Genomic DNA, 115,343 nt, shown 5'->3' on the forward strand with positions numbered 1-115,343 from the left:
CCGTGCGGAGGGGATCGCCAATGAGCGGATAGCCGAGGCGTTGGCGATCGCTTCAAAAGTCGTCGCGACGACGGGCACAGTCGCGGAGCTCTGCTGGTCGGACGATCCTGGGTACGTTTCCGGATATGTCGCGTCATCAGCGCTCGGGTATGTGCGCATCCCGCACTTGAAGGAATGGGGCAGTCCACTGGGCGGACGGGTGTTTTTCGTGCGCGGAGTAGACGTGCTGGACTATGAAAAAGCGTTGCAGACGCCGGTGCTGATCGATGCGATCCAGAGCCCGGCGCTAGTGAGAGGAGAGTAAAACATGTCAGACGAGTATCAAGCATTGGCTGAGAAAAGCAAGTCCTATCTGTGGAACTCGTTCACACAGATGCAAGGCTATCACGAGGACCAACCGATCATCATCGAGTCTGGGGAAGGCGTGAAGCTGCGCGATGTGACCGGGCGGGAGTTTTACGACGGTGTGTCGTCGATCTGGCTAAACGTCCACGGGCACAACGTGCCTGAACTGAACCAAGCGATCACCGAGCAACTGGGGAAGATCGCGCACTCGACGATTCTGGGCATGGCAAACGTCCCCGCGATTGAGTTGGCGGAGCAGATTGCCCGGCTGACTCCAGATGGGCTGCAAAAAGTGTTCTACTCCGACTCGGGGGCGACATCGGTCGAGATCGCGATCAAGATGGCGTTCCAATATTGGCAGCACCGTGGCAAGCCAGAAAAGCAATCGTTCGTCACGATGAACAATGCCTACCACGGAGACACGATCGGCGCGGTATCGGTCGGGGCGATCGATCTGTACCACAAGGCATACTCGAAATTGCTGTTCCAGTCGTATCGCGTGGAATATCCGTATTGCTACCGTTGCCCGGTCGGTCAGGAGCTGTCATCCTGCGCCTTCGCCTGCTTGCAACAAGTGGAACATTTATTAGAAGAAAAGGGTTCTGAAATCGCCGGATTCCTGATCGAACCGATCGTCCAAGGGGCGTCGGGAATCATCACGATGCCCGCAGGATTCCTCGCCAGATTGCGCGAGTTGTGTACGAAGCACGACGTGTTGATGATCTGCGACGAGGTCGCGACAGGGTTTGGACGGACGGGCAAGATGTTCGCTTGTGAGTATGACGGGGTCACGCCAGACATCATGTGCATGGGCAAGGGCTTGACTGGCGGCTATCTGCCGGTGGCGGCGACCGTGACGACCGATGAGGTGTATGACGCATTTTTGGGTACATATGAGAGCAAAAAGACGTTTTTCCACGGCCATTCCTTTGCCGGGAACCAATTGGGTTGTGCGGTGGCTTTGGAGAACTTGAAATTGTTCGCCGAGCGCGATCTGGTGAACGAGGTGGCGAGAAAGTCTGCTTACCTCGCAGAGCGCCTGCAGCAGTTTCAAGAGTTGGCGCATGTCGGGGACATCCGGCAGCGCGGGTTCATGATCGGGATCGAACTGGTTCGGGACAAGTCGACGAAGGAAGAGTATGAATGGCAGGAGAAAATCGGCCTGATCGTCTCCCGCCGCGCCTGTGAGCTAGGGATGATCATCCGACCGCTAGGCAACGTCGTGGTGTTCATGCCGCCGCTGTCCTCGACGGAGGGAGAGTTGGATGCAATGATCGACATCCTGTACCAAGCGGTGGCGGACATCACGGAACGTGGCGTGCAAGTCAGATCGGAGACGTTGCCCTATGGACTTTAAGTCCGAGCTGGACGCCATCCGCGACGCTGGATTGTACCGCCGCTTGCGACGGATGGAGAGCGCGTCCTCGCGGGTTGTGGTGGTGGAGGGGCGCGAGATGTTGATGTGTGCGTCGAACAACTACCTTGGGCTCGCGGATGAGCCGCTTTTGCAAGAGACGGCGATCGAAGCGATCCGGCAGTTCGGCACGGGGTCGGGTGGATCGAGGTTGACGACAGGGAACACGGCGTTGCATGAGCATCTGGAGCGGGAGTTGGCGGAGTTCAAAGGGACGGAGGCGGCGTTGCTGTTCAACACGGGGTACATGGCGAACCTCGCGGCGCTGACCACGCTGGTCGGTTCTGGAGACTTGATTCTCAGCGACAGCCTCAACCACGCTTCGCTGATCGACGGAGCCAGACTCTCGCGCGCTGACGTGCAAATCTACGAGCACTGCAACCTCACAGATTTGGAAAAAAAGCTCGCAGTCGCGCGCGGTCTGAAAACCTCTGAGTCTGCTGAGTCTGCTGAGTCTGCTGAATGCATCAGCGACTCTCGCATTCGATCTCGCAAGGGCGGCCTGTACGACCGTATCTTGATCGTCACGGATGGCGTCTTCTCAATGGATGGAGACATCGCCCCACTGCCGGGAATCTGCGATCTGGCAGAGCGCTACGGGGCTGACGTGATGGTGGATGATGCTCACGCCACCGGGGTGCTAGGCAGCAAAGGGGCTGGTACAGCCGACCACTTCAACTGCCAAACCCGAGTTGCTGTGCAGATGGGCACGCTGTCCAAAGCACTGGGTGCCGAGGGTGGGTACATCGCGGGCAGCCGCGACATGGTCGAGTATCTGATCAACCGCGCCCGCCCGTTCATCTACTCCACCGCCATGAGCCCTGCAGGAATCGGTGCCGTATTGGCCGCCCTCCAGATTGTCAAAAACGAGCCTGTGCGCCGTTCGCACTTGCTCGTGCGCGCCAAACGCTTGCGCCACCAGTTGCTCGCGGCCGACTTCGAGGTGCTCCCAAGCGACACCCCGATCCTTGGCATCGTGCTTGGTGAGGCTGATCATGCGGTCCAGTTCGCTCGTGAGTTGGAAGCGGTAGGGGTGTTCGCCCCGGCCATCCGTCCACCGACCGTGCCAGCAGGCACATCCCGAATTCGCCTCACTCTGACTGCGTCGCATACAGACGCCGACATGGACTCCATCGTGAAAGCCTTCCAACAGGCCCGAACCAACCTAGCAGAAGGAGGCGCATAACAACATGTCGCTTTTCATTACAGCCACCGACACGGGCGTTGGCAAAACTCTCGTCTCCGGCGGCATCACTTACGCCCTGCGCGAGCGCGGTCTTGACGTCGGATGCTGGAAGCCGCTGCAATCGGGCGAACTCGCACACGACCCAGCGGGCGACGCGATGCGGTTAAAAAACCTCGCCGATCTCCCCGACACTGCGGAGCAGATCTGCGGCTGGTCATTCGCCGAACCGCTCGCCCCCCGACTCGCCGCCGAGCGTGCGGGAGTCGCTCTCCACCGCCGCGACCTGCTCGCCAAGTATGAGGAGGTCCGGCAGTTGCACGACTACCTGTTGATCGAGGGCGCTGGAGGACTCGCAGTGCCGTTCACAGCAGACACCCGCGTCGTGGATCTCGCCCGCGATCTGGGCCATCCCTTGCTGCTGATCGCCCGCGCCGGGCTTGGTACGGTCAATCACACGGTGCTCACCGTCAACTACGCCGAGCAAAATGGACTGAACGTTCGCGGCGTGATCCTCAGTGGCGGGGGGAGACCTGATGCCGAGATCAGCGAACCTTTCAATGCAGCGTACATCGAAGAATACACCGGAGTTCCGGTGCTCGGCCACGTTCCGTGGCTTGGTTCCGACCCCACGCTTGAACAGATTCGCGAAACTGTCGAACACACGGTCGACATCGATCGAATCGCCCGCTACCTATTCGGCGGCGACTAACCTACGCGTTCTACCATTTTCCTATATAAATTCAATTCGTATCTCGAGGAGGAGTATCACCCAATGACGACGACCACCAAGCTCAACTACCGCGAACTCGCGGAACAAGTCCTGCAAGGCCACGCACTGACCAAGGAGGAAGCACTCGCCCTGCTGGAAGCACCGGATGAAGATCTGCTCGACATCCTGCACTCGGCCTACGCGATCCGCAAGCACTACTACGGAAACAAAGTCAAACTCAACATGATCATCAACGCCAAGTCCGGCCTCTGCCCGGAAGACTGCGGCTACTGCTCGCAATCGATCGTCGCGGACACCCCGGTGGAAAAATACGCGATGCTCAACAAGGAATCGATCCTCGCGGGTGCCCAAGAAGCAATCGCTCGCAAAGCGGGCACCTACTGCATCGTCGCATCCGGTCGCCGTCCGTCTGACAAAGAACTCGACGGTGTGATCGACGCGATCAAGGAAATCCGCGAGACCACCTCCCTGAAAATCTGCGCATGCCTCGGCTTCCTCAGCGAAACGCATGCCAGCAAACTGTCCGAAGCAGGTGTGAACCGCTACAACCACAACCTGAACACCTCCAAGGAAAACTACGACAACATCTGCTCCACCCATACCTACGATGACCGCGTGGACACCGTGACCAAAGTCAAAGAATCCGGCATGTCGCCGTGCTCTGGCGTGATCATGGGCCTCGGCGAATCGCCCGAAGAGTTGGTCAACGTGGCCTTCTCGATCAAGTCGCTCGACGTCGACTCGATCCCGGTCAATTTCTTGAACTCGATCGATGGCACACCGCTGGAGACCTACAAAAACCTCAACCCGCGCCAATGCCTGAAAGCGGTCGCGATGTTCCGCTTCGTCAACCCGACCAAGGAGATCCGTCTCTCCGGCGGTCGCGAAATCAACCTGCGCTCGCTACAAGCGATGGGTCTGTACGCGGCGAACTCGATTTTTGTCGGGGACTACCTGACCACCCAAGGCCAAGAACCGACCTCCGACTGGGGCATGATTCAAGACCTCGGTTTCGAAATTGAGGAGTGCGCACTCTAAAAGTTAGAGAAAGTTCACTTGCATCTCCTGACCATTTGGTCTAGTCTTAATGTGTACCATATCACCTGAGGAAGAAAGGAGAGTGCACAATGGCAGCTGTGAAAACCGTTTTAGGGCTGGTACCTAACCTGATGTTCTCGACACGTATCGCGGAGTTGGCGAGCACGATGGGTGGACTTGTGACTCTAGTATCGTCGAATGAGGAAGTCGTGGAGAAGTTGGACATTCATCCGTCTTTGGTTATTCTCGATCTGACAGCGGTGCAACCCGGTTGGCAGGAGATGGTTGCTAAGGCGAAGGAAGCAGGCGTCCCTGTGCTCGCTTACGGACCTCACGTTGATGTGGAGGCCCATGAGGCAGCACAAGCGGCAGGCTGTGACGAAGTTGTCGCGAACTCGAAGTTCAAGATCGATCTTCCGAACCTTCTGAAAAAATACCTCGCGTAACGTGCGAGCGGATAGCCTGTAAAAGCCCGACCCCTTCGCGTGAAGGGAGTCGGGCTTTTTTGTGTGCGTGAGTCTTAGTGGTGCTTGGACGGGTGACAGACTTCGGTGCAGATCAACTCGGACTCGCCGTTGTTGACCATTCGCGCTTGCACGCCAGACGGTACGTAGACGATCGAACCGCTTGCGACATCGATCACTTCTTCTGTGCCATTGTTGAGGTAGAATTGACCTGAGCCAGAGAGACAGACGTACACTTGATCGCCAGGGCGGGTGCCTTGGTAGTTCATCGTTTGTCCAGGACGAAAATAATACGTGTTGGTCGTCAGGTCGGCACCGGTGAAGTTGTTGACTTTGCCGACTTGGCTTTCATCAAAAGCGGGATTTTGAAAAACGGTTTCCGCACGGTTCATCAGATGGAGCCTCCTTCCCAAACTTCCTGCGCGGATAGTTTGTGCAGGGCTGGTGGATTTTAACCGAACAGAGAGAAAGCAGGCGATTCCATGCCAGACGGACTTGGCTACATCCCAGACAGCTTGGCACCGGGGTTGAAGGTGCTTTTTATCGGATACAATCCCTCGCTACGATCAGGCGAGGTCGGGCATAATTATGCAGGGAAAAACAATCGCTTCTGGAAGCTGTTGCACGAATCCGGCTTGACGGTGCGCCGCATGCATCCGACAGAGGATCGGGACCTGCTCCACGTCGGATATGGTTTCACGAACATCGTGTCCCGACCGACACGGCGCGCGGACGAGATCACGAAGGACGAGTATGCACAGGGTCGGCTACGGTTGCAGGCGTTGTTGCGGGAGCACCGCCCGCAGGTCGCGTGCTTCGTCGGCAAGGGTGTCTATGAACAGTACGCCCAAGTCAAAAACATTCGATGGGGGGCACAACCGCACCCGACGATCGAGGGCGTGATCGATTTCGTCGCCCCCTCGTCCAGCGGGTTGGTCAGGATGCCCTATCCCGCGATCTTGCAGATTTACCACGACCTATGGACAGTCGTCGACAAGTAGGAAATCCGTTATACTTGCTCTAAAGAGATACCCAAAAGGAGATGACCCCTGTGGTTCTGCTCACCACGTGCCCCGTCAGCGACCGTCACGTCGCCACGATCCGCGAGATCGCACCAGCTCTGGACATCCGCGTCTTCAAAAGCATCGACGATGCAAAACAAGACCTAGCGGACGCCCAGATCATGATCACATATGGAGAAGACCTCACCCCCGAGCTCGTCGCCGCCTGCCCGAACTTGAAATGGATTCAAGTGATCAGCGCCGGACTCGAACTGATGCCGTTCCCGGCGCTTGACGCCCGCGACATCCTCGTCACAAACGCTCGGGGCATCCACAAAGTCCCGATGGCCGAGTACACGATCGGGCTGATCCTGATGTTCTCGCGCCGATTTGTGGAACTCTATCGCAATCAGCAAAAACGTCTCTGGGATCGCACGATCCGCATCGACGAACTGTCCGGCCAGACGCTTGGCATCATCGGCGCAGGTGCAATCGGTTCCGAGATCGCCAAGCGGGCACAGGCGTTTGGCATGCACACGCTCGGCGTGGCAGCGACCCAGCGTGAAGTCGCAGGCATCGATGAGATGTTCGACAGCTCCGGCCTCGATCATGTGTTGCAACGCAGCGACTACATCGTGGTTATCGTCCCGCTGACCGACCAGACGCGCGGCCTGATCGGTGCGCGGGAAATCGGGCTGATGAAGGAATCTGCCGTGTTGATCAACATCGCCCGCGGGTTGGTGGTCGACGAGCACGCGCTGTTGACCGCCCTCCAAGCGCAGAAAATTCGCGGCGCGGGCCTCGACGTTTTTGTCGAAGAGCCGTTGCCGGAGGATCATCCGTTCTGGAGCTTGGAAAATGTCGTCCTGACCCCGCATCTGTCCAGCCGTTCTCCGAAATATATGGAGCGTGCCCAAGAGATCTTCCGCCACAACCTGCGCGTCTACACCAGCGGGGTTGGGGAGATGATCAACGTGATCGACACGAAAAAAGGCTACTAAGACCGTACCAGCAGGCATTGAAGGAGTGATTTTGTGCAATTCACAGGTTTTGAACCGCAAGATTTTGACGTGTTCACGATTGATGGACTTCAACCGCGCATGGATGCGTTGATCGCCAATCTGCGCGTAAAATTGACGCAACTAGGCGTCGACTGCACCCCGCTGCTCAGCGAGTTGACGGGCGAGGAGATGTTCGCGCACGTCGCCAAGCATGCCCGCCGCAAAACCAACCCGCCGCACGATTCCTGGGTGGCGTGGAGCAAGAACAAAAAAGGGTACAAGATGTACCCGCACTTCCAGATCGGGGCTTGGAATACCCACGCGTTTATCCAATTCGGGATCATCTACGAATCTCCGATGAAGGGCGTGTTCGCCGAGCAGATGCTCGTCCACCTCGACGAGATCAAACAGACACTGCCATCCCATTATCTCTGGTACCCGGACCACATGAATCCACAAGGGATGGTCATGTCCGAGATGGAACAGGCCGACTACGACCGCATCGCACACCGCCTCGCCAATCAGAAAAACGGCGAAGTGATGATCGGGACGACCATCCCGCGCGACGAGGCGATCCAGCTGTCTCCAGAGGCGTTTCTGGCCCGTGCCACCGAGGTTTTTCAGACGTTGGCACCGCTGTACCAACTCGCATTTTCCACCGTTTCCGTCTAAGCCAAAGACACCGTCCACGCTTGTGGGGCGGTGTCTTTTTTGTCGAAACAGATGTCGAATGTAAGGGGTTGATGAGAACCTTCGTCGTATTTGTTAATAGTTACCTTTTTGCTCTTGAAGTTCTAGTGAAGGCATCCTATAGTAATAGACACGAACCACTTTGAGAGCAGAGGAGGAGGGAACACAGTGGAGTCTACCGTACAGATCCGGACGATCGAAGAATTGCACCAAGAACTGCACAGGCTAGAGCTATTGGTGGAGAGCGACCCGGATGTAGCCCTTCAATCGATCGGTGAAGGTATCGCCGATTGGGAGATGCTGGTGCGGAAAACTTTTGACTTCCCTCTGGCATTGCGAATTGGTGAACTGTTGGAGAAGGCGAAACACTTCTGGCTTGCCCTGAACTGGTACCAATGGGCGGTGGAAGCCGATGATGCCAGTCCTGATCTGACCACGATCTCGCGTGTGATGCGTTCCAAAGGCCGAATCTACATACGTCTAGGCATGCACCAGGATGCACTGCGAGTCCTGCAACGGGTCGAAGAACTAGGAGTTCCGGATACAGCGGACTCGATGGATCTCCCGACACTTTGGCAAAACCTCTCGATGGTGCACTCGACCTTGGGTCAATTCGATGAATCGATTCAGTACGCAGAACGCGCTCTGCACCGATTTCAGGAGAAGGGGGACACGCATCGCGTGTGTATCCTCGAATTCATGATCGGTAGCGATCTCAAGTCGTTGAAGCGGTTCGAAGACTCCTGCGAATACCTCACGAGGTCACGCAAGGGCATGGAGCAACACAAGGATTACTTTCACTTGGCCCGGTCTTGGCATAACTATGCTGAGCTGATGAGGGATTGGGGACGGATGGAAGAGGCCGTAGCCGCTTGGCGGATGTCGCTGGAAATGAAAAAGCGCACCAAAGACCATGCCGGACAGGTCAACACCTTGCTCTCGATCACCAAATACTTTATCAGCCGGCAGGAGTGGCACAGTGCTCTGCGCTATGTGACTCAGGCGTTCCCACTCTGTCACCCATACAGACTTCACGACCAGGAAGTCAAGTCGTTGGACTGTTGGGCCACGATTCTTTACGAGCTCGGGAGATATTCCGAACTCGAAGTTGTGGCAACTCGTGCAACCTATTTGCTAGAGCGAGTGGCAGTCAAGCATCATGTGATCATGCTGTTACACAAAGTAACCGAGTACTTTCGGCAGATCGGCCGCAACGACTTGGCCGGAGAGTATGGCAGCAAAGCAGTCCAAAACCAAAGTTGAGGGAGGAATTTCCGATGAAACTGAAAGTTTGGATGGGGATCGCCTTGGTATGTAGTCTGTTGGTGGCTGGTAGCAGTTCCATTTTCGTGGCAGAAATGGACCCCCCGCTACCGTTTTCGCAAGCAAATCAGGTAGCAATCAATGATCAGCCAGATCCGTTTACGATCACTGTAGGCTGAATTTACGATACCAAGCAGAAGGTCGAGGCCTTCTGCTTTTTTACTGCCCTTAGAGCCGTATCGGTTCGCTGGAGAGGAGGAGTTGATCTACCGTATGTTCGCGCAGCTTTTGTTGCAAACCGGAGGAGAGGAGAATCGACAGGACGAGCGCATTTTCCTGAGCGTCTCTGTTGACGGCGCTATGCACGACTTCACGGCTGATGTTCAGCCACTGACCAGAGGAGAGCGCCTGTCGCTCCGCCCCCACAGTCACTTCGAGTTGCCCTTGCAAGAGCAGCGAAAACTCGTCACCACTGTGGGTGTGCGCCGGAACTTCCGAGCCGGGCTCCACCTCTAAGAGCATCACTTCCGCGTGGTTGCGTTCACCGAGGAAACTCAGGTACAGACCGTGTTGCTTCATTAATTCGACAACATCTGACGTTTGTTTCTCGTGCTTGACGTCGCGTTGGAGCAGGAGCATGAAGCGGTAGAGGGCATAGAAGATCAGCCAGTCGCAGAGATAGGAACACCACAAATTCCACCAACTTTTGTGTGCCATCCAACCTTGGATGCAAAAGGTTTTTTCCAATAGAATCACCCCGCTGGTCCACGCCAAAAAATACAGAAATCTGCTTGCAGGTCGGTGGCGTGGTACATACTGGACAAATAGATAGGCGGTGACAGGGTAGACACCGATGTCATCCATGAAACGAACAACCGTGGCGGGGAGCATCCCATAGGTGTCTTGGTAGGTCCAGAGGGGAATACTTTGGACGAACTGGTCGCTGAGCAAGCTCATCACCATCGCCAGCAAGCTGACTGGCGCGTACATCCTCCACTTTTTCCAATCGGCAAAAAGCAAGAAGGCCAGCCACGAGATGAGAAACAAGAGCAGAAACGGCATCGATCGCACCCCCTTTCCTTGCTAGCTTTGCCCGTTTTGAGAGAGGATATTGCATCTGTTTACAGAGATACTAAAAGCAGAGGAGGTGTGTGCAAATGTCAGAACAAACTCCCCAGCCACAGCCATCGGTTGCTCCCGGTTTGGAAGATGATGAACTGCATCGCGAGGCGACCGATTCGGAAAAAGCAGCGGGTGACACGACGAAGGTGACCACGATGTCAGTCGATGAAAATGACAATGGATCACAAGAATCGCCGAACTCTTGACCGCGCGGGATGCGCGGCTTTTTTTGTTATGTTAGAATAGAAAAACCAAACCTATCTGAAATTTATCCGGGGAGTGGGGAAGCAATGAAGATCCACTTTTTCCATACAAACGATGTACATAGTCACTTCGAAGAGTATTTGCAGTCGGCGACACAGTTGCGCCGCCATCGTGACGAGGTGACGCAACGTGGAGAGACGGTGTTTACGTTCGATATCGGCGACCATGCCGATCGCAAGCGGATGGAGACGGAGGGCACGCTCGGGCGGGCCAATGCGGCGTTGCTGCGCACGGTCGGGTATGACGCGTGGGTGTTCGGCAACAACGAAGGGTTGATTCTACCCAAGTCTTCGTGGGCAGACTTGGTTCGCGAGTCGGCAACGCCGGTGTTGACGTCGAATCTGTTCGATGACGAGTCGCGCGAGGGCTATCCCTTTTTTGAACCTTATCTGATCTTGGAACGCGGCGGACTGCGTGTCGGCGTGTTCGGGGTCACTGTGGCGTTTTCTGATTTTTACAACATCCACGGTGTGTTCTCAGAGCACCCGCGTGACACGTTCCACCGCCTGTTGCCAGAGATTCAGGCGCAGGGCGTCGATCTCGTCGTGCTCCTCTCGCATTTGGGGTTGCACGCGGACCGTCAGATCGCACAGGAGATCGAGGGCATCGATTTGATCCTCGGCGGGCATACGCACCAAGTCACGCCGGAGCCAGAGTTGGTCGGGCAGACATGGATCTGCCAAGCGGGCTGTTATGGCGGTTTTTACGGACATGTCGAGCTGGAGTGGGATGTGGCGGAACAGCGCGTGCGCGGTGTGTCAGGCGGCGCGATCCCACGCGATCCGTCCGTTGTGCCAGATGCGGATCTGGAGTCGCTGTTGGCACACTGGCAGGAGCTCGCAGCCGAGGAATTGAGCGCGGTGATCGTCGAGCTGCCCGATGAACTGGGGCATCACTTGATCGGCAATTCGGCGCTGGGGCATCTGTTGGCAGACGGCATGCGCCGCCTGACCGGGGCGGACATCGCGATGATCAATGGCGGGATGTTCAACCACGGGTTGATCGCAGGGCCGTGTACGCGACAGGACTTGCTGACCTGTTTCCCATCACCAAGCTTGAGTTGCGTCGTGGAACTCAGCGGTGCTCAGATTCGCGACGTGTTGCAGAAGTCGTTGTTGCCCGGCTACTACGAGCGGGTCGGCAAGGGCTATGGCTTCCGTGGGCACTATCTAGGCGGACTGCAAGTCTCCGGTTTGCGAATCCGCGTGGTCGAGCTCGGGGAATTCCTGTACGACTTGCAGATCGAGCATGCAGGTGAACCGCTCGATCTCGCGGGCGTGTATCGTGTGGCAGCGCCTGACTACTTGTACTTCTCCGCGGTATATGAGGAGTTCAAGGAAGGTCGCTCCGTCAGCTTCCACATGCCGTTCCTGCGCGAGTTGTTGGGGCAGGAGTTGCAAGGGGCAGTGGCGGCCGATGTGGCGGAACCACGCTGGATTTTTGAAGAGGTTGCGTCATGACGGATGTGAAAAAACGCCCGCCTCTGCCGCGCGTGCCGACGACGAAGATCCTCGATGCGCTCTACGAATGCTACCCGGATGCGCATTGTGAATTGAACTTTCGCAATCCGTTCGAACTGTTGATCGCGACGATTCTCTCCGCCCAAGCGACCGACAAAAAAGTCAACCAGATCGCCGGCCCGCTGTTCGACAAATACCCAGGGCCTGCCGAATTGGGCAGCTTGAGCCACGATCAATTGGAGCAAGAGATCAAAGAGATCGGCCTGTACAAAAACAAAGCCAAAAACATCTTGGAAACCTGCCGCCTGCTGTTGACTCGCCATGAGGGCCGCGTGCCGAGCACGATGGAGGACTTGGTGGAACTGCCTGGCGTCGGGCGCAAGACGGCCAACGTCGTGCTCTCCAACGCATTTGGCGTTCCGGCGATGGCGGTTGACACGCATGTGTTGCGCGTGAGCAACCGCATCGGTCTCGCCGTCGGCGACGACCCGGTGGTGGTCGAACAACAATTGACAAAGCGAATCCCGAAGCGGCAGTGGACGGATGCGCATCATTGGTTGATCTGGCATGGTCGCCGGGTCTGTGACGCTCGCAAACCGAAGTGTGAGCAGTGTACACTGACGCCGTATTGTAGACATTATAAAGGGCGCGGGGGCACGAGAAAAAAGACCAGCGTCGAATAGACGTGGTCTTTTTTCGTATACATAGTCGTGTGGGGTTGTCTGTGCCACGGTTACTTTTTCTTGACCGGCACTTCGCCGTTCTGTACCGCGTACAGGTTCTCGTCCTCGTCCATCTCGATGCGGATCGGTACTCCGCAATACATGCATCCGTCCTCCATGCCCATCACTTTCGTCATCCGGTGACAATTCGGACATTCGAGCGTCGGAATCTTCATAGACATCGCACCGACGCGGAAGTAGATGAACACGCTGACCATGATCAGGATCGTCCCGATGACCAGCGCGAAGGGCAAGATCGCGGCGGAAAAAACGCCTAAATACATGATCAAAAAGGCGAGAAAGATAAGAGCGAGCGCTGTGGTTCGCAGCCGGTTCAGTCTCATCTTGAACCATCCTTTCTATTCGCACGATTCTCTACAACATGCTACCTGATTCTCAGGAGATTGTCCAATCAGGGCGAGCTGCAAAGGAGGCGTTTGCTATCGTGTCCCGGTTCCGACGCATGGTGGGGCAAAATCCGTGGCGGACGGCATTTTGGGCGTTGGCAGGCTTGGTGCTGGTGGCGGTGTTGCTTGTCGGGGGACTTTGGTTCTCCGTGACGAGCCCCACCGCCCATCCAGCGGCTCCCTCCGCCCCATCGGATGCTGATCGTGGCATCCCGATCGAAGCGACGATCCCGTTGCAATCGATCAATCAATTTGTCGACCGTCAGTTGCACGACAAAGAAACGCCGTTGCAGGCGGTGGAGCTGTCCTTTGAGCAAAAGTTGTTGCGAGTCGATTCGCAGTTGATGTTTTTCGGCCGCGCGATGGACATGCGCATCTGGATGCGCCCCGAATTGCAAGCCAACGGCGACGTGCGCTTGGTGGCGGAAGAGTCCAAGATCGGCAACTGGTCGATCCCGCTCAAGACGCTCTTCGGCGTGCTGGAAGGCCTGCCGTGGCCGAGTTGGGTCCACATCCAACCGGAGCAGCACCTGCTGGACGTCAAATTGTCGGAGAAGGACAACAGCGGTGGCGCTCGGTATCGCGTGAGCAGCATCGATGCACAGAAGGCTTTGATTCAACTGCAGATCTTGCTCGAACAGTAATGCGAACAAATGTTCTTGTACTATGCGAACGTATGTGCTATTCTTGGGATACCGAAACACACATCCCAACGCACGACTACCAGACGTCATGTCAGTCACCAGGGGATCGGTGGCATCGGCATGGCGTCTTTTTTTGATTCATTTTTATGTGGGAATATTTCAAAGTTTGTGAATTCTGTTTTGCATCGAAGGAGGACTACTACCTTGATAGTACGACCACGCGTAGTACTCGACCCTGGTCACGGTGGCTGGGAGAGCGGGTGTATCGTCGGAGCCTTCGCGGAGAAGGATGTGAACCTCGCTGTCTGCCTGCAGGTACGAGAACTGTTGGAGTCAGAGGGTGTGCGCGTCTTGATGACTCGCGAGGACGACCGAATTTTATCAGCAGGGCGTCGGGTTGAATTTGCCAACGCCCAGCATGCAGATCTGTTCGTATCTTGGCATTGTGATCACCTGCCTGACACAGAGGTGCGCGGGCTTTCGCTCTGGGTGGACAGCCGTCGGTCTGACCTGTGGCAGATGATGATGTTCGAACAGCTCGGCGAACGGATCAGTCAAGTCACCCATCAACCCTTTCTGGGCGTGTTCCAGATCCGGGATCGCATCTTACAGGCGGTCGATGCACCGTCGATTTTAATCAAGGGCGGATTCCTCAGTCATCCAGAGGAACTCTCGTCTGCTGTCACACCCCAATTTCAAAAGTTGCAGGCACAGGGCGCCGCTGAAGGCATCTTGGGAATCCTGAACGACGTACAAAATCGCTAATTACGTGGACATCACTGTCCCTGAATGGAATACGTACATGCATGGTAAGAGTAGGACCCTTTTTAGTCACTAGATGAATGGAGGAATTCAGTATGGCAATGTTGGTGTTAGACCCTGGGCACGGTGGGCGTGATCCCGGTGCAGTTGGGAACAAACTGCAGGAGAAGGACGTCAATCTGCGCGTCTGTTTGTTGTTGCGTGACGCGTTAGTGCGTTCAGGCGTTCGTGTGTTGATGACGCGTGAGACGGATACGATGCGGGTGCCGGATGTGGCGGTGGGTGTGGATCTGAAGGCGCGGGCGATGCTTGCGAACACGTATGCGGCAGACTTGTTCGTCTCGTGGCATTACGACGCGGCCACCGACCTAGCAGTCAATGGGGTGGCGGTGTGGATTCACCCGTCGCAGCGGGAACAGCCCTGCTATCACAAGGCGGAACTGCTTGCACAATCCATCGCGACAAACGCCTGTCAGAAAAACCGTGGCGTCTATTTCGGGGACTTCCAAGTGCTGCGTGACACGATGATGGATGCGGTGTTGGTCGAGGGTGGATTTATCACGTCGCCGGAAGAGGCTACTAGGCTGTCGAACGCCGACTTTTTGCGTCATCAAGCGGAGGGTGCGGCCAAGGCGTTGTGCCAAATCCTTGATGTGCCATACATCCCAGCGGTCGAGACGGATGTGGCGATGGTACCTGTGGAATCGGAGGAAGTTGTGCAGGTGACATTCAACGGGCAAGCGTTGCCGCAGCGGGGTCTCTTGATCGATGGCAAAACATACGTACCCGTGCGCGAGTTGGCAGAGGTGCTGGGGTGTGCGGTTCAGTGGGACGGCTCCACACAAACGGTCGAACTAACAAAGGTGGGGTGAGCGGGATGGGGGAGATGACGATCCAAAGTTTGGTGAACAGCGCGTTGTTACTTCTGTTGCAGATTGCGGTGGTGTCGGGTTTGATCCTGCTCAAGCGCTGGAAACTGCAGATGGAAGCGTATTACGCGAAGCAGACCACGGTGCAGCAACGCGAGTTGCTCGCCTTGGTCGGCAACGAAGCGTTCCACTATGCGGAGCAAGTTTTTGCCCAGCACGATGGCCCTGCCAAGCTCAATGAGGCTGTCAAGTACGTGCTCGACCGTGCAACCTCTCATCGTCTGCAGGTCACCTATCCAGAGGTGCGGGCAGTGATTGAGAAGGCGTGGGCAGAATTTGAAATACAAAAATCACAAAAGCAAGCAGCCTAAAAGGACGGCCCTACTGAGGGCCGTCCTTTTTATATACAAATTATGAGGGAGAGTGTATGACTGCGAGTGCGGCTACGGCTGCATCTGCGGACTGGTGTTGCCGCCAAATGTGCTCTGGATGAACTGGCTGAACTCTTGCAGATGCGGGGTCATGTTGCCGCCGCGCGCGATGTAGTGTTTGTAGCCGCTAAGTTTTTGGACCTGATCGACGTTGGCGGTGATGTAGACTTGCTGGACACCCTTCACGTTGGCCCGGACGATGTCGGTGATTTTCTGCTTCGTCGCATCGTCGATGTTGCCGCTGATCGTGCTGTACGGACCTTCATGCGTATGCGCGGGTTCTAGCCCTTCGGCTTGCATCTGTTGCACGCTCATCCCCGTCGCCGTGTTCGGGCTCTGCGGTGTGCCCCACGGCATGTCGTTCCAGTTGTCACCGGATTGCATCGCCATGTCGGGCGTGTGCTCTTTGCCCACATTGACCACACCCACATAGGCATTGCCGTCGTGTACGAGAACGGTCGCATTGCGCAGTCCGGCTGTTGCATTCAACTTGTGGTCGAGATCTTGGCGTGCGAGCACGCCCGCACTTTCCCGGTTGATTTTCGGCCCGTTGGAAGCACCAGGTGTGTCGAGGCTGTTGATGCGCGCATTGTTTTTGGCGTTGTTTTGCCCACAACCGACCCATGTCACGGCCATCGTCACCGCGAGCAAGGCGGTTCCCAACTTACGTATGAGAGCCATCTCGAGATCCCTCCCTTAAAAGTTAGTGTGTTGTCACACCTGCCAGTTTGACAATCGCAGCACAGATGCGATCGATGCCTTTTTCAACATTCACGTACTCGGTGGTCAACGAGATCCGCACATACCCTTCACCGGTCTCACCAAAGGCCGTTCCGGGCGCGACCACAACGCTGTAATCGTCCAGTAGCAGGTTGGCAAAATCCATCGAGGTTGAGCCCTTTGGAACGGGGACCCAGAGGTAGACCGTCGCCTCTGGTTTGTGTACATCCCAGCCGATCTCTTGAAACTTTTTGACTGCGTAGTCGCGGCGACGTTGGTACTCCGCTCGTTGTTGATCGAGAAAGTCGGTGTGCGTCACATGCTCCAACGCCTCCACACCTGCAAATTGAATCGGAGCAAAGATTCCCGAGTTGATATGCGACTGCACCACGAGCAGGGAGTTGATCACTTCTTCATTGCCCACCGCAGCTCCTAGACGCCAGCCCGCCATGTTAAAAGACTTGGAAAATGTAAAAAATTCCACCCCTGCTGCTTTCCCGCCTTCGAACTCCAACAAGCTTTTCGGTTTGTTGCCATCGAAGTAGGTTTCGGCATAGGCATGGTCATAACAGAGCAGGATCTCGTTGTCGGTGCAGAACTGGATCGCCTTTTTCATATACGCGGGCGGTGCCAGCACGCCGGTCGGGTTGTTCGGGTAGTTGAGGAACAGGATCTTGGCGCGTTTGCGCTGCTCTGCGGTCAGCGCGTCGAGGTCTGGCAGGTAGCCGTTTTGCTTGGTCAACGGCATCCGCAGGATATCACCTCCGGCAAAAAACACACCGTCGTTGTAAGCTGGGAAGCTTGGATCAGGCACGAGGCCGATATCCCCCCGCTGCAGATAGGCCAGCGAGATGTGGAACAGACCTTCCTTGGAACCGAGCAAAGCCAGCACTTCGGTCTCCGGGTTCACGTCAACACCGAAGCGTTCCTTGTAGTACTTGGCGATGTGCTGGCGGAGAAAAAGCGAGCCACGGAAGGCTGGGTAGTGATGGTTTTCCGGGTCGGCCGCCGTTTCTTGCAAGCGCTTGACGATCGAATCAGGTGTCGGATGGTCTGGGTCTGCTTTTCCGAAATCCACGATGTCGGTGCGACCCATCTCGCGGTACTTGTAGACTTTTTCATCGAGAATTGAAAACACATAAGGGGCAAGCCCCGCTAGTTTCTCTGATTTTATCAGCCTTCTCACCCCGTTTCGCAGAAGTTGATGCGCACGCGCTTAGTGTGTCCGAAAATCTCTTGTGTAACAGAGGGAGCTGTGATATCCTTTCCTTAGATAATTAGAAAATTGTCTAAATCTCGAAGGGTGGGGTATGAATGAACCAACCTTACATACAGGTCGAGCACGTCAGCAAGCGTTTTGGCGCTCAACAAGTGCTCGATGACATGAACTTTACGGTTCGCCGAGGCGAGATCGTCGGATTGTTAGGGCCGAACGGATCGGGCAAGACGACGATGATCCGCCTGCTCAACGGCGTGATCCTGCCAGATCGCGGGACGATCCGCGTCGGAACGCACAACCCAGCACTTGATGGCGATCCGATCCGCCGCCAGAGCGGCATCTTGACCGAAGGGGCCGGACTGTACCATGAATTGAGCGGGCTGGAGAATCTGAAGTTCTTCGCCAAACTCCACGGTGTGCAGGACAAACAGCGACTGCTCGACTTGCTGGAGCAGTTCGATCTAACTGCGCACATGCACAAACTGGTCGGCACCTACTCCACGGGGATGAAAAAGCGCCTCGGCCTCGCCAAAGCGCTGATCCATCGCCCGGAACTGTTGTTCCTCGATGAGCCGACCAACGGGCTCGATCCAGAAGGCATCCAATTGGTCATGAAGTACATCCGTGACTTGAATCGTGCAGAGGGTACGACCATCCTGCTCTGCTCACATGTCCTGCATACGATCGAAGAGGTTTGCCACGCGTACATCTTTATGGAAAACGGACGCGTGCTGGAGCAAGGAACCAACCGAGAGATCGAGGACAAGTATGTGACAGAGACGATCCTGCGCGTCGAGACGGGCTTGGTTCCAACCGGCGAGATGTTCGCCGGAGTGCCGGTGCAGCGAGTGGGATCGCAGAGCTTGCAATTTACGCTTCCGAACAAGGCGGCGATCACGCCGTTGTTGCAAGCGATTCTGCGCGAATCGTGGGTACACGAAGCGGTGATCACCAACCGTGACTTGGAAGCCCTGTATTTCAAAGTGAGGAGGGAGTCTCATGAATAAGACCGCAATCTGGGCGATTGCCTGCAAAGACATTCGCTCGATGACATCGAATAAACAGATCTGGGTTTCGATGATCATCCTGCCGTTGTTATTCGGACTGCTATTCCCCGCCGGAGCGGTGCTGTTCGGTAAAAACATCGACCTCTCGTCACCCAAAAGCACCAAGTTGCTCAACTCGTTCACGTCCAATATGCCCGAACAGTTACAAGCCATGATGAGTATGAACCCACCGCTGACCGCCAATGAGCAACTGATTTACTTTTTCCTGAACTATACGTGCCCGTCGCTGTTCCTGTTGATTCCGTTGATCACCACGACGATGATCGCGGCAAACTCGATGGTCGGGGAGAAGGAACGGCGCACGATGGAGAGTTTGTTGTTTGCACCGATTTCCGTGATCGATCTGTTCCTCGGGAAAGTGCTGTCCGCACTGGTTCCGGCGCTGGCGATCTCGTTTGGGACCTTTCTCGGATTTACGGTCTTGATGGATGGTTTGACGTACAACATCTTTCATGAGCTGATCTTCCCCAATGCCAATTGGTTGATCCTGATGTTCTGGGTGATTCCGACGCTGACGTTATGTGTGATCCTCTTCAACGTCTTGATCTCCGCACGGGTGAAAACCTTCCAAGCGGCACAGAATCTCTCCGGTGTGATCGTGCTCCCGATCGTCGCCTTGATGGTGAGCAACTCCACAGGGTTGCTGCTCTTCGGGCCGATTCCATTGCTTGTGCTCGGCGCGGTGTTGCTCGTGATCGGGCTGTTGTTCCTGACGCGGATTGCCAAGTGGAACCAGCGACATGTGTTGTTTGAGAAGCAAATTCATTAGTAGAAAAAGCACCCAAACCGCGTCCGGTTTGGGTGCTTTTTTGTTACAATGAAGGGGACGAACAGTACAGAGACGGAGGAACAACATGAGCGAGATGCGGGAAGTGACCATCTATACGGACGGAGCCTGCTCCGGCAATCCAGGTCCAGGTGGATGGGGTGCGGTGTTGATGTTTGGGGAACATTTGAAGGAACTGTCGGGTGGGGAGAAGCTCACGACGAACAACCAGATGGAGTTGCTAGGTGTGATCGAGGCCTTGAAAGTCTTGAAGTATCCGTGCAAAGTCAATGTGTACAGCGACAGTGCGTATGTGATCAACTGTTTCAAGAGCAGATGGTATGTGAACTGGGAGAAGAACGGATGGGTAAACTCCAAAAAAGAGCCCGTTTCCAATCAAGAATTGTGGATGGAATTGCTGAAGTTGTACCGCTTCCACAACGTCACATGGAACAAAGTCAAAGGGCATAGTGGTGACAAGTGGAACGAGCGCTGTGATGAACTTGCACGCGCTGCAGTGCCACGGTAAGATGGGAGGAGAGTTTGTGGATGGCGGGGTATGAAATCGACAATGCAACGATCAGACAGCTGGCAGAGGAGTTGGGGATCGACGGGATCGGGGTGACGACGGCAGAGCCGTTTGCCGAGTTGGAGGAACAGCTCACCAACTACCGTGATCTCGGCCATGAATCAGGCTTTGAGCATCCGGTGATTCAGGAGCGCATCGACCCGCGCCAGACGTGGCCCAACGCCCAATCGATCATCGCCATCGCGATGGGGTACCGCACGGAGCAGTATGTCGGAGCCAAAAAGCCCGCAGGATTGCGCGGGCAGATGTCGGTGTATGCATGGGGGATGGATTACCATCAGGTGTTGAAGCAGAAGCTGGACCAACTGGGGAAACGTCTACAAGAGCTGCTCGGGCGACCGATTGAGATCTACAACACAGTCGATACCGGCCCGCTCGTCGATCGTGCTGTGGCCCAGCGCTGTGGAATCGGATGGTTGGGGAAGAACTGCTCGATCATCACCGATACGCACGGGTCGTGGGTTTTTCTCGGGCAACTGGTCACCGACATCTCGATTGAGCCAAACGTCCCGTCTCCACCGCCACAATGCGGCGATTGCCCGGACTTATGCTTGAAGGCCTGCCCGACCAAGGCATTGGTGAACCCGTTCATGACCGATTCCAGCAAGTGTTTGTCCTACATCACGCAGATGAAGGGCTTCGTCCCAGAGCAGTACCGCGCCAAGTTGGGACGCCGACTCTGGGGGTGTGACACCTGCCAAGTCGTCTGCCCGAAGAACAAGGACGTGGCATTTGGGACCGCGATCGAGTTTGATCCAGAACCGGAATATGCGTTCCCGGACTTGATGCGGTTGCTCGACCTCTCCAACAAGCAGTTCCGCCGCGAGTACGGCACATCGGCTGCCGCGTGGCGCGGGGTGAAAGTCATGCAGCGCAATGCGATCATCGCGCTGGGCAACATGCGCGAGACACAAGCGATTGCGCGCCTGTTGGAACTTCTCAGCCAGGACGAACGCCCGGAGATTCGCGGCACCATCGCGTGGGCGCTGAAAAAAATCGATCCTGACGCGACCCGAGAGGCAGTCGCGCATGCCTATGAAGTAGAGGAACACGCAGAGGCTAAACAAGAAATGGCTTGGGCGATCGAAGACCCAGCCTAAGCTACTCGACAAAGAGGCCGACAGTTCTGCACATGCGGACGTTGGCGGGGGAGGATGTCTGTTCGATGAAAGTAATCAGTGCTTGTCTCGTTGGCTGTCATTGCCGCTATGACGGTGGAAGCAAAACGTTCGATCCGTTTGTGAAAATGGTCGAGGACGGCGAGGCCGTTTTTGTCTGTCCTGAGCAGTTGGGAGGATTGGCGACCCCTAGACCTCCAGCACAGATCGTCGGCGGTACGGGCGAGGATGTCCTCGATGGCAACGCGAAAGTGGTGACCGACGCCGGAGTCGATGTGACTGCGGAGTTCGTACGTGGTGCACAGGATACCCTGCGCATGGCACAATTGGTCGGCGCCAAGGAAGCGATCCTCAAGGAACGCAGCCCATCCTGTGGCTCGTCTGCGATTTATGACGGCACGTTCACCAAGGGCAAACGACCCGGTCACGGAGTCGCCGCCGCCTTGCTCGAACGACATGGGATCAAGGTCTATTCCGAAGAAACCTATCCGAACAAATAAATACGGTCAGCTCGTCACCGCCGCATGCGATCGACTTGCTGACCGAATTTTTTTAAAAACGCTTGTCGCTTCGTCTCCTCCGCTTCCGCCAGCTCGTAATACCCCATGTGATGTGGGTCATGTCCGACCTCGTAATGTTGGTAGGAGATGCGCCAGAAGCGGTGTGGAAACACCAACAATCCGTACAGCAACACATACTCTGCTACGGTCAACAACCGCACGGCGTTGTAGTTGACCAAGGCATGCCGCAAGACATCCTCCTCCCAGTCCGCCCGCTGCAAGGCTCGGCGCACCAGATGCGCGAGATCGAGCGTGCGCGGACCGTAGGTGCAGAAGTCGAGGTCGATCAGGCAGACTTGCCCGATCGTGGTGTACACCATGTTGTACGGGGTCAGGTCGAGATGGCACAGCGGCGGATCGTCCTCTTCGTAGAGCAGATGTGCGCGCACATTCGGCCGCTTCATGACGGTTAGCGCTTGGTCGGCTTGCGCGATATACGCATCAACCAGACGCAGGAACTTCTTGTCGACCTCGTCAGGTCGACTTTTTGCTTTGGCGCGTTTTTTCCACATGTTGAATTCGTCCCGCCGATCTTGAAAGCGGTCGACGAGGTCGAAGATCATCGCTGGACGGTAGCCTTTGGGTTCATACCCGCGTGAGGCTTCGTGGAAGTCGGCCAACGTCCGCGCTGTCAGCGCCAACTGTGGCATCGAGCGGAAGTCGACTTCCTGTCCGCGCACCCATTGCGTGGCATAGTACGTTTCCCCGCCGACTTGCACGTAAGGCAATCCGTCTGTGGAGAGGACGAACGGTGCGTAGCGAGTGAACTTGCGGCTCTCCAGATAGAGAAACGATTCGTGCAGGAACTGGACTTGCTTCGGGCTGAGTTCGGTTTTTTTCAACGCGATCAGACCCTTGCTGGTGCGCAGGCGCAGGACAGGGCCGAACGGTTCGACTTTGGTGGCGGTGATCCCGTAAGCCTTGAGCGAGGCCGGGGAGAACCCGTGACGGCGAATCATCGAATGGACCGTGCTCAGCGAATCATCGTGGTCGGGACTGCCGAGGTCGCTTTTGCTTTGTGCGAGTGGTGCGAGGTTGCCGTGTCTGGGTTTGAGGTTGGACGTTTGGGTGGATCGTGAAGGCTTGGAGTTGGGGCGGGATCGCTGGTGTGTTGTCGGGTGGGAGGAGGTGCGGGAGCGGGTTCTTTTTTTCTTTTTGCTCTCCTTGGGCGTTGGCTTGGCCGGAACGCCGTCGGAGGTAGACCAGGACCACCAGGAGGGGGGCTGACGCTTCTTGGGTGTGGAGGAAGCGTCAGCCTCATCCTTTTTTCCGTCGTCCTTCTTCTTGGACGAGGAGGAGGATTTTTTGCCTTCTTTCATCCACTTGGGGGGCTTGGTCAATTCTTCCCACAAGTTTTTGAAGATATCGCTGCTCTTCTTGTTGTCAGCCAAAGGAGATCACCTCCACTGCCAGCATATGCGCGTGGGACTCCCTCTGACAGAGGCGTTTACTTCAGGTTTTCCGGTTTCGATGTGGGCGTTGTTGTTTTTGACGAACGGGATGCCACCGACCCTATGTAAATGAAAAGGAGCAAGGCTCCGTCGCGAGGACGGAGCCTTGCTCCTTTTTAGTATACCAAATAGTTCTATTACGCGAGAGACTTCCAAACTTCGAGTTTGGTGCGGATGCGGCGGATGACTTCATCGGTGAAGTCGGACGTCGAGGTCGAACCCCCGAGGTCGGCGGTGCGCACTCCGTCTACGATCGCTTCGAGGGTCGATTCGTAGATGGCACGAGCGGCGGTGTCTGCTTCTTTGTTGCCAAAGAAGGTCAGCATCGAAGCGGCTGCGAGGATCATCGCCATCGGGTTTGCGACGTTTTTGCCGAACAGACCCGGTGCGGTGCCGTGCGGAGCTTCCGCCATGACGGTCGTGACTTTTTCATTGTCGTCGAACGCCAGCAGGATCGACTCTGCACCTGCGATCGAGCCGTACATTTGCAGGACGAGGTCGGACAGGCAGTCGCCGTCGCGGTTGAGCGCCGGGATGACCAGCGGTTCGCCGGTGGTGTTCATCAGCAGTGCATAGGTCGCGTCGATCAGTTGCGGATCGTATTTCACGCCCGGATACGCCTTGGCCGCTTGGTCCATCTCTTCCTTCAACATGCCTTCGTACACCGGGGAGACGGTGAATTTCGGGCCGCCAAATACTTTTGCGTTCATTTTGCGCGCTTGTTGGAAGGCGTACTCCGCAACACCACGGCAGACTTTGCGGGAGATCTTCTCTGTGCGGTAGGCGATTTCGTTCACGCCTTCGCCTTCGCGCCATTCCTTCGCGCCGTATGCATCGTCAACGGCCATCCGGATGACGGAGATCGGTGCGTTGATGCCAGCAACCGGGTTGATGCCCGGGATGCGGCGGCCGGTGCGGACGATGACAGTGCCGTCGATGCCCTTGCGCAGGATCGCGTTCGGGGAGCCGACGTCGCCTGAGACTTCCGGCGTGATCGTCGCCGCTTTGTAGCCGAAGCCGTGTTCACGCATCGCAGCAGCCGCGTCGTGGACAACTTGGTTGTTGGTCGCACGACGGTTTTCGAGCGACAGGTCGAAGCGTTTGAATTCAATTTCCAGACCAATCAGGTCTGCATCGAGAACGCGCAGACCTTCTTCGAGCAGTTCTTGACCAGTTTGGTCGCCTTCCATGACAACGATCGTTTTCTTTTCCATAAGGTCACCTCATCTAGTAATCAAAAAGAAGTATCAAAAAAGACAGTAGGTAGCAAAAAAAGACAAAAGAGAAGGGGAGAGCTAGTGCCCCCCCTTAGTGTTTGCAACTCTGGGTCAAACCATTAGATCGCTTGTTTTTTGGTGTAATTCAGGAGACCGCCTGCGAGGATGATGTCGATTTGACGGCCCGTCAGGTCGTGGGTCACGGTGAAGGTGGTGCCTTTGGTGACGTTTTTCACGGTGATCTCGTTGCCTGCTTGGATTTGTTCGGTCAGGTTGTCGACTGCGATCTCATCGCCTTGTGCAACCGTATCGTAATCTGCTTCGTTCACGAAGGTGAGCGGGAGCAGACCGAAGTTGATCAGGTTGGCACGGTGGATACGAGCGTAGGACTTCACGATGACAGCCTTCACGCCGAGGTACATCGGAGCGAGCGCTGCATGTTCACGGGAGGAACCTTGGCCGTAGTTGTGGCCACCGACGATCACGGACTTGCCCATTTCTTTCGCGCGAGCCGGGAATTGCGGGTCAACGCGCACGTATACGTGTTCGGAGATTGCCGGGATGTTGGAACGCAGCGGCAGAACTTTTGCACCCGCCGGCATGATGTGGTCGGTGGTGATGTTGTCGCCGACTTTCAAGGATACCGGAGCGGTGAGCGAGTCAGCCAGGTCGGTGTTGACCGGCAACGGCTTGATGTTCGGGCCGCGCAGGACTTCAACGTCAGCCGGGGTCGCGGACGGAGCGAGCACAAGGCGGTCGTCGACCAGGAATTTCTCCGGCATTTCGATGACCGGGAAGTCGCCGAGTTCGTTCGGGTCTGCGATGTAACCGAGAACAGCAGCTGCTGCACAGGTTTCGACGGAAGCGAGGTAGACGCTTGCGTCAGCGGTGCCGGAACGTCCTTCGAAGTTACGGTTGAAGGAACGGACGGAGACAGCGCCGGAGGACGGTGCTTGACCCATGCCGATGCACGGACCACAAGCGGACTCGAGGAGGCGTGCGCCTGCCGAGAGGATGTCAGCGAGTGCGCCGTTGCGAGCGATCATCTCGAAGACTTGCTTGGAACCCGGGGAGACGACGAGGGACACGTTCGGATGGACGGTTTTGCCCTTGAGGACGGATGCCAGACGCATCAGGTCGGTGTAGGAAGAGTTGGTGCAAGAACCAACTGCAACTTGTTGAACCGGGATGCGCTTGCTAGCCAGTTCCTTGACAGCGATGACGTTGTCCGGGGAGTGCGGTTGTGCGATGTTCGGCTCGAGGGTGTCGAGGTCGATGATCAGCTCTTCATCGTAGGTAGCATCTGCATCAGCTGCGAGCGGAGCGTATACTTCACCGCGACCTTGCAACTCAAGGTAGACGCGGGTGTTTTCGTCAGACGGGAAGATCGAGGTGGTTGCGCCGAGTTCTGCGCCCATGTTGGTGATGGTTGCGCGTTCCGGAACGGACAGCGATGCAACGCCAACGCCCGTGTACTCGATCACACGGCCTACGCCGCCTTTGACGGTCAGGTGACGCAGAACTTCGAGGATGATGTCCTTCGCAGCGGTCCACGGCTTGAGCGAACCTTTGAGCTCAACTTTTACAACTTTCGGCATGTTCAGGTAGAACGCGCCGCCAGCCATTGCAACTGCGATGTCCAGACCGCCTGCGCCCATCGCCATCGAGCCCATGCCGCCCGCAGTCGGGGTGTGGGAGTCGGAACCGAGCAGGGTTTTGCCCGGTACTGCGAAACGCTCGAGGTGAACTTGGTGACAGATCCCGTTACCCGGGCGGGAGAAGTGGATGCCGTGTTTCGAAGCAACAGTTTGCAGGAAACGGTGGTCGTCCGCGTTCTCAAAACCGGATTGCAGGGTGTTGTGGTCGACGTAGGAAACGGAAAGTTCCGTTTTAACTTGCGGTACACCCATCGCTTCGAACTGCAGGTACGCCATCGTACCGGTCGCGTCTTGGGTAAGAGTTTGGTCGATGCGGATTGCGATCTCTTTGCCGGCTACCATCTCACCGGAAACGAGGTGAGCTTCAATGATTTTCTGAACAATATTCTTAGCCATCAGAAAAACCTCCCATGATTCCATATTATCAATCTCTGCAATCTAGCGTCCCCAAAAGAACAGTAGATTAACAGGGAAAACAAACGACGATCAGTGCGCTAACATCTTGGTCATGTTGTCAGCCGAGCGTTTGACCGCTTCGGCATGGTGTTGCAACAACTCAGGCGAGAAGCGATCGACAGGGCCGGAAACGGAGAGTGCAGCGAGGATCTCCCCTTGGCGGGAAAAAATCGGGGCCGCCACCGCAGCTGCACCCGGTTCGCGCTCCTCGATGGAGACCGCATAGCCGTGGTCGCGCGTGCTGGTAAGGCTTTGCAAAAATTCCTCGCGGTTGACGTCTGCCGGGCAGCAGTCCTGTAACACTTGTTCCCACGGTTCCTGATCGAACGCCAGCAAGACTTTGCCAGAAGCACCGACGTGCAGCGGCAGCCGGCTGCCGATGTTGGCAACCCGGCGCACCGGTTGGTTGCTCTCGACCGCTTGGATGCGGATGCGTTCCGCTCCTGAGCGGACATACAGCGAGATCGTCTCGCCGAGCTGATCGCGCAGGCGCGTCATCTCCGGCAGTACGATCGAGGAGAGGGCGTCCGACTGGTAGACGTTGCTGACCAGTTCGAGGATGCTCCAACCCAGTCGGTACTTTTCTGTCGAGTAGTGGCGACGGATAAAACCTTTGCTTTCGAGAGAGGCCAACAAACGGTGCACAGTGCTCTTGTGTAAATTCAGACGCTTCGAAATGTCGGAGAGCCCGAGTTCACTGTCTGTGCCAGAAAAACACAGCAGGATGTCAAGCGCACGCTCGACAGCACGTACCGTGCCTTTTTCCTGTTCCGCCATGTACGTCATCTCCCTCCAGCGTTGTTCCGCGTGGTGAAACCCTGTTTCATAATATAGTATACCATGCCCCTCTATGACGTGAAAGTCTTTTTGTCAAAAATCATTCATATATCTACCTGAACCAGCGAGGAGGGGGCAAGTCCCATGGATAAAAGGCAATGGTTGAAGACGGTGGAGGCGTTTTTCCGGGAGAAAAACCGCGCCTGGCTGTCGGGCGAAGCGGAGTCGATGCTGCATGATCTGGCCGGGACGCCAGCAGATTGTCATTCCTGGCAGGAGGTGCGCGCGATGCGCGATGCAAGGCTGCATCGCGGGGATATCCGCTATCGCAAGACGAAGACATCCTTGCAGATCCACGCTGCGAACTGGCTGCCGGATCGGGAACTGGCGGTGGTGGAGGCCACCGAGCACGTCCGTTTCTATTATGAACAAGGAACGGGACTTCAACACGAGGAGCGGTCGATCCGCCACCGCTTGACCTTGCAACCCGTGAACGGCGAGTGGCGCGTGTTGCAAGACGATACGTTGCGGGAGAACGGTGACGCAACCTTTCGACCGGATGGGGAAGCAGAAGCGGTCACGGCGCTGGCGGCCGTGGACGTTTTTGACGGAGCACCGCATGTGGAGACGCGGGATGCCCGAGGGCGCTATGACCGGGTGCGCGCCTACAAGTACGCTGAATTGTGGTGGAACGGGTACAACCCGGTCTTCCAACAGATGAAGGGCAACGATTGTACGAACTATGTGTCCCAAGTGCTCTATGCGGGCGGGATGCCGCTCGTGCGCGGTGGGTCGCGGTCGAGCGGGTGGTGGTACGACATCGGAGGCAAACACAATTGGAGTTATTCGTGGGCGGTTGCCCACTCGTTGCGGCTCGCGTTGACGCGCGTCCTGCATGCACAGGAAGTCAGCGACCCTCGTCAGCTCAAAATTGGCGATGTGATCTGTTATGACTGGGATGGCGATGGGCGCTGGCAGCACAACACGGTGGTGGTTGATTTCGACGGGGGCGGGCAACCGCTGGTCAATGCGCACACGGTGAACAGCCATCGACGCTTTTGGACCTACCGGGACAGCTATGCGTGGACACCCAAGACCAAGTACTCTTTTTTCCACATCCCTGACCAGTTTTAGACGGGAATCGGCAGGAAATACAGAAATGTGTGTCGAATGTAAGTTTTGGCATTCTTTATTCGTAACTCACTCGGTTTTCAGAACAAGCAGAGGGGAGGGGCCTGTCGTGTTCGCCAAGCGATTCAGGTATGGATTCGTCGGTTTTTCAGTCGGTATACTGATGGAGATTGTCGACAATTTCTTGCTTCATGATGAGAGGCTCACGGCGTTCAACGTTACGCAGATGATTTTGTACGGCATTTTAGGTGCGGCATTTGGTTTGCTGTTGAACCGCTCGCGTGAGAACAATCTGCGGATGCTGCGCTCGTACCATACGTCGCTGGATGCATTGGCGAACGCGGTCGCTGCGAAGGATGATGAGACGAACGGCCACTGCAAGCGGGTCGTGCAATACTCGATTCTGATCGGACGCGAAATGGGCCTCGAGAAACGCTTGATGCAGCAGCTCGAATGGGGAGCCCTGCTGCATGACATCGGCAAGATCGCTGTCCCGGATGCGATCTTGAAAAAACCAGGCGCCCTCACCGATGAGGAATGGATGATCATGCGGGAACATCCGCAGATGGGCTGGTTGATGGTCAAGGACATCGATTTCCTCAAGGAAGGCACCGATGTCGTGTTGCACCACCACGAACGCTGGGATGGGCGGGGGTATCCACACCAACTCAGCGGTGAGCAGATTCCGTTGCTCGCCCGCATCTTTGCGGTCGCGGATACGTTTGACGCGATCACGTCCGATCGACCGTATCGCAAGGCGCAGTCGATCGAGCACGCCCGTGAGGAGATCGCCCGGCATGTCGAGGCGCAGTTCTGCAGCGGGTGTGTGCAAGCCTTCTTGAACATCGAGATTGCCAAGCTGGTTCGTGTTCAGGAAGAGGCGAAAATTCTCGATTACGAGTCCCTACAATTGCAGAAACTCAAACACATTTCCTAGCCAAAATGAGTAGGATGCAGTTTTTGAAATATTCGAGGAACAGCCTGTCTAGTTGCGGCGGGCTGTTCCTTTTTGTATGCTAGGTACTTAGACATTACTTTTTTCAATAAAATATTGGGCTTGTGTTGATGAAGGAGGACGCATCATATGCACATCGTTTTGGTTGAACCGGAGATTCCGGCTAACACGGGCAATATCTCGCGGACCTGTTCCTGCACGGGGCTTTCCTTGCATCTGGTGCGTCCGTTGGGCTTCTCCGTCGATGATAAACAATTGAAGCGCGCAGGATTGGATTACTGGCATCTCTTGGATTTGCATTATCATGACAGCTTCGACGAGCTGCGGGCGAAGTACCCGAACGGCCGTTTTTTCTATGCCTCGACCAAGGCTGAAAAATCCTACACGGACTTTACATACGGCCCGGATGACTTTTTTGTGTTCGGCAAAGAAACCAAAGGTTTGCCCGAAGAATTGGTGCTGAGCAACCTCGAAACCGCGATTCGCGTTCCGATTTTTGCGGATGCTCGTTCGCTCAATCTCTCGAACGCGGTGGCCATCGTGGTCTATGAAGCACTGCGCCAACAAGGGTTCCCGAACTTGGTCTAAACTCCGTCAATAATAAAACAAGCGCTCATATGCTTCGTTATGTGTTAGTATTAAGTGAAAAGAGGCGAAACCTATGCATCAGGTCAAAACTTTACTGTTCGACCTCGACGGCACGTTGTTGCCGATGGATAACGATCATTTTACCCGTGGGTACTTCAAGCGATTGGTACCTCGGATGGCTCACTTGTTACCACCGGAAACGTTTTTGTCACAATTGCTGAAATCGACAGACATGATGGTGCGCAACAACGACCCTGAATTGACGAACGAGCAAGTCTTCAAAAACGACTTTCTGCCTGCAGTCAACGGTCGTGAGGAGGACTTCTGGCCGTCGATTGAAGCGTTTTATGCAGGAGAATTTGGAGAATTGATCGAGCTCTCACAACCGACATCGCTCGCCCGTGAGATCTGCGAAGCGGCTCTCCACAAAGGCTACCAGCTCGTATTGGCCACCAACCCGCTGTTCCCGCGCGCGGCGACTGAGCATCGCATGCGTTGGGCAGGGGTAGAGCACATCCCATTTGCATTTGTTACCACTTATGAAAATAGTCATTTCTGCAAGCCGAATCCGAATTATTATCAAGAGATGGTACAGAAACTGGGCGTGGCTCCCGAATCCTGTATGATGATCGGCAACGATGCGTTCGAAGATCTGATCGCTGGGACGCTCGGCATGCAGACCTATCTCGTGACAGACTGTCTCAAAACGGGCGAGAATGACTTGCCATTTACTCATAAAGGAACGCTGGCTGACCTATTGAACTTCGTTCGTAACGAATTACCTCACATCGAGTCGTAAAAAGTTCGGTCTATAGCTATCTTTTCGGGTATACAATGTATTAAGTGAGTTAATAATGATCGGGTAAAGGGTACTCTTACATTAACTGATTACTGGAAACGATAATGATTTTTGATCTACATCGAGAGGAGAGATTGTGATGCCAGCAACTCTTGGACAAAAGATAAAAGAACTACGCATCCAAAAAGGCTTAACCCAAAGCGACCTCGGCGCGGGCATGGTAACCCCGTCGATGATCTCGCAGATCGAAGCAGACAAAGCAAACCCGTCCCACAAACTCCTACAGGCGATCGCAGAGAAATTGGAGACGCCGATTGAATACTTCCTGACCGATATGCAGATGCAAATCGAACAGATCGCTACTTATAAAGTGGCGCGGTCGATGATGGAGGCCGGCGAGTTTGAGCGGGCGGTGCCGATCCTAGCCGGATTGATGGAGGATTCCGTTCCGCAATTGCACTCGGCTGAAATTCAATTCGACCTCGCGGAATGTCTGCTCGAACAGGGCAAACTCGACGATGCATTGGATGGATTCGACAAAGTCCTGTCCTCGGCGACCACGCGCAAGGACTTGTACATGCAGAGCCTTGCACTCAAGCAACTCGGCTATGTCGAAGAAAAGCGTCACAACTATCCGCTGGCGATCTACCACTGGCAGAAAGCGCTCGACTTGATCGCCAAAGTAGACGATCACGACCCGTTCCTCGCCGCTGAAATTCTCCGCCAATTGGGTAAAGTCTACGGCTACCTCGGGGAGAAAAACGACGCGCTCACGTCGTATGAACGCGCGCACAAGTACATCGAACCGACCGCTTCCTTCCAAAAAATCGCCGACCTCTACCGCCGTCTGGGCGAAACGTTCCGTGAACAAGGTGAGTTCGACCGGGCCAGCGAGTACGCGCAACACTCGATCTCGCTCTACCGCGGTCTGAAAAACATCAAACTCGCGATCGAAGTCAAGGAAAACTTTGGGATCACCAAGGGCGAGGACGGCAATGCCGAAGAAGCGCTGCAGACGCTGGCGTCCTGTCTGTCCGAGTACCAAGAGTACGGCTACATCGAAAAAGTCGCGCATACGCACGGCGAGATGGCGCGCATCCACCTCGCGAACAAGGACTACGAGCAAGCGTCGGCACATTGCGATGAGGCGTTGAAACTGCTGGCCGAAGATTCCTTGGAACGCGGCTTTGTCTACCGCACCTACTCCACGATCCGCAAGGAGCAAAAGAAATTCAGCGAAGCGGTTGATTTCATGGAGCAGTCGGTAAAAGTCTTCGAGATCGCCGACCTCCCGCGCGAAATTGCCAAGTCCTACAGCATGCTCGGTGACATCTACAAGGAGCAAGGGGACTTGCAAAAAGCGATCCACTCCTTGGAACAAATGAAGCGTGCGATGGAAAGCAACCTCAAGGAACGCGGCATCGTCCTGTAACGTTGGTTGAAAAAAGAGCCCCGCATGCGAGGGCTCTTTTTGTGTGAAAATAAGGTGTTGACAGTGTATCTATGCGGCGGTAGAATTGCTAAAGCAGGTTTTGTACTAAGCGGTCAGTTTACAAATAAGTTATAGATCAGGGAGGGGAACTCCTGTGGCAACGGTACAATTTGAAAACGTAGGGTTGCGAGACAAGCACAAGCAGCTCTACCAAGACCTATCCTTCACGTTGGAGGGGGGCATGATGGGCGCTGTGTACGGTCCATCGCGAACAGGGAAGTCATCGTTGCTGTTGCTTGCATCCGGACACTTGCAACCGGAACGCGGTGTGGTGCGTGTCGACGGGAAGCAGGCGACCAAAAAGCAGGCGGGGCTTGGTCCGATCCATGATCTCACCCCGATGTTCAACACCCTGACAGTCGAGGAATCTCTGGTGTTCCAAGGGCGGCTGTACGGCGTGCGCAACGCCAAAGCACGCGCCAAGGAACTGCTGCAGCAATACGATCTGCTCCATGTCTGCAAATCGAGGATCAAGGACGTTGGGCACATCGAGCAATTTCGCGTCGGCTTGGCTTCGGCGTTGGTCCATCGTCCGTCGCTCGTGTTGATTGACGAGCCAGAGCGCGGGTTGACCAACCACGAGTGGGAGTTGGCGCATCGGGACTTGCGAGCGCTCGCTGATGAAGGGCATGTTGTTTTCTTGACGACCGTGCTGGCCCAAGTGGCCGATTGCTGTGAACTGATCGTGAGTTTACCGGATGGAGAGGTGACGACGCGATGAATACATTTTGGATTTTCCGCACAGAGTTGCGACGGTTGTTGCGTTCGCGGCTCGGGATCGCAGCGATGGTCGTCGGCATCCTCATCCCGTTGCTGTATAGCGGGCTGTACCTGCGCGCATTTTGGGACCCTTATAGCCAGATGGAAGACTATCCGGTCGCGCTGGTCAACCTCGACCAAGGTGGGGACAAGGACGGCAAGCATGTGGATTATGGCAAGGAACTGGTCGATCAACTGGTCAAGGATCACAAAGTCGGTTGGCAGGTCGTCAGTGAGGAGCAGGCGAACGCCGTGTTGGAATCTGGCGAGGGCTTCTATCTAAAAGTCACGATCCCGCCGACGTTCACAGCGGATGCGCTCTCTGTGACGGGCGACAACCCGAAGCGAGCGGAAGTGCAGTTCACGCAGAACGAAGGCAAGAACTACATCGCCTCCACGATCACCAAGCGCTTGGAATCCTCCCTGCGCGAGGAAGTCGGCAACAAGTTCTCCAAGGAATACTTCAGTGGGATTTTTGACGTGATCGGCGACGCGGGCAACGGTCTGTCCCAAGCGGCAGAGGGTGCGAACAAGTTGGCCGACGGCGCCACCGAGGTGCATGATGGAACTGTGAAGGCGGCGGACGCTTCGCATCAATTGGCGGACGGCTCTGCCAAAGTTGCAGACGGCACGCAACAGCTCACAGCAAAACTTCAGGAAGCAAATGGCGGTGCGGTGAAGCTCAAGGACGGGGCCACCACGATCCAAACCAAACTGGGTGAGGTGGTAGGCGGTACCAGCCAAGTGGCGGCGAACTTAACCAAAACCACCGACGGTGTCAACCAATTGCACGACAAGTTGGCCACCTCCGTTGGGAAAACCGGTGAGTTGCAAAGCGGTCTCACCAAGTTGCAAAGTGGTCTGACACAGGCGCAAGGCGTGTTGGGGCAATTCGATGCCAAGGGTCAACCGATTCCTGCGGGCACGAACGATCCCGCCAAGATGCCGGTAGCGGACATGCTGGCGGTGCTGGCTCAAAAGTACAACATGGCCAGCGACCCGCTCTACGCGGGGATTCTCCAAAAAGTCGGCGGTGTCAGCTCCAACCTCGGTGTCGTCTCCTCCAACATAGGGTCGGCCGCGACACAAGTCGGCGGCAGCAAGCAAGGTCTGACGGACGCAGTCGGTGCGCTTCAACAGATCGGCAGCGGTCAGAAACAACTGATCGAGGGCTTGAACAAGCTCACCGACGGTTCCAAGCAACTGCAAGCAGGAGCAGGCAACCTCTCACAGGGATTGGGTGACCTCCAGTCCGGCACGGCGAAACTTGCCGACGCATCAGGCCAACTCCACTCCGGTGCGCAACAAGTTGCCAACGGCAACCGCGACCTCGCAGCTGGGGAAGCCAAACTTGCCGATGGTTCCAAGCAAGTGGCGGACGGCAACGCTGAACTGGCGGGCAAACTGACCGATGCCACGAAGGATAGCACGGTCAAGAATTCCGATCTGAAGGCGGACATCATGTCCGATCCGGTACACGTCAATTCGGCACCGATTCACCCGGTCGCCACGTATGGAATGGGCTTCGCGTCCTACTTCATCCCGCTGTCGCTCTGGGTCGGTGCGGTCGTGCTCTATTTCATCCTCTCGATGCGCGAATACCGCTGGCTGCTCGCACCGGTGCCTTCGACGGCGATCGTGCTCGGCAAGTTCTTCACGTTGGGCGTGGTCGGGATCATCTCTGCGATCGTCTCCGGGATGGTGCTGACCTATGGCCTCGGCTTGACGGTGCTGCATCCGGTGCAGTTCTACCTGATCATGTTCCTGCTCTCCTGGGTCTCGATTGCGATCATCGGGTTCATGATCGCGCGCTTCGGCTCCGGCGCTGGTCGTTTCCTCGCGATCTTGATCCTCATCCTGCAACTGACCTCCAGCGCAGGGACGTTCCCGATCGAGATGGTGCCAGGGTTCTTCCAAGCCATTCATCCGTACTTGCCGATGTCCTACGGCATCGAAGGTCTGCGGGCGATCATCTCGACTGGCGATCAGTCCTTGATCTACAAGGACATGTTGATTCTCGGCAGCATCCTCGTCTCCGTGCTCGTTCTGCACATCCTCACGACGCGCCGCACCTTGCGCGTAGGCGATCTGCACGAGAAGGACGTACTGCAAGGCTGATGCAGCGATCAAAAAAAAAGTCTCTGTCACCCGAAGGTGGCAGAGACTTTTTTATTTCAAGAGACCGGAGAGCGCAATCTGTTTGAGATCGGAGAACAGCTTGTCCTCGTCATAATCGCCTTTGCCGAGCAGGATGTGCAGGGCTGCGATCGCCGCCATGCCAAACAAGGCCGAGCCAGCATTTTCCGCGCTCACATCGTGGAAGACACCCGCATCCTTGCCTTCTTGGACGACTTTTTCAATGAGGGCCATATAGGAACGTATCATTTTACGAAACTCCAGTTGTCGGTCTTCCGCCCCCCACGATTCTCTGAGCAGGATCACACAGAAATCACGGTATTGGCCGAAGAAACTGATCTGTTCGCGCAGGATCAACTCGATCTTTTCACGCGGCGTCAAGTCTTCAGTCAGTTTCGACTCCACACCTTCACGCAGCATCTCTACGCCTTCTTCTACCAAGAACAGGAACAGTTCTTCCTTGCTTTTGAAGTGGTAGTAGATCGTGCCCTTGGCGACGTTCGCACGAGCAGCGATGTCATCCATCGTCGCTTTGTCGAAGCCCTTCTCAGAGAACACATCGATGGCTGCTTGGAAGATCAAGTTCGTTTTGCTTTTGCGCAAGAACATCACCTTCATCATCTTATTAGTTGGTCATAATATAGAGTCATAGTAGCACAAAAAGAGCTTGTTTTCAAATTCTCTCCATGCAACACAGGGCGTGCTGGTGCATATCTATAAATTACAAACAGGACAATATTCACGGTTGTTCGACAGTTCTAGAAGTTTCAGAATTTTAAATCAATAATTTCTCCCAAGGTCTAGGGCAAGCCACTGTCCGAATAAGATGAAGAAAACTCAGGCACCCGGCGTCAGGCTTGGGCACGGGCCCGAACGAAAAAGGGGGATGAAAACACATGGATTTCCTGAACCGCTTAAGCGCCTACCGGGCTCAAGAGGAAAAACTTCGGTGGGACGGAACCTTCCTTGAATATCTCGAGATCGTTCGCAAAAACCCCAAGATCGCTCAGACGGCGCACTCCCGCATCTACGATATGATCGCATCTGCTGGAATCAAGACAAGCGAATCCGGGCGCAAAGAGTATCTGTTTTTCAGCGAGGAACTGTATGGCTTAAATGACTCCATCGAACGATTGGTTGAAGAGTACTTCCACTCGGCGGCGCGCCGCTTGGATGTCCGCAAGCGGATCTTGCTCCTGATGGGGCCGGTGTCCGGCGGGAAATCGACCCTCGTGACGATGTTGAAAAAAGGTCTCGAACGCCACTCTCGCACCGATGATGGAGCCTTGTTTGCCATCAAAGGCTGCCCGATGCACGAAGACCCGCTGCACCTGATCCCGGAGGAGTTGCGCGCAGACTTCGAAAAGGAAATTGGGGTGCGGATTGAAGGGAATCTCTGTCCGCACTGCCGGATGCGCCTCGTACACGAGTGGGGAAATCAGATTGAGAATGCGTCTGTTGAGCGCATCCTGCTCTCCGAAGATGAGCGTGTCGGCATCGGGACCTTCTCGCCGTCCGACCCGAAATCACAAGACATCGCCGACCTCACCGGGTCGATCGATTTCTCGACGATTGCTGAGTTCGGCTCCGAGTCTGACCCGCGCGCCTACCGCTTCGACGGAGAATTGAATAAAGCCAACCGTGGCCTGATGGAGTTCCAGGAGATGTTGAAGTGCGACGAGAAATTCCTCTGGCACTTGCTCTCGCTGACCCAAGAGGGCAACTTCAAGGCCGGTCGTTTCGCGCTGATCTCAGCAGACGAGATGATCGTCGCCCACACCAACGAAACGGAGTACAAATCGTTCATCGCCAACAAGAAGAACGAGGCGCTCCAATCGCGGATGATCGTCATGCCGATCCCGTACAACTTGAAAGTCTCCGAAGAAGTGAAGATCTACGAGAAACTCGTCAAGCAGTCCGATATGCGCCACGTGCACCTCGCACCCCATGCGCTCAAGACCGCTTCGTTTTTCTCGATCCTCACCCGTCTGAAGGAGTCCAAGAAAAACGGTGTCGACCTGTTGAAAAAACTCAAGCTCTACGATGGGGCAACGGTCGAAGGCTTCAAGGACAAAGACATTCAGGAACTGCGCAACGATGCGCCGGATGAAGGGATGTTTGGCGTCGACCCGCGCTATGTCATCAACCGCATCTCCTCTGCGTTGATCCGCCGGGACACCAATTGCATCAACGCGCTCGACGTCCTGCGCGCGATCAAGGAAGGTCTCGACCAGCACGCCTCGATCACCAAGGAAGACAAGGAACGCCTGATGAACTTCGTCGGCCTCGCCCGCAAAGAGTATGACGAAGAGGCGAAAAAGGAAGTGCAAAAAGCGTTCGTGTACTCCTACGAGGAGTCGGCGAGAACGCTGCTGGAAAACTACCTCGACAATGTCGAGTCGTATTGCAACTGGCAAAAACTGAAAGATCCGATCACCGGCGAAGAGGTCGATCCGGACGAAAAGTTGATGCGCTCGATCGAGGAGCAGATCGGCATCTCGGAGAATGCGAAAAAAGCGTTCCGCGAAGAGATCCTGATCCGCATCTCCACCTACTCGCGCAAAGGCCGGAAGTTCGAGTACAACTCTCACGAACGCCTGCGGGAAGCGATTGAGAAAAAGTTGTTCGCCGATCTCAAGGACGTGGTGAAGATCACGACCTCGACCAAGACGCCGGACGCTCTGCAACTGCGCAAAATCAACGAAGTCACCTCACGCCTGATCGACGAACACGGCTACTGCCCGGTCTGCGCCAATGAATTGCTCCGTTACACCGGCAGTCTCTTGAACCGTTAATAGCAGCAACAAGAGGGACAGGGGCGGAAGACCTGTCCCTTTTTTCCCAAGCAGAAAGGAGGAGCCCAGATGATCCATCGACCGTCTTTTATCCTCTCGCGCGAAGATTGGTCGCTGCACCGCAAGGGGGAGCAAGACCAACAGCGCCACCAAGAGAAGGTGCGGGAAGCGATCAAAAAGAACTTGGCCGATCTGGTCACGGAAGAGAGCCTGATCATGCACGACGGGCGGCAGATCGTCAAGGTGCCGATCCGTTCGCTCGATGAGTTCCGATTCCGCTACAACTACAACAAAGGCCAGCATGGTGGCCAAGGTGACGGCGAATCGAAAGTGGGCGACGTGCTCGGCAAAGACCCGTCCGCCAAAGGCCAACAAGCTCCGGGCAAGGGCGAAGGCGCGGGGGAGCAGCCCGGCGTCGACTACTACGAGGCGGAAGTCAGCCTCCAAGAGATCGAGAGCTTGCTGTTTGCCGACTTGGAATTGCCGAATCTGGAACGCAAGGAACAAGACGAGATTACGACCACCGACGTGCGCTTCAACGACATTCGCAAAAAAGGGCTCGCCGGCAACATCGACAAAAAGCGCACGCTGATCGAAGCGATCCGCCGCAACTCGCTGGCGGGCAAACCGGGCTTGCACAACATCTCCAACGATGATCTGCGCTACAAGACATGGGAGGAGATCCAGACGCCGCACTCCCAAGCGGTCGTGCTGGCGATGATGGACACCTCCGGTTCGATGGGGCAGTTTGAGAAGTACATCGCGCGGAGTTTCTTTTTCTGGATGACGAGGTTCTTGCGCACGAAGTATGAGCACGTCGACATCCAGTACATCGCCCACCATACGGAGGCGAAAGTGGTGACGGAGCACGAGTTTTTCACCAAGGGGGAGAGCGGGGGCACGATCTGCTCCAGCGCGTACAACTTGGCGCTCGATCTGGTCAACAAAAAGTACCACCCGGATCGGTACAACATCTACCCGTTCCACTTCTCTGACGGTGACAACTTGACCAGCGACAATGAGAAGTGCATCAAGCTGATCAAGCAGTTGATGGAGGTCTCGAACATTTTTGGCTACGGCGAAGTGAATCAGTACAACCGGTCGAGCTCCTTGATGAACGCGTTCAAGAACATTCAAGAGGAGAAGTTCAAACACGCGATCATTCGGGAAAAAGGCGAGGTCTACAAAGCCCTCTGCCACTTTTTCACCGCGAAAGATTCCATCCGGGCCTCCTAGAGGCCCTTCCTTGTTCGAGAGGAGGTTGTTCGCATGACCAATGAGGAGATGCAACAGTTGGAGGCGGCGATCGAGGAGATCACGATCATCGCGCGCGACTTTGGACTCGATTTCTACGACATGCGCTATGAGGTCTGCCCGAGCGAGATCATCTACACGTTCGGGGCGTATGGGATGCCGACACGTTTTTCACATTGGAGTTTTGGCAAGGCATTTCACAGGATGAAGATGCAGTACGACTTCGGACTCTCGAAGATCTATGAGTTGGTCATCAACTCAGACCCCTGCTATGCGTTTTTGCTCGACGGAAACTCCCTGCTGCAGAACAAGTTGATCGTGGCGCACGTGCTCGGGCACTGCGACTTTTTCAAGCACAACAACAGCTTTGCCAACACCTCGCGTTACATGGTGGACTCGATGGCTGCGTCGGCTGACCGGATGCGCCAGTACGAGCAGGATCATGGGAAGTTGGCGGTCGAGGAGTTTATCGATTCGGTGCTCGCCCTGCAGGAGCACATCGACCCGACCTACGTTGGCCGCAAGAAGCACGCCCGCCGCTACGACTCATCGGACGAAGCGAAGCAGCGTGTTGATCCTTACGAAGATGTGTTTCAATGGACGGAGCCGAAAAAAGCGGAGGAGCCCAAACCCGCCCCCCGCTTCCCAGCACAACCGGAGAAGGACTTGTTGTTGTTCATCATGCAGCACGCCAAAGGCTTGCAGGAGTGGCAGCGCGACATCCTGACGATTATGCGCGAGGAGATGCTGTACTTCTGGCCGCAGATCGAGACCAAGATCATGAACGAGGGGTGGGCGACCTACTGGCACTTGCGGATCATGCGGGAATTGGATCTCGATGAGGGCGAGACGATCGAGTTTGCGCGGATGAACGCCGGGGTCATCATGCCGTCCAAGACATCGCTGAACCCGTATCACGTCGGGTTGAAGATCTGGGAGGACATCGAGAAACGCTGGGGTCGGGAACGGATGTGGGAGATTCGCGAGTACGACAACGACTCTTCGTTCCTGCGCAACTACTTGACCCAGGAACTGGTCGACGAGATGGATCTCTATCTCTACGGCAAGCAGGGCGATGAGTGGAAAGTTGCGGAGAAGGACTGGGAGAAAGTCCGGGATTCGCTCTGTGCGGCCAAAGTGAACGGCGGGTTCCCGGTGCTGCTGGTCCATGACGGTGACTACCTGAAAAACGGCGAGCTCTACATCAAGCACGCCTATGACGGAACCGAACTCGACGTCAAATATCTGGAGAAAACCATCCCCCATGTCTACAACCTCTGGGGCCGGACAACGCATCTGGAGACGGTGTTGGATAACCGAGCGGTCGTGTTTACATTTGACGGGAAGAAAAGCCATCGCCGCTTTTTGTGAGAAAAACACCCCGAGTGCGGGGTGTTTTTTTGTTTCCGGCTTCCCTTTTTGATCAGCGAACTCTGACTTCCTTATCATGTTACCCCGCATGAGAGTTCGGTACTAGCGACAATTCCCATTTTCCGTTAAGATGTGCTAGAAGGTTTTTACGAGAGTTGAGAGGAGAATCTCGGTGGTACCTTTTGCCTGTCTCTATGTTGAAAAGGGAGAGCCCTACCACGCCGGGTCGTGTCTGCTCCTCGATACGGAGGAAACGGTCATCGGCCGCACGTCGCAACAGGCGGTGCCGGAGGTCGCGTTTCTCAACGCGTTCGTCTCGCGTCGACACCTGCTGATTCGCAACGTAGAGGGAAAAGCGGTGCTCTACGATCTCGGGAGCAAGCACGGCACACACATCGGCGGCACTCCATTGGAACCGCATACCCCATATGAGTTGCAGGACTCCGACGTCATCCGGCTGGCCGGTGGCATGGTGTCGTTGCGCTTTTCGTATCAAGTGACGGAGATGACGCTGGAATTGGACATTCATAGCCTCCAGACGGTCAATCTAGGGGACTTGCGCATCGACCGGGAAAAGCGCGTCGCCTACGTCGAGGGTGACGTCATCACGATGTCAGACAAGGAATGGCGACTGTTCCTGATGCTCTACGACCAAGCCGGAACGCTGGTCACGTTCGAAGCGGTCAAGCGCGCCGTCTGGTCAGAGCGTTCGACCGCTGATGACGGCCTGCCCGATGTAGGCAACGATGAACTGAGTTCGCTCGTCTACCGCATCCGCAAGAAACTGCACGAGAGCCGCTATACGATCCAAACTGTGCGCGGAACTGGGTTCGTTTTTGAACCAAGGGAATAGGGCACGAGCCATTCAAGCCTGCACGCAAAAAAGGAGCCGATTTGAACTGGCTCCTTTTTCGTATGCTTATCGTTTTACGCAACGGTATACCGTCGACGGGGAGTTGACGCCCTTCAAGGTGATCGTGTGTTGCTCCGGCGTATACCCGTTGGCGAACATCACATCGCGAGCGGCCGCGTCTTGGCAGATCGCATCGGAGATCCAGACTTCACCGGCGCGCGCTTGGCCTTGCACGCGAGCGGCGAGGTTGACCGTCTGACCGAAGAAATCGATCGTCTCGTTGGCTTTGACGGCGAGCGCCGGGCCTGTATGCAACCCAATTTTCACCTCGAGGGTCGCATCAAGGTCGAGGCTGTCGTTCAAGTTCTTCATCTCGCGCACCATCTCCAGCGCTGCGGTCAAACCGTCAGCCGGCGTGGAGAAGGACGCCATGATCGCATCGCCCATCGTTTTCACCGTCGCCCCCGAATGTTGTGACACGACATCGGTGAGCAGGCGGAAATGGTCTTGGACGAGGCGATAGGCTTCCACATCGCCCGTTTTTTCATAGAGCGCTGTCGAGCCCTTGAGATCGGTGAACAGCACGGTCAAGTTGCTGAGTTTGAGATTCATCCCGTTCGGCAAATTCTCGACGAGGAAGGTTTCGCGGAACTTCTGGTTGTTCAGGAGCATTTTGCCCGAGAGGAACGGCAGGGCTGTCATCTGCTCCTTTTCGTCGGATGCATGACAGTCCATCTCCAGATGGTTGGTGTACATCAAGGTACAAGCGATCTGGTTCGAGTCGCGGTTGTGCAGGAGGATCTCGACCGGGCCGGCCGCAAGTTCGATCAGTTCTGGGAGTAGGCCATTGGCGGTCAATTCCACTTCGATCGTCTGCGGGCGCTCCTGCTGTTCGTCGGTAAATTGGATATGGCACATCGAATGCTTGTCGAGGCTGGCGATGCGATACAACTCACCGGGGGCACCGTTCAGATGGGTGGCGGCGGTGCGATGCGGTGGTACGACCGTGAAGCTTTTAAACGCCTTGCCTTGGATGTAGTCCATCATGTATTGAGGACGGATGAAGTTCTGCGAGAAAAAGTAGCGCAGATAGCTGTTATGGTCGGCGAAGGGATCGATCTGCAAGTCCTGAACCGCTGGGTGCAGATTAAACGAAACTTCCACATAGTTGTCAAGTTCTGTCTCCACATCTACATCACAGAGCGTACAGCGGAACGTGTCACCCATCGCGATCTGGTTCAGCGAGTTATAGGTATGCTCGACACAACTGCACATCGGACAGATCAGGTTCCAGTCCAATTCGAACAGTCCGACCTTCGTCCCGTAGATGAAGAGATTGAGGACGCGAGCAGGGTCTAGCTCATGTGTCGCGGCGAATCGCAACGGATTGATTCGGAACAGGTCCCAACTGTCCAGTCCTTCCAAGATCTCCCCAAATCGGTACAACAGTTCCTCGTCTTGCAGTTCAAATTGTGTGCGGATCTCTTCGATTTTGCTCCAAAGTATCGTCATGGTAGCCTTCATCTCGGTTGTCCAACTCCCTCTCCCCATTTGTAACTCCGATCATACCTTGTTTTTTAGTTCGTTTCCACATTCAAGTCCTTACGATCGGCGTGATTTTTCATTCTTTTGTTCTACACATCATGAATGAATTGTAACATATGAAACTAAAAAAGGGAGAAGCGGACAAAGACCGATACCTACCGTTTGTTGCATGAACACGGCAGTCATGAGGCAATCTTGCGAGAGGTCTACCAAGTCGCATTTAGTTTAAAACCTCATACAATTTGTTTTTTAGTATTACTTCACAGTTTATAGTTACTATTAGTGTATTTAATAATATTCTTGACAGCCTCGATGGCCTAATTGTATGATTTGGGAGGAATACCTGTGAAATCGTTTGCATCTCATGATTTTAGAGAGAAATAGTTTGACAGTAGAGAGGGGACATGTGAGAGATGAAGGACTGGAAGAAAATCACCACAGCAGGCCTTGCAACCATGATGGCAGTAACGATGGTGGGCTGCTCGAGCACCAAGGAATCGGACAAAAGCACGACCGACACCGCTACCAAGGAAAAGGTAAAACTCGTCTTCGCACGCGGCAAGGACTCCACTGGCGCTTCGACCAAACTGGTTGACGCGTTCAAAAAGTCGCATCCGGACATCGATGTTGAACTGCGTGAGATGCCGTCCGATAGTAACCAATCGCATGACCAATACGTAACGATGTTCTCGGCAAAGTCTGCTGAAATCGACGTGTTCGACCTCGACGTCATCTGGCCGGCAGAATTCGCGCAAGCAGGCTACCTGCTTCCGCTCGACCGTTTCATCCAACAAGACAGCATCAAAACCGATGATTACATCAAAGGCGCGTACACCGCTGGTAGCTTCAACGGCCAACAATGGACGATGCCGAAATTTATCGATACAGGTCTGCTGTTCTACCGCACCGACCTCGTGAAGGAAGTTCCGAAGACTTGGGATGACCTGATCAAAGTTGCCAAGGCTACCAAAGGCCAAGGCGGCACCCAGTTCGGCTACCTGATGCAAGCGAAGCAATACGAAGGCATCGTCTGTAACTTCGTTGAGTTCGCAGCATCCTACGGCGGCAAAATCGTCGATGACAAAGGCCAAGTTGTCATCAACAACCCGGGCACGATCAAGGGCCTGAGCAAGATGATCGAAGTGGCGAAGTCCGACTTCGTTCCGAGCAACATCACCACCTTCACCGAGCAAGAATCGCACACCGCGTTCCTCGAAGGCCAAGCTCCGATGATCCGCAACTGGCCGTACCAGTACGCGATGGCACAAGATCCGAAGCAATCGAAGATCGTCGACAAGATCGGCGTCGCTCCGCTTCCGGCAGGCGATGCAGGCTCCGCGGCAACGCTGGGCGGCTGGTTGGCAGGCATCAACAAGAACTCCAAGCATCCGAAGGAAGCTTGGGAATTCCTGAAGTTCATGACTGGCAAGGAAGGGCAAAAAATCACCGCGATCGACGGCGGTTCCGCTCCGACCTACCTGCCGGAATACGATGATGCAGACGTCCAAAAAGCGTCCCCGCTGTTTGCGAACAAGGACTTTGTCAACGGGATCTCCAAAGCGGTTCCGCGCCCGACCTCGCCGCAATACTCCAAGATCTCTGAAGTCATCCAAATCGAAGTTTCCAAGGCGATCGCAGGTCAAGAGACTGCTGAACAAGCCGTTCAAGCGATGGAAACCAAGATGAAAGAGATCGTAAAATAGGCAATTGAATACCCTATAACACCTTGGAATGCTCCTCTGCCCGTCGGAGGGGCATTCATGGTATGCGGAAGTGGTGAGAACACATGGCAAAAAAACGCCTGTCTGAGAAACAGGCCGGGTATCTGATGGTGTTCCCTGCGCTGCTGATCATCCTCGTGATTGCGATCTGGCCGGTCGTCCGTTCGTTCTGGATCTCGCTCTACGACGTGCGGTTGAACGATCCGACCAAGTCGCAAATCCACAGCAGCTATGGGATCGACCTGGAGCGCTACGCCAACGGCTTCCCGCTCTTGAAGTCGAACATCACCAAGGAAAGCCAGGAAGTAGAACCGCCGGTCGCCAAGACGTTGGATGCAGTGATGCAGTCGATTCAATCGGCCGACCAAGAACTTCGTCAAGACCAGAAGTTTGCAGATCAGTACAAGCAAGTAGACGATCTCCTGTTTGACTACAAACCTGTCCCAGAGGACCTCAAGTTTTTCGATGCGGACAAGCAAAAAGCAGAGAAACTCAAGCAAACCTTGCAAGATGCGGACAAGCAATTGCTCGATCTCGCCAATAACAAGCAACTCAAACACCCGGACGACGTGCTCGGCGTCGTGCGCGGGATGGAAGGCTCGATCATCGAGCCGAACTTTGTCGGATTGGCGTACTACAAGCAATTCCTCAGCGACTCGCGGATGTGGTCCTCGCTTGGCAACACCGCGCTGTTCACCGTCGTGTCTGTCGTGTTCGAATTGGTGCTCGGTCTCTGGATTGCCGTGCTGATCAACAAGCAGTTCGTCGGACGCGGGTTGGTGCGGGCAGCGGTGCTGATCCCGTGGGCGATCCCGACGGTCATCTCGGCCTTGATGTGGAAATTCATGTACGACGGGCAGAATGGCATCTTGTCCCATCTGATGTGGCAAGTCGGTCTGATCTCCGACCCCGCAGTTCTGCTCACCACCAAGGCGGGCGCGATGTTCTCCACCATTTTTGCCGATGTCTGGAAAACCACGCCGTTCATGGCGTTGCTGCTGTTTGCAGGTCTTCAAACCGTTCCGGAGTCGCTGTATGAGGCGGCCGAGGTGGACGGGGCGACGAAAGCTCAGCAATTCTGGCGCATCACATTGCCGATGCTCAAATCCTCGATTATGGTCGCGCTCTTGTTCCGTACACTCGACGCGTTCCGCGTGTTCGACCTGATCTACGTGCTGACTGGCGGGGGTCCGGCGAACTCGACGGAAACGATTTCGATCTACGCGTACAAGACGATGTTCGCACAGATGGAATTCGGCGCGGGTTCTGCGCTGTCTGTCCTCGTCTTCCTCTGCGTCGCGCTGATCTCGATGGGCTACATCAAAATCCTCGGCGCCGACTTGCTCGGCGACAACAGCGGGAAGTAAGGGGGAAGGACGATGCAGAAAAAAGCAGGGCCGTTGTTCTATGTGTTCCTGATCGGTTTCTTATTTGTAGTCATGTTCCCGTTCCTCTGGCAATTGCTGGCGTCGCTCAAGCCGCCGGGCGAGTTGTTCGGGGCGAACGCCTTCAACATCTTCATCCAGAGTCCGACTGCGGACAACTACAACCGCGTCTTCACCCAGCGTCCGTTTGGCACCTACTTGTGGAATTCCTTCGCAGTGGCATCGCTGACTACGCTGTACGCACTCATCATCTCTGTGTTCGCGGGCTATGCGATCGCGTGGCTGAACTTCCGAGGCAAGACGATCATCCTCGGGGTCGTGCTCGCCGTCTCGATGTTCCCACAGATCGCGACGATCTCACCGATCTTCCTGTTCTTGCAGTCGGTAGGGCTGACGAACTCTTGGTTGGGTCTGATCATTCCGTATACCACGTTTGCACTGCCGTTGGCGATCTGGAACTTGACGATCTTCTTCCGCAAGTTACCGCTCGATCTCGCCGAAGCAGCCAAAATGGACGGGGCTTCGATCATGCAGACCATGTTCAAGGTCTTCCTGCCGCTGGCACTGCCAGGGGTGTTCACCACAGCGATTCTCGTGTTCATCGCCGCGTGGAACGAGTTCCTGTTCGCGCTGACGATCAACACGCAGGAATCGATGAAGACCGTACCGGTCGGCATCGCGATGTTCCAAGGCCAGTACACACTGCCTTGGGGTGAAATCTCCGCTGCGTCGATCGTGGTCACCGTACCGCTCGTGATCATGGTCTTGATCTTCCAACGCCGCATCGTTTCCGGTTTGACCTCCGGTGCGGTCAAGGAATAGCCTCGCATGTGGCAAAAGAGTCTCCGTTGCGCCTCGGCGCTCGGAGGCTTTTTTTTGTGTAACGATGTGTAAATTTGCCGACTACATAGTAAAATGAGAATAAGAACTATTTATGCGGAAGTGAGGGACAAGACATGTCACTGCGATTGCACCGCACGCAGGAGAAAAAAGGCCGTGCGCTCGCCGTGCTGCTGCACGGCCTCGGCGCACCGGAGACATGGGCGGAATGGGAGCCCTTGTTGGCGCAAGATCCGCAGTTGGCGGATGTGGACGTGGCGCTGGCACGCTATGATACGGCACACCTCGTCAACGGCTTGTTCGGCGGGATCACCGGGGTCTTGAAACTGTTCAAGCGGGAAGTGACGCTCAGCCGGGAACAAGTGACGGACATCGCCACACTGGCACTGGAACTCAAGCGCGAACTGGACTCGCGCGAGTACCGCCACTATGACAAGATCGTGTTGATCGGGCACAGCATGGGTGGTCTGGTCGGCATCCACTACCTGTTGCAAGAGATCGAGAACAACGTCCCGCTGCGGGTCGGCGGCTACATCTCGCTCGCCACGCCGTTCAACGGGGCGGCGCTGGCGCAGTACAACAAACTGTTGGAGTGGGTGAACCACAACGTTCAGATTCAAGAATTGCGCCCGAACCACAAGTTTCTGGACGACACGATCCGGCTGTGGATGAAGCATCACGCCGTACCTGTGATGAACAGCGTGCAGTTCCGCTTCTGCTACGGGCAGACGGACGAGATCGTCGAGGCGACCAGTGCGATCCCGCATGTGGTGGCATCGCGATGGACGGGGAGCACACCGCTGCCAGGCGATCACGGCGGAATCCTCAGTGTGGCGGACGGACAGCAGAGTTTGGCGTACATCCAAGTGCGCGACCACATCCTCGACGTGGTCGACCTGCTCTCGCCCGCGACGGCACACAGAACAGACACCACGACGCCTACGAACGTCGTGTCTTTCCAAGACCGCACCAACGTCCGCGCAAACCCCTAGTCGTCCCACCGTCAGCCCGCGACACCGGGGCGGTGGGACAGAGGCAGGTGTCGGGCACAACGGCTGTTGCGAGCGGGACCTACGGATTTTTGGAGGAATACGCGGAGCATATGCGACGCTTTTTCATCGGGCAGGCGCATGTGGGGGTACGAGATGACTTGCAACGTTCGATGGATGAAGTGGCACGCCGGATCGTGGAGATGGGCGAGGAGCGGTTTGCGGAGTACTTGCAGCTGTACCGCTACTTGACGGGTGATGTGCAAGTTTCGTCGCCGCAGTTGGGGGTGCGGGACTTGTGGAAGTGGTTGTCGCTGATCCATCTGCTCGAACCGGAGTGGCAATTTACCGAGTCGGAGTACTCCAACCTCGAACTGCAAAGCGAGTTCATCCACTTGCTGTACTCGTTGCGGCAAGACCCGATGCGCGACCTCGTGTTCGATTTCGCGGAACGGATGGCAAAGGGGCACCATCGGCCGGTGTTTAAAACGCACGGCTTCCCGCGCCGGCTCGTGCTGGGCAACACCTATCGAGAGGATGTGCGCGAGGATGACGACGAGAATTTGTGCGAGCATTGCCGTCCGGCCCAACAGGCTCCGCTGTTTCACCAGATCATCCCCGATATCGGACACACCGACAGCCGGGGGATCTTGCAAGGGGTTGATCCGAACCGGGTTGGCGAGGTGCGGATCACCTGTCACGACTGCTTGCATGACGTGCGGACGTTGCCCGATCTCGACGCGATCTTGAAACGACTAGGAGAGGTGATCTAGATGGTGGACAGGCTGTGTGCGTTTCTGGAACAACAACCGGAGTTGGTGCCGCTGTCCGACCTCCGCTTGCGACATCTACAGGCGGTCTATGCGTCTCGACAACATCTGTTCGCCGTCGCCGGGTACGCGGGCGAGGTCGAACTGCTGCAGAATTGGAACCGTGCAGCCCATCAACTCGCGTTCAAAGTGCAGCGCAACATGCCGCTGGAACTCGATGCCCTGCGCTGGGACATGTACCTGCTCTTGTTCGTCGATGCGGACGAAGTGTCGGCCGAGGTGCAAAAGCAGATCGAGAACAATCGCTTTTACTTCCGCAAGATCGTGCTGACCCGCGCCGACTTGGCGGAGGAGCTGTTGCGCGACCGCTTGCCGCTGTGGTTTGGCGATCAGCAAGCAGGGGCGCGTCCGACGGCGGTGTGGTTTGAGGAAGCGCAATTTCTGCGGAAGTTGGAAGAATCGGTGGAGGAGGACGCGGCCAGGCAGTTGGGCGCGGACTTTTTTGCCAACGGGGTACAGGATGCGGACGAGCTGCTCCAGTTGTTGGGCGAAGCGGTGACGACGGGAGGGGAGACGGATGCGGCTACAGGCGATTGAGGTGGTGGCGTTTCGCGGGTTCGGGGAGCCGTTTCGCTTCGAATTTGACGATGCGGATGTGCTGGTGTTGTACGGACCGAATGGGCATGGCAAGACCTCGTTTTTCGATGCGATTGAATGGGGGCTGACCGGGCGGTTGTTTCGCTATGAGGAAGAGGCGACGGCGGAGCGCAAGCAGTACCGCTATGTCGGGAACCAGTTTCATCGGCAGACACAACCGCGCGTGCGCCTCGAATTTCGCATGGAGGATGGACGTGAAGTCGTCCTCACTCGAACCAACACCGCCAAAGCCTCCGATGTGACAGATGCGGAGAAATGCGTTTTGCAACTTACCGTTTCTGGCGTTGACTACGAGGGGCATGAGGCCCAAGCGATGCTCCACGGGTTGCTCGTCCACGCAGACTGGCAAGCCACGATGCCGGACGTCGGCAAGGGGCTTTTTCTCACCCATCTGTTGAGCCAGGAGCGGATGAGTCGCTTCCTGCGCGGGATGAAGGAGAGCGAGCGCTACGAGAGCGTGTCGCTGATGTTCGGCACGGAGCACTTCAACCGCTACAGTCAGGTGTTTCAGGAAGCCAAGAAAACATTGAGACGCCGCTTGGACGAGGTGGAGCAGGAGCGCAAGACCTTGCGTTCGCAGCAAGACGTGCTCAACCAGCAACTCGCTGACCTCGCCCCACAAGTGCAGAGCATCCTGCCAGACCAGAGCCAACTGCTGGTCGCCGGAGAACTTCCCCTGCAACAGGTCCGCTCCGACTTCCAAATTCTCCAGTGCGAACGCGACGAGCTCCAACACACCCAGCACAGGCTGACGCGGGCGCGGCACTTTTTGAACGAATGGCAAGAGCACCAGCCGGCTTACGAGACCAACCTGCAACGGCTGCAGCGTTTCACCAGCATGGAGACGCTCGACGACCGCGTGCGCAAACTCTCTTGGTTGCAACTCTGGGTGGACGAGTATGAGAAAAACGTCCGCCGCCACGGCGAGCTGACGGAATTGCACGCCACACGGGAGCCGGAGCTGAACGCGCTGCATGTGCGCAAACAGGATGCTGAGGGGATCGTGAACTGGATTCGGCATACCGGGCCGAGCAAGCAAGAATCACAGGAGGACTGGTTGCAACGCCTCAAAACGGTCGTCAAGGACGGGACGGTGACCGTGCTCGATCTGAAAAGTCGCCTCTACGATCTGATCGACGCGCTGACCCGAACGATGCAAGGGGCTAAACTGACCGAATTGCTGATCGAGAAGCGACAAGCGACTCAGCAGGCGCAGGAGAGCTATTACGAGCTCCTGACCAGCCTGACGAACTTTGCGCAGGAGCACAGGGAGGTTACCGACTGCCCCGCCTGTGGCACCACCGGGATCACGACCGACCATCTCCTGCGCCATGTGCAGGCGCAAAAACAGCAGATCACCCCGGAAGTCCTGCGGGACCAAGAACGTCTGGCGCAGGTGCAAGGCGAGTGGGAGGCGGCACAGCGGGATCTGACCGCTTGTTACGAGGGGTTGTACCTCGATGCGGTCAAGGTCTGGAAGGACAAGGAACGTCACCTGCACGAAGCGATCAGCGGCCTCAAGCAAACGCTCCAGCAAGAACGCGCCGAACTGGCTGACATCGAAAAGTCGCTGCACGACTACCAAACCCGTGCGCAATCGGTCGGGTTGCAAGCCACCGGTTCACAACTGCGTGCGGAACTCGCACAACTCGCCCGCCAGACACAGCAGGAGTGGGACGAACTCGCGGCAGGCGAAGCGACGGCATGGCGGGAAAGCTTCGAAACCTGCAAGCGCACCGTCCAGCGTGCCAAGGAAGTCCGGCTTGCCCTGCACGAAAGTCTGCAAGCCTTGTCCCTGCAAGCCAAAGACCTCGCAGATGCGGCAACCCTGCTCCACACAGCGGAACAGGAACATCGCGCGCGCGAGTCGGAACTCAGCACCCGCGAGTCGCAGTTGCAGCGCCTCTTGCAACTGCTCGAAGGCGCGTCGGTGGTCAGTCGCTACCAGACTCTCCAGCAACAGGCTGTTGCTGGGGCCGCCGAACTGACCCAGCTCGACCAACGCGCCACAGAACTCACGGAACGGATCGAACTGCTCACCACCGTTCGCAAAAAAATCCCCGAAGCGGTCGCCAAGCTGAACAGCGAAGTCATGGACGACCTGTTCGAGACGATGCGCTCGATCTTCGTGAAGATCAACTCCCACCCACGCTTCCGCCAACTCGCCTACGACACGACGAAAAAGCGGGACATCAACCACCTGTTCCTCACCGTACTCGCGGGACTTGAGGGCGAGGAACAAGTCGAGGCGAACCCGTCCTACATCTTCAGCGCCGCACAGATCAATGCCGTCGCGCTGTCGTTTTTCCTCGCGATGGCCCTCCGGCAACAATGGTCGCCGCTGCAGGTGATCGCGCTCGACGATCCGGTACAGAGCATGGACGACCTCAACGTGATGGCGCTGATCGACCTGATGCGCACGCTGCTGCTCGACCAGCAGGGCGGGCGGCGGCAGTTCATCATCTCAACACACGACTCGACGTTCTACGAATTGATGCTGAAAAAATTCCGCTTCTTCCGCGTCGGGGTCATCGAATACGAAGGCTACTCCGAAAAAGGCCCGCTCACCTACCGCGACATCCGCGAGCCGCTGACGTCCGACATCGACCTGAGCACCGTCGAGTGGAAGGAGCGCGCCTGAGCAAAAGACACATCACCGCAGACGGGATGTGTCTTTTTTCCGTGGACAACATTTTTTTCTCTCTAATTCGACGCATTTGTACATTTTTGGCAGGAGTTATGGGAAAAAATATTATATACTAATGAGGTGTGTGTATCGGTACTCGTGATAACAGGCTGATGGGAGTGCTTCCAGATTATGCGTGAGAGTAAGCAGCCGTTTGTGATGGTCTTATTTGGAGCCACAGGGGACCTTGCGAAACGCAAGTTGTTCCCGGCGTTGTACGCGTTGTACCGCGATGGGCTGGTACATGAACATTTCGCCATCGTGGGCGTTGGTCGTTCGGAAATGGGACAGGCCGAGTTTCGCAAGATGGTGCAGGATTCGATCGCCAAGCATAGCCGTTTGTCCATTGCGGAGGGACAGGCATGGGAAAACTTCATCGGACGCGTCGATTATGTCGCGCTCGATGTCAACAACTCCGAAACGTATGCCTTGCTGCGCCAGATGGTCGAAGCGCGGGAAAAAACGATGGACGACACGTCCAATCGTCTCTTCTACCTGTCGCTCGCCCCGGAGTTGTTTGGCACGGTGGCCACCAACCTGCGACTGGGTGGCTTGACCCAAAACCAAGGCTGGAAGCGTCTGATCATCGAGAAGCCGTTTGGCAAAGACCTCGAATCGGCGCGCGCGCTCAACGAAGTGATCTCGCAATCCTTCCGCGAGGAAGAGGTCTATCGCATCGACCACTACCTTGGCAAAGAGATGGTGCAGAACATCGAGATGTTGCGCTTCACGAACATGCTGTTCGAACCGGTCTGGAACAATCGGTACATCGACAACGTGCAGATCACCGCCAGCGAAACGCTCGGCGTCGAAGATCGCGCCTCGTACTACGAACATTCCGGAGCCCTGCGCGACATGGTGCAAAACCACATGCTGCAGATGCTGATGATGGTCTGCATGGAACCGCCGAGCAAGTTCGAGACGGAGGCGATCCGCGACGAGAAGGTCAAAGTCCTGCGCTCCCTGCGGCGGTACGCGGAGGATGAGATCTCGCAATACGTCGTGCGCGGTCAATACACGACTGGCGAGATGAAGGGCCAGCAGGTGCTCGGCTATCGCGACGAGGCCAATGTAGCCCCCGATTCGGACACGGAGACATTTGTCGCGGCGAAGCTCTATGTGAACAACTTCCGCTGGTCGGGCGTGCCGTTTTTCATCCGCACCGGCAAGCGCATGCCCAAGAAAGCGACGGAGATCGTCGTCCAGTTCAAGGAAGTCCCATTGCTGAACAACTTCACGCACGCCGGAGCTGTCGGACCGAACCTGCTGGTGATTCGCATTCACCCGATGGAAGGCATGACGCTCTACCTGAACGCCAAAAAACCAGGCACCGACGACAAAGTCGTGCCGATCGCGATGGATTTCTGCAACAACTGCGACATCGAAGGCGGTTCACCAGAAGCCTATGAACGCCTGATTCACGACGCGGTACACGGGGATTCCACGTTCTTCACCCGCTGGGACGAAGTGTCGCTGGCGTGGAAGTTCGTCGACCCGATTCGCCGCGCGTGGGACAAAGGCCTCGTGCCGTTGCATGACTACCAAGCCGGAACGTGGGGACCGAAAGCGGTCAACTTCCTGCTGTCAGAGGATGACGTCAACTGGTGGTATGTCCGCGACAACGAGGCGTTCACGCTGCCTGCCCAGATGCAGGACGGCGTGTTTTCGAGGAGGTAGGAACCCCGTATGATGAACTACAAAGTGTACGACGTCTCCATGCCGATCTTCAACGGCATGCCCGTCTACAAGGACAAGCCCACCAAGCAACCGAACATCTCGATCGTGCAGGATTTTGACACGGCGACCGCCCGTGAGTCCCGACTGGACATGGACGTTCACTGCGGCACGCACGTTGATTCGCCGCTACATATGGTGCCGGAGGGCGGCACGATGGAGACGGTCGCTTTTGAAAAAATGGTCGGCCCGTGCCGGGTGCTCGACCTCACGCACGTCGAAGGCGGCATCACCCGCGAACACCTCGAAGCCCAGACGGTGGAGGCTGATGACTTCCTGATCCTCAAGACCCAGAATTCCTATGAGGATGCCTTCAACCTCGAATTCAACTACCTCTCCGTCGACGGCGCAAACTACTGTGTGGAAAAGGGCATCCGCGGTGTCGGCATCGACGCGCTCGGCATCGAGCGCAGCCAACCCGGTCACCCGACGCACAAGACCTTGTTCGCAGCAGACATCGTGATCATGGAAGGCCTGCGCCTCTCCGACGTCCCGGCAGGTCCATACTTCCTGTGTGGCGCTCCGATCAAATTGCTGGAGACGGAAGCGGCTCCGGCGCGTGTGTACTTGCTCGCGTTTACTGACTAAATAGAGGAGTGACCAGAACATGAAGCTCGGACTGATCGGTCTCGGCAAAATGGGCTATAACCTCGCCCAGAATTTGCTCGACCACAACCACAGTGTTGTCGGCTATGACGTCAATGCACAAGCAGCCAAAGACCTGCAAGGCTACAACCCCAACGCGATCCCGGCGGAAACGATCGAAGACCTCGTGAAGCAGCTCGACACCCCGCGTGTCGTGTGGGTGATGGTTCCGCACGGGATCGTCGATAACGTGCTCGACACGCTCTCCCCGTTGCTCTCCGAAGGGGATATCGTCATCGAGGGCGGCAATTCGCACTACAAAGAATCGGTCGCACGCGGTGAACGCATGGGCCAGAACCGCGTGTACTACTATGATGTTGGAACATCCGGCGGCACCGAGGGCGCTCGTCACGGTGCATGCTTCATGATCGGTGGCAACAAGGAAGTCTTCGCCACCATCGAGCCGATCTTCCAAGACCTCTCTGTGGAAAAAGGCTACCTCTACGCGGGCGAAGTTGGCGCAGGCCATTTCTTGAAGATGGTACACAACGGCATCGAGTATGGGATGATGCAAGCGATCGCCGAGGGCTTTGAAGTGTTGGACAAGTCGCCATTTGACTACAACTACGAGGAAGTGGCTCGCGTCTGGGCGAACGGCTCTGTCATCCGTGGTTGGCTGATGGACCTGACCGAGCGCGCCTTCTCAAAGGACGCGAAACTCGAAGGCATCCGTGGCGTCATGCAGTCGTCCGGCGAAGGCAAGTGGACGGTCGAGACCGCCCTGGAACTCCAAGCGAGTGCCCCGGTGATCGCGATGTCGCTGTTCATGCGCTACCGGTCGCTGGAGGAAGACACCTTCCACGGCAAAGTCGTCGCCGCTCTGCGCAATGAGTTTGGCGGACACGCTGTTGTGAAGAAATAAACGCTGCTGGCGAAAAAAGAACCGTTCCCGCGTGGGACGGTTCTTTTTTTGTCGATAAAAATGAGAGTTCGGCGCAAGCGGTTGTTCATATCCTTAGCTATACAGAGTTTGGAGAGGTGTGAGCAGATTGCAACCGAAAGTCGCGTATTTCTCAGCAGAGTTTGGTTTGGACGAGTCGCTTCCGATCTATTCCGGGGGCTTAGGCATCCTCGCGGGTGACCATGTGAAGGCGGCGAATGACTTGGGATTGCCGCTGGTCGGGGTCGGCGTGCTCTACCGCCGTGGGTATTTCCAACAGCGCATCCACGGCGATGGCAGCCAAGAAGCGCTCTACCCGCAGATCGACCCGGCGCAACTTCCTGTGCAGGCCGTGGTGGACGGAACTGGTCAGCCGCTGTACGTGGCAGTTCCTTTTGGCAACCGCATCGTCAACTTGCGCGTCTGGCAAGCGAACGCAGGCCGTGTTCCGATCTACCTGATGGACGCGGACAATGACCGCAACACCGACCACGACCGCCGCTTGACCGACCGTCTGTACGGCGGTGACCAAGAGACGCGGATCGCGCATGAGATCATCCTCGGGATCGGCGGTGTGCGCGTGTTGCGGGCGATCGGGTTCGAGCCGGATGTGTGGCATATGAACGAAGGGCATGTGGCGTTCCTCGCTCTGGAGCGCATCCGCGAGTATTCTGCACAAGGAGTTGCGTTTGAGACAGCGTTGGAAGCGGTGAAGGCGAGCACGGTGTTCACCACGCATACGCCAGTTCCCGCCGGGCATGACCAGTTTTCATTTGAACTGATGGATCGCTACTTGGGCGATTATTTCTGGCAACTGGGTGCCGATCGAGACAAGATCCTCGGCCTCGGTCGCTACAACGACAAATTCAACATGACCCGTCTCGCCGTGCAGACCTCCGCCAAAGTCAACGGTGTCTCCAAATTGCATGCCGCAGTGACGAAGGAGCTGTTCCACAAGTGGAGCCCCGACATCCCGACACAGGATGTCCCGGTCGACGCGGTCACCAACGGTGTACATACCGCGACATGGCTGAGTCCGGAACTGCGCGAACTCTACAACCAACACCTCGTCTACAACTGGGAGCGCCATGTCGCGGACCCGCTGACGTGGGTGAAACTGGAGGGCATCCCCGACGAGCAGATCTGGGAAGCGCATCAAGCCGCCAAGCAGCGCATGACCGACCGACTCTCCCTGCCGAATCTGCAAGCGGTGCTGACCATCGGGTTCGCACGGCGGTTTGCAACCTACAAGCGGGCCTATCTGCTGTTCCAAGACCTCGACCGTCTGGAGCGCATCGTCAACCATCCAGATCACCCGGTCGCGTTCGTTTTTGCAGGCAAGGCGCACCCGGCCGACCATCCAGGGCAAGAATTGATCCGGCGCATCGCCGAAGTGTCACAGATGGAAGCGTTCAAAGGGCGCGTGTTGCTCGTCGAAAACTACGACATGAACATCGGGCGGCACTTGGTGCAAGGTGTGGACGTCTGGCTGAACACCCCGGTCAAGCCGATGGAAGCCAGCGGCACATCTGGGATCAAAGCGGCGCTCAACGGGGTGCCGAATTGCTCCGTGCTCGATGGGTGGTGGGACGAAGGGTACAACGGCGAGAACGGCTGGGCGATCGAAGGCAAGACAGCGGGCGGACGCGGGTATCAGGATTGGATCGATGGCGAGACGTTGTATCGGTTGCTGGAAACGGAGATCGCGCCGCTGTACTACCGCCGCGGCGAGGGGCAAGTCCCGCACGAGTGGGTCACGATGATGAAAAACTCGATCCGCACGATCACGCCGGAGTTCAGCACCGCGCGGATGGTCAGCGACTACTGGAACAAAGCCTATGTGCCCGTGGCGAAGCGTGGGGCGCGGTTCACCGCCAACCACCTGCAAGTCGCCCAGCGGGTCGGCGCGTATAAGCAGTTCGTTCGCAACGCGTGGGATCGCGTGTACATCCAAGACATCCACCTGCTGCCACACGCAGAGGGAACGCTGGTGCAAGCGAGGGTGCGGCTCGGGAAGATCTGGCATGCCGATGTGCGCGTGGAAGGCGTCGGGTCTGATGGGCAGGGCGGGATCTGGAAGCAAGAACTGCGCCCGGTGACCGAGTATACCAAGGGCGAGTATCTCTATGAAGGCGTGTACGGCAACCGGATCGAAGTCTGGCGTCAGAACAACGCCAATGTGCGCGTCGTGCCCGTTTCACCGGACTTTTGCAACGACTACGAGCTGGAGCTGACGTGCTGGGGGACGCATTGGCGGTAGCATCGAGGGAAAAAGTGACGAGTCGCTTGCGACTTCGTCACTTTTTTTCATGTCGAACGAGAGAAAGTTTCTGCTCGATTCGCAACGATTCGACATGGGTTTTGGATGGATTTGGGAACGGGTTGTGGATGAGAGCGAATTCACGTGTCGAAACGTGGTTGTTGGGGGCGCATGGCGTGTTTTTTGTCACAAAGGAATCTCGGGCAGATTCACGAACTCTAGCCATATCAAGCAATGCACACGTTACTCACGCTGGAGGAGACCATGAACGTGAACTCAGAACACACGATGTGGATGGAGATTGTACAACGACTCGAAGCGGGTGCGATGCAGTCCGAAGTCGCTCGGGCTTACGGCATGTCCCGCGGGAAGTTCAGATATCGGTTGGCACGATTCTTAGAAGCATCTGGCATCGAACTCGTCGTCGCGAACACGACGCAGGATGCAACAAGCGCTGCACGGGCTGAACTCGCCCTTGCGATGTCAGAAGTCGCGGCGACGGTGGAGGGCGCAAACACGACCACCATCGCCCCAACAGCATCCGACAAGCCGGAACCATCGCCTGCAAAGTCCCTCTCCCAACGGAACCTCGACATTCCGTTGGTCGATCTCAGCTTGCGCGATGCTTCGCTCGTGGAGGAGAGCTGGAACCGTGCGCACGGGCTGAACCGACTGGTCGCGATGGTCAAGGAGCCGCGCACCCTGTTCACGTATTGGGAGATCAACGAGTCTCGCAAGCACTTGATCCAAGCACACTTTCGCGCCGACTGGAGCCAGCTTCCGTTCTGCCTCGTCGTGCATGATATCACCGACCTGCACTTCAACGGCACCAACGCGCACAACACGATCCGCATCGAGGTCAACCCGCGTGCGGAGAGCTGGTACATCCACGGGGTGACACCGGGCCGGCGGTATCAGATCGACTTTTGCACCCAGACGATCGCCGGTCAATTGTTCACGATCCTGCGCTCGAACATCGTGGAGACCCCGCCGCTCCCGCCCGCTCACCATCAGGAGCCGCTGTTGAAATTCGGTACGATCCACCAAGAGACGCCAGAATACCTGCGTGCCAAGGACGCCCAGCTTGCCCCGGCCTCCTTGCAAGCAGAACCGTGGCATGACCAGTTCACGGGCTACAACCTCGCGGAAGGCAAGACCTCCGGGGAAGGAGATCAGAACTAATGGTAAAAGGCTACCTCGCCCTCGTCCTGCACGCCCACCTGCCCTATGTTCGCCACCCGGAAAGCGAGGCGTATCTGGAGGAGCGTTGGCTGTTTGAAGGAATCACGGAAACCTACATCCCGCTCCTGCAAGTCTACCAAGGACTGCTGGCCGACGGCGTCGAGTTCCGCGTCACGATGTCGATCACGCCGACGCTGCTGTCGATGTTGACCGACCCGCTTTTGCAAAAACGCTACCTCAAGCACCTCTCGAAGCTGATCGAACTCGCGGAAAAGGAAGTCCTGCGCACCGAGAAGGAAGCTCCGCAGTTCAACGGTCTCGCTTTTAAATACTTGAACCGCTTCACCTCCCTGCGCGAGTTCTACTTGCGTTACGATGGCAACCTGATCACCGCCTTTCGCGAGCTGCAAGACCTTGGGAAACTGGAGATTATCACGTCGGCGGCGACCCATGCGTTTTTGCCAAACGTGTTGACGGAGGAAGCCATTCGCGCCCAACTGCAAACCGCCGTCGATCTGCACACCGAACACTTTGGCCGGGCACCGCAAGGAATCTGGTTGCCGGAGTGCGGCTTCGCGCCGGAGTTGGATCGATTGTTGAAGGCGTGTGGCCTGCGCTATTTCTTCACCGATGCACATGGCGTGACGACCGCCGACCCGACTCCGGTGTTCGGCACGTATTCTCCCGTGCTGACCCCGCATGGTGTGGCGGCGTTCCCGCGCGATGTGGAGTCTTCGAAACAAGTGTGGAGTTCGCAGGAAGGCTACCCTGGGGACTTCGATTACCGCGAGTATTACCGCGATATCGGGCACGACCTGCCGTATGAGGACATCAAAGACTACATCCACGAGGACGGCATCCGTCTGAACACCGGGATCAAGTACTTCCGCATCACCGGCTCCGATCAGAAGCAACCCTACAACCCGCAATGGGCACGGGAAAAAGCGACCCAACACGCGGGCAACTTCCTGTTCAACCGCGAAAAGCAAGTGGAGCATTACGCGCACCACATGGGTCGGCGTCCGCTGATCGTTGCGCCGTATGACGCGGAACTGTACGGACACTGGTGGTACGAAGGCCCGATGTGGCTGGACCTGCTCTTGCGCAAGATGCACGCCGACCAGACCACCGTCAAAGCGATCACACCGTCCGAATACCTCGGCCTCTACCCAGACTTCCAAGTCTGCCGCTTGCCGATGTCTTCGTGGGGGAGGGGTGGCTATGCGGATGTCTGGTTGCGCGGCGAGAACGATTGGATCTACCCGGCCTTGCATCGTATGGAGCGTCAGATGGTCGAGCTGGCGAACTCTTTTGTCGTGCCGTCTGACACACAACGCCGTGCGCTCAACCAAGCGGCGCGCGAGTTGATGTTGGCGCAGAGCAGCGACTGGGCGTTCATCATGGACAACAAAACGATGGTCGATTACGCGGTCAAACGCACCAAGCACCACGTCAACCGCTTCGATGCGCTCGCTGGCATGCTGACGAAGGGCAAGATCAACGAACCGTGGCTGGCCAAGCTCGAAGCGCTCGACGCTATTTTCCCGGAACTAAAATTCGAAGTCTACCGCTCGAAGCATCAGACCAACCGCTGGGACGAGCAAGCGAATTCACGGGCCGCGAACGAGACCGATGGACAAGCGATGCTGCGAGAAGGTATCCAAGTCGATTCGCATGGTTTGCATCTGGAGGCGAACAGTACCTCCGCGCAATTGAGGTGGGATGCTGATGCCAAGCCAGCCGCCGCCGTGCATCGCCCACGCGTGCTCATGCTCTCGTGGGAATTCCCGCCGCTGACCATCGGGGGTCTCTCGCGGCACGTGTATGACCTGACGCGCTACCTCGTGAAAAACGGCTGGGACGTCCACGTCGTCACCACCGAAGTGGAAAACGCACCGCACGAGGAAGTGGTCGAGGGGGTACATGTACACCGCGTTCACGTCATGAAGCCGGATGGTCTGGAATTCGTACACTGGGCGTTCCAACTCAATCTGATGATGATCGACACCGTGCAGGCGCTGACCGCCGCAGGTCTGACGTTCGACTTGATCCATGCGCACGACTGGCTGGTCACCTACGCCGCCGAATCGGTGAAAAAACAAGCGAACGTCCCGCTCGTCTCGACGATCCATGCGACGGAACACGGGCGCAACCACGGCATCCACAGCGATTTGCAAGGCTACATCCACGTGCTGGAATGGAAGCTCACCTACGAGTCGCAGCGCGTGATCCTCTGCAGTTCGTACATGCAACGCGAAGTCGAGCAGATCTTCGAACTCCCGTCGCACAAACTCGATGTCATCCCGAACGGTGTCGATCCAGAGCTGCTGCAACCGTCTGCCAGTGGAGAATCGCGCCCGGACGGACGCCTCGTCATGTTCGTGGGCCGCTTGGTGCGGGAAAAAGGCGTTCATACGCTGTTGAACGCCATCCCCTCGATTCTTGCGGAGTTCCCAGACACTGCGTTTGTGATCGCCGGCAAGGGGCCAGCGATGTCAGCCCTCCAAGAACAAGCCCGCGGTATGGGAATCGCGGACAAGGTTCGGTTCGCCGGGTTCATCAGCGACGAGGAGCGCAATTCGCTGTTCCAAGCGGCAGATGTTGCGGTGTTCCCGAGCCTGTACGAACCGTTTGGCATCGTCGCGCTGGAAGCGATGGCGGCCCAGACGCCCGTGGTCGTCTCGGATGTCGGGGGTCTGGGGGATGTCGTTTCGCACGGACACAACGGGTTGAAGATGTACCCGGACGATGCCCACTCGCTTTCCTTGCAAGTGCGTGATCTGCTTCGAGATCCGGCGTATGGGGAACGTCTGGCTCAGACCGCACTGCAGGAGATCGACCGTTACAACTGGAACTCCATCGCCCAGCAGACGACGGCGGTGTATCGCAAGGCCTTGGGGATGGACGAACACCCGCCGACGATGAGCGTGAACGAAGCGGCGGTTGCGCGGGAGTAGCACGTCAGCGAGGAGAGAGGGACGCCGTCCGCCGGGAAAGCGGAGAGGCTCCATGCTAGTGGATGAGCACGAACACCTGAGAGGAGCTTGCCCGTATGAAAGCTGTGATCATGGCCGGGGGTCAAGGCACACGCCTGCGCCCGTTGACGAATCGAATGCCGAAACCGATGGTCCCCTTGTTGGACCGCCCGTGCATGGAGTACATCATCGACCTGCTGAAAAGCCACGGAATCACCGAGATCGCCGTCACGTTGCAATACCTGCCACAAGTGATCCAGCACCACTTCGGTGACGGCTCCTCCTCTGGTGTGCGGCTGCATTACTTTGAAGAGACCACCCCGCTCGGGACGGCCGGAAGTGTGAAAAACGCCTCCGACTTCCTCGATGAGACGTTCCTCGTGATCAGCGGGGATGCCTTGACCGACTTCGACCTCACGAATGCGATTCAAAAGCATCGCGAGTGTGCGGCGCTCGGCACGATGATGCTCACCGAAGTGGAAGACCCGACGCGCTTTGGCGTGGTCACGACGGACGAGCGGGGGCGGATTGCGCGCTTTCAGGAAAAGCCGGCTTGGGACGAGGTCTTCAGCCATACGGTCAACACCGGGATCTACATTCTGGAGCCGCAGATTCTGACGTTGATCGAGCCGGGGGTCGTCTACGATTTCAGCAAGCAACTGTTCCCGTCGATGTTGGAGCAGGGGTTGCCGCTTTACGGATTCGTAGGGGAGGGCTACTGGTCGGACATCGGAACCCCCGAGCAGTATCGCGAGACACAGGTGGACATGATCTACGGACGCGTCAACGTCGACCTCCGCGCAGGGACGGCTGTGGCCCAGACGGGTTGAGGACGATGCCCAGTTGAGAAAAAACAGGAGTTCGACCGACCCGTCGAACTCCTGTTTTTTGTGAGCAACAGACCGTGCGGGCCTAGACGGGTAGGCGTACAGGCACCAATCCGTCCCTTTTTGCTTATCATGAGGTTATCCAACCCCATTCGCGGTACAGAATGGTCGTAGAAGGGAGAGATGACCCCATGAAAGCTCTGCACGACCTGTTGGAGGCGATGCGCCTGCCCAATGGGGCCTATGTGGCCAGCCCCTCCAGCGACTATTCCTATGTTTGGATTCGCGACATCGCCTATACGGTGCTGCCGTATCTGCACAGCGATTGCGGACGGTATGAAGCGGCTTATCATGCCTTGCTCGACCTGTTCCGGAAATACGAGTGGAAGATCGACATTCACACCCGCCAGAAACCGGTGCTCCCATACGAATACATCCACGCTCGCTACTCCGTCGATCTCAGCGAGGTTCCTACTCCGTGGGGACACGCACAGAACGACTCGATCGGTTTGTTCCTCTGGGGCGTCGGGGAGGGAGTCCGGCACGGCAAGCGCATCCTGCGCGACCGCCGCGACCACGACATCCTGCAGAAGATCGTTTACTACCTCGGTTGCCTGCAATATTGGCAGGAAGCGGACAACGGCATCTGGGAGGAGAACGTCGAAGTCCACGCCTCCTCCGTCGGGGCTTGTGTCGCTGGTTTGAAAGCGGTCTCACTGCTCGTCAACGTCCCGCAGGAATGGATACAAAAAGGGGAGGAGACCTTGAGACATCTCCTCCCCCGCGAGAGCCACACCAAGGAAACCGACCTCGCGCTGCTCTCCTTGATCTACCCGTACCAAGTCGTCAACCGCGCGACGGCGTTGCGAATTCTGGGCGACGTCACGCAGAAGTTGGAACGCACACACGGCGTGATCCGCTACCAACAGGATCGCTATTACAACGAAGGGAGCGAAGCGGAGTGGTGCTTCGGCTTCCCGTGGCTAGGACTGTGCTATGCGGAGCTGGGGGATCGCCAGAAAGTCGAGCACTACTGGGCCAAGACGATCGGTCTGCTGGAGGCCAACCACGGCCAGATGCCGGAGCTCTACATCGGCGGCACGAACCAACCCAACGGCAACAACCCACTGGCTTGGGCGGTTTCGATGGCGCTCCTGCTCCACGAACACATCCAACCTGCCAGCCCTACCTCGCAATATGCAAAAAAAGGGACAAGCGCCTAGGCGACTGTCCCTTTTTTTCATGGTGACTGTATGTGCGTAGATTACTCGACAATACCTTGTTGGCTATCTTCGGTGACTTCAAGCCACTCGTCGAGTACTTTCTTGTCCAAGACGCGCGCTGTGATCATCACTTGCTGCTTTTCGTTGAAGATCGTCGTCCAGTCCGCGCCGGAACCTTCGGCGATGCGGACAGCCATCAAGAGACCCGCCCACGCCGCATGACGCTTATACCAGAAAAATGTTTGCTGCTCCATCATGTAGGGATATAAGTCGTCAAACGAGGTATGCTTGCAAGCTAGAGTGCGATCCAACTCTTCCTTTGCTTCGATCACGTACTTTAAAACGTCAAATGACATGGGTTCTCCCTCCTTATCTTCTCTCTTCATGATACAGCAAGCAGACCCTTATGGGGAAGTGTCAACTTTCGGTGATCTCTGGTAACTCTGGATGAATCCTCAGAAGTTACCTACATTTTTACGTTAAATCAAGGTCAGCACCAGCGAGGACAGTCCCAAGCAGGTGGCGATCAGGTAGAGGAACACGACCGCTTGCTTCTGGTTGAGCCCGCGATCCATCAAGCGGTGATGGGCATGGGTGCGATCCGGCGAATAGATTGGTTTGCCGTTGAGCGCACGGCGGATCGTGACGTAGAACGCGTCAAAAATCGGCAGGCCGAGCGCCAACATCGGCACGAGGACCGATGCGATCGTGATCGACTTGAACGCGCCGAGGATGGAGATCGCCGCCAGCAGGAAGCCGAGGAACATCGACCCGGTGTCACCCATGATGATCTTCGCCGGGAAAAAGTTGTGGCGCAGGTAGCCAAGCGTGGTGCCGACCAAGGTGGCGGTCAACAAGGCGGTCGTCGTCTGGCCCATCAGCAGTGTGACGACCAACAGCGTCGAACCGGCGATCGCCGCGACACCGCCCGCCAATCCATCGATGCCATCGAGGAAGTTGAAGGCATTGATCACGCCGACCACCCAGAGCACCGTCAGCACTTGTCCCAGAATCGGGTTGAAGGTCAGGTAGCCGATATCTCCAAACGGGATGTTCACGCCGTGAACGACGGTTCCGGTCAGGATCAGCGACAGGGAGGCGACGATCTGGCCGAGGAACTTCGGCAGGGCCGGGAAGTCCTTGCCATGTGTCTTCGCATAGTCGTCGAGGAAGCCGACGACCACGAGGACGAGGATGCCGCCGAGGAGACCCCACAGCGTCAGGTCATCCTCCAAGTTGTTGCCATATTGCCAGATGAAAAAGCTCACGAACAGGACGAACACGACGATCATGCCGAGCCCGCCCAGCATCGGGAGCGGTTCTTTTTGCTTCTTGCGCGCGTTGGGTTTGTCCACGTAGCCGTAGCGGAGCGCGATCTTGCGGAACATCGCGACGCTTAGATAACTGAGCAGCGCGGAAGCCAACATCACCCACAGGACATTCACAGGGGTTCCTCCCCGAATTCTAGAATTTACTCACTCTCCCTATTGTCGTACCGACTGTCGAACGCTGTCAAGGAAACTTTTTCCCCAGAATGTGGTACAGTAGGGAAAACAGGCTCTTGCGGAGGTAGATACAACGTATGGTGTGGAGCGATTGGATCATCGGACTGATCGGAGCGAGTGTGATCGCCGGACTGGCCTATGGCAAGCGGTCGTTGTCGTTGAGCGGTCTGTTCGCAGCGGTCGTGGTCGGGACGGTGCTGTATGCGTTGGGCAATTTGGCGTGGTTCGGCACGTTGATCGCGTTTTTCCTGTCCTCGACGGTGCTCTCCAAATTCAAGCAACGGGCGAAGGCTGGTGTAGAAGCCACGTATGAAAAATCGGGCCGGCGCGATGCCGGGCAAGTCTTCGCCAACGGTGGGATCGCGGTGTTGCTATGCATAGGACATTACTTCGTCCCACACCCTGCGTGGTGGGCCGCGTTCATCGGGGTGATGGCCACGGTCAACGCCGACACGTGGGCGACAGAGATCGGCGGCCTCAGCAAGTCGCAGCCGCGTTCGATCCTGACGTTGAAAAAAGTCCCGACCGGCACCTCCGGCGGGATCTCCACACTCGGGACGCTGGCGACGATGGCAGGCGGGATGTTCATCGGCTTGTGCGCGTGGTTGCTGTCGATCGGGTTTGATGCGCTCCATGTCGGATTCGGGTGGTTCCTGCTGACTGGGCTGGTCGCGGGCACGATCGGCTCGCTGACCGATTCGATCATCGGAGCGAAGTGGCAATGGATGCAGCGCTGCGTCGTCTGCGCCAAGGACGTGGAAGCGAAAACGCACTGCAGCACCCCGACCTCTGCGGGACGCGGCGTGAAATGGATGAACAATGATGCAGTCAACCTCATCGCCTCCGTCGCCGGGGGCCTTGTGGCGATGTTGCTCGCAGGATACGCAACATGAAAAAGCCAACTTCCACAGGCGTGGAAGTTGGCTTTTTTCGACCACGAGCGATTCTACGCGGTGACTTCCTCGATCAGATCAAGGCGCAACAGCAGGTTGATGTACGCGAGTGTGAACGGAACGTCCCGCTGGTCTGCTTCCAACTCGGTGAGCCGGATCGCTTCTGCGAGCGTGCGTTTGCCGTCGAGGTAATAGAGGAGCAGCACGCGCGGATTGTCTGTCGCGGCTTGTTCCACAGCAGCCCACGCTTCGCGTTCGTCGAGGGTGAGTTGGCAGAGGAAGCCTGGGAGATCGATGGGGCCGATGTGGCGACGGCGGTACACGTTGTGCAGGAGCGGGTTGGCAAGCTCTGTCGTGCTGGCGGCGATCTCCGCTCGTGTGGACGCCGTTGCGCGGGTCAGCCCTTCTAGTTCGCTGTGGAAGTGCTCATGGACCAACTCCACCAAGCGGACTTTCTGGGCGACTTCCTGTTGCCAATGCGCCAATTGTTCGGTTCGCACCAACCGTTGCAACGAGTAGAGGTCGGCAATCTTGCACTCGCGAAGCCATGTCAGGCGCTCCAATCCCAACTGAGCCTCGATCCAGCCTTCGCGCACACTGCGCACTTGTACTTCCAGCTCTGTGCTGAATTGCGCCGCCATCCGACTGCTCAGCGCCAGCACATCGTCCAACTCGGCGTTCGCCACCCAGTGCAGATACGTCGCCGCCGTCGTCGCGACACGCCCCATCATCTGCGGGCTGAGATTGTCGACCGTATCCCAGGAGGTGTGGTAAAACTTATCCGGCCATGTGATCATCATCGGGCAGGGGATGCCTACAGTCGGGTCGCTGAGGATGTAATGGTCGCTCCCTGCTGAGAACGGCGTCAACAGGTGGTTGGTCAGCGAATAGCCAAATGTCCGGTTGAAGTCGCGGCAATCCTCTGCCGCCAACTCCCAGATGCCATGCGCCAACTCCGCTGTATAGGAGGGGAGTGAACGGCTGGACTTCACCACGGTCAGCGGCCCACCGCTTTTGGCAGGATCTGCTCCGACCATGTCGAGATTCAAAGCCGCGACCGTCCGCCCCAGTCGCTCCTGCCGGTGGTTGATGTAGGCGTGCGTCCCCGTGAACTCGGGCATCAGCAAAAAGCGAATCCCCCGCCGAGGCTTTTGAATCTGCCCTTCGCGAATCAAGCGCTGCAACGTGCGCGCCGTCTCCAAGAGCACACTTGGCCCTGACGCGTTGTCATTGCCGCCCGGTTTCGGGTGGCAGAGGTGGCTGATCAGCAGCACTTCCTCATCGGTCTCGCCGGGGATGAAGGCTTCGACATTTTCAATTTCGCCTTCCACCAACTCCGCATCGACGCGGGCATGGAGGTGGACGGGACCCTTTTGGCAGAGCGCCCGCAGTTCGTCGCCGACGCGCGGGGAGACGGCAAAACCAAACGAAGTGACACGCTCGTCATACCACCAGAAGGACGTGTATTGAACCGCATCGACCAAGTCCTCTCGCGTGCGCAGCGGGGGGAATTCGGTCATGTTGTCGGTCACGAGCCCGACGGCACCGAACTTTTCGACCGCCAATTGGTGGATGCGCATCTGGGGGCCGCGGGCGAGCACGATCTTGCCGCGCACGTCGAGCCCCGCATAGCCGGATTCCTCGGTGGCATTTTCCACCAGCACCAATTCCGTTGTGATCCCTTCCGGCGGCGTGGAGGTGCTGCGTTGGATGAGGGAGAGTTCTAGCTCTGTGTAGCGCGCCAAGCGCTTTTTCGTCGGAGCGAGCAGGGTCAGCTCACCCTCGCGACACCGCCACTCGCGGAAGGAACGGGAGTTGCCAAAGTACACATCAGGTGCGGCTTGGTAGGTCACGATCTCTGCGTCCAACCCGTATTCGAGCAGGCGGTTCACGCAATACTGGGCGGCCTCGCGGTAGCCGGGTGAGGCTTGGATGCGATGGTGGTTGGACAGGACGCGGGCGTGGTTGAGCGCCGCTTCGCCAGAGACTTCCGCTTGGAACGGAGCCAGCCATTTTTGGTACATCAGTCGGTATCCCCCTCGTGTTGAGTTCTATAGAACGAATATATTGTAAATTCAGGAGAAAAGCACGTCGATGGCAGTAGAAAAAAGGCACCAGAAAAAAAGGCAGCAGGACTGTACCTGCTACCTTTTTTCCCATTCCGATCTGAGCATCGAGAACATGATGTGATCGACATAGTGGTCGTAGAGCCATTCGCGCTGGCGGAGCACGCCTTCGCGGGTGAAGCCGAGGCGGGTGGGGATGGCTTGGCTCTTGTGATTCTCGGTCGCGACGCGAATCTCCACACGGTTGAGACCATGCTCAACGAATGCGAGGCGGCAGAGTTCCTGCGTGGCGAGCGACATCAGTCCGCGGCCGGTGAATTCCTCGCCAAGCCAGTACCCGATGCTGGTCATCTTGTTGTTCCAGTCAAAAAAGTGGTAGCCGATCATGCCGGCAATTTGCCCTTTCCAGAGGATGACGTATTCACTGCCATGCTTGGTTTCGTGCTGTTGGATGCGGCTCTGGAGGAACTGAGCCGTATCCTGTGGCGATTGGCTGTAGTCGACAAAGGGCAACCACTCGCGCAAGTGCGCTCGATTTCGGTCGAGCAGGGCGTAGATCTCTTCAGCGTCTTGCAAGTCAACTAGGCGCAACTCTGCACCTTCATGTAAGAGAATGGAAGTCTTCATGCTTCCATCATACTAGCAGGGCTTGTGAATGCCAAGTTCCCAGACCCATTTTTGCAACCTCTGACATATGGTAAGAAAAAGGAGATGAGCAAGCATGACCACCCGTCCGATTCTCGGCGTGATCACCACGTCCGTCCCGTCCCAGAACGACCCGCGCAGCCGTGCTTCCTATACGCCAAAAGCCGTCTGGTGCCAGTTGGCAAAAGCAGCCGTGGAGCAAGGACTCACGCTCTGTCTGTTTCGCCCGGAGGATTTGTTGCCGACCAAGGGAGCTGTCGTCGGCTATGTATCGGTCGGGGGGACGTGGACCCGCACGCAGACACCGTTGCCCGACATCGTCTACGAAAACGTCTATGTCCATCTCGCGACCAAGCCGGACGTGCGCGCAGCGAGGCGCTTTTTCCGCGATCGGGGGACGCCCTTGTTCAACCCGAGGCTTGGCAACAAGCACGAGTTGGCCGAGTGGATTCGCCAGGACAGGGCACTTTGGCAGCACCACCCGGAGACTGAATTGCTCGTGGAAGCGCAACAGGTTTTTCAGATGCTCGAACGCTACGAGCGCGTCTACCTGAAACCACTTCATGGCAGCTCCGGGCAGGGCATCCTCGAGATCGCGCCTTACCACCAGCAGCGCTTCTCCGTGCGGGCCGCCAAGTTCAGCAATACCAAGCAGCCGCTCGATGTCGCGATGACGCGCACTGAACTGGTGCGCTTGATTCGCCGCGAGTGCAAGCGCCGTCCCTTTCTCCTGCAACAAGGTGTGGAGTTGATCCACATCGACAAAGGCAAAGTCGACTTGCGCACCCATCTGCAACGCAATCGCCGTGGCAAGTGGGAGCAGGTGGCGCTCGTCGTCAAGCGTGGGCGTCCGAACTCGATCGTCAGCAACTATCATGCGGGTGGATCACGCCATGACTGGAAGTGGCTGGAGGAGGCGGTGCGGGGCGAACGGACCCGTCTCCCCAAACTAGACGAAGTGTTCGACCTCTCCGAACGTATCGCCCGATCCTATACGGAAAAAGCACCTCGTCTCGCGGCTCTGGGGCTTGATCTCGGTCTTGATCGACAGGGGAAACTCTGGCTGCTCGACGTCAACGCGCGCCCCGGTCGCAACATCCTCGACGCCGACCAAGTGGCACGTTGTGCCGAATTGCACGCTGAATTCGCTGCTTACTTGCTAGAACGCTAGCGAAAAACCCCGCTCCGCTCTGGAGGTCGGGGTTCTTTTTGGTGATTTGTTACTTTTATTCGGAAGTTGTATTGTCTATGGACATTTGACTAATTTGGGTGGACAATAAGTGTAGTTCGAAAATAGTGAAGGGATGTGAATTCATGAAATTTAAGTTTCAGAAGCTTTTTTCTGAGTACTTGGAGATGCATGAGAACCAGACCAATCGTTGGTTGCACGTGATCTCGATGACGTTAGGCTGGTGCTTGTTCTGGTATGGGCTGTTTACGTTGCAACCGCTGCTGTGGCTGTTGATACCGATCACCTACATCCCGGCGATCAGCGGACATTTTCTCTTTGAGCACAACCAGCCGACGTTCGCGAAATTTATTCAGCAAAACGGCTGGGATTGGAAAGGTCTGCTCCTGATGGCGGTCGTGGAAGAGGTCTGTGTGTTTCTGATGGCACTTGAACAGATCGGTCTGGTCAAGTTGCCGCGTGCGCGGAAGCAACGCCGCGTCTACTAAGCAAGGGGGGTCTCACTTGAAACAATCGCACGAACTCCCGTTTCTCGTGCGTCTCTACTGTCTGCTGTCACTGTCCCGTCTGCGGACAGGTTTCCCCTCCGCGCTCTCCTTCGTAGTGGGGTGGATGGGAACGAATACAGCGAGCCCATTTCATAGTTCGATTCTGGCACATCCATTTCTATTCGCTCTGGGGTGGCTGCTCAGCTTCTTCTCCGGCACGGTTGTCAACCTCGGCAACACCGTCTCCGATCTGCGCGAAGACAAAGTCAACCTCCCACACCGCGTCAAGATCGCCCGAATCTACGGCCTGCGGCGGTTGTTGCGCGTCAACAACTGGATGTCACTCCTCATGATTGTGCTGGCCTGCCTCACCTTGAACCTCGCCTTCTCCCTCTTTATGATCTTGGCGGTCTGGCTGATGAACCAATATTCATTCCCACCTTGTCGCTTCAAGCGCCACCCGTTTCTCTCACTGATCAATTTTTCCTGTGCCATCTCATTTCCCTTTGGGTACGCCTACCTGATGCAGACGGGCGGCTCTGTCGCACCCTCGAACGAATGGATCTGGCTGTGCCTGTTGTGTACGATCTTTTTCGGGTTGTTTGGCACAGCCAAAAACCTTCAAGACTATGACGGGGACAAGGCGGCTGGCATCCGCACCACCGCCACGATGTTTCGAACCAAAAAAGCAGCCGTGCTTTTTGTGGCGGTCTGCATCACCTCGACCCCACTGTTGTTCATCCTCCCGATTCTGCTCGGCGCGTTCCCGCCTACGGTGTGGATCGTCCCGTTGTGGAGCGTGTTTATCTGCCCGATGATGATGCTGAAATACAAGCACCGTCACAACCCAGCGATGTTGAAAACGGCACAGTCCATTTTCTTTCTCTACCCGGTCTTTTTCATGGCCTCCCTCGGCCTGATCCTCGATCCCTCTTGGACGATGTTCTGTGCGATCGGTGTGCACGCCTGCGCGTTCCTGCTGTTCGAGCGCCTCGGTCTCGACGCTCGCATGCCGCGCAGTTACCGCAACGTGATGAGGCTCCTCGATGAATCGACATCCAACGCCCAAGGACCCGCCATCTTTAAATAGGAAGAGAGACCGCTTGCATCGGCCGACGTGGGTCTAGCGGTTGGTGGTTTTTGTTTTTTTGGGTATACTTGTATGTTGAGAAGGAGGAGTCAGACCTTATGAAACTGTTAGTGATCAATGTACTCGTAGGCGCTGTCATCGGTCTGTTTACGAACTGGCTGGCGATTGTGATGTTATTTCGACCGTGGACGGAGAAAAAGGTCTTCGGCAAACGCTTGCCGTTTACACCGGGGCTGATCCCATCCCGCCAGTCTGATCTGGCGGAAAAACTCGGCGAGATCGTCGAGCACGATCTGCTGACCCCAGAGGGAGTCGCAAAGTCACTCGGCCGCCCGGCGTTGGAATTTGCCGTCAAGCGGTCGGTGATCCAAGCGGTTAGCAAGACCTTGAACGAAGCCCCGACCCTTGGCATGCTGAGCCGCCGGATGTTCGGGGACACTGCACAGGAGCGGATCGAGACGGTTTTGGTGCAGCAGATCATCTCCTTTTTACAACAAGGGGAAGGTCGAGCCCGAGTTGCTTCGATGGCTGATGCGCTGTTCGACCACCTGCGCGAGACGTTGTCTGACGGGGAAGTTCGCCGCAACCTCGTCGCCGGTTTTGCCGATCCGTTGCACGCACAGCTGACGGCAGGTACGACGACGTGGCAACAAGTGCTGCCTGAAAGCGCCCGCGATTTGGTCGAGGACCGTCTGCGAGCACAAGTTGAGCCCTTGTTGGACGGGCTTGCCCGCTGGATGGAGGAGCCGGTGTTCGTGGATGCGATCGCCCGGATGCTGACAGAGAAAGTCGAGAGTATCCCGTTGATCGGGTCGATGGCCAAGTCGTTCCTCACGCCAGAGCGCGTGTCGTCCGATATCGTGCCGCGCCTGCAATCGGTGGTGCAATCTGCGTCGGTGCAAGAGCTCGCACAGGACAAGCTGCACCACATGCTCAGCAGCTTCTGGGAGCAACCGGTTGGCCGCTACCTCGGCAAACTGTCGACAGCAGACTTCAACAGCCTGTTGGAAAAAATCTTGGAGACCCTGCTCGACCAAGCGCTCGACGAAAACGCTGCGACCCGCTCGCAGTTCCGCAGCCTCGTCGTGAACGGGTTGCTTGCAGGAGCCAGCGAACACACGATCGGCGATCTGTTGCGTCGTGTGCTGGGTGGTGTGATGGAGTTCGACGTGCGCAACCTGTATGTTCAACATACGGAGACGGTCGATCGCTTGATCGGACAACTCTGGCATTACCTGCGCGACCAGATGATCGACGCACTGCCAGAACTGCTAGAAGCGCTCTCTGTGCGCCAGATCGTGCAGGAGCAAGTGGAATCCTATCCGATCCCCACATTGGAGAAATTGGTGCTCTCCGTCGTGAACAAGGAAGTCAAGATGATCACCTACTTAGGCGGAATCCTCGGGGCTTTGATCGGATTGATACAAGCCTTGGTCTCTAGACTGTAAACCTCGCATAAATTGATTCGAACTCTACAATTTGGCAGGAGGATCGAAGCGATGAACAATCCATATGACAGAGCGCACGAATTGGCGCGGGCGATCCGTGAGAGTGAGGAATTTCGCATCTTGGTGGCGAAAAAGAACGAGGTAGACACGAATCTCCAAGCGAAAAAGCTCCTCGATGACTTCCGCCGCCGCCAATGGGAATTGGAAACTCGGCGGCTGATGGGGGAGGAGATCACGGAGCAGGACACTCTGGCGTTCCAGCGGATGCAAGACGTGGTCCACCAACATACGACGTTGCGCGAATATCTCGAAATGGAATATCGCTTCAGTGTGCTGTATTCGGACATTCATAAAATTCTCGGCGAAGCAGTTCGCTCTGTGATCAACGCGCCGGAGAGTGTCTAACAACGACCAGCCAACCATCGGAGGGAACCTAACACAATGAAACTGACCTACCACGGACACTCGACCTTTGTCGTCGAAGCGGACGGCAAGCGTGTAATCATCGATCCATTCCTCGAACACAACCCGAGCGCAACCATCAAGCCGTCCGATGTGAAAGTCGATGCTGTGCTGCTGACTCATGCACACTTTGACCACATCGCGGACGCACTGCCGATTGCACTGGCCAACGATTGCCCGATCATCGCCAACTTCGAGTTGGCGAACCACTTCGAGAAGCTGGGGGCCAAAACGCACGGCCTCGGGCAGGGCGGAGGTTTTGATTTTGACTTTGGCCGCGTGAAATTGACGCTGGCCTTCCACGGCGCAGGTCTAGACATGCCAAATGGAGAGGTCGTATATGGCGGTGCTCCAGCAGGCATCTTGCTGACAATCGGTGACAAGACGCTGTACCACGCTGGGGACACGGGGTTATTTGGCGACATGAAATGGATCGGGGAATTAAACAAGCTCGACGCGGCGTTGTTGCCGATCGGGGACAACTACACGATGGGCCCAGACGATGCGGTGCTGGCTGCGACGTGGTTGAAAGCGGGTGTGACGATCCCGATGCACTACAACACGTTCCCGGTGATTCAGCAGGACCCACATGCGTTCGCGAAACGCTTGGGTGAGTTCGGGCTGGAGGGGGCAGTGCTCACATCTGGCGCCTCCATCGAGATCTAATCGTGTACACAAAAAAGGGCCTCCGCGAGGGAGGCCCTTTTTTTCTTAGTGATGCGCGACGAGGTTGACCATGACGCGAGCCAGCGCGTGACGGTCTTCTTCGCCGGATACACGCCACATTTCGGCGAGCAGGCGCTCTTGTTCGTTTTTCGGATCGACCTTGTCTGCGAGGTATTCCCCAACGCGGAATGCAACGCTGTCGACTTTGTCATGGGACATGCCGGCCTCCACTGCTTGGCTCACACGGTCGCCTAGGAACTCTTTCCATTGTTCGAAGTTGCTCAGTACGGACATCGAGATCCCTCCTCCGAAGTTTTGGCTGGAATGGTAGTGCACGAAATATAGAATGCCTCCGCGAGGCCCAAGATATGCAGTTATCGAGCTGTAAGGTTGCTGTAATCGTGCCGTAACAAAGTTAGGATATGATAGACCTACATCGACAAAACCCCCTTTTCGAGTGACCCTTACAGGTCACCGTTTTTTTTGGCCTCAGCTGCATAGTCAGCGGGACAAGAGCATATCTTGTACCAATCGATGGGGACCAAGAGGGGGATTCGAACTTGCAACGGAAACACACGATGCGTGCGTTTGTCTATCTGACCGTGGGCTTGGCGATGTTGTTTTACGCCTTGCCGCGCGTGCCTGATGTGACGATGGATATCCGCGGAGTCTTTACGATCTCGTGGTTGGCGTTTGCGATGCTGTTCATTGGCGCAAACTTATATTATCTGATCGGCGTGGACAAGGAACGTCAGATCCGCCGCCGTCGAAGCGATTGGCTGGCGCGCACCTTGCGCAACCTGCGTGAACCCACCAACTCCAAGACTTCTGGCAAGCGTAGATACATGAATTGATCGTACAGGAAAAAACGCACTCCGAAATGACGGGTGCGTTTTTCTGTTTTGTTGTATCATAAGAGTACCAGAACAGTCCGGAGGTTCGGCAATGACAACGAAGCACGAGCAGATCTTAACTTATATAGAAGCCTTGGAGGTCGGGAGCAAGATCTCCGTGCGGCAGATCGCGAAGGCGATGGAAGTCAGTGAGGGCACCGCCTACCGCGCGATCAAGGATGCCGAGGCGCGAGGCATCGTCTCCACGATCGAGCGGGTCGGCACGGTGCGCATCGAAAAGCAGCAAAAGAAAAACATCGAGCGCCTGACCTTTGCCGAAGTGGTCAACATCGTCGAGGGTACGGTGCTGGGCGGACGAGCGGGCTTGCACAAGACGCTCTCCAAGTTCGTGATCGGTGCGATGAAGATCGACGCGATGTTAAAGTACGTGGACGTCGATTCGCTGTTGATCGTGGGCAACCGTGAGACGGTACACAAAGCCTCGCTGGAGCACGGTGCAGCGGTGCTGATCACCGGGGGCTTCGACACATCAGACGAGGTCAAGGAGTTGGCGGACGCCTTGGCGTTGCCGCTGATCTCTTCGGCGTATGACACCTTCACCATCGCCACGTTGATCAACCGTGCCATCGACGACCGCCTGATCAAAAAGGAGATCCTGCTCGTCGAGGATTTGGTCAATCGGGACAAAGCTGAACCGGTTTCGTTGCATCTAGGAGACACGGTCGGTGATTGGCACCGCATGGTGGAGCAGACGGGGCATACGCGATTCCCGGTGATCGATCGGGATGGGAAGGTGCACGGGATCATCACATCCAAGGACGTGGCGGCTGTAGCAGGAGACCAGCTCTTGGAGCGTGTGATGACGAAAAGCCCGCGCACCGTCACGGGGCGGACCTCGGTCGCGTCGGCGGCACACACGATGATCTGGGAAGGAATCGAGTTGTTGCCCGTGGTGGAGCACCGCAAACTGGTGGGTGTGATCTCGCGACAGGATGTCTTGCGGGCCTTGCAGTACAACCAAAACCAACCGCAGGGGCAGACGATACAAGATCTGATCCTGAGCGGGTTTGAAGAGGCTCGCGAGGAGCGCAGCGTGCGGCTCTCCGGCGTGGTGACACCGATCATGACGAACCAGTTGGGATCGATCAACCCCGGTGTGCTGATGACCTTGATCAACGAAGCCGGGGAGTCCGCGATCCGGCGGTTGAAGAATTCGGACATGGTTGTGGAGAATGTAACGGTGTACTTTTTAAAACCGATCCAGATTGAGAGCCAAGTGTCCGTGGTGGCGACGGTGATCGACATTGGTCGGAAGTTTGGCAAGGTCGATGTGGAGATATACAGCGGGCATGATCTGATGGGCAAGGCGCTGTTGACGGCGCAGGTGTTGGAGCGTTAGTTAGGAGGTCAACTCGGATGAAACAGACGTGGACATTTCATGTAGAAAACTTCGGGAAAATCAAAGAGGCGAGCATCGAGGTTCGTCCGTTTATGATCTTTGCCGGGGAGAATAACTCGGGGAAGAGTTATCTCATGTCTTTGTTGTGGGGGCTATTACATGCAGGTCAAGAATTGTTTGTAGATATAGGTCCCGATACTGAAGAACTGAAACAGTGCGTAAGGTGGCTCGAAGAACGAATCGAGCAGTCTGAAGGCAGACCGTTCTCTTTTGACAACGAAGGTAATCGGAGATTTCTAGATTTGATAAATGTTGCTCTGGAGACAAGTAAAGACTGGCTGGTTAGCCGTATTTTCAATCGTAGGACGACGATCGGGCATATATCCATCGGTGCATTGACTCGCGAACCCTATCGGATTGAATTCAATACTTCTACTTCGTTATCCCTGACTATGGTGAATACAGAGAGGGCAGCCATACCGATCCCACAGCATTTTAAAGAGTTATCGCTTACTCGCAAAATTCAATTGTTGTTTGAGATCTGTAGTGGGTTCGTTTTTGGTGAATTGAGCTTGTCATTTGGAAGAGGTCCGAGCTACCTTCCAGCATCCAGAACCGGTTTTATGATGACGTATCGAACTTTAGTTCGCGATGCGATTCAACGTGGCTACGGGGGAGAGTTTTCTGAGGGGAATTCCAAACAGAGTACGACGTTGAACTGGCCGACCAATAACTTCCTACAAGACTTGGTTAGCCTTGATATTAATCTGGAAGCAAATTATGATTCCATTGCTGATTTTTTGGAACGTGAGGTATTGGAAGGAACGATTACGAGGGAAAATACCCCAGTTCCGATCTATCGTTATCAGCCTATAGATGGTTCTGATGTACTTCCGTTTCATGCGACATCTAGTTTGGTTTCAGAATTGGCACCATTGGTTCTCTTCCTTCGATCTGATATCAACTTGAAAGCACTGATTGTAGAGGAGCCGGAAGCCCACTTGCATTTGAAAATGCAACAGAAAATGGCAGTAGCCCTAGTTCGTCTCGTCAACGCTGGACTACCCGTATGGATCACGACCCATAGTGACACCATGTTTCAACAGTTGAACAATCTAATCAAGTTGTATAACAACAGGGATCGGGAACGTTTAGCGCAAGCATATGGATATTTGGAACAGGATTTTCTTGATTCTTCTAAAGTTAAGGCATATCAATTTAGTTCCATCGGCAGTCACACGGAAGTCGTGGAACTTCCTTTAACTTCCAGTGGTTACTCGATTCCGACATTTTCTGAAAGCATTAGGGAACAGACCATGCAAACCATTAAATTTATGGAGCTTGAACCAGATGAAGAAGATGACGAATGAGCCGATTATTGAACGTTTCAATTTGTGGATACAACCGGATCACTTTGAAATTGTAGAGAACCATGCGATTGTTGTAGAGCGAAAAAGGGATGAGCACGGCAAAGTAACACCCGAAATCGAAGCAGAGGTGCATTGTTTCTTCCCGTCAACACAAGTCATTCATCTGAAATTGTAAGGCAAGGAATGTACGCATCTTGTAAGCAAAAAATGTGTGGATGGAATCTTTGCGGTACAACAACAAGACGAAAGCTGGGTCTTGCATGTCATCGAATGCAAACGAACGATTAAGGAATCGAAGTGGAGAAAAGTAAAGTATCAGTTTGAAGCTTCGATTCTACGAGCAGTCGGGTTACTGGAAAGTTTAGGGATACAAGTGAAAAGTATCAAGTTGTATACGGCTGTACAGAATGACCTACTTTCGCTAAAGATCCAATCCGACCCCAACTTAGATCGGATGACCATTGAAGAGTGGAAAAGCTTGCCGATCGATGATCAGGAAATGATACATTATTTGGATTGGAATCATCCAGGTCTTGAATTATGGATACGGTCAGACCTTCCTCACGAGATTGTCCAATTGGATGAAGAGGGCCGGGCAGAAGTTCGACTTGAATGCTAAAAAAGTCCCCGCGAATTGCGGCGGACTTTTTTTGTCCACAAATTATACTACTCATTAATGTTATAATACTAGCAAAACACAAACAGGAGAGAAGAGAACCCTCTATGAAACGCAATTCCCTCTACCGCATCTCCACCATCGTCTTCATGTTCACCGGGTTCTTCCTCCGCGTGATCTGGTTTCAAAAGCGGAATCCGGGCAAGATGGACCCGGCGACCCAAGCGAAGTGGGAGGATCTGCTTCGCAAAATCGCCTTCACGTACAAGCGCAAATCCCTCCAACTCGAAGGACTGCTGATCAAGCTCGGCCAATTCCTCAGCGCCCGCGCAGATGTGGTGCCGCAGGTTGTCATCCAAGAGCTAACCGACCTCGTCGACCAAGTGCCCGCTGTGCCGTGGGATCTAGCCAAGCAGGTCCTCGAAAGCGAATGGGAGGCTCCCTATGGGAGTGTGTTGCATAAGATCAGTGAGAAGCCCGTCGCCTCCGCCTCGATCGGCGAAGTCTACAAAGCTTACTTGCACACGGGCGAGGAAGTCGCCGTGAAGATCCAACGCCCTGGCATTGAAAAAATCATCCGCGCTGACTTCCGCGCCATCCGCATCGTCTGCTGGCTGGCGGCGAAGTTCACCAAGATCGGCAAGACAGCCGACCTCCCCGCACTCTACCGCGAGATGACCTATGTGATCGGCGACGAGCTGAATTTCAAGCAAGAGTTGAAAAACGGCGAATACTTCGCCCAACGCTACCAAGACAACGCAGACCTCTACATCCCTCGTTACTATGGCGCGCACTGCACACGGCGCGTGTTGGTCATGGAGTGGATGGAGGGTGCGCGGATCAATGACTACGCCTATATGGAACAGCACGGAATCGATCGTGCAGAGATCGCCGTCAAGCTGTTCAATGCGGTGGCCGAGCAGTTGTTTTTTGAAGGCAAGTTTCACGCCGATCCGCATCCGGGCAATATCCTCGTCCAGCCGGACGGGCGGATCGTGCTGATCGACTTCGGGATGGTTGGCACGATCAAAAAGCAAGACGCAGCGCAGATACAAGGTGTGGTCGAAGGACTTGTGCTCAAGGATTTCAGCCGCGTCATCGAGAGCTTGGAGAAGTTGCGCTTTCTCCTCCCGCATGCCAACCGGAGCGAATTGGAGCGGGTGCTCGAGTTGGTCGTGCAGTTCTATGAGGACGAAGACATGGCGAACGTCGATTATGAACTTGTCCAGCACATCACCGATGACATCCAGAGCGTCATGCGCCAACAGCCGATCCAGTTGCCCAGCGAGTTTATTTTTCTCGGGCGGGCGGTCTCGACCTTTATCGGTGTGCTCTACGGGCTGAACCCGCAGATCGATCTGATGGAAGTCGGCAAGCCGATCATCAACGAGTGGTTGAGCAAAAACGGCGGTGATCAAGCAGGCGTTGGCGGAGGAAGTTCTGGGACGTGGAAAACGGTCCAGAAGTACGCGCTCGACATCGGGCGGCAGTTGCTCAAACTGCCGCGCCAACTCTCGGAGTCATTAGAAGAACCCCGCCGCCGTCGCGAGTGGGACAAGGTCAAGCAGAAAAACCAGTTCCTGCACGAAGTCTACACGTCGAGAAAGCGTTATGCGTTTGCGACGGCGCTCATGGGCCTCGCCGTCGCAGGGGTCGGGTATTATTTCGTAGCTGACCAGTACCTGCTCTGGGGCGGCGGTGGACTTGCGCTGGTGAGCGCCTTTTGGTATCGATCCAGCGCGGTCAAGCACCTGCGCTGGATCGAAGAACTCAAATAGGGAGCGTGAACAGAAATGGAAGAGCATGAAAAGCAAGAGCAAGAACAAACTTGCCAGACAGAATCCTGCTGTGGGTCGGACTGCAGTTGCAACTGCAACATCGAGGTCGAGCACCTCGAAGACGGCTACCGCGTCACCATTCGCGGGGACAAGGAAAAAGTCGAGAAACACCGCCGCGTCGCCGACGCCTACGTGAATTTCCTGAACGAGCAGAAAAAAGCACACACGTGGCTCCCTCTGCCGCTGCGCTGGCTCCTGCGTTGGTTCAACTGCTGCAAGTAGCGCAAAAAGCACCAAGTCCGCATCTGCGGCACTTGGTGCTTTTTTTACGGTTCGGTATAATAGGGAGAATATCTGTTCGCTAGAGAAAGGGGGAGGACGATGCAACCCTTCGTCCACCTGCATGTACACACCGAATACAGCTTGCTGGAAGGCATGTGCCGCATTGACAGTTTGATCGCACAGGCACAGGAACTCGGCATGGACACCGTCGCCATGACAGACAGCGGCGCGATGTACGGCGCTGTGGAGTTTTACAAAAAAGCCAAGGCGGCCGGCTTGAAGCCGATCCTTGGCTGTCAAGTTTATGTTGCCCGCCGCAGTCAGCACGAACGCCCAGCACGCGGCGAACAACCGTGGCAGTTGATCTTGCTGGCTGAAACTCTGCAAGGTTATCGCAATCTCTTACAGATCGTCTCCCACGCCCAACTGCAAGGCTTGCATGACAAGCCTCTCATCGATAAAAATTTCCTGCACCAGTACCGAGACGGATTGATCGCCCTCTCCGCCGGTCTCGATGGTGAAGTCGGCCAACGGCTGCTGACAGGTGACCTCCACGGCGCATCTGACGCGGCGCAAGAATACGCGGCGCTTTTTGGCCCTGCGAACTTCTATCTCGAACTTCAAGACCACGGGGAGCTGGCGGAAAAGCAGGTCAACCAGTTGACCCTGCAACTTGCGGGTCAACTCAACCTCCCGCTGGTCGTCACGAACAATGTCCACTACTTGCACCAAGCGGATGCCCCGAGCCAAGACGTGCTCGCCTGCATCCGCGAAGGTCGCTCGATCCAAGACGCGGAACGCGCCAGACTGACCGCACCCGAGTATTGGCTGAAACCGGGTCCAGCGATGGAGGATCTGTTCCGCCATGTGCCACAAGCCCTTGCCAACACGAGGCTCATCGCGGATCGTTGCCACGTCGAACTGGAGCTAGGCGTCAACCATTTGCCGAGCTTTGACCTGCCATCAGGCTTCACCGAGGAGAGTTACTTGCGCCACCTCTGCATGCGCGGCGTACAAGTCCGCTATGGGGTGGAAACTCCGCAGATCATGGAGCGGTTGAACTATGAGATCGACGTGATCGTCCAGATGGGATTCGCCGGATACTTTCTGATCGTCTGGGACTTCATGCGATTCGCTCATGAGAGCGGGATCTCGACCGGGCCTGGGCGCGGATCGGCGGCCGGGAGTTTGGTGTCCTATGTGTTGCGGATCACCAACGTCGACCCGATCCGCTACAATCTGTTGTTTCAACGATTCCTGAACCCAGAACGCGTTTCGATGCCAGATATTGACATCGACTTTGAGTATGAACGGCGCGGTGAAGTGATCGAGTACGTGACGCACAAGTACGGTACGGATCGCGTGGCGCAGATCGTGACGTTCGGTACGATGGCGGCGCGGGCGGCGATTCGCGATGTGGGACGGGTGTTAGACCTGCCTGCACATGTCATCGACCGCACCGCCAAACTGATTCCCGGACAGCTCGGGATCACGATCACCAAAGCGCTGGAGTTGGAACCGAACCTCAAGCAACTGCATGAGTCCGACCCGCTCGTCCAACGGCTCGTCAATACGGCGCTCGCCATCGAAGGTCTGCCGCGCCACACCTCCCTGCATGCAGCGGGTGTGGTGATTTCCAAGGAACCGTTGACCGCCTATGTGCCTTTGCAACGCGGGGCGGAGGGCGGGGTCGTCACTCAGTATTCGATGGAAGTGTTGGAGGACGTCGGACTGTTAAAAATGGACTTCCTCGGTCTGCGCTACCTCAGTTTGATCGACCGCGCCATTGAGATCGTGCGCAAAACAGAAGGGCTCGAGATCGATTTTAACCAGATGGACTTGGACGACCCGCGCACATACGAACTGCTGATGCGCGGCGACACGGACGGTTGCTTCCAGCTCGAATCCAGCGGGTGCAAAAACGTCCTGCGCGAACTGCGTCCCAGTTCCTTCGAGGACATCATCGCGGTGATCTCGCTGTACCGTCCGGGCCCGATGGAGAACATCCCGACCTTTATCAAGGCGAAACATGGCGAGACGGCCGTGCGCTACCCGCATCCCGACTTGCAATGGATTCTAGAAGATACGTACGGTGTCATCGTCTACCAAGAGCAGATCATGCAGATCGCATCGGTGATGGCCGGCTTCTCGCTTGGGCAGGCCGACCTGTTGCGCCGCGCGGTGGGCAAAAAAAAGCGCGAGGTGCTCGCCGAGCAACGCACGCTTTTTGTCCAAGGCTGTATGCAAAAAGGATACGCCGAACCGTTGGCTCATGACGTATACGACTTGATCGTCCGCTTTGCCGATTATGGGTTCAACCGGGCGCATGCGGCGGCCTATGGTGTGCTGTCCTACCAGACCTGTTATCTGAAAGCCAATCATCCGGCCGCGTATATGTCGGCTCTGCTGACCTCTGTCATGATGTCACATCACAAAGTGGCGCAGTATGTGGAAGACTGCCGCCGGATGGGGATTGAAGTGTTGGCTCCCGATGTGAACTCCAGTTCGTTTGGGTTCACCGTCGAGGGTGGCAAGATCCGTTGCGGGCTGATGGCGATCAAAAATGTCGGGCTGTCCGGCATTCAATCTCTGGTGCAGACACGGCGCGAAGGCGGCGCTTTTGCCGATCTGAGCGATTTTTGCGAACGGGTGGATGCTCGTGCGTGCAACAAAAAAGCGCTGGAGTCGCTGATTCGCGCCGGCGCGTTCGATGGGTTGCACGGCAACCGCCGGGCGATGCTGTTGGCGCTGGAGGAGACGGCCGAACGCGGGCGGTTGCGCCAACGGGACAAGGACGACAACCAGATGAACTTGTTTGGGATCATGGAGGAACAGGCACCGCAGGCAGCCACGAAATTCGAGTTGCCACGGGCGGCTGATTATCCAGAGCGCGAACGTTTGGAGATGGAGAAGGAACTGCTGGGGTTGTATGTGACAGGATCTCCGCTGAAGCCGTACAGCCGCCAGATGGCGCGGTTGGCAGACAAGCGGGTCAGTGAGTTGGTGGAGACGGCAGACAATGCGCAGGTCACGATGACGGGGATGGTGCATGGGCTTAAGCAGATTCACACGAAAAAAGGCGCGCGCATGGCGTTTTTCCAACTGGAGGACATGACCGGGATGGTGGAGGTCGTGCTGTTCCCCGAGACGTACAAGCGCTGTGGCGACATGCTCCAACAACTTCCGAGCGACGCCGTTCTCGCTGTCAAAGGCCGTCTGCAACACAAAGAGGACGAGTTGAAACTCCTCGCCGATTCCTTGAAAGTTCTCGCACCAGACGACGAGGGCGATCTCGCGGAGGAAGCGGAAATCAACAGCCGCGCAGATGAATTCGTCCTCTACATCCGCATCCGTTCGGAGGATGAAGCGCGGTTGCACGAACTGCAGACTGTGCTCACACGCTTCCATGGGCCCACGCAGGTGTTGTTGTTCTACACCGCGTCACGCCAAGCGCGGGCGTTGTCGGAAAAGTACGCCGTGCAGATGAATCCGCAGTTTGTGCAGGCCGTGGAAGCCTTGCTCGGCGAGGGAGCGGTTGTACAAAAGCGGAAATGATGTCATCCTTCTGGGTATTCGCACATAGGGTGGTACTATCTTCTCTTCACCCACTAGGGAGGCGAATCCCATGAACGCGGAAATCATCAAGCTGCTGGAAAGTCGTGGTGTTACCGTCAGCGACATCGCGGACATCGTATTTATTTTGCAGAAACCGTATCACCCGGACTTGGAGCGCGACCCGTGCGTCACCAGCGTTCTGCGCGTGCTCGCCAAACGAGAGGTGCAATATGCGCTCTACACCGGCATCGCGCTCGACATGCTCGCCGAGCAGAAGCAACTTCCTGAGCCGATGCAGACGATCCTCGACACCGATGAATCGCTTTATGGCGTTGATGAAATCCTCGCCCTCTCGATCACCAACGTCTACGGTTCGATCGGTTTGACATCTTTTGGCTATCTCGACAAGGAGAAAATGGGGATCATCGCGAAACTGAACGACAAGAGCAATGGTGTGCATGTTTTCCTCGATGATCTGGTCGCAGGTGTGGCGGCAGCAGCCTCTGCAAGGATCGCGCATCGTTCCGGGAAAACAGTAAATAAAACATGATAATAATATTAATTTAATTTATGACTAGTCAGTAGATATGCACCTTGTAGGCATGATATAATTAAGTACCGAAGTTGCCCCGTTCTCTCCAAGTTGGGGAAGAATGGGGCTTCACAAAAGGAGTGAGGGCACGTGTCGTTGCGAGAAGATGCACTTGAATTACATCGCACACACCAAGGCAAGTTGGGCGTCATATCAAAAGTTCCAGTAGAAAACGCCCGCGATTTAAGTCTCGCCTACAGCCCTGGCGTCGCAGAGCCATGCAAGGAAATTCACAAAACCACTGAGCGTGTTTATGATTATACTTCCAAGGGTAATATGGTGGCAGTTGTGAGTGACGGTACTGCGGTGCTCGGCTTAGGCAATATCGGTCCACATGCTGCACTTCCCGTCATGGAGGGCAAAGCAGTCCTCTTCAAGTCGTTTGCCGGCGTTGATGCCGTGCCGATCTGCCTCGCGACCACAGACGTTGATGAGATCGTCCGCACGGTTCTACTTTTGGAGCCGACATTTGGGGGGATCAACCTCGAAGACATCGCAGCGCCTGCTTGTTTTGCCGTCGAGGAGCGTTTGAAGCAAGAAATGGACATCCCGGTGTTCCATGACGACCAGCACGGAACCGCCATCGTCACGTTGGCCGGATTGATCAATGCACTGAAAGTCACAGGCAAGACCATGCAAGAAATTAAAGTGGTGACCAACGGCGCAGGCGCTGCCGGAATTGCTATCATTAAACTTCTCTTATCTATGGGTGTCAAAAATGTCGTCATGTGCGATACCAAGGGTGCCATCTACGAAGGTCGTACCGAAGGCATGAATCCGATCAAGGACTTGATCGCGAAAAATACCAACCGCGAGCGCATCCAAGGCTCGCTTGAACAAGTGCTCGCAGGCGCTGACGTCTTCATCGGCGTGTCGGTCGCCAATGCTGTGACCCAGGACATGGTGCGTTCGATGGCACCCGATCCGATCATTTTTGCAATGGCCAACCCCGATCCGGAGATCACCCCGGCCCAGGCGCATGCGGCTGGCGCAAAAGTCGTCGGAACTGGACGGTCCGACTACCCGAACCAAGTCAACAACGTTCTGGCGTTCCCAGGAATTTTCCGTGGTGCGCTCGACACGCGGGCGAAGACCATCAACGAAGAGATGAAAATTGCGGCAGCCTTCGCGATCGCTGATCTGCTCACGGAGGATGAACTGTCGGCCGACTATGTCATTCCCAAAGCGTTTGATCCGCGCGTGGCGCCGGCCGTCGCTTCCGCCGTAGCGCGTGCTGCGATGGAAACCGGTGTGGCTCGTGTGGAAGTGAACCCGGACGATGTAGCGGACAAGACCCGTCGAATCAGCGCGATCAAATCCACGTAATCGATAGACGCAATCGCCTTGGCAGGAACCCGTTTTGCGCCGTGCGCTTTCTTGCGGCATGTTGGGACGTGTGATATGATGAGTCCAAAATTACGGACGTTTTAGCTAAGGATGGTGCTCTCCTATGTGGACTGTGATCTATATTGCCCCGAACGCCAAAACGGCTGAGCGCATTCAGGACAAGCTGACGCAAGAAGGGTTCCTGGTCAAGCTCCGCCAGACGAACATCGCCAAGGAACAGTACGAAATACTTGTTCCCGAAACTGAGCTAGACGAGGTACAGGAAGTTCTCAAGGACATCCTCCACTCCTCGCATCGCTATCCAAATTAATGAGGTGAGAGCGTGCTGAAGGATCTTTTCCATAAGAAAAAGCAACGGTATGCGACCCTAACTTCGCAGGATGTAGCAGAACGACTAGGTCGCACCCGGGTTGCACCGGTCGATGTATCGGTACCAGAAGGGCTCATGTCCAAGTGCAAGCGTTGCGGTGAGACAACGTTTACAAAAGACCTCGAGAAAAATCTGAAAGTCTGTCCGAAATGCGGCTACCACCATACGTTGAATGCGATGGAGCGCATCATGATGACGCTCGATGACGGACGCTTTTTTGAATATGATTCGGAAATGGTTGCCGAGGACCCGCTTGGTTTCCCTGAATATAAGCAAAAAATCGAACGTGAGCAAAAGAAATCGGGCATCAAGGAAGCGATCGTCACGGGTGAAGGGACGATCGGCGGCTTCCCGGTGATCGTTGGCGTGATGGATTCGACGTTCTTCATGGGCTCCCTCGGCTCGGCCGCAGGGGAGAAGATCACCCGTGCGATCGAGCACGCGATCGCCAAGCGCTATCCGTTGATCATCTTCACCGCGTCAGGCGGTGCTCGGATGCAGGAAGGGATCTTCTCGCTGATGCAGATGGCGAAGACCTCGGCTGCACTCGCGAAGCTGCATGAAGCAGGCATTCTCTATCTGGCTATCAACACCTACCCGACGACCGGGGGCGTTACCGCTTCGTTTGCGATGCTCGGGGATCTCAACATCGCAGAACCGGGTGCGCTGATCGGTTTCGCAGGCCGTCGGATCATCGAGCAGACGATCCGTCAGAAACTGCCAGACGATTTCCAAACGGCTGAGTTTTTACTCAAGCACGGGATGCTCGACATGGTGGTGCCGCGCAAAGAGATGAAACAAACTCTGGCGACGATCTTGGAAATGCACGGAGGTGGCGCTCGTGGCGAATGATCTGATTTTTGAGAAGCCTTTGATGGAACTGCAAAAGAAAATCGAGGAGCTGCGCGCGTTTTCCGAGCAGAGCGGTCTCGACTTTTCTGAAGAGATCCTCAAGCTCGAAGAGAAGGCGGAGTCGCTGGCTGCGAATATCTATGTAGACCTCACGCCGTGGCAACGCACGTTGATGGCTCGCCATTCCGAACGTCCGACGACCCTCGATTACATCAAGGGCATGTGTACAGACTTTCTCGAACTGCATGGCGACCGAAACTTTGGGGATGACATGGCGATCGTCGGGGGCATTGGCAAGCTCGACGGCATCCCAGTCACGATCATCGGCCACCAAAAAGGCCAAGATACCAAGGAAAACATCGCCCGACGCTGGGGCCTCGCGCAACCGGAAGGCTATCGCAAGGCACTGCGCTTGATGAAACAGGCGGAGAAGTTTGGGCGACCTGTCATCTGCTTCATCGACACGGCAGGTGCCTATCCGGGCATCGCGTCCGAAGAACGCGGGATCGGGGAAGCGATTGCCCGCAACTTGTTGGAGATGGCCGCTCTGCGCACGCCGATCGTCTGCATCATCACAGGTGAAGGCGGTTCCGGTGGGGCGTTGGGCTTAGGTGTAGGAGACCGCGTCTACATGTTGGAGAACACCATCTACGGGGTGATCTCGCCGGAGGGTGCAGCAGCTCTGCTGTGGAAGGATGCTGGTCAAGCACAACGTGCGGCGGAGACGATGAAAATCACGGCGAGCTACATCCACGAGTTTGGTGTTGTGGATGGCGTGATCGGTGAGCCGGACGGCGGTGCGCACAAGAATCCGGAAGCGACCATCGCGGCCGTGCGCGAGACCATCCTCGCGGCACTCCACGAATTGATCGACCTCCCAGGTGACGTACTGGTCGAACAGCGGTACCAAAAGTTTAAAAAGATGGGCCACTTTGCAAACGGTTGATGCATAGCGGCTGGTAGAGGAGCGAACACTGAGCCTATCTGCATAGTATTTGCAGAGGAGCGGTGTTCGCATCCTTTGTGAATGGACGGGACATAAATTGTCCCTTGGGACATTTTATGTCGCGCTCTAAAGAGAAACAACTGGAGATGGGAGACGAGATCTATGCGGAAAATCGGGGTGTTAACCAGTGGTGGAGACGCACCGGGCATGAACGCTGCAATCCGCGCCGTGGTGCGAAAAGCGATTTATCACGGTTTGGAAGTAGCGGGCGTACGCCGTGGGTATACCGGGTTGATTTCGGGTGATATCGTACCGATGGACTTAGGTTCGGTCGGCGACATCATCCACCGGGGCGGTACGATTTTGCAAACGGCCCGTTGTGATGAATTCCGAACGGAAGCGGGACAAGATAAAGCGGTGGCGATGTTTAAGCAGCATGGCATCGACGGTCTCGTCGTGATCGGAGGGGATGGCTCGTTCCGTGGGGCTAAAATCCTCTCGGACAAAGGCATCCCGACGATCGGAATCCCAGGGACGATCGACAACGACATTCCCTGCACCGATTACACGATTGGCTTTGACACGGCGGTGAACACCGTCATCGATGCGGTGGACAAAATCCGGGACACCGCAACTTCGCACGAGCGCACCTATGTCATCGAAGTCATGGGTCGCAACGCGGGTGACATCGCCCTGTTGGCAGGTGTTGCGGTCGGTGCGGAAAATGTCTTGGTTCCAGAGGCGAAGTATGACATTGCGACCATCGTCGAAAAGTTGAAGCGCGGCGCGGCACGCGGCAAAAAGCATTCGCTGATCCTCGTGGCAGAAGGCGCGGGCAAAGGCTTTGCGATCGGCGAAGTCATCCGCGAACTGACCGGCTGGGATACGCGCGTCACCGTGCTCGGTCACATCCAGCGCGGCGGTTCGCCGACGGCGTTCGACCGGATGCTAGCATCCAAGATGGGGGCAAAAGCGGTCGACCTGCTGCTCGAAGGTGACCAAGGCAAGATGATTGGCGTCCTCGGTGGCAAGATCACGGCAACCGACATTACGGAAGCGCTGAACACGCCACGCCAACCGGATATGTCGCTGTATGAATTGGCGGGCGTACTTTCGATCTAAACAAGCATGCAAACTTCGCTATTTTTTGTTAACATTGATACATCCAGTAGGTTCAAGGGGGAGCGCACATGCGCAGAACAAAAATCGTCTGTACGATCGGTCCGGCATCGGAATCGGTCGAAATTTTAAAACAATTGATTCACAACGGAATGAATGTTGCACGTCTCAATTTCTCACATGGTACATATGACGAGCATGCTGCACGGATTCGCAACATCCGCCAAGCATCGGAGGAAGTCGGCAAGGCTGTGGCGATCATGCTCGACATCAAGGGCCCGAAGATCCGCACCGGCATGGTGCGTGACGGTGCTGTTGAACTGCAAAATGACCAAAAGATCATCCTGACCACCGAACAGATCGAACTAGGGGATGAGCATCGCATCTCGATTTCCTACGAAGGTTTGACGGAGGACGTCTCGCCAGGTTCTGACCTGCGCATCGACGATGGTCTGATCGGTCTCGTCGTGGAAAAAATCGAAGGCCCAGACATCCACTGCCGCGTCACCAATGGCGGGACGTTGAAAAACCGCAAGGGGATCAACGCGCCGGGCGTGAAGCTGCGCATCGAATCGGTTACGGAGAAGGATATCGCGGACATTCGCTTTGGCATTGAACAAGGCGTCGATCTGATCGCCGCTTCCTTCGTGCGCAAAGCGTCCGACGTGCTCGATGTACGCCGCATTCTCGAAGAAAAGGGTGCGACCCAACTGATCATCTCCAAGATCGAGACGCAAGAAGGTCTGGAACTGATCGATGAGATCCTTGAAGTCACCGACGGCCTGATGGTCGCTCGCGGAGATCTCGGGGTTGAGATCCCGACGGAGGAAGTACCGCTGGCGCAAAAGATGCTGATCTCGAAGTGCAACAAACTCGGCAAGCCGGTCATCACCGCGACCCAGATGCTCGATTCGATGGAGCGCAACCCGCGCCCGACCCGTGCAGAAGCGAGCGACGTGGCGAACGCGATTTTTGATGGCACCGATGCGATCATGCTGTCTGGCGAGACGGCGGCCGGCAAGTACCCGATGGAAGCGGTCGCGACGATGGCTCGCATCGCAGAACGTGCAGAGGAAGCTCTGTTCGGACATCTCGTGTCCTCCCGTGTCAGTGCATTTGAAGCAGAAACGGGCAGCGTCACCGATGCGATGTCGCACGCGGTTGCGACTGTTGCCAAGGAACTCAAAGCACACGCGATCGTCACGGCGACATCTAGCGGTCATACAGCGCGGATGGTCTCCAAGCATCGTCCAAACGCACCGATCATCGCGACGACCGATCGTGACGAGGTATCGCGCCGCCTGCTCCTGAGCTGGGGCGTGTACCCGGTGTTGACCAAGCGGGCGAAAACCACCGACGAACTGCTCTCCGTGTCTGTGGAAGGCGCGCTCGCGTCCGGGCTCGTCGAACATGGCGACCTGCTCGTGATCACGGCGGGCGTTCCGGTTGGACAACCGGGCACCACCAACATGATCAAAGTCCACACGATCGGCGAAGTGTTGACCCGCGGCCAAGGTATCGGCCACAAAGCGGTCAGTGGCCGTCTGCTCGTCAGCAACAAAACCGAGGAGATCCTCGCGATTGAGGAAGGCGATATCCTCGTTACGCACTCGACCGATCGCGACATCGTCCCGGCGTTCGAGAAGGCTGCCGCTGTGATCACCGTCGAAGGCGGTCTGACTTCGCATGCAGCAGTCGTCGGCCTGTCGCTGGGCATCCCGGTGATCGTCGGCGTGCAAAACGCCACCGAGGACCTCAAAACGGGCATCACCGTCACGGTTGACCCGCGCACCGGTCTCGTCTACGAAGGCGTCGCACACGTGCTGTAAGTCTAGTAGGTTGGCAAAAAACGCTCCTCATCCGGGGAGCGTTTTTTTGCGCTATAATAAGAGAAATTGCAAAAGGGAGGCTTGCATTCATGGGAGCATTGGGTGTCACCACGGAATTCACCGTGCGCTATCACGAAACAGACAAGATGGGCATCGTCCATCATGCGAACTATTTTCATTGGTTTGAGGTTGGGCGCGTGGAGTTCATGCGTCAAAGTGGATTTCCGTACCGCCCGCTGGAAGAGGCGGGGGTCTATCTGCCAGTGACGGAAGTGACCTGCAAGTATCAGGCCTCGGCGTTGTTCGACGATCGGGTGCAGGTACACACGTGGATTGCGTCGTACAACAAATTGCGGCTGGTCTTTGGCTATGAAGTGACCCGGATGAGCGATGGTGCGAAACTGGTCAGCGGGACGACTGAGCATGTGTTTCAAAAAGCGGAGACAGGCCAAGTCATCCGCTTGCATAAAAACCACCCGGACTTGCATGCGATCATCATGGAGAAGGCCGGGCTCGACACATGATGCGCATCTTGTTGATCCTGCTCATCGTCGTGCCGGCGCTAGAAATTTTTACGATGATCCAAGTCGGCCAAGTCATTGGCGGCTGGCCGACTTTTTTCTTGATTGTCGCCTGTTCGTTCCTCGGGGCATATCTGTTGAAACAGCAAGGCATACGCACGTTGAACCAGATTCGCCAAGAGCTCTCGATGGGGATGATTCCGGGGGAGGCACTGTTGGATGGAGCGTGCATCCTCGTCGGTGGCACATTGTTGCTGACGCCCGGGTTTGTCACCGATATCTTTGGACTGGTCCTGGTCTTGCCAGGCATCCGTGCGCCCTTCAAGAGCTTGATCAAGATCTGGCTCCTGCGTCTCGCGTCCAAGGGTCGCATCACGTACTACCGCCGATAGAGAAGAGGAGTCACGCGAATGTCTGATCGTCATAACCAACCGTCACCCGTCACTGCGACACGTCAAGAGTCGGCGGCAGCGTCTGGAACGGCAACGCACGCCGCAAGCGCTGCCGTCGTCAGCACCGTGCCGACCGTCAAACCGTTGCCAGTTCCGCCGATCGTGTTCCTGATCATCGGCGTGCTGGCGGTGTCATTTTCCGCGATCTTGATCAAGTGGTCGAGCGCACCAGCCGCCGTGTTGGGCTTGTGGCGTCTGGTCATCACGTTCCTGATTCTCTGCCCGATCCTGTTCACGAAAAACTCGCGTGCGGAACTGCGCTCGTTCACGTTGCGAACTTGGGTGCTGGTCGCCGCGTCGGGCGTCTGTCTCGCGCTGCACTTCATCCTCTGGATCGGTTCGCTCAAATACACCACCGTGGCGTCGTCGACGATCCTGATCACGCTGCAGCCGATTTTCGTCATGGTGCTAGCCTACTTCACGCTCAAGGAGCGCACCACATGGCGTGCATGGGCAGGTGCGGGCATTGCGATCATCGGCAGCCTGTTCATCGGCTGGGGGGACTTGCGGATCTCCGGCGACGCGCTGTGGGGGGACCTGCTGTCACTGCTGGGCACGCTCACCGTCAGCGGCTATCTCGTGATCGGGCAACACTTGCGCAACGCTCAACAAGGCATGTCGTCGTTCGTGTACTCGTTGCTCGTGTATGTTTTTGCGATCCTGGTGATGTTTTTCTACTGCATTGGGGAAGGCTATCCCTTGGTCGACTACAACCGTCATGAGTGGATGTTGTTCGTCCTGCTGGCTATCATCCCAACGGTGTTTGGACACACGTTGTTCAACTGGTTGTTGAAGTACGTCAATGCGGCCACGATCTCGATGGCGATCCTTGGAGAGCCGATCGGAGCCACGATTCTCGCGTTCCTGCTGTTAGGGGAAGCGGTCATCGCCGCGCAGTGGGTGGGCGGCGCTGTGATCATGTGTGGGATCTGGTTGTTTTTGTCCACTCGTGATAAGCGAAGTTTCACGGAGTGAAACCGAGGTTCAAGACATGAAAATATTTCTTGTTGCCACAAGAAGCGTTATGGTATGATTAATCCAACACGGTAAGCGTTTTCGAATCAGATAAGTGGGTAAGGGGACACCGTGTGTCTCCTTACCCACTCACATATCTGTACATAAGCAGAGGAGGTCATTTTTCATGTTTGAAAAGTACACCGCTCCAACTCAAGGTGAAAAAATTACCATTGAGAATGGCAAACTGCAGGTCCCGAACAACCCGGTCATCCCGTTCATCGAAGGCGACGGTACCGGTCCGGACATCTGGAAAGCATCCGTTCGCGTCCTCGACGCAGCAGTTGCGAAGGCCTACAATGGCGACAAGAAAATCGAATGGTTCGAAGTCCTCGCAGGTGAAAAAGCGTTCAATCAAACTGGCGAATGGCTTCCGAATGATACGTTGATCGCATTCCGCGAATACCTCGTCGGGATCAAAGGCCCGCTCACGACTCCGGTTGGCGGCGGCATCCGCTCCCTGAACGTCGCGCTCCGTCAAGAGCTCGACCTGTTTGCATGCGTTCGCCCGGTTCGCTACTTCACTGGCGTTCCGACCCCGGTCAAGCATCCGGAACTGGTCAACATGGTCATCTTCCGCGAGAACTCCGAGGACATCTACGCAGGTATCGAGTACGCAGAAGGCACCCCGGAAGCCAAAAAACTCATCGATTTCTTGCGCAATGAGCTGGGCGCGAAAAAGATCCGTTTCCCGGAAACCTCCGGCATCGGCATCAAGCCGGTCTCCAAGGAAGGTACGGAACGCCTCGTTCGCTCCGCACTCGACTACACGATCGCTCAAAACCGCAAGTCGCTGACCCTCGTACACAAAGGCAACATCATGAAGTTCACCGAAGGCGCGTTCAAAACCTGGGGTTACGAACTCGCTGAGCGTGAATACGGCGATAAAGTCTTCACGTGGGCACAATACGACCGTATCAAGGACGCAGAAGGCACCGATGCAGCGAACAAAGCGCAAGCAGCAGCGGAAGCGGCTGGCAAGATCATCGTGAAGGACGTCATCGCGGATGCGTTCTTGCAACAGATCCTCACCCGTCCGGCTGAGTACGATGTGATCGCGACCCTCAACTTAAACGGCGACTACATCTCCGACGCACTGGCTGCACAAGTCGGCGGCATCGGCATCGCACCGGGCGCGAACATCAACTACGTAACCGGCCACGCTGTATTCGAAGCTACCCACGGCACCGCTCCGAAGTACGCGGACCTCGACAAAGTCAACCCGGGTTCTGTCATCCTCTCCGGTGTCATGATGCTCGAGTTCCTCGGCTGGCAAGAAGCGGCCGACTCCATCGTCAACGCGCTTGAAAAATCGATCGACCAAAAAACCGTCACCTACGACTTCGCACGCTTGATGGAAGGCGCAAATGAAGTGAAGTGCTCGGAGTTTGCCGACGCGATCATCAGCAACCTGTAAACTATATCAATAGTGGAGGTAGAACATGATGACTCTAAAGCGCAAAAAAATCACGGTAGTCGGCGCGGGCTTCACCGGCGCAACCACCGCTCTGTTCCTCGCTCAAAAAGAACTTGGTGATGTCGTACTGCTCGACATTCCGCAACTTGAGAACCCGACCAAGGGCAAAGCGCTCGACATGTTCGAAGCGACTCCGGTACTCGGCATTGATTCCAACATCATCGGCACTTCGAACTACGAAGACACCGCTGATTCTGATGTTGTCATCATCACCGCCGGGATCGCTCGCAAACCGGGCATGTCCCGCGACGACCTCGTCAGCACCAACGCTGGGATCGTGAAGTCTGTCACCGAACAAGTGGCCAAGTACTCCCCGAACACCATCCTGTTGATCCTGTCCAACCCGGTCGATGCGATGACCTACGTGGCGTACAAAGCATCTGGCTTCCCGAAAAACCGTGTCATCGGTCAATCGGGCGTCCTCGACACCGCGCGTTTCCGCTCCTTCATCGCGATGGAACTGGGCGTCTCGGTTGAAGACGTACAAGGTTTCGTCCTCGGTGGCCACGGCGACGACATGGTTCCGCTCGTGCGTTACTCCTACGCTGGCGGCATCCCGCTGGAGAAGCTGATCCCGGCTGATCGTCTCGCTGAGATCGTTCAACGCGCACGCGTTGGCGGCGGTGAGATCGTCCAGTTGCTCGGCAACGGTTCGGCATACTACGCGCCGGCTGCTTCGCTGGTGCAGATGGCAGAAGCGATCCTCAAGGACAAGAAACGCATCCTGCCGTCGATCGCACTGCTTGAAGGCGAGTACGGGTACAGCGATCTCTTCATGGGCGTTCCGACCTTGCTTGGTGCAAATGGCATCGAGAAAGTATTTGAACTGGAATTGACCTCTGAAGAACGCGCAGCGCTCGACAAGTCTGCTGAATCTGTTCGCAACGTCATCAAAGTCGTTTCCTAGTACGATTCGACGATATAGAAATTTTCGAAAAAATTGACCCCAAGGTGTAACCCTTGGGGTCTTTTCGTGTCTAAATCGGTACAAACGTGCATAGAAACGCAACCTACACAGAAAGGGGAGCGTCGATTCTTGTAGAATTTTGATGAAAAAACTAAGAAATATTCTAGTTTCATGACGAAAATCGTCACAAATCTCTCGCATCAACTCTTTGTTTGTGTTATTGTATAACTTGTGACTGCCCTACTATTGTTTCCTCGTTGTCTGAATCTTTGTTGCATAAATACTCGAACACTCTAGTAGAGATAGAGGGACGAGTATCCGCTTCGAGTGGAGAAATACTTGAAAAGTCACGCAATTAACTCTGGGTATAAGGCTGTGCCTTACCATACACTTCACACTCAAGGTTACGTACCTTACAAGTTCACAGGGGATAAGGAGGGACGCCGTAGGCGTGAGCACGAGGGGCGATGAGAGCGCTTCCATTTTGAATTGCCGCGAGTGATAGCGCCAACATCAAGGGAAATCGACACCTAGTTTTAGTATTGCCAGCAAAACGCACTAGCATTCGCAACTAGAAAAACGTAGACTAAAGGCTGACAAAAGGCTGATCTCAAAGCATCCAAAACAAAAAAACTAATGATTTGGGAGGTGTGGTTGTGCTTCGTTTTATCCTCCGTCGACTGATTTACGGGGTCATTACCCTCTGGGTCCTCATTACTTTGACCTTTATCATGATGCATAACCTTCCGGGCGACCCGTTCGCCAACTCGCAGAAGCTGAGTAAAGAGGCGCTTGCTGTCCTCAAAAAGACCTATGGTCTGGATCAACCGATCTGGGTCCAATACGGTTCGTACTTGAAGAAGATCGTCTCGTTCGACTTCGGGATCTCCTTCAACTATCCGACTCGTACAGTTAATGAAGTTCTGACTCAAACGTTCCCGACCTCTGCTGAACTCGGGATGTATGCGATTATCGTCGCAGTTCTCATCGGTTTAACCCTCGGGGTCATCGCAGCCCTGAACCACAACAAAACATGGGACTATGTCGCCATGTTGACGGCAATCGTGGGTGTTGCGGCACCGGCGCTGGTCATTGGTCCGCTGCTCTCCTACTTTATCGGTGTTAAACTCGGCTGGCTTCCGCCGGCGCTCTGGAAGGGCCCGGAATACAAGATCCTGCCGACGATCACACTTGCGTTTGGTACTCTAGCTACGATGGCGCGCATGATGCGTACTTCGATGCTCGACGTAGTTAACCAAGACTACATCAAAACAGCTAGATCCAAAGGTCTTACCAAGTTTGCGGTCGTGTTTAAACACACCATCCGTAACGCTATGCTTCCGATTATTACGATCCTCGGGGTTGCCGTGGTCAACATCACCACTGGTGCTTTCGTGGTCGAACAGATATTTGCAGTTCCGGGGATGGGTAAGTTCTTCGTACAATCCATCACCACGAACGACTACACCATGATCATGGGGATGACGATTTTCTACGCGGCGCTCCTGATTGTTGCGATCATGATTACGGACGTTCTCTATGGTTTGATTGACCCGCGGATTCGTCTGTCGAAAGGTGGGAAGTAACGATGCAAACTGTAACACCAGACAAGTTCAAACCCGCCACACATGCTGGCAACAAAGAGCGCGTCGTTCGCAAATCCCTCTCGTACTGGGCAGATGCGTGGCGTCGACTCAAGAAAAACAAGTTGGCTACCTTCGGTCTGATCGTGTTGTCGCTGCTGGCGATTTTCGCGATCATCGGACCTTTCATTCAGCCGTATGACTACCAATCCCAAGACTACGCTGCTCGTAACATCGCACCGGGTACTGCTCACTGGTTCGGGACTGACGACCTCGGTCGTGACCAATGGGTTCGAGTCTGGTGGGGCGTTCGGATCTCGCTGTTCATCGGGATCATCTCTGCTGCTCTTGACTTCACCATCGGCGTTCTGTACGGCGGGATCTCCGCATACTTCGGCGGTCGTGTAGACGATATCATGCAACGTATCATCGAGATCCTGATGGGTCTCCCGTACATGATCATCGTCATCCTGCTCATGATGGTTATGGGGCCGGGGATCTTCACGATCATCGTCGCACTGGCAGCTGTCGGTTGGGTCGGTATGGCTCGACTCGTTCGTGGTCAGATGCTCTCTCTGAAGGAACAAGAATACGTTCTCGCAGCCCGCACCTTGGGTGCTAGTTCCTGGCGCATCATCCTGCGTCACTTGATCCCGAACGCACTGGGGATCATCATCATCAACGTAACCTTCACCGTTCCGGGCGCGATTTTTGCAGAGGCTTTCCTTTCCTTTATCGGTCTGGGTATCAAGCCGCCGATGGCATCGCTCGGTTCGCTCGTTAACGACGGGATGCAAGTTATGCGGAACTACCCGTACCGCCTGCTCTGCCCGTCTATCGTCTTCTCGCTCATCATGTTGTCCTTCAACCTGCTCGGCGACGGTCTGCGTGACGCACTCGACCCGAGACTTCGTAAATAAGGAGGTACGCACATGTCGAACAACATTCTTGAAGTCAAAGACCTCAAGGTCTCGTTCCACACCTATGCGGGTGAGGTTCACGCGGTTCGCGGTGTAACCTTCAACCTCAAAAAGGGTGAAGCGTTGGCGATCGTTGGGGAGTCCGGTTGCGGGAAATCCGTAACCTCCCAAGCGATCATGCGTTTGATCGCTACCCCGCCGGGTGAGATCAAAAAGGGATCCTCGATCATCTTTGACGGTAAAACCGACATTGCAAAACTGACCGACAAACAAATGGAAGACATCCGTGGCTCTGAGATGGGCATGATCTTCCAAGACCCGATGACCTCGCTGAACCCGACGATGAAAATCGGTCGCCAAATTGCTGAGGGTCTCATCAAGCACCAAGGCCTCTCCAAGCAAGCAGCTCGTGAGCGCGCGATTGAAATGCTGCGTCTCGTCGGCATCCCGAACCCGGAAGGCCGTGTGGATAACTACCCGCACCAATTCTCTGGCGGTATGCGTCAGCGTGTCATGATCGCCATCGCACTGGCTTGTAACCCGAAACTGCTGATCGCCGACGAGCCGACCACCGCGCTCGACGTTACGATTCAGGCACAGATTCTCGACCTGATGCGCGACTTGCAAGAGAAAACTGGCGCATCGATCATCCTGATCACCCATGACTTGGGCGTCGTTGCGGACATCGCACAGCGCGTTGTCGTCATGTATGCCGGGAAAGTTGTCGAGCAAGGTACTGTCGATGACATCTTCTACAACCCGCAACACCCGTACACATGGGGTCTGATGCGTTCGGTTCCGCGTCTCGACCATGATGATAACAAAGAATTGATCCCGATCGAAGGTACCCCGCCGGACCTGATCGCACCGCCGAAGGGTTGCGCATTTGCTGCGCGTTGCCCGTACGCGATGGAAGTTTGCTTGGAACAAGATCCGGATGTATCCAAAGTCAACGCGGGTCACAGCGCTTCTTGCTGGTTGCTCCACCCGAACGCCCCGAAAGTTGAACGTCCTGTAGAAGTGGGGGGGCATAATCATGGCTAATAACCCGAATGCTGATTACATCCTTGAAGTCAAAAACCTCAAAAAGCACTTCGACCTTGGCCGTGGTGCAGTTCTGAAGGCTGTCGACAACGTCTCCTTCTCCATCAAGCGCGGTGAAACGTTTGGTCTGGTTGGTGAGTCCGGTTGTGGCAAATCGACCACCGGTCGAACGATCATCAACTTGTACAACGCGACCGAAGGTCAAGTTCTCTTCAACGGTCAAGACGTCCACAAGTTGCAAGGCCGCGATGTAAAAGCCTTCAACCGCAAGATGCAGATGATCTTCCAAGACCCGTATGCATCGCTCAACCCGCGTATGACCGTTGGCGATATCATCGGTGAAGGCATCGACATCCACGGTTTGAGCTCGGGCCGTCAACGCCAAGAGCGCATCTACGAACTCTTGGAAACGGTCGGTCTGAACTCGGAGCACGCCTCTCGCTTCCCGCACGAATTCTCTGGCGGTCAGCGTCAGCGGATCGGGATCGCTCGTTCCCTCGCGATCGAGCCGGAATTCATCATCGCCGATGAGCCGATCTCTGCTCTGGACGTTTCGATCCAGGCGCAGGTCGTCAACCTCTTGAAGCGTCTGCAACAAGAGCGCGGCCTGACCTACCTGTTCATCGCCCATGACTTGGCGATGGTCAAGCACATCTCCGACCGTATCGGCGTCATGTACTTGGGCGCACTGGCGGAAGTGGCAGATGCGAATGAACTCTACCGCAAGCCGCTTCACCCGTACACCCAAGCACTGCTCTCCGCGATTCCGATCCCGGACCCGGAGATCGAGCGCACCCGTGAGCGCATCATCCTCGAAGGTGATGTTCCGTCTCCGGTCAACCCGCCGTCTGGCTGCCGTTTCCGTACACGCTGCCCGAAAGCGATGCCGGAGTGCGCACAATCGATTCCGGAACTCAAAGAAGTCGAGCCGGATCACTTTGTGGCTTGCTTCCTCTACAACTAATACGTGGCAAAAAAGCACACCCTACACGTGGTGTGCTTTTTTTTGTGTTACAATTGGTTTTATCTGAGACTTGTACGAGGTGCTAACATGAGCGAAATGAAAAAGAAACTAGTGATGATCGATGGAAACTCGATTACATACCGTGCATTTTTTGCACTCCCACCGCTGTCGAACAGCAAGGGACAATTCACGAATGCTGCATTCGGTTTTACGACGATGTTGCTGCGACTGTTGCAAGATGAGCAACCGACACATCTAGTTGTGGCCTTCGACAAAGGCAAGGCGAACTTCCGCCATGACGCTTTCCCCGAATACAAAGGGACAAGGGAGAAGACACCGGGCGAATTGAGCGAACAATTCCCTATTGTCCGGGAAATATTGCAGTCCTTCGACATTCCCTATGTCGAATTAGCCGGGTATGAAGCGGACGACCTGATCGGTACGATGACCAAGCAAGCGGAAGCACAAGGGTTTGAGTCGCTGGTTGTCACTGGGGACAAAGACTTGCTCCAATTGGTATCTGATCAGGTGACGACGATGTTGACGCGCAAGGGAATCAGCGAGACGGAGAAGTATGGGATTCCGGAGATTCAGGAGAAGTATGGGCTGACACCGTTGCAGATCATTGATCTCAAAGGGTTGATGGGCGATACCTCTGACAACATTCCAGGGATACCGGGCGTCGGGGAGAAAACCGCCTTGAAACTGTTGGCACAGTACCCCACGGTTGAGGAAGTTCTGGCACACGCAGAGGAAGCGCCAGGCAAGAAGTTGCAGGAGAAGCTGAAGGAACACGCAGATTCGGCGATGCTGTCCAAGCAGTTGGCGACGATCCTGCGCGATGTGCCGATCGACGTGGACTTGGCGACGTTTGCCTTCGATGGTTATGACGCTGGCAAAGTACGCGAGACATTCAAGGCGCTCGAGTTCAAGTCGTTGATGAACCGACTTCCTGCTGGGGGCATCGAGACGGAGAGTGAGAGCACTCCGACCGAACCGGCACAACCGCTGATCGAAACACAGTTGATCAACGACGATCAACTGACAGATGTGCTCGCCCAACTCCCGGAACAAGCGGGCGTTTGGATCGAACTCACGGGCAACTACCAACATGGCGACCTGCACGGCATCGCGTTCGCAACACAGGAAAAGGCATGGTACTTGCCTTTGCAAACGGGACAATACCCGGACGCGCTCAAGGACTTCCTCGCCAACACGGACAAGCACTTGGTCTTCTATGATCTCAAAGCGGCTCTGGTCGCCCTGCGCTCGCATGGGCTGGAAGTTAACTGCCGGGCGTTCTGTTCGTTGATCGGTTCCTACCTGCTGAATCCGGCTGACGGTGCGCCAGACCTGTACGACTTGATTGAGCGCCATGTCGGCTGGAAGGTCACGGCACTCGCGACCGGAACAGCCAAGAAAAAAATTGAAGTCAGCGTGGAGGAGCGCGCTCAGCATGCCGGCAGTGTCGCCGCAGCGAATGCGATCATGCAGGAGCGTCTCGCACAAGCTCTGCGCGACAAGGATCTGTTCGGCCTCTACGAAGAGCTCGAACTACCGCTGTCCTATGTGCTGGCGGAGATGGAGTTTGTCGGCGTGCGAATCGACACCGAAGAACTCAAAGGCATCGGACAAGACCTCAGCCAGCGCATCGAGAAGCTCCAAGAGGAGATCTACGAACTCGCGGGCGAATCGTTTAACATCAACTCACCGAAACAGATGGGTGAGATACTATTTGAAAAACTCGGTCTCAAAGGTTCCAAGAAAACCAAAACAGGCTACTCCACAGCGGCAGACGTGCTGGAAAAACTGGCGCCATACTCGCCAGTCGTACAAAAAATTCTCGACTACCGCCACCTTGGCAAGCTGAACTCCACCTATGTGGAAGGGTTGCTCAACGCGGCGCGTGAGGCGGGAGTTGGGCACTACCGCGTCCACACGCAGTTCAACCAAGCGTTGACCGCTACAGGCCGCCTGTCGAGCACGGAGCCGAACTTGCAGAACATCCCGATTCGCACGGAGGAAGGTCGTCGTCTGCGCCACGTGTTCGTACCGTCCAAACCGGGTTGGAAAATCCTCGCAGCCGACTACTCACAGATCGAGTTGCGCATCCTCGCCGACATCGCCAACGACGAGAACATGATCGATGCCTTCGTGATGGACATGGACATCCATACGCGCACTGCATCTGATGTGTTCGAGGTTGAGCCGGAAGCAGTTGATTCCAACATGCGCCGTGCGGCGAAGGCGGTCAATTTCGGGATCGTCTATGGCATCTCCGACTTCGGTCTGTCGCAGAACTTGAACATCACGCGCAAGGAAGCGGGGCAGTTTATCGAGAACTACTTCGCGAAGTTCTCCGGCGTGAAGCGTTGGATGGAGGAGGTCGTCGTGCAAGCGCGTGAGGACGGGTTTGTCAAAACGCGCCTCGGCCGCATCCGCTCGCTTCCTGACATCAACGCGTCGAACTTCAACATCCGTAGCTTTGCCGAGCGCACGGCGATGAACACGCCGATCCAAGGCACCGCCGCCGACATCATCAAAAAAGCGATGGTCAACGTCAACCGTGCGCTCCAAGCTGAACAGCTCTCAGCGCGGATGCTCCTGCAAGTTCACGATGAATTGATCTTTGAAGTGCCAGAGGACGAGATCGACGCGCTCAGCCAACTTGTACACCGCGAGATGGAAGGTGTCGTGCAACTGCAAGTCCCGCTCAAAGCCGACGTCAACGTTGGGGACACGTGGTACGAAGCGAAGTAGCGAACGCGAGATTCATCGGGTAACACGCACATTTTTTCGAGAGGAGGTTTCTCGATGCCAGAATTACCAGAGGTGGAGACTGTCCGACGAGGATTAGAAGCGCTCATCGTCGGCAAAACCATAGAGCGCGTGACTGTCACGCTCGGTCGGATCATCCGCAAACCAGATGATGTCGAGCAGTTTAAGCTGCTGCTCCAAGACCTGACGATCGACGAGGTCAAGCGCCGGGGCAAGTATCTGCTGATCGGGGCGGGCCCCTATACCCTCGTATCCCATCTGCGCATGGAAGGTCGCTACGGGCTGTACAGCGCCGAGGAAGCGGTTGAAAAGCACACACATGTGATCTTCCACTTCACCGACGGCACAGAACTCCGCTACAAGGACGTCCGCCAGTTTGGCACGATGGATCTCCTGCCTCGCGATGACTTCACCGAACTGCCGGGTGTCGCTACGCTGGGGCCGGAACCGCTTCATGCGGAATTCACCGTCGACGCGTTGCGGCGGCAGGTCGCCAAGCGCCGCAGCGGCAAGATCAAAGCCTTGTTGCTCGACCAAACCTTTGTCGCAGGACTTGGCAACATCTATGTGGATGAGGTGCTTTTTGTTTCGGGCATCCACCCCGAAACCACGGTGACGCAGTTGACCGATCTCCAAGTCACCCGCTTGCAGCAAGCGATTGTTGACGTGCTGGATCAGTCGGTGCGCCTCGGCGGGTCGTCGATCAAGTCCTATGTCAACGGCTATGGGCAGGGTGGGATGATGCAACATCAACTGCGCGTCTACGGTCATGAGAACGAACCGTGCCCGCAGTGTGGCACCGAGATTGTCAAGACGCGCGTCGCGGGCCGTGGCACGCATTTCTGCCCGCACTGTCAACCGGAACAAGGCTAGAGCACAGGTAGTCTGTGGCTTGCTCGTGGAACACCCTTTCTCTCTCCGATGCATAGAGTGGTGTCATGCATGAGAGAGGGAAGGAGGAGACAGCGTGTTTCACGTGTTCTCCCTGTTTGTGCTCGCATTTGCAGTCTCGCTGGACGGCTTCGGCGTCGGCGTGACATACGGATTGCGCAAGATACGATTTCCCCTGTGGTCGCTGCTGATCGTGACCGTTTGCTCCGCCACGATGATTTTGCTTGCGATGCAAGTGGGCGGCGCGTTGACGAATGCCGTGTCGCCGCAGTTTGCCAAGGCGCTCGGGGCGTTCATCCTGATTGGCGTCGGCAGCTTCGCAATTTACAACCTTGTTACGCAGAAGGAAAAGGAACCCGTGGAGGAGAATGGTGACAGTGCCGACTCCTCAAGAGACGGGCAAACGTTGGCAAAAAAGACGACGGTTCTCCGTCTCGAATTGAAAAAGCTGGGTTTGGTGATTCAGATTCTGCGCACGCCTTCTTCAGCAGACGTGGACCGCTCTGGAGACATCAGCATCAAGGAAGCGCTGGTGCTGGGGTTCGCCCTCTCGATGGATGGTTTCGGGGCGGGGATCGGGGCCTCGTTGGTCGGGTTTCATTCGGTTTCGACCGCGTTGACGATTGCGGGGATGAACTTGTTGTTTATCTACTCAGGCATGCGAATTGGCATCCGATACGCCGACGCGCGCTTTTTGCAGCGGATGGCGTTTTTGCCGGGTATGATGTTGATTTTGATTGGCATTAGCAAATTTTTCTAACCCTTGGAGGAACGATATGATCGCAGGGTTGACCGGATCGATTGCAACGGGCAAGAGCACCGTTTCGAGGTTTTTTGCTGCGCTGGGCGCCGTGATTATCGATGCTGATAAGATCGTGCGTCAGGTGCAACAACCGGGAGAGCGAGCTTGGCAGGAGATTGTCGAGGCGTTTGGGGAGGAGATCTTGCTCCCGAACCGTGAACTCGACCGTGCCAAACTCGGCTCGCTCGTGTTTGGTAACGAAGCGAACAGACAGCGCCTCAACGGGATCGTCCACCCCCGTGTGCGCGAAGAGCGTGACCGGCAGACGCAGGAAGCGCGCGCCCAAGACCCGGACGCGATCATCATCTGGGACATCCCGCTGTTGATCGAGACGGGGATGCACCAACAAGTGGACCAGACGATCGTGGTCTATGTGGACGTCGAGACGCAATTGGCGCGTCTCCTGTCGCGGGACGAGCTCACTGAGGACGCCGCCCGTCAGCGCATCGCGGCCCAGATGTCGATCGAGGAGAAGCGGAAGTACGCCGACTTCCTGATCGACAACCGGGGGCCGTTGGCGGAGACAGAAGCTCAAGTGCGTGCGGTGTGGGCGCACCTGCAGGGGGCCGCAGAGGGGTCGTCAGAGTGATCTGGCCGCGCATCTCGTGGACGTTAACGCCCAAGGCCAAGCGCAAAGTCTCGATCCTCGGCTTGCTGTTGCTGGTCGTGGTGATGGTGGTCAGTTCGAATTGGTTTTGGAAGTTTCTCTACCCGTACCAGCATGAGGAGATCATCCAGCAAGCGGCGAACACATATGGGATCGATCCGTTGATGATTGCCGCCTTGATCAACGTGGAGAGCAAATTCAAGACGGAGAATGTCTCCCATGTCGGAGCGGTCGGACTGATGCAGTTGATGCCGGAGACGGCCGCTTGGGTGGCCGAGCAGAGTGGGACCGCGTACACGGGGCCAGGAGAATTGGCAGACCCGACGGTGAACATCCGGTTGGGATCGTGGTACCTCTCCTACTTGAACAAGCAGTTCAAGGGCAACTGGGTAGCGGTCGTCGCCGCCTACAACGGTGGCGAGGGCCGAGTGAATCGCTGGATGAGCAACGGCGAGTGGGATGGGCAGCTCGACACATCGGACAAGATCCCGGTGGGCGAGACGCGGCATTATGTGCAACGGGTATTTTTCAACTATGAGAAGTACAAGAAGCTCTATGCGCCTTGAGTTTGCATAGTCGGCACGGCCTCCGCTCACACTAGCGGGGGAGGCGATGCAGATGGAAGACAACCGCTTGAAAGTGATGGCGAAGGACGTTCAGTACAATGATGTGAAACGTCTCACACATGATGACATGAAAAACAGATTCCTCGAAGGCGACGCGATCGACGAAACCACCCGTAGCTCTGTCGATGATTTCGAACTCGATCGCATGGTGGCGAGTACGGACAACTACCCGAACACGCTGAACCAGAACCGCATCGACCACCACAAGATCTAATCGCCATCCAAAAAACGACCCCAGCCACTACGAGCTGGGGTCGTTCGCTATAACTAGCGGGTCTAGACATGAAAAAACCCCCCGCTCTTCGCGGTGGGGTTTTTTTCTACTCTTCGACGGTTTCGCGAACGAAGATGTACGGGAGGTTCCGGGCGTGGTCTCCAAGGTTGAGGCCGTAGCCTGCGACGAAGAGATCCTCGATCGTGTGGCCGGTGTAGTCGAGTTGAACGTCGACTTGGCGACGGGACGGCTTGTCCAGGAAGGTGCAGGTTTTCAGCGTGCGAGGGTTTTTCTGCTTCAAGTGCTCCACCACACCGCGCATCGTGATCCCTGTGTCGAGGATATCGTCGACCACCAACACATCCTTGCCTGCAATCTCGGTGCGCACATCGTGGACGATCTCCACACGACCTGTGCTCGTCTCCCCATGTCCGTAGCTGGACGTGGTCATGAAGTCCACGTTGACCGGCATGTTCATCTCGCGCACCAGATCGGCGGTGAAAATGAAGCTCCCGCGCAACAGCGACACGACGACCACTTCGCCGTCCTTGTATTCCTCAGACAATTGCTTGCCCAATTCTGCCACACGTTGTTGAATTTGTTCCCGGCTAAACAGGATGCGATCTCGAGTTTGTGTCATAAAAGGGTACCTCCCTATGTAATCGGGTTACTGTCGGTTGTTTGTGGGTTATTGTAACACAAGCCCATGAAAAAAACACCCCGCCACGGGGTGTTCACTCACCGCCAAAACAGCGAGAGCAGTGACGCGGCCAACAGCAACACGAGGCCACCCATGATGAAAGGGAGCAACTTGTTCTCCTTTTTCTGAACCAGTGGGGCTTCCTGTGCGGCGACTGCACCTTCCTCCGCTTCGTATGTCAGCACCGGTTCCTCAGCGAGGCGCAACGGCTGGACGTCGGACAGGACTTCCTCATCCAACATCTCCAGATCGGGGGTATCCTCCAAGAGGAAGCCAAAATCTGCGACGTCGACGACGGTGACGGGGACTTTCGCTGCGACGATCCGTTGCCCAAACTCGAGCTGATCGGAGATGATCGGGACTTGCTCACGGCGGGCGAGCATCACCAACTCCGTCTCGATCGGGTCGAACGTCTCGCCATACTCGGCGTTGTCAATGGAAAACACGACGGTAAACGTGACATTCTCGGAAAAGAGGATCGGCGCGGACTTGGTCCACGGCACGCGAAGGATTTTATCCATTTTCTTTTTCACAAAGGGCTGTTCGAAGAACTCGATGAACTTGCGGACGTTTTGTTTGACCACTTCGTTTTGTAGCGGGTCAGTGACAATTGACTCGGTATCCAGCAATTCATAAAGTTCCATCACTGTCGAATACGGCATCAAGTATTCGACCGGCTCGTTCGGAAATAACAGTTCACCGAAGATCGCGAACAGCACCGGTTCCAGCACATAACGTTGCATTCGCAACACTCCTTCGAAAAAAGCATATAGGAGGAAACGATGCGATGCAACCTTTTTATTGCGGATTTGTTATACTAACAGAATGACTATCAAGTGTTACAGGAGGACTCTATGACAACTCGCATGATCGGCACGACAAACCACGGGTTTGCCCAGTATGCCCAAGAAGAAATTCGCCGGAAAGCACCCGGTGTGAAGTTCCAGGTCTTGGAGCCGGGAGAAGTGTTTTTGATACATACCGAAGTACCGCTCGAGGAGATGCAGCGCTCGCTACAGGAGGACGAACCGATTTTCCTGCGCCATGTGCAGCCGGTGACGCAGGAGCTTTCGATCACGCGGACGCGTGCAGACTTGGACATGCTGATCAACTTCGTCCAAGACCTGACAGGCGTGTTCACGCCGGGGGAGAGAGTCGCCGTCCAAGTGCGCAAGGCACCGGGCGTCAAGTGTGAGTACACGCCGTATGGGGTGAAGGAAGCGATCGACCCGATCCTCGCGCAGACCCATGAAGTGGAGCCGGTGATCCAGAAGCCAGATCGGATCATCTCGATCTACTTGACTGCCGAACTGCTCTACTGGGGGATCTCGAAGCCGGAGGAGAACCTGTCAGACTGGTCGGGTGGTGCGGTCCGCTACAAGCAAGAGGAAGGCCAGATCTCGCGCGCGGTGTTTAAACTTTTGGAAGCGGAGGAGCGCTTCGGGCTGGACTTGGCGTCTTTTGAGCGGGCGTTGGACATCGGCGCGGCACCGGGCGGGTGGAGTTCGTTGCTGCTGAAGCGCGGCTTGCAGGTGACCGCCGTCGACCCGGGCGAGATGCATGCCGACCTGCTGAGCAACCCGAACCTCAAGCACCTCAAGAACAACGCCGGCGATGTGCGGTTTGAAGAGGACGCGTTCGACCTGCTGGTCTGCGACATGAGTTGGAGTCCCAAGCAGATGAGCAAGTTGGTATTCGATCTGCTCGATGCCTTGCAAGTCGGAGGCACGGCGATCATCACCGTCAAACTTATGCACGGCAAAGCCTTCCAAGCGATCAAAGAAACGGTCGCCGCCTTCGGAGGCCAATTGGAACTGCTCAAAGCCAAGCAACTTTTCCACAACCGTGATGAGCTGACCCTCTACCTGCTCAAACAGTGACGACCACGAGCGTAGCCGCATACGACGCAACGAAAAAAGCCTGTCCTCCGGAGGACAGGCTTTTTCTCTGCTATGAAACGATGGAACACAATAGAGACTTTACGGACGGTAGGTTACGATGCGATCGTGACAGAGACTGCGAGGCCGCGAGCATGGAGCTCTTGATGCAACAGTTCTATGAACTGCTTGTCAAGCTTCTGCTTGACGGCATTCTTGAAGGCCTCGAGTAGATATTCATCAGTAAGCAAATGCATATCGGTTCACCCCACAGTCTAGTCTCGTACTCTACCAATCCTCGCGCGAGTTGTTGGTTGTGCTATGACTATAACATGAGAATCAGTACCGAACAAGCGTTCGACTTATCCACAAAACCCTGTGTATAGCTTGTGGGTAAGGTGTGGACGCAATGTGGAAAAGGCTTCCTTTCCCATTGACCCCTAAGTGGAATACTGGGCATAACCTTATCCACATTTTCCAAAGTTCGACGTTTCTCACTGGAAATAAATATTTTTCGACAGACGGAAGGCATAGAATCAGGCCAACATCACACTCTAGAGAGGAAGAAAAACGGGAGTCCCATTGCGTAAGTTTACCGGAAACCTTGTAAACCGATGAAAAATGAATGAAAAACCATTCAGGCAAGTTCGACCACCCAGACCAATTCCTGTATAATAAGGACTATCGACATATTGCGCACATGTAAGTTTGCAATCTTTATGCGTATACATCTGGAGGTGTCACACAATGTCCGAAACGAAAACAAAAGCTGGGCTGCAAGATGTGGTAGCGGGCGAATCCTCGATTTGTCTGGTGGACGGAACCAAAGGCCGTCTCGTGTACCACGGGTACGACATTAACGACTTGGTTGGCAAAGCTTCCTTTGAAGAAGTTGTCTACCTGCTCTGGCACGGCAAACTGCCGAACCAAAAGGAACTGAGCCAGCTCGATGCGGAGCTAAAAAAATACCGCGAGATCCCAGCAGACGTCATGGCGCTGATCCAAGGTCTCAGCAACTCCCCGGCGAACGCGATGGAAATCCTGCGCACGGTCGCTTCCTATGCAGGTGCGATCGATCCCGATAAATCGATGAACCGCGACACCCATCTCCAACAATCCGCGAAGCTCGTCTCGCTGATGGCGTCGGCCACGGCAGCTGTCGGTCGTTTCAAAGCGGGCAAGGAATACGTAGCCCCGCGCAACGACCTCGGTCATGCGGCGAACTTCCTCTATATGCTCAATGGAACTGAAGCGGATGAACTCTCGGTTGAAGCGTTCGACGTGGCGCTGATCCTGCACGCCGACCACGAATTCAACGCTTCGACCTTCACCGCTCGTTGCACCGTCGGCACCCTGTCTGACGTCTATTCTGGCGTAACCTCCGCAATCGGCGCGCTCAAAGGCCCGCTGCACGGGGGGGCGAACGAAGACGTTCTGCGCATGCTGTTGAAAATCGACTCTGTGGAACGAGCAGAAGCTGGCATCAAAGACCTGCTCGCCAAAGGCGTCAAAGTTCCGGGCTTCGGCCATCGCGTCTACCGTTCCTACGACCCGCGCGGTCTCGTGCTGAAAAAGTACGCGAAGGAACTGACCACCAAGCAAGGCGCAACCAAGTACTTCGACATGACGGTAATCGCAGAGCGCGTCGTGCTCGAATACTTCGCCAACAAAGGCAAAGACCTCAAGTACAATGTTGACCTGTACTCCGGTTCGCTCTACAACGCGATGAACATCCCGGTCGAACTGTTCACTCCGCTGTTCGTGATGTCCCGCGTCTCCGGTTGGACGGCGCATATCCTTGAGCAATACGCGAACAACCGCATCATCCGCCCGGTTGCCGAGTACGTCGGCCCAGTTGATTTGCAATTCGTGCCGATCTCCAAGCGCGCGTAACCAGCACCTGTACAAAAAAGGGCTCCCGTCGTAACGGGAGCCCTTTTTTTATGACCAACGTCCGATCACCACGCGCTTGCGGGAGAACTGCGCACCGAACGTCTGACCGAGAATGGCGAACCCGATCGTCAGCGGCACCCAGGCCATCGAGACGTCAAACTGTTGGCGCATGTAGATGATCAAGGGGATCGAAGCGTGGACGGCGACAAACCACCACAGGGAGAATTTGCGGGTGTTCTGTCGCCAAATGCCCAAGGGGAGATTGACCAACAGTGCGAGCAAACAGATGATGGATATGGAAACGAGCATGTCTTGCACCTCCTCTCCTGATACCTATGCAGGAAAAAGGAAATGTTTCGTAAGTTGCCGAATAAGTAACGAGTAAGGGACAGAGAGAAAGGGGCATCTCATCACATGATCGTTCAACAACTTAAACTAGAGGAACACAAGGTTATCACCATTGAACCGTCGGCGACATTGAAGGAACTGCTCGAAGTGCTCGATCGTTGCGGGTATCAACATATCCCTGTCGTCTTGGACGGCGTCTACTACGGCATGGCCGGTTATGCGGAAGTCTATAAAGCACACTTCGATTCGGGGCTGGAGAAGCAACAATTCCTGAGCACCACCAAGGTCGAAAGCGTCGCGATCAACAAAAACGCTTCGATCGACGAAGAAGGGAACATGGAGGAGATCTTCACCAAGATCGACTACGTGCCGTTCCTCGCGGTGCTGGATAAGGAAAGCCACTTCAACGGCATCCTGCTCAAGTCCACGCTGTTTGACATGCTGCGCGATGCGCTGGGCATGCACAAGCCGGGCATTCGTCTGACCGTCTCCATGCCGGAGATGAAGGGGGCACTCGGCAAGTTCTCCGAAGTCGTGAAGGACTACTCCAATATCTTTGGCATGCTGGTGCTCGATGATAACACCAATTTCGGCTATCGTCGCGTCTCCTTCAAAGTCTCCCCAGACACCGATGTCGACGCGCTGACCGAAGATCTCAAGCACATCGGGGTTCGCGTGTTCCATGTCACCCCGGTCGTCCAATCGATCTAACCACCCTTTGGTTGAAAAAGCGGTCGGCTCCTTGGAGCGACCGCTTTTTTCGTTTCACCATCTAGGCGTTGGTTGCATACCCTAACCAGTAACCACACCCCAAACCGAGGAGGGAAGAGTATGCCTACAGTCGTGATCGACCCGGGGCATGGCGGGCAGGACCCTGGTACCGTAGGCAATGGCTACCAAGAGTCGATGCTCGTGCTGCAGACCAGCTTGTTGCTGCGCGATGCGTTACGGCGCTGTGGATTTCGCGTGGTCATGACCCGTGAATCCAATACGTTGCCACTGCCAAGTGGCTCTATCGCGGAGGATCTGGCGTACCGCGCCCAACTGGCGAACAACAACAACGCTGACCTGTTCGTCGCGTGGCATGTGGACTCTGCCACATCGTCTGATGTCAACGGTGTGGCGGTCTGGATTCACCCGTCCACGCGCGGCACCCGCACCGAGCAATGGGCGCAGACGCTCGTCAATGGGATCGCCGCCGCCACCGGGCAGAAAAACCGTGGCGTCTACCTCGGAGATTTCCAAGTCCTCCGCGAGACGGCCGCAGATGCGGTGCTCGTCGAATCTGGTTTTATCACCAACCAGCAGGAGGCCAACAACCTCGCCAACACCAATTTCCAAGTGCGCGAGGCGGAGGGGGCCGCACAGGCGATCTGCACCCTTTTCAATGTCCCGTACAACCAACTGCCAGCACCGCGTCCTGACACGCCAGCTCCGACCCCGCCCACACCAACGCCCCCCAGTCCCGTGCAGGAGCAGTGGCCAGCTTGGGCGCAAGAGTCGATCCAACATATGATCGACTGGGGGATCATGGTCGGCTTCCCGGATGGCACGTGGAAGCCCAACCAGCTCGTGACGCGCGCGGAGATGGCGGTCGCTTTGGAAAAACTCTATGCGTTCATTCGCCAAGGAGGCGCGTCCTGATGACAGATAGCTGGATGTCACTGGTTCAACAAGGTACAACCGTGTTGGTACAGATCGCCGTCCTCGTCGTGATCATCTTGGTTCGCACTGTCAAAAAACGTCTGGAAACCTACTACACATCGCACACCACCGTGCAGCAGCGACAATTGCTCTCCCAGTTCGGGCGCGAGGCCTTCGCCTACGCCGAGACGGTGTACCGTGACTACGATGGACCGGCCAAAATGAACGAGGCGATCAAGTACTTGCTCGACACAGGCGAGAGTGCAGGGATGAAGGACATCCCGCTGACCAGCGCCCGTGCGGTGATCGAATCGGCTTGGCTGGATGACAAGCGCAAGACTTCATAGAAAAAGCTCTCCTGTCACGCGTGACGGGAGAGCTTTTTGCGTTGTGAACCTTGCCAGAGCAGGCAGAGCAGCATCGCCAGCACGACGCCTACAGCGTCCATCCCGACATCGATCGGGTGTCCGGTGCGGTTGGGCACGAAGGATTGGTGCCACTCGTCAGATGCCGCGTAGAGCACGCTGCACGACGCCGCCAGCAAGAACACCCACGGACGGGCGAGACGGGTGGCAGCAAACGTCTGCCAAAACAGCAGCGCGAGGATGAAGTATTCGGTGATGTGCGCCCCCTTGCGCACGAAAAACTCCACCAGTCCAAACGGTTTGAGATAGGTCACGAGGTCACCGTCGTATGTAAATTGCAGCTTCGGCAGGATCGAGAGCAAGGTCTGCTCGGAGATCAGCGTCGTCAGCCACGGCTTGAGGTCTTGTTGCGAGTAACTCTGTGCGGACTTCCAATAGATCACACCCATCCAGATCACGGTCAGGGCGAGGAACAAGGGGAATCGCTGGGACTTCGTGGACACTTGGGACGTTCACCTCCATTACACATACTGGCAGATAAGAAGCAAATGGACAAGACCCAGAGAGGTCTTGTCCATTTTTTGTCACGAAAAACAGGTCGTACTAGTGCAGGTCTGGACGAGCAGGTTCGGAGATCTCGCTGAGCGCAAAGCCGGCTTCATTCTCGTGAATGCCGACAACAGCCAAGTCCCCGATCGCGATGATGCCGATCAGACGACCATCCTCGACGACAGGCAGACGGCGAACTTGATTTTGTGCCATCAGTTTCGCCGCTTCCTGTGCGGTCTGCTCTCCGGTGACCGTTACGACAGCCGGCGACATGAAGTCGTTGATCTTGGTGGTATTGATGTCCATCCCTTTGGCCACCGCACGAACGACGATGTCGCGGTCGGTGATGACGCCCTGCAGGTGGTCGCCTTGGTTGGCAACCGGAACGATCCCGACATCGAGGTCAGCCATCATCTGGGCTGCTTCTTGCAACGTGTGCTCCGTTTTCAGAGTTTGCACGTCTTTGGTCATGAGTTCACGGATTTTCAATCGAATCGCCTCCTCATGAGTTTGGTTGTTGCAAAAACAAAAAGCTGCCGGGACGATCATCCCAACAGCTTTTAGTATGGCTCAGAGCGAAATCCTTATGCCTCCGTGGAGGTTTTGCCAAATCCGACGTAGACCCCCCACGCGCCGACCACCAGATGCACGAGGTTCTCCGTCACTTCCAGATGCAGACCCGCCAACATCGGGAAGAAAAAGCCGACGATGCCGAGCAGCAGGTAGATGACCCCGAAGACCTTGGCAAACCACTTCGCGGCGTTGTCGCTCTGCCCAGCCGCGATCCCGACCAGACCGAGCACGAGGTGGATGATGTTGTGCGTGGAATCGAACTGAATCAGGCCGAGGAGATCTGTCACAAAGAATCCGAGAATGCCGAGCAACAAGAACAACCAACCTGCGACGCGGGCAAACGTTCTTACCATTGTGAACCCCTCCTAGTGGAAGATGGTGGACCTACAACACATGTATGTGTGCAGGTCGCGCCGTATGACTGTGTGATTCGCCGCTGTCGATCTGTGTTCTATTCTCCCGACTGTGTTCATAAGACAAGAGAAGATACATGTTCGTCCAACAGGGGCGAATGAGGGATGAGGGGAGAGGGGTGGGTATGAAACGAGAGGGACGGGTGTTAGTGCTCGCCTGCGAGTGGACCCGCTGTGTAGAAGCAACGGCACAGGAGTATCACCGCAGAGGCTGGGATGTGCATGTGATCGCATCGGGATGTGACGGGGAATCAAGTGTGGAAATCCAGAGGGGTTTGCAGCTACATGGTGTCGAGGTTCCAGAGGGAGACCTCGCATCGGTGGCGGGGAGCGCGATCTTGAACATTCGGTTGGCGGCGATGGGAAGTCGCGTGCTGGCCACATATGGAAGTTTCGAACTGCTGGTGGCGCATGACGAGCAGGTGGCAGACGGCACGGCCCTACTTGCAGAAAAGGCGCGTCTGCCCATCTGCATGCCTACGCGTGTACCGCAGCAGAGACCATTGTCACCTATGGAGGTAAATAGATGAAAGCTGTGATCTTGGCCGGTGGTAAGGGTAGCAGACTTCGCCCGCTGACGTGCAACAAACCGAAACCGATGGTGCCCTTGCTGGGACGGCCTTGCATGGCGTACACCCTCGACTTGTTGCGCCGAACGGGCATTCAGGAGATCGGTGTGACGTTGCAATACATGCCGGATGTGATCCGCAATTACTTTGGCGACGGACATGAGCATGGGGTGCGCATGCGTTATTTTGAGGAGACATCGCCGCTCGGCACGGCCGGTTCGGTCAAAAACGCCGCGTCGTTTCTCGACGAGACGTTCATCGTGATCTCAGGTGATGCGATGACCGACTTTCACTTGGCGGACGCGATCCGCTTCCACAAACAAAAAGGCAGTTTGGCCACGATCGTCTTGACCCGTGTCGAGACACCGCTGGAGTACGGGGTCGCGAT

General features: G+C 56.0%; 114 protein-coding genes and 1 pseudogene (2 of these 115 cut by a window edge). 92 read left to right on the forward strand and 23 right to left on the reverse strand.

What is annotated here, in order from left to right; genetic code table 11:
- The 6 genes from C7459_RS08190 to C7459_RS08215 form a co-directional block, all read left to right on the forward strand.
- Positions 1-304: the 3' end of a 6-carboxyhexanoate--CoA ligase gene (locus tag C7459_RS08190; protein ID WP_146200978.1), read on the forward strand. 482 nt of this gene lie to the left of the window's left edge; the window shows 304 of its 786 coding nt (coding positions 483-786); its start codon lies beyond the left edge, outside the window; the stop codon is at positions 302-304.
- A gap of 3 nt (positions 305-307) precedes the next feature.
- The gene (gene bioA / locus C7459_RS08195) at positions 308-1,702 is read left to right on the forward strand and encodes an adenosylmethionine--8-amino-7-oxononanoate transaminase (RefSeq protein WP_109688268.1); all 1,395 of its coding nucleotides are present in this window, start codon (positions 308-310) and stop codon (positions 1,700-1,702) included.
- Entirely contained in the window at positions 1,692-2,945 is a 1,254-nt protein-coding gene (locus C7459_RS08200) for an aminotransferase class I/II-fold pyridoxal phosphate-dependent enzyme (protein ID WP_109688270.1), read from the forward strand. The genes bioA and C7459_RS08200 overlap by 11 nt, the downstream gene beginning before the upstream one ends.
- Before the next feature lie 4 nt (positions 2,946-2,949).
- Positions 2,950-3,654: a dethiobiotin synthase gene (gene bioD, locus C7459_RS08205; RefSeq protein WP_109688272.1), complete on the forward strand. Its 705-nt coding sequence runs from the start codon at positions 2,950-2,952 to the stop codon at positions 3,652-3,654.
- A gap of 63 nt (positions 3,655-3,717) precedes the next feature.
- Complete coding sequence (gene bioB / locus C7459_RS08210) at positions 3,718-4,713, forward strand: biotin synthase BioB (protein WP_109688274.1); 996 nt, start codon at positions 3,718-3,720, stop codon at positions 4,711-4,713.
- An 89-nt stretch (positions 4,714-4,802) separates the two neighbouring features.
- Positions 4,803-5,159: a DNA-binding transcriptional response regulator gene (locus C7459_RS08215; protein ID WP_109688276.1), complete on the forward strand. Its 357-nt coding sequence runs from the start codon at positions 4,803-4,805 to the stop codon at positions 5,157-5,159.
- A gap of 74 nt (positions 5,160-5,233) precedes the next feature.
- On the opposite strand, the gene C7459_RS08220 is transcribed toward C7459_RS08215, so the two are convergent.
- A complete protein-coding gene (locus tag C7459_RS08220; RefSeq protein WP_109688278.1) occupies positions 5,234-5,569 on the reverse strand; it encodes a cupin domain-containing protein in 336 nt (111 codons plus the stop codon).
- 90 nt (positions 5,570-5,659) lie between these two features.
- Here C7459_RS08220 and C7459_RS08225 point away from each other — a divergent pair, with 90 nt between their 5' ends.
- The 5 genes from C7459_RS08225 (at position 5,660) to C7459_RS23260 (ending at position 9,311) form a co-directional block, all read left to right on the forward strand.
- Positions 5,660-6,178: a mismatch-specific DNA-glycosylase gene (locus C7459_RS08225; protein WP_109688280.1), complete on the forward strand. Its 519-nt coding sequence runs from the start codon at positions 5,660-5,662 to the stop codon at positions 6,176-6,178.
- A 41-nt stretch (positions 6,179-6,219) separates the two neighbouring features.
- Positions 6,220-7,179, forward strand: coding sequence for a D-2-hydroxyacid dehydrogenase (locus C7459_RS08230; RefSeq protein ID WP_109688282.1), 960 nt, complete (start codon positions 6,220-6,222; stop codon positions 7,177-7,179).
- A gap of 33 nt (positions 7,180-7,212) precedes the next feature.
- Entirely contained in the window at positions 7,213-7,851 is a 639-nt protein-coding gene (locus C7459_RS08235) for a YktB family protein (protein WP_109688284.1), read from the forward strand.
- Positions 7,852-8,037: 186 nt separating this feature from the next.
- Positions 8,038-9,132, forward strand: coding sequence for a tetratricopeptide repeat protein (locus C7459_RS08240; protein WP_109688286.1), 1,095 nt, complete (start codon positions 8,038-8,040; stop codon positions 9,130-9,132).
- A gap of 14 nt (positions 9,133-9,146) precedes the next feature.
- Positions 9,147-9,311 carry a hypothetical protein gene (locus C7459_RS23260; protein ID WP_170119359.1) on the forward strand — a complete coding sequence of 55 codons (165 nt, stop codon included), beginning with the start codon at positions 9,147-9,149 and terminating at the stop codon, positions 9,309-9,311.
- 49 nt (positions 9,312-9,360) lie between these two features.
- Here C7459_RS23260 and C7459_RS08245 read toward each other — a convergent pair whose 3' ends face one another.
- A complete protein-coding gene (locus C7459_RS08245; protein ID WP_109688288.1) occupies positions 9,361-10,194 on the reverse strand; it encodes a CBO0543 family protein in 834 nt (277 codons plus the stop codon).
- Between the two features lie 95 nt (positions 10,195-10,289).
- Between C7459_RS08245 and C7459_RS23265 the strand changes: the two genes are divergently transcribed.
- The 3 genes from C7459_RS23265 (at position 10,290) to nth (ending at position 12,661) form a co-directional block, all read left to right on the forward strand.
- Positions 10,290-10,460, forward strand: coding sequence for a hypothetical protein (locus C7459_RS23265; protein ID WP_170119360.1), 171 nt, complete (start codon positions 10,290-10,292; stop codon positions 10,458-10,460).
- Positions 10,461-10,544: 84 nt separating this feature from the next.
- Positions 10,545-11,978, forward strand: coding sequence for a bifunctional metallophosphatase/5'-nucleotidase (locus tag C7459_RS08250; RefSeq protein WP_170119361.1), 1,434 nt, complete (start codon positions 10,545-10,547; stop codon positions 11,976-11,978).
- On the forward strand, positions 11,975-12,661 hold the full coding sequence (nth, locus tag C7459_RS08255) for an endonuclease III (protein WP_109688292.1): 687 nt from the start codon (positions 11,975-11,977) through the stop codon (positions 12,659-12,661). Before C7459_RS08250 ends, nth begins: the two co-directional genes overlap by 4 nt.
- Before the next feature lie 50 nt (positions 12,662-12,711).
- On the opposite strand, the gene C7459_RS08260 is transcribed toward nth, so the two are convergent.
- Entirely contained in the window at positions 12,712-13,044 is a 333-nt protein-coding gene (locus C7459_RS08260) for a DUF2614 family zinc ribbon-containing protein (protein ID WP_109688294.1), read from the reverse strand.
- Positions 13,045-13,145: 101 nt separating this feature from the next.
- On the opposite strand from C7459_RS08260, the gene C7459_RS08265 reads away from it, so the two are divergent.
- The 4 genes from C7459_RS08265 (at position 13,146) to C7459_RS08280 (ending at position 15,753) form a co-directional block, all read left to right on the forward strand.
- Entirely contained in the window at positions 13,146-13,751 is a 606-nt protein-coding gene (locus C7459_RS08265) for a DUF2140 family protein (RefSeq protein ID WP_170119362.1), read from the forward strand.
- Between the two features lie 204 nt (positions 13,752-13,955).
- Entirely contained in the window at positions 13,956-14,516 is a 561-nt protein-coding gene (locus C7459_RS08270; protein ID WP_170119363.1) for an N-acetylmuramoyl-L-alanine amidase family protein, read from the forward strand.
- A 92-nt stretch (positions 14,517-14,608) separates the two neighbouring features.
- Positions 14,609-15,385, forward strand: a complete 777-nt coding sequence (locus C7459_RS08275; protein WP_170119364.1) for an N-acetylmuramoyl-L-alanine amidase — start codon at positions 14,609-14,611, stop codon at positions 15,383-15,385.
- A 14-nt stretch (positions 15,386-15,399) separates the two neighbouring features.
- The gene (locus C7459_RS08280) at positions 15,400-15,753 is read left to right on the forward strand and encodes a phage holin (protein WP_170119365.1); all 354 of its coding nucleotides are present in this window, start codon (positions 15,400-15,402) and stop codon (positions 15,751-15,753) included.
- 72 nt (positions 15,754-15,825) lie between these two features.
- On the opposite strand, the gene C7459_RS08285 is transcribed toward C7459_RS08280, so the two are convergent.
- Together C7459_RS08285 and C7459_RS08290 are read right to left on the reverse strand one after the other, a co-directional pair.
- On the reverse strand, positions 15,826-16,494 hold the full coding sequence (locus tag C7459_RS08285; protein WP_109688303.1) for a hypothetical protein: 669 nt from the start codon (positions 16,492-16,494) through the stop codon (positions 15,826-15,828).
- 22 nt (positions 16,495-16,516) lie between these two features.
- On the reverse strand, positions 16,517-17,671 hold the full coding sequence (locus tag C7459_RS08290) for an aminotransferase class I/II-fold pyridoxal phosphate-dependent enzyme (protein ID WP_245884456.1): 1,155 nt from the start codon (positions 17,669-17,671) through the stop codon (positions 16,517-16,519).
- 176 nt (positions 17,672-17,847) lie between these two features.
- On the opposite strand from C7459_RS08290, the gene C7459_RS08295 reads away from it, so the two are divergent.
- From C7459_RS08295 to C7459_RS08315, 5 genes are all read left to right on the forward strand, one after another.
- Positions 17,848-18,759, forward strand: a complete 912-nt coding sequence (locus C7459_RS08295; protein WP_109688306.1) for an ABC transporter ATP-binding protein — start codon at positions 17,848-17,850, stop codon at positions 18,757-18,759.
- Positions 18,752-19,588, forward strand: a complete 837-nt coding sequence (locus tag C7459_RS08300) for an ABC transporter permease subunit (protein ID WP_109688308.1) — start codon at positions 18,752-18,754, stop codon at positions 19,586-19,588. Before C7459_RS08295 ends, C7459_RS08300 begins: the two co-directional genes overlap by 8 nt.
- 94 nt (positions 19,589-19,682) lie before the next feature.
- Positions 19,683-20,114: a ribonuclease HI gene (rnhA, locus tag C7459_RS08305; RefSeq protein ID WP_211320368.1), complete on the forward strand. Its 432-nt coding sequence runs from the start codon at positions 19,683-19,685 to the stop codon at positions 20,112-20,114.
- Positions 20,115-20,134: 20 nt separating this feature from the next.
- On the forward strand, positions 20,135-21,274 hold the full coding sequence (gene queG / locus C7459_RS08310) for a tRNA epoxyqueuosine(34) reductase QueG (protein ID WP_109688312.1): 1,140 nt from the start codon (positions 20,135-20,137) through the stop codon (positions 21,272-21,274).
- Between the two features lie 65 nt (positions 21,275-21,339).
- A complete protein-coding gene (locus C7459_RS08315; protein WP_109688314.1) occupies positions 21,340-21,792 on the forward strand; it encodes a 2-thiouracil desulfurase family protein in 453 nt (150 codons plus the stop codon).
- A gap of 14 nt (positions 21,793-21,806) precedes the next feature.
- On the opposite strand, the gene C7459_RS08320 is transcribed toward C7459_RS08315, so the two are convergent.
- The 4 genes from C7459_RS08320 to C7459_RS08335 form a co-directional block, all read right to left on the reverse strand.
- Positions 21,807-23,243, reverse strand: a complete 1,437-nt coding sequence (locus tag C7459_RS08320) for a CotS family spore coat protein (RefSeq protein WP_109688316.1) — start codon at positions 23,241-23,243, stop codon at positions 21,807-21,809.
- Between the two features lie 197 nt (positions 23,244-23,440).
- A complete protein-coding gene (locus C7459_RS08325; RefSeq protein WP_109688318.1) occupies positions 23,441-24,517 on the reverse strand; it encodes an isocitrate/isopropylmalate family dehydrogenase in 1,077 nt (358 codons plus the stop codon).
- A gap of 122 nt (positions 24,518-24,639) precedes the next feature.
- Complete coding sequence (locus C7459_RS08330; RefSeq protein WP_109688320.1) at positions 24,640-26,574, reverse strand: aconitate hydratase; 1,935 nt, start codon at positions 26,572-26,574, stop codon at positions 24,640-24,642.
- A gap of 90 nt (positions 26,575-26,664) precedes the next feature.
- Positions 26,665-27,411: an IclR family transcriptional regulator gene (locus C7459_RS08335; RefSeq protein WP_109688322.1), complete on the reverse strand. Its 747-nt coding sequence runs from the start codon at positions 27,409-27,411 to the stop codon at positions 26,665-26,667.
- A gap of 144 nt (positions 27,412-27,555) precedes the next feature.
- Here C7459_RS08335 and C7459_RS08340 point away from each other — a divergent pair, with 144 nt between their 5' ends.
- From C7459_RS08340 to C7459_RS08370, 7 genes are all read left to right on the forward strand, one after another.
- Positions 27,556-28,545 carry an amidase domain-containing protein gene (locus tag C7459_RS08340; RefSeq protein WP_109688324.1) on the forward strand — a complete coding sequence of 330 codons (990 nt, stop codon included), beginning with the start codon at positions 27,556-27,558 and terminating at the stop codon, positions 28,543-28,545.
- Between the two features lie 106 nt (positions 28,546-28,651).
- Complete coding sequence (locus C7459_RS23980; RefSeq protein WP_170119366.1) at positions 28,652-29,479, forward strand: HD-GYP domain-containing protein; 828 nt, start codon at positions 28,652-28,654, stop codon at positions 29,477-29,479.
- A 147-nt stretch (positions 29,480-29,626) separates the two neighbouring features.
- Complete coding sequence (gene trmL, locus C7459_RS08350; RefSeq protein WP_109688328.1) at positions 29,627-30,085, forward strand: tRNA (uridine(34)/cytosine(34)/5-carboxymethylaminomethyluridine(34)-2'-O)-methyltransferase TrmL; 459 nt, start codon at positions 29,627-29,629, stop codon at positions 30,083-30,085.
- 73 nt (positions 30,086-30,158) lie between these two features.
- Positions 30,159-30,884: an HAD family hydrolase gene (locus tag C7459_RS08355; protein ID WP_109688330.1), complete on the forward strand. Its 726-nt coding sequence runs from the start codon at positions 30,159-30,161 to the stop codon at positions 30,882-30,884.
- Positions 30,885-31,023: 139 nt separating this feature from the next.
- Positions 31,024-32,316 (forward strand): tetratricopeptide repeat protein, encoded by a 1,293-nt coding sequence (locus C7459_RS08360; RefSeq protein ID WP_109688332.1) that lies wholly within the window; start codon positions 31,024-31,026, stop codon positions 32,314-32,316.
- Between the two features lie 154 nt (positions 32,317-32,470).
- Positions 32,471-33,097 carry an ATP-binding cassette domain-containing protein gene (locus C7459_RS08365; protein ID WP_109688334.1) on the forward strand — a complete coding sequence of 209 codons (627 nt, stop codon included), beginning with the start codon at positions 32,471-32,473 and terminating at the stop codon, positions 33,095-33,097.
- Complete coding sequence (locus C7459_RS08370) at positions 33,094-35,253, forward strand: YhgE/Pip domain-containing protein (RefSeq protein ID WP_109688336.1); 2,160 nt, start codon at positions 33,094-33,096, stop codon at positions 35,251-35,253. Before C7459_RS08365 ends, C7459_RS08370 begins: the two co-directional genes overlap by 4 nt.
- A 51-nt stretch (positions 35,254-35,304) precedes the next feature.
- Here the strand turns inward: C7459_RS08370 and C7459_RS08375 are convergent, their stop codons facing one another.
- Entirely contained in the window at positions 35,305-35,874 is a 570-nt protein-coding gene (locus C7459_RS08375) for a TetR/AcrR family transcriptional regulator (protein ID WP_170119367.1), read from the reverse strand.
- A 293-nt stretch (positions 35,875-36,167) separates the two neighbouring features.
- Here C7459_RS08375 and C7459_RS08380 point away from each other — a divergent pair, with 293 nt between their 5' ends.
- The 4 genes from C7459_RS08380 (at position 36,168) to C7459_RS08395 (ending at position 41,544) form a co-directional block, all read left to right on the forward strand.
- Positions 36,168-38,066: a PrkA family serine protein kinase gene (locus C7459_RS08380; RefSeq protein WP_109688340.1), complete on the forward strand. Its 1,899-nt coding sequence runs from the start codon at positions 36,168-36,170 to the stop codon at positions 38,064-38,066.
- Positions 38,067-38,135: 69 nt separating this feature from the next.
- A complete protein-coding gene (yhbH, locus tag C7459_RS08385; RefSeq protein WP_109688342.1) occupies positions 38,136-39,302 on the forward strand; it encodes a sporulation protein YhbH in 1,167 nt (388 codons plus the stop codon).
- A gap of 33 nt (positions 39,303-39,335) precedes the next feature.
- Positions 39,336-40,691 (forward strand): SpoVR family protein, encoded by a 1,356-nt coding sequence (locus C7459_RS08390; RefSeq protein WP_109688344.1) that lies wholly within the window; start codon positions 39,336-39,338, stop codon positions 40,689-40,691.
- Positions 40,692-40,863: 172 nt separating this feature from the next.
- A complete protein-coding gene (locus C7459_RS08395) occupies positions 40,864-41,544 on the forward strand; it encodes an FHA domain-containing protein (RefSeq protein ID WP_245884458.1) in 681 nt (226 codons plus the stop codon).
- A gap of 66 nt (positions 41,545-41,610) precedes the next feature.
- Here C7459_RS08395 and C7459_RS08400 read toward each other — a convergent pair whose 3' ends face one another.
- Entirely contained in the window at positions 41,611-43,068 is a 1,458-nt protein-coding gene (locus C7459_RS08400) for an adenylate/guanylate cyclase domain-containing protein (RefSeq protein WP_170119368.1), read from the reverse strand.
- Positions 43,069-43,502: 434 nt separating this feature from the next.
- Here C7459_RS08400 and C7459_RS08405 point away from each other — a divergent pair, with 434 nt between their 5' ends.
- The 15 genes and pseudogenes from C7459_RS08405 to C7459_RS08475 all read left to right on the forward strand — a co-directional run bounded on the left by C7459_RS08405 (position 43,503) and on the right by C7459_RS08475 (position 63,863).
- The gene (locus tag C7459_RS08405; RefSeq protein WP_109688350.1) at positions 43,503-44,792 is read left to right on the forward strand and encodes an ABC transporter substrate-binding protein; all 1,290 of its coding nucleotides are present in this window, start codon (positions 43,503-43,505) and stop codon (positions 44,790-44,792) included.
- A gap of 83 nt (positions 44,793-44,875) precedes the next feature.
- Positions 44,876-46,177 (forward strand): carbohydrate ABC transporter permease, encoded by a 1,302-nt coding sequence (locus C7459_RS08410; RefSeq protein ID WP_109688352.1) that lies wholly within the window; start codon positions 44,876-44,878, stop codon positions 46,175-46,177.
- 12 nt (positions 46,178-46,189) lie between these two features.
- Positions 46,190-47,017 (forward strand): carbohydrate ABC transporter permease, encoded by an 828-nt coding sequence (locus tag C7459_RS08415; RefSeq protein ID WP_109688354.1) that lies wholly within the window; start codon positions 46,190-46,192, stop codon positions 47,015-47,017.
- A 134-nt stretch (positions 47,018-47,151) separates the two neighbouring features.
- A complete protein-coding gene (locus tag C7459_RS08420) occupies positions 47,152-48,027 on the forward strand; it encodes an esterase/lipase family protein (RefSeq protein ID WP_109688356.1) in 876 nt (291 codons plus the stop codon).
- 47 nt (positions 48,028-48,074) lie between these two features.
- Positions 48,075-48,797, forward strand: a complete 723-nt coding sequence (locus C7459_RS08425) for an ABC-three component system protein (RefSeq protein ID WP_146200979.1) — start codon at positions 48,075-48,077, stop codon at positions 48,795-48,797.
- Positions 48,798-49,391 (forward strand): ABC-three component system middle component 1, encoded by a 594-nt coding sequence (locus tag C7459_RS08430; RefSeq protein ID WP_109688360.1) that lies wholly within the window; start codon positions 48,798-48,800, stop codon positions 49,389-49,391.
- On the forward strand, positions 49,372-52,092 hold the full coding sequence (locus tag C7459_RS08435; protein WP_109688362.1) for an AAA family ATPase: 2,721 nt from the start codon (positions 49,372-49,374) through the stop codon (positions 52,090-52,092). The genes C7459_RS08430 and C7459_RS08435 overlap by 20 nt, the downstream gene beginning before the upstream one ends.
- A gap of 177 nt (positions 52,093-52,269) precedes the next feature.
- The gene (zwf, locus tag C7459_RS08440) at positions 52,270-53,814 is read left to right on the forward strand and encodes a glucose-6-phosphate dehydrogenase (RefSeq protein WP_109688364.1); all 1,545 of its coding nucleotides are present in this window, start codon (positions 52,270-52,272) and stop codon (positions 53,812-53,814) included.
- A gap of 9 nt (positions 53,815-53,823) precedes the next feature.
- The gene (locus tag C7459_RS08445) at positions 53,824-54,459 is read left to right on the forward strand and encodes a cyclase family protein (protein WP_245884460.1); all 636 of its coding nucleotides are present in this window, start codon (positions 53,824-53,826) and stop codon (positions 54,457-54,459) included.
- 19 nt (positions 54,460-54,478) lie between these two features.
- The gene (gene gnd, locus C7459_RS08450) at positions 54,479-55,378 is read left to right on the forward strand and encodes a phosphogluconate dehydrogenase (NAD(+)-dependent, decarboxylating) (protein WP_109688366.1); all 900 of its coding nucleotides are present in this window, start codon (positions 54,479-54,481) and stop codon (positions 55,376-55,378) included.
- Positions 55,379-55,505: 127 nt separating this feature from the next.
- A complete protein-coding gene (glgP, locus tag C7459_RS08455; protein WP_109688368.1) occupies positions 55,506-57,656 on the forward strand; it encodes an alpha-glucan family phosphorylase in 2,151 nt (716 codons plus the stop codon).
- Positions 57,657-57,926: 270 nt separating this feature from the next.
- Positions 57,927-58,838, forward strand: coding sequence for a DUF4912 domain-containing protein (locus C7459_RS08460; RefSeq protein WP_170119369.1), 912 nt, complete (start codon positions 57,927-57,929; stop codon positions 58,836-58,838).
- Positions 58,838-61,795 (forward strand): 1,4-alpha-glucan branching protein domain-containing protein, encoded by a 2,958-nt coding sequence (locus C7459_RS23815; protein ID WP_245884462.1) that lies wholly within the window; start codon positions 58,838-58,840, stop codon positions 61,793-61,795. Before C7459_RS08460 ends, C7459_RS23815 begins: the two co-directional genes overlap by 1 nt.
- Before the next feature lie 95 nt (positions 61,796-61,890).
- Positions 61,891-62,616, forward strand: a pseudogene (locus C7459_RS08470) (nucleotidyltransferase family protein); the annotation flags it as partial.
- Positions 62,617-62,831: 215 nt separating this feature from the next.
- Positions 62,832-63,863 (forward strand): glycoside hydrolase family 15 protein, encoded by a 1,032-nt coding sequence (locus C7459_RS08475; protein ID WP_109688374.1) that lies wholly within the window; start codon positions 62,832-62,834, stop codon positions 63,861-63,863.
- Between the two features lie 41 nt (positions 63,864-63,904).
- Here C7459_RS08475 and C7459_RS08480 read toward each other — a convergent pair whose 3' ends face one another.
- Together C7459_RS08480 and C7459_RS08485 are read right to left on the reverse strand one after the other, a co-directional pair.
- A complete protein-coding gene (locus C7459_RS08480; protein WP_109688376.1) occupies positions 63,905-64,219 on the reverse strand; it encodes a hypothetical protein in 315 nt (104 codons plus the stop codon).
- A gap of 123 nt (positions 64,220-64,342) precedes the next feature.
- Positions 64,343-65,308: a glycosyltransferase family 4 protein gene (locus C7459_RS08485; RefSeq protein WP_245884464.1), complete on the reverse strand. Its 966-nt coding sequence runs from the start codon at positions 65,306-65,308 to the stop codon at positions 64,343-64,345.
- Between the two features lie 137 nt (positions 65,309-65,445).
- Between C7459_RS08485 and C7459_RS08490 the strand changes: the two genes are divergently transcribed.
- Entirely contained in the window at positions 65,446-66,261 is an 816-nt protein-coding gene (locus C7459_RS08490) for a DUF92 domain-containing protein (protein WP_109688378.1), read from the forward strand.
- A gap of 53 nt (positions 66,262-66,314) precedes the next feature.
- On the opposite strand, the gene C7459_RS08495 is transcribed toward C7459_RS08490, so the two are convergent.
- Positions 66,315-68,285 carry a DUF4910 domain-containing protein gene (locus C7459_RS08495; protein ID WP_109688380.1) on the reverse strand — a complete coding sequence of 657 codons (1,971 nt, stop codon included), beginning with the start codon at positions 68,283-68,285 and terminating at the stop codon, positions 66,315-66,317.
- Between the two features lie 120 nt (positions 68,286-68,405).
- A complete protein-coding gene (locus tag C7459_RS08500; protein WP_109688382.1) occupies positions 68,406-68,954 on the reverse strand; it encodes a GNAT family N-acetyltransferase in 549 nt (182 codons plus the stop codon).
- A 94-nt stretch (positions 68,955-69,048) separates the two neighbouring features.
- Here C7459_RS08500 and C7459_RS08505 point away from each other — a divergent pair, with 94 nt between their 5' ends.
- From C7459_RS08505 to C7459_RS08530, 6 genes are all read left to right on the forward strand, one after another.
- A complete protein-coding gene (locus tag C7459_RS08505; protein WP_109688384.1) occupies positions 69,049-70,143 on the forward strand; it encodes a YheC/YheD family endospore coat-associated protein in 1,095 nt (364 codons plus the stop codon).
- Between the two features lie 143 nt (positions 70,144-70,286).
- Complete coding sequence (locus C7459_RS08510; RefSeq protein WP_109688386.1) at positions 70,287-70,649, forward strand: Mpo1-like protein; 363 nt, start codon at positions 70,287-70,289, stop codon at positions 70,647-70,649.
- A 16-nt stretch (positions 70,650-70,665) separates the two neighbouring features.
- A complete protein-coding gene (locus C7459_RS08515) occupies positions 70,666-71,739 on the forward strand; it encodes a UbiA family prenyltransferase (protein ID WP_109688388.1) in 1,074 nt (357 codons plus the stop codon).
- Positions 71,740-71,837: 98 nt separating this feature from the next.
- A complete protein-coding gene (locus C7459_RS08520; protein ID WP_109688390.1) occupies positions 71,838-73,187 on the forward strand; it encodes a DUF445 family protein in 1,350 nt (449 codons plus the stop codon).
- 51 nt (positions 73,188-73,238) lie between these two features.
- Positions 73,239-73,592 carry a YlbF/YmcA family competence regulator gene (locus tag C7459_RS08525; RefSeq protein WP_109688392.1) on the forward strand — a complete coding sequence of 118 codons (354 nt, stop codon included), beginning with the start codon at positions 73,239-73,241 and terminating at the stop codon, positions 73,590-73,592.
- A 36-nt stretch (positions 73,593-73,628) separates the two neighbouring features.
- Positions 73,629-74,315 (forward strand): metal-dependent hydrolase, encoded by a 687-nt coding sequence (locus C7459_RS08530; protein ID WP_109688394.1) that lies wholly within the window; start codon positions 73,629-73,631, stop codon positions 74,313-74,315.
- Positions 74,316-74,360: 45 nt separating this feature from the next.
- Here the strand turns inward: C7459_RS08530 and C7459_RS08535 are convergent, their stop codons facing one another.
- Positions 74,361-74,609, reverse strand: a complete 249-nt coding sequence (locus tag C7459_RS08535) for a DUF3243 domain-containing protein (protein ID WP_109688396.1) — start codon at positions 74,607-74,609, stop codon at positions 74,361-74,363.
- Between the two features lie 266 nt (positions 74,610-74,875).
- Between C7459_RS08535 and C7459_RS08540 the strand changes: the two genes are divergently transcribed.
- From C7459_RS08540 to C7459_RS08685, 29 genes are all read left to right on the forward strand, one after another.
- Positions 74,876-75,169: a hypothetical protein gene (locus C7459_RS08540; protein WP_109688398.1), complete on the forward strand. Its 294-nt coding sequence runs from the start codon at positions 74,876-74,878 to the stop codon at positions 75,167-75,169.
- Between the two features lie 91 nt (positions 75,170-75,260).
- Positions 75,261-76,568, forward strand: a complete 1,308-nt coding sequence (locus C7459_RS08545) for a DRTGG domain-containing protein (RefSeq protein ID WP_109688400.1) — start codon at positions 75,261-75,263, stop codon at positions 76,566-76,568.
- Between the two features lie 17 nt (positions 76,569-76,585).
- Positions 76,586-77,938 (forward strand): AAA family ATPase, encoded by a 1,353-nt coding sequence (locus C7459_RS08550; RefSeq protein ID WP_109688402.1) that lies wholly within the window; start codon positions 76,586-76,588, stop codon positions 77,936-77,938.
- Positions 77,919-78,113 (forward strand): hypothetical protein, encoded by a 195-nt coding sequence (locus C7459_RS08555; protein WP_109688404.1) that lies wholly within the window; start codon positions 77,919-77,921, stop codon positions 78,111-78,113. Before C7459_RS08550 ends, C7459_RS08555 begins: the two co-directional genes overlap by 20 nt.
- A 548-nt stretch (positions 78,114-78,661) precedes the next feature.
- Positions 78,662-80,332: an ABC1 kinase family protein gene (locus tag C7459_RS08565; RefSeq protein WP_170119370.1), complete on the forward strand. Its 1,671-nt coding sequence runs from the start codon at positions 78,662-78,664 to the stop codon at positions 80,330-80,332.
- Positions 80,333-80,347: 15 nt separating this feature from the next.
- Positions 80,348-80,614, forward strand: a complete 267-nt coding sequence (locus C7459_RS08570; RefSeq protein ID WP_109688410.1) for a hypothetical protein — start codon at positions 80,348-80,350, stop codon at positions 80,612-80,614.
- Positions 80,615-80,713: 99 nt separating this feature from the next.
- Positions 80,714-84,169: a DNA polymerase III subunit alpha gene (locus C7459_RS08575; protein ID WP_109688412.1), complete on the forward strand. Its 3,456-nt coding sequence runs from the start codon at positions 80,714-80,716 to the stop codon at positions 84,167-84,169.
- A 70-nt stretch (positions 84,170-84,239) separates the two neighbouring features.
- Positions 84,240-84,719, forward strand: a complete 480-nt coding sequence (locus C7459_RS08580; RefSeq protein WP_109688414.1) for a phosphatidylglycerophosphatase A family protein — start codon at positions 84,240-84,242, stop codon at positions 84,717-84,719.
- 132 nt (positions 84,720-84,851) lie between these two features.
- The gene (gene ystJ / locus C7459_RS08585; protein ID WP_109688416.1) at positions 84,852-86,087 is read left to right on the forward strand and encodes an NADP-dependent malic enzyme; all 1,236 of its coding nucleotides are present in this window, start codon (positions 84,852-84,854) and stop codon (positions 86,085-86,087) included.
- 124 nt (positions 86,088-86,211) lie between these two features.
- The gene (locus C7459_RS08590; protein ID WP_109688418.1) at positions 86,212-86,418 is read left to right on the forward strand and encodes a glutamate decarboxylase; all 207 of its coding nucleotides are present in this window, start codon (positions 86,212-86,214) and stop codon (positions 86,416-86,418) included.
- Between the two features lie 12 nt (positions 86,419-86,430).
- Positions 86,431-87,330 carry an acetyl-CoA carboxylase, carboxyltransferase subunit beta gene (gene accD / locus C7459_RS08595; RefSeq protein WP_109688420.1) on the forward strand — a complete coding sequence of 300 codons (900 nt, stop codon included), beginning with the start codon at positions 86,431-86,433 and terminating at the stop codon, positions 87,328-87,330.
- Positions 87,320-88,276, forward strand: coding sequence for an acetyl-CoA carboxylase carboxyltransferase subunit alpha (locus C7459_RS08600; RefSeq protein WP_109688422.1), 957 nt, complete (start codon positions 87,320-87,322; stop codon positions 88,274-88,276). The genes accD and C7459_RS08600 overlap by 11 nt, the downstream gene beginning before the upstream one ends.
- Positions 88,277-88,438: 162 nt before the next feature.
- Positions 88,439-89,398, forward strand: a complete 960-nt coding sequence (gene pfkA / locus C7459_RS08605; protein WP_109688424.1) for a 6-phosphofructokinase — start codon at positions 88,439-88,441, stop codon at positions 89,396-89,398.
- Between the two features lie 68 nt (positions 89,399-89,466).
- Complete coding sequence (gene pyk, locus C7459_RS08610; RefSeq protein WP_109688426.1) at positions 89,467-91,224, forward strand: pyruvate kinase; 1,758 nt, start codon at positions 89,467-89,469, stop codon at positions 91,222-91,224.
- A gap of 89 nt (positions 91,225-91,313) precedes the next feature.
- Positions 91,314-91,748 (forward strand): acyl-CoA thioesterase, encoded by a 435-nt coding sequence (locus tag C7459_RS08615; protein WP_109688428.1) that lies wholly within the window; start codon positions 91,314-91,316, stop codon positions 91,746-91,748.
- On the forward strand, positions 91,745-92,137 hold the full coding sequence (locus tag C7459_RS08620) for an FxsA family protein (protein ID WP_109688430.1): 393 nt from the start codon (positions 91,745-91,747) through the stop codon (positions 92,135-92,137). Before C7459_RS08615 ends, C7459_RS08620 begins: the two co-directional genes overlap by 4 nt.
- 18 nt (positions 92,138-92,155) lie before the next feature.
- A complete protein-coding gene (locus C7459_RS08625) occupies positions 92,156-93,172 on the forward strand; it encodes a DMT family transporter (protein ID WP_109688432.1) in 1,017 nt (338 codons plus the stop codon).
- Between the two features lie 166 nt (positions 93,173-93,338).
- On the forward strand, positions 93,339-94,628 hold the full coding sequence (gene icd, locus C7459_RS08630) for an NADP-dependent isocitrate dehydrogenase (protein ID WP_109688434.1): 1,290 nt from the start codon (positions 93,339-93,341) through the stop codon (positions 94,626-94,628).
- Positions 94,629-94,656: 28 nt separating this feature from the next.
- The gene (gene mdh / locus C7459_RS08635; protein WP_109688436.1) at positions 94,657-95,595 is read left to right on the forward strand and encodes a malate dehydrogenase; all 939 of its coding nucleotides are present in this window, start codon (positions 94,657-94,659) and stop codon (positions 95,593-95,595) included.
- A gap of 656 nt (positions 95,596-96,251) precedes the next feature.
- Positions 96,252-97,181, forward strand: coding sequence for an ABC transporter permease (locus C7459_RS08640; RefSeq protein ID WP_109688438.1), 930 nt, complete (start codon positions 96,252-96,254; stop codon positions 97,179-97,181).
- 2 nt (positions 97,182-97,183) lie between these two features.
- Positions 97,184-98,098, forward strand: coding sequence for an ABC transporter permease (locus C7459_RS08645; protein ID WP_109688440.1), 915 nt, complete (start codon positions 97,184-97,186; stop codon positions 98,096-98,098).
- Between the two features lie 12 nt (positions 98,099-98,110).
- Positions 98,111-99,142 carry an ABC transporter ATP-binding protein gene (locus C7459_RS08650; RefSeq protein ID WP_109688441.1) on the forward strand — a complete coding sequence of 344 codons (1,032 nt, stop codon included), beginning with the start codon at positions 98,111-98,113 and terminating at the stop codon, positions 99,140-99,142.
- Positions 99,135-100,106 (forward strand): ABC transporter ATP-binding protein, encoded by a 972-nt coding sequence (locus C7459_RS08655; RefSeq protein ID WP_109688442.1) that lies wholly within the window; start codon positions 99,135-99,137, stop codon positions 100,104-100,106. Before C7459_RS08650 ends, C7459_RS08655 begins: the two co-directional genes overlap by 8 nt.
- A gap of 87 nt (positions 100,107-100,193) precedes the next feature.
- Positions 100,194-102,866: a DNA polymerase I gene (gene polA, locus C7459_RS08660; RefSeq protein WP_342766662.1), complete on the forward strand. Its 2,673-nt coding sequence runs from the start codon at positions 100,194-100,196 to the stop codon at positions 102,864-102,866.
- A 54-nt stretch (positions 102,867-102,920) separates the two neighbouring features.
- Positions 102,921-103,757 carry a DNA-formamidopyrimidine glycosylase gene (gene mutM / locus C7459_RS08665; RefSeq protein WP_109688443.1) on the forward strand — a complete coding sequence of 279 codons (837 nt, stop codon included), beginning with the start codon at positions 102,921-102,923 and terminating at the stop codon, positions 103,755-103,757.
- A gap of 94 nt (positions 103,758-103,851) precedes the next feature.
- The gene (gene ytaF, locus C7459_RS08670; RefSeq protein WP_109688444.1) at positions 103,852-104,535 is read left to right on the forward strand and encodes a sporulation membrane protein YtaF; all 684 of its coding nucleotides are present in this window, start codon (positions 103,852-103,854) and stop codon (positions 104,533-104,535) included.
- Positions 104,536-104,551: 16 nt separating this feature from the next.
- Positions 104,552-105,166 carry a dephospho-CoA kinase gene (gene coaE / locus C7459_RS08675; protein WP_109688445.1) on the forward strand — a complete coding sequence of 205 codons (615 nt, stop codon included), beginning with the start codon at positions 104,552-104,554 and terminating at the stop codon, positions 105,164-105,166.
- A complete protein-coding gene (locus C7459_RS08680) occupies positions 105,163-105,750 on the forward strand; it encodes a lytic transglycosylase domain-containing protein (RefSeq protein WP_245884466.1) in 588 nt (195 codons plus the stop codon). Before coaE ends, C7459_RS08680 begins: the two co-directional genes overlap by 4 nt.
- A gap of 52 nt (positions 105,751-105,802) precedes the next feature.
- Complete coding sequence (locus tag C7459_RS08685) at positions 105,803-106,024, forward strand: hypothetical protein (protein ID WP_109688446.1); 222 nt, start codon at positions 105,803-105,805, stop codon at positions 106,022-106,024.
- 106 nt (positions 106,025-106,130) lie between these two features.
- Here the strand turns inward: C7459_RS08685 and hpt are convergent, their stop codons facing one another.
- Both hpt and C7459_RS08695 read right to left on the reverse strand, forming a co-directional pair.
- Positions 106,131-106,664: a hypoxanthine phosphoribosyltransferase gene (gene hpt / locus C7459_RS08690; RefSeq protein ID WP_109688447.1), complete on the reverse strand. Its 534-nt coding sequence runs from the start codon at positions 106,662-106,664 to the stop codon at positions 106,131-106,133.
- A gap of 98 nt (positions 106,665-106,762) precedes the next feature.
- Complete coding sequence (locus tag C7459_RS08695) at positions 106,763-107,467, reverse strand: ADP-heptose synthase (protein ID WP_211320364.1); 705 nt, start codon at positions 107,465-107,467, stop codon at positions 106,763-106,765.
- Between the two features lie 111 nt (positions 107,468-107,578).
- Here C7459_RS08695 and C7459_RS08700 point away from each other — a divergent pair, with 111 nt between their 5' ends.
- Positions 107,579-108,604: an SAM-dependent methyltransferase gene (locus tag C7459_RS08700; protein ID WP_109688448.1), complete on the forward strand. Its 1,026-nt coding sequence runs from the start codon at positions 107,579-107,581 to the stop codon at positions 108,602-108,604.
- Positions 108,605-108,717: 113 nt separating this feature from the next.
- On the opposite strand, the gene sda is transcribed toward C7459_RS08700, so the two are convergent.
- Positions 108,718-108,858, reverse strand: coding sequence for a sporulation histidine kinase inhibitor Sda (gene sda, locus C7459_RS08705; RefSeq protein WP_109688449.1), 141 nt, complete (start codon positions 108,856-108,858; stop codon positions 108,718-108,720).
- A 490-nt stretch (positions 108,859-109,348) separates the two neighbouring features.
- On the opposite strand from sda, the gene C7459_RS08710 reads away from it, so the two are divergent.
- Positions 109,349-110,494, forward strand: a complete 1,146-nt coding sequence (locus tag C7459_RS08710; RefSeq protein WP_109688450.1) for a citrate/2-methylcitrate synthase — start codon at positions 109,349-109,351, stop codon at positions 110,492-110,494.
- Positions 110,495-110,542: 48 nt separating this feature from the next.
- Here the strand turns inward: C7459_RS08710 and C7459_RS08715 are convergent, their stop codons facing one another.
- Complete coding sequence (locus C7459_RS08715; RefSeq protein WP_109688451.1) at positions 110,543-110,803, reverse strand: hypothetical protein; 261 nt, start codon at positions 110,801-110,803, stop codon at positions 110,543-110,545.
- A 105-nt stretch (positions 110,804-110,908) separates the two neighbouring features.
- Between C7459_RS08715 and C7459_RS08720 the strand changes: the two genes are divergently transcribed.
- The 3 genes from C7459_RS08720 (at position 110,909) to C7459_RS08730 (ending at position 112,833) form a co-directional block, all read left to right on the forward strand.
- Positions 110,909-111,553, forward strand: a complete 645-nt coding sequence (locus tag C7459_RS08720; RefSeq protein WP_109688452.1) for a CBS domain-containing protein — start codon at positions 110,909-110,911, stop codon at positions 111,551-111,553.
- Positions 111,554-111,673: 120 nt separating this feature from the next.
- The gene (locus C7459_RS08725) at positions 111,674-112,486 is read left to right on the forward strand and encodes an N-acetylmuramoyl-L-alanine amidase (protein WP_109688453.1); all 813 of its coding nucleotides are present in this window, start codon (positions 111,674-111,676) and stop codon (positions 112,484-112,486) included.
- The gene (locus tag C7459_RS08730; RefSeq protein ID WP_109688454.1) at positions 112,486-112,833 is read left to right on the forward strand and encodes a phage holin, LLH family; all 348 of its coding nucleotides are present in this window, start codon (positions 112,486-112,488) and stop codon (positions 112,831-112,833) included. The genes C7459_RS08725 and C7459_RS08730 overlap by 1 nt, the downstream gene beginning before the upstream one ends.
- 14 nt (positions 112,834-112,847) lie before the next feature.
- Here the strand turns inward: C7459_RS08730 and C7459_RS08735 are convergent, their stop codons facing one another.
- From C7459_RS08735 to C7459_RS08745, 3 genes are all read right to left on the reverse strand, one after another.
- Positions 112,848-113,354 carry a VanZ family protein gene (locus C7459_RS08735; RefSeq protein ID WP_109688455.1) on the reverse strand — a complete coding sequence of 169 codons (507 nt, stop codon included), beginning with the start codon at positions 113,352-113,354 and terminating at the stop codon, positions 112,848-112,850.
- A gap of 100 nt (positions 113,355-113,454) precedes the next feature.
- Positions 113,455-113,889 carry a CBS domain-containing protein gene (locus C7459_RS08740; RefSeq protein ID WP_109688456.1) on the reverse strand — a complete coding sequence of 145 codons (435 nt, stop codon included), beginning with the start codon at positions 113,887-113,889 and terminating at the stop codon, positions 113,455-113,457.
- A 95-nt stretch (positions 113,890-113,984) separates the two neighbouring features.
- Entirely contained in the window at positions 113,985-114,326 is a 342-nt protein-coding gene (locus C7459_RS08745; RefSeq protein WP_109688457.1) for a DUF4383 domain-containing protein, read from the reverse strand.
- Positions 114,327-114,511: 185 nt separating this feature from the next.
- Between C7459_RS08745 and C7459_RS08750 the strand changes: the two genes are divergently transcribed.
- Together C7459_RS08750 and C7459_RS08755 are read left to right on the forward strand one after the other, a co-directional pair.
- Positions 114,512-114,916: a glycosyltransferase family protein gene (locus C7459_RS08750; protein ID WP_146200980.1), complete on the forward strand. Its 405-nt coding sequence runs from the start codon at positions 114,512-114,514 to the stop codon at positions 114,914-114,916.
- Positions 114,913-115,343: the 5' end (the start) of a sugar phosphate nucleotidyltransferase gene (locus tag C7459_RS08755; RefSeq protein WP_109688459.1), read on the forward strand. 1,993 nt of this gene lie beyond the right edge of the window; the window shows 431 of its 2,424 coding nt (coding positions 1-431); its start codon is at positions 114,913-114,915; its stop codon lies off the right edge, out of view. Before C7459_RS08750 ends, C7459_RS08755 begins: the two co-directional genes overlap by 4 nt.

Source organism: Tumebacillus permanentifrigoris, assembly GCF_003148565.1.
In the GTDB taxonomy this organism is placed as follows: Bacteria; Bacillota; Bacilli; order Tumebacillales; family Tumebacillaceae; genus Tumebacillus; species Tumebacillus permanentifrigoris.

Excerpts from the sequence above, each read along its gene's own strand:
- C7459_RS08285 (WP_109688303.1), bottom strand. The coding sequence starts at position 16,494 with ATGGCTCTCATACGTAAGTTGGGAACCGCCTTGCTCGCGGTGACGATG.
- C7459_RS08475 (WP_109688374.1), top strand. The coding sequence starts at position 62,832 with ATGAAAGCTCTGCACGACCTGTTGGAGGCGATGCGCCTGCCCAATGGG.
- sda (WP_109688449.1), bottom strand. The coding sequence starts at position 108,858 with ATGCATTTGCTTACTGATGAATATCTACTCGAGGCCTTCAAGAATGCC.
- C7459_RS08500 (WP_109688382.1), bottom strand. The coding sequence starts at position 68,954 with ATGAAGACTTCCATTCTCTTACATGAAGGTGCAGAGTTGCGCCTAGTT.
- mdh (WP_109688436.1), top strand. The coding sequence starts at position 94,657 with ATGACTCTAAAGCGCAAAAAAATCACGGTAGTCGGCGCGGGCTTCACC.
- polA (WP_342766662.1), top strand. The coding sequence starts at position 100,194 with ATGAGCGAAATGAAAAAGAAACTAGTGATGATCGATGGAAACTCGATT.
- C7459_RS08565 (WP_170119370.1), top strand. The coding sequence starts at position 78,662 with ATGAAACGCAATTCCCTCTACCGCATCTCCACCATCGTCTTCATGTTC.
- C7459_RS08340 (WP_109688324.1), top strand. The coding sequence starts at position 27,556 with ATGGATAAAAGGCAATGGTTGAAGACGGTGGAGGCGTTTTTCCGGGAG.
- C7459_RS08250 (WP_170119361.1), top strand. The coding sequence starts at position 10,545 with ATGAAGATCCACTTTTTCCATACAAACGATGTACATAGTCACTTCGAA.
- C7459_RS23265 (WP_170119360.1), top strand. The coding sequence starts at position 10,290 with ATGTCAGAACAAACTCCCCAGCCACAGCCATCGGTTGCTCCCGGTTTG.
- C7459_RS08645 (WP_109688440.1), top strand. The coding sequence starts at position 97,184 with ATGCAAACTGTAACACCAGACAAGTTCAAACCCGCCACACATGCTGGC.
- zwf (WP_109688364.1), top strand. The coding sequence starts at position 52,270 with ATGCGTGAGAGTAAGCAGCCGTTTGTGATGGTCTTATTTGGAGCCACA.
- hpt (WP_109688447.1), bottom strand. The coding sequence starts at position 106,664 with ATGACACAAACTCGAGATCGCATCCTGTTTAGCCGGGAACAAATTCAA.
- C7459_RS08625 (WP_109688432.1), top strand. The coding sequence starts at position 92,156 with ATGTCTGATCGTCATAACCAACCGTCACCCGTCACTGCGACACGTCAA.
- C7459_RS08550 (WP_109688402.1), top strand. The coding sequence starts at position 76,586 with ATGAAACAGACGTGGACATTTCATGTAGAAAACTTCGGGAAAATCAAA.
- C7459_RS08260 (WP_109688294.1), bottom strand. The coding sequence starts at position 13,044 with ATGAGACTGAACCGGCTGCGAACCACAGCGCTCGCTCTTATCTTTCTC.
- C7459_RS08480 (WP_109688376.1), bottom strand. The coding sequence starts at position 64,219 with ATGTCATTTGACGTTTTAAAGTACGTGATCGAAGCAAAGGAAGAGTTG.
- C7459_RS08725 (WP_109688453.1), top strand. The coding sequence starts at position 111,674 with ATGCCTACAGTCGTGATCGACCCGGGGCATGGCGGGCAGGACCCTGGT.
- C7459_RS08430 (WP_109688360.1), top strand. The coding sequence starts at position 48,798 with ATGGTGGACAGGCTGTGTGCGTTTCTGGAACAACAACCGGAGTTGGTG.
- C7459_RS08535 (WP_109688396.1), bottom strand. The coding sequence starts at position 74,609 with ATGTCCGTACTGAGCAACTTCGAACAATGGAAAGAGTTCCTAGGCGAC.
- C7459_RS08325 (WP_109688318.1), bottom strand. The coding sequence starts at position 24,517 with ATGGAAAAGAAAACGATCGTTGTCATGGAAGGCGACCAAACTGGTCAA.
- C7459_RS08415 (WP_109688354.1), top strand. The coding sequence starts at position 46,190 with ATGCAGAAAAAAGCAGGGCCGTTGTTCTATGTGTTCCTGATCGGTTTC.
- C7459_RS08505 (WP_109688384.1), top strand. The coding sequence starts at position 69,049 with ATGACCACCCGTCCGATTCTCGGCGTGATCACCACGTCCGTCCCGTCC.
- C7459_RS08510 (WP_109688386.1), top strand. The coding sequence starts at position 70,287 with ATGAAATTTAAGTTTCAGAAGCTTTTTTCTGAGTACTTGGAGATGCAT.
- C7459_RS08580 (WP_109688414.1), top strand. The coding sequence starts at position 84,240 with ATGAACGCGGAAATCATCAAGCTGCTGGAAAGTCGTGGTGTTACCGTC.
- bioA (WP_109688268.1), top strand. The coding sequence starts at position 308 with ATGTCAGACGAGTATCAAGCATTGGCTGAGAAAAGCAAGTCCTATCTG.
- C7459_RS08695 (WP_211320364.1), bottom strand. The coding sequence starts at position 107,467 with ATGCAACGTTATGTGCTGGAACCGGTGCTGTTCGCGATCTTCGGTGAA.
- C7459_RS08650 (WP_109688441.1), top strand. The coding sequence starts at position 98,111 with ATGTCGAACAACATTCTTGAAGTCAAAGACCTCAAGGTCTCGTTCCAC.
- C7459_RS08405 (WP_109688350.1), top strand. The coding sequence starts at position 43,503 with ATGAAGGACTGGAAGAAAATCACCACAGCAGGCCTTGCAACCATGATG.
- C7459_RS08495 (WP_109688380.1), bottom strand. The coding sequence starts at position 68,285 with ATGTACCAAAAATGGCTGGCTCCGTTCCAAGCGGAAGTCTCTGGCGAA.
- C7459_RS08615 (WP_109688428.1), top strand. The coding sequence starts at position 91,314 with ATGGGAGCATTGGGTGTCACCACGGAATTCACCGTGCGCTATCACGAA.
- C7459_RS08655 (WP_109688442.1), top strand. The coding sequence starts at position 99,135 with ATGGCTAATAACCCGAATGCTGATTACATCCTTGAAGTCAAAAACCTC.
- yhbH (WP_109688342.1), top strand. The coding sequence starts at position 38,136 with ATGATCCATCGACCGTCTTTTATCCTCTCGCGCGAAGATTGGTCGCTG.
- C7459_RS08620 (WP_109688430.1), top strand. The coding sequence starts at position 91,745 with ATGATGCGCATCTTGTTGATCCTGCTCATCGTCGTGCCGGCGCTAGAA.
- coaE (WP_109688445.1), top strand. The coding sequence starts at position 104,552 with ATGATCGCAGGGTTGACCGGATCGATTGCAACGGGCAAGAGCACCGTT.
- C7459_RS08230 (WP_109688282.1), top strand. The coding sequence starts at position 6,220 with ATGACCCCTGTGGTTCTGCTCACCACGTGCCCCGTCAGCGACCGTCAC.
- C7459_RS08335 (WP_109688322.1), bottom strand. The coding sequence starts at position 27,411 with ATGGCGGAACAGGAAAAAGGCACGGTACGTGCTGTCGAGCGTGCGCTT.
- C7459_RS08370 (WP_109688336.1), top strand. The coding sequence starts at position 33,094 with ATGAATACATTTTGGATTTTCCGCACAGAGTTGCGACGGTTGTTGCGT.
- icd (WP_109688434.1), top strand. The coding sequence starts at position 93,339 with ATGTTTGAAAAGTACACCGCTCCAACTCAAGGTGAAAAAATTACCATT.
- C7459_RS08715 (WP_109688451.1), bottom strand. The coding sequence starts at position 110,803 with ATGCTCGTTTCCATATCCATCATCTGTTTGCTCGCACTGTTGGTCAAT.
- pyk (WP_109688426.1), top strand. The coding sequence starts at position 89,467 with ATGCGCAGAACAAAAATCGTCTGTACGATCGGTCCGGCATCGGAATCG.
- C7459_RS08750 (WP_146200980.1), top strand. The coding sequence starts at position 114,512 with ATGAAACGAGAGGGACGGGTGTTAGTGCTCGCCTGCGAGTGGACCCGC.
- C7459_RS08445 (WP_245884460.1), top strand. The coding sequence starts at position 53,824 with ATGATGAACTACAAAGTGTACGACGTCTCCATGCCGATCTTCAACGGC.
- C7459_RS08200 (WP_109688270.1), top strand. The coding sequence starts at position 1,692 with ATGGACTTTAAGTCCGAGCTGGACGCCATCCGCGACGCTGGATTGTAC.
- C7459_RS08380 (WP_109688340.1), top strand. The coding sequence starts at position 36,168 with ATGGATTTCCTGAACCGCTTAAGCGCCTACCGGGCTCAAGAGGAAAAA.
- C7459_RS08360 (WP_109688332.1), top strand. The coding sequence starts at position 31,024 with ATGCCAGCAACTCTTGGACAAAAGATAAAAGAACTACGCATCCAAAAA.
- C7459_RS08685 (WP_109688446.1), top strand. The coding sequence starts at position 105,803 with ATGGAAGACAACCGCTTGAAAGTGATGGCGAAGGACGTTCAGTACAAT.
- C7459_RS08575 (WP_109688412.1), top strand. The coding sequence starts at position 80,714 with ATGCAACCCTTCGTCCACCTGCATGTACACACCGAATACAGCTTGCTG.
- C7459_RS08545 (WP_109688400.1), top strand. The coding sequence starts at position 75,261 with ATGACAACGAAGCACGAGCAGATCTTAACTTATATAGAAGCCTTGGAG.
- C7459_RS08530 (WP_109688394.1), top strand. The coding sequence starts at position 73,629 with ATGAAACTGACCTACCACGGACACTCGACCTTTGTCGTCGAAGCGGAC.
- gnd (WP_109688366.1), top strand. The coding sequence starts at position 54,479 with ATGAAGCTCGGACTGATCGGTCTCGGCAAAATGGGCTATAACCTCGCC.
- C7459_RS08720 (WP_109688452.1), top strand. The coding sequence starts at position 110,909 with ATGATCGTTCAACAACTTAAACTAGAGGAACACAAGGTTATCACCATT.
- C7459_RS08410 (WP_109688352.1), top strand. The coding sequence starts at position 44,876 with ATGGCAAAAAAACGCCTGTCTGAGAAACAGGCCGGGTATCTGATGGTG.
- bioB (WP_109688274.1), top strand. The coding sequence starts at position 3,718 with ATGACGACGACCACCAAGCTCAACTACCGCGAACTCGCGGAACAAGTC.
- C7459_RS08420 (WP_109688356.1), top strand. The coding sequence starts at position 47,152 with ATGTCACTGCGATTGCACCGCACGCAGGAGAAAAAAGGCCGTGCGCTC.
- C7459_RS08710 (WP_109688450.1), top strand. The coding sequence starts at position 109,349 with ATGTCCGAAACGAAAACAAAAGCTGGGCTGCAAGATGTGGTAGCGGGC.
- pfkA (WP_109688424.1), top strand. The coding sequence starts at position 88,439 with ATGCGGAAAATCGGGGTGTTAACCAGTGGTGGAGACGCACCGGGCATG.
- C7459_RS08570 (WP_109688410.1), top strand. The coding sequence starts at position 80,348 with ATGGAAGAGCATGAAAAGCAAGAGCAAGAACAAACTTGCCAGACAGAA.
- C7459_RS08215 (WP_109688276.1), top strand. The coding sequence starts at position 4,803 with ATGGCAGCTGTGAAAACCGTTTTAGGGCTGGTACCTAACCTGATGTTC.
- nth (WP_109688292.1), top strand. The coding sequence starts at position 11,975 with ATGACGGATGTGAAAAAACGCCCGCCTCTGCCGCGCGTGCCGACGACG.
- C7459_RS08280 (WP_170119365.1), top strand. The coding sequence starts at position 15,400 with ATGACGATCCAAAGTTTGGTGAACAGCGCGTTGTTACTTCTGTTGCAG.
- C7459_RS08490 (WP_109688378.1), top strand. The coding sequence starts at position 65,446 with ATGGTGTGGAGCGATTGGATCATCGGACTGATCGGAGCGAGTGTGATC.
- C7459_RS08300 (WP_109688308.1), top strand. The coding sequence starts at position 18,752 with ATGAATAAGACCGCAATCTGGGCGATTGCCTGCAAAGACATTCGCTCG.
- C7459_RS08275 (WP_170119364.1), top strand. The coding sequence starts at position 14,609 with ATGGCAATGTTGGTGTTAGACCCTGGGCACGGTGGGCGTGATCCCGGT.
- C7459_RS08700 (WP_109688448.1), top strand. The coding sequence starts at position 107,579 with ATGACAACTCGCATGATCGGCACGACAAACCACGGGTTTGCCCAGTAT.
- C7459_RS08590 (WP_109688418.1), top strand. The coding sequence starts at position 86,212 with ATGTGGACTGTGATCTATATTGCCCCGAACGCCAAAACGGCTGAGCGC.
- queG (WP_109688312.1), top strand. The coding sequence starts at position 20,135 with ATGGCGGGGTATGAAATCGACAATGCAACGATCAGACAGCTGGCAGAG.
- C7459_RS23815 (WP_245884462.1), top strand. The coding sequence starts at position 58,838 with ATGGTAAAAGGCTACCTCGCCCTCGTCCTGCACGCCCACCTGCCCTAT.
- C7459_RS08525 (WP_109688392.1), top strand. The coding sequence starts at position 73,239 with ATGAACAATCCATATGACAGAGCGCACGAATTGGCGCGGGCGATCCGT.
- C7459_RS08245 (WP_109688288.1), bottom strand. The coding sequence starts at position 10,194 with ATGCCGTTTCTGCTCTTGTTTCTCATCTCGTGGCTGGCCTTCTTGCTT.
- C7459_RS08225 (WP_109688280.1), top strand. The coding sequence starts at position 5,660 with ATGCCAGACGGACTTGGCTACATCCCAGACAGCTTGGCACCGGGGTTG.
- C7459_RS08555 (WP_109688404.1), top strand. The coding sequence starts at position 77,919 with ATGAAGAAGATGACGAATGAGCCGATTATTGAACGTTTCAATTTGTGG.
- C7459_RS08355 (WP_109688330.1), top strand. The coding sequence starts at position 30,159 with ATGCATCAGGTCAAAACTTTACTGTTCGACCTCGACGGCACGTTGTTG.
- mutM (WP_109688443.1), top strand. The coding sequence starts at position 102,921 with ATGCCAGAATTACCAGAGGTGGAGACTGTCCGACGAGGATTAGAAGCG.
- C7459_RS08400 (WP_170119368.1), bottom strand. The coding sequence starts at position 43,068 with ATGAAGGCTACCATGACGATACTTTGGAGCAAAATCGAAGAGATCCGC.
- trmL (WP_109688328.1), top strand. The coding sequence starts at position 29,627 with ATGCACATCGTTTTGGTTGAACCGGAGATTCCGGCTAACACGGGCAAT.
- C7459_RS08435 (WP_109688362.1), top strand. The coding sequence starts at position 49,372 with ATGCGGCTACAGGCGATTGAGGTGGTGGCGTTTCGCGGGTTCGGGGAG.
- C7459_RS08220 (WP_109688278.1), bottom strand. The coding sequence starts at position 5,569 with ATGAACCGTGCGGAAACCGTTTTTCAAAATCCCGCTTTTGATGAAAGC.
- C7459_RS23260 (WP_170119359.1), top strand. The coding sequence starts at position 9,147 with ATGAAACTGAAAGTTTGGATGGGGATCGCCTTGGTATGTAGTCTGTTG.
- C7459_RS08390 (WP_109688344.1), top strand. The coding sequence starts at position 39,336 with ATGACCAATGAGGAGATGCAACAGTTGGAGGCGGCGATCGAGGAGATC.
- rnhA (WP_211320368.1), top strand. The coding sequence starts at position 19,683 with ATGCGGGAAGTGACCATCTATACGGACGGAGCCTGCTCCGGCAATCCA.
- C7459_RS08730 (WP_109688454.1), top strand. The coding sequence starts at position 112,486 with ATGACAGATAGCTGGATGTCACTGGTTCAACAAGGTACAACCGTGTTG.
- bioD (WP_109688272.1), top strand. The coding sequence starts at position 2,950 with ATGTCGCTTTTCATTACAGCCACCGACACGGGCGTTGGCAAAACTCTC.
- C7459_RS08330 (WP_109688320.1), bottom strand. The coding sequence starts at position 26,574 with ATGGCTAAGAATATTGTTCAGAAAATCATTGAAGCTCACCTCGTTTCC.
- C7459_RS08520 (WP_109688390.1), top strand. The coding sequence starts at position 71,838 with ATGAAACTGTTAGTGATCAATGTACTCGTAGGCGCTGTCATCGGTCTG.
- C7459_RS08745 (WP_109688457.1), bottom strand. The coding sequence starts at position 114,326 with ATGGTAAGAACGTTTGCCCGCGTCGCAGGTTGGTTGTTCTTGTTGCTC.
- C7459_RS08295 (WP_109688306.1), top strand. The coding sequence starts at position 17,848 with ATGAACCAACCTTACATACAGGTCGAGCACGTCAGCAAGCGTTTTGGC.
- C7459_RS08315 (WP_109688314.1), top strand. The coding sequence starts at position 21,340 with ATGAAAGTAATCAGTGCTTGTCTCGTTGGCTGTCATTGCCGCTATGAC.